The 115,343-nt window shown below is 54.0% G+C and carries 101 protein-coding genes and 2 pseudogenes (2 of these 103 cut by a window edge); 66 read left to right on the top strand and 37 right to left on the bottom strand.

The window, feature by feature from the left end; genetic code table 11:
- Positions 1-557 carry the 5' portion of an undecaprenyl-phosphate 4-deoxy-4-formamido-L-arabinose transferase gene (gene arnC, locus CRO19_RS21440; protein WP_097097858.1) on the bottom strand. Its footprint begins 430 nt before the window's first position, so only the first 557 of its 987 coding nucleotides appear in the window; its start codon is at positions 555-557; the stop codon falls past the left edge of the window.
- Position 558: 1 nt separating this feature from the next.
- Positions 559-1,695, bottom strand: a complete 1,137-nt coding sequence (gene arnB, locus CRO19_RS21435; RefSeq protein WP_097097857.1) for a UDP-4-amino-4-deoxy-L-arabinose aminotransferase — start codon at positions 1,693-1,695, stop codon at positions 559-561.
- Between the two features lie 492 nt (positions 1,696-2,187).
- On the opposite strand from arnB, the gene CRO19_RS21430 reads away from it, so the two are divergent.
- From CRO19_RS21430 to CRO19_RS21325, 22 genes are all read left to right on the top strand, one after another.
- Positions 2,188-2,397 (top strand): hypothetical protein, encoded by a 210-nt coding sequence (locus tag CRO19_RS21430; protein WP_097097856.1) that lies wholly within the window; start codon positions 2,188-2,190, stop codon positions 2,395-2,397.
- A gap of 150 nt (positions 2,398-2,547) precedes the next feature.
- Positions 2,548-3,321: a prepilin peptidase gene (locus CRO19_RS21425; RefSeq protein WP_176519234.1), complete on the top strand. Its 774-nt coding sequence runs from the start codon at positions 2,548-2,550 to the stop codon at positions 3,319-3,321.
- A gap of 209 nt (positions 3,322-3,530) precedes the next feature.
- Positions 3,531-4,916, top strand: coding sequence for a diaminobutyrate--2-oxoglutarate transaminase (locus CRO19_RS21420; RefSeq protein ID WP_097097854.1), 1,386 nt, complete (start codon positions 3,531-3,533; stop codon positions 4,914-4,916).
- A gap of 12 nt (positions 4,917-4,928) precedes the next feature.
- Positions 4,929-6,395 (top strand): pyridoxal phosphate-dependent decarboxylase family protein, encoded by a 1,467-nt coding sequence (locus tag CRO19_RS21415; RefSeq protein ID WP_097097853.1) that lies wholly within the window; start codon positions 4,929-4,931, stop codon positions 6,393-6,395.
- Between the two features lie 885 nt (positions 6,396-7,280).
- Positions 7,281-8,219 (top strand): type VI secretion system protein TssA, encoded by a 939-nt coding sequence (locus CRO19_RS21410; RefSeq protein WP_097097852.1) that lies wholly within the window; start codon positions 7,281-7,283, stop codon positions 8,217-8,219.
- A gap of 21 nt (positions 8,220-8,240) precedes the next feature.
- Complete coding sequence (gene tssB / locus CRO19_RS21405) at positions 8,241-8,789, top strand: type VI secretion system contractile sheath small subunit (RefSeq protein ID WP_097097851.1); 549 nt, start codon at positions 8,241-8,243, stop codon at positions 8,787-8,789.
- A 59-nt stretch (positions 8,790-8,848) separates the two neighbouring features.
- Complete coding sequence (gene tssC / locus CRO19_RS21400) at positions 8,849-10,309, top strand: type VI secretion system contractile sheath large subunit (protein WP_097098333.1); 1,461 nt, start codon at positions 8,849-8,851, stop codon at positions 10,307-10,309.
- A 97-nt stretch (positions 10,310-10,406) separates the two neighbouring features.
- Positions 10,407-10,925 carry an Hcp family type VI secretion system effector gene (locus CRO19_RS21395; RefSeq protein WP_097097850.1) on the top strand — a complete coding sequence of 173 codons (519 nt, stop codon included), beginning with the start codon at positions 10,407-10,409 and terminating at the stop codon, positions 10,923-10,925.
- Between the two features lie 67 nt (positions 10,926-10,992).
- Entirely contained in the window at positions 10,993-11,427 is a 435-nt protein-coding gene (locus CRO19_RS21390; protein ID WP_097098332.1) for a type VI secretion system baseplate subunit TssE, read from the top strand.
- 13 nt (positions 11,428-11,440) lie between these two features.
- Positions 11,441-12,601, top strand: a complete 1,161-nt coding sequence (gene tssF, locus CRO19_RS21385; RefSeq protein WP_097097849.1) for a type VI secretion system baseplate subunit TssF — start codon at positions 11,441-11,443, stop codon at positions 12,599-12,601.
- Positions 12,540-13,280, top strand: coding sequence for a type VI secretion system baseplate subunit TssF (locus tag CRO19_RS21380; RefSeq protein ID WP_097097848.1), 741 nt, complete (start codon positions 12,540-12,542; stop codon positions 13,278-13,280). The genes tssF and CRO19_RS21380 overlap by 62 nt, the downstream gene beginning before the upstream one ends.
- Positions 13,273-14,211 (top strand): type VI secretion system baseplate subunit TssG, encoded by a 939-nt coding sequence (gene tssG / locus CRO19_RS21375; protein ID WP_176519233.1) that lies wholly within the window; start codon positions 13,273-13,275, stop codon positions 14,209-14,211. Before CRO19_RS21380 ends, tssG begins: the two co-directional genes overlap by 8 nt.
- A gap of 105 nt (positions 14,212-14,316) precedes the next feature.
- A complete protein-coding gene (locus tag CRO19_RS21370) occupies positions 14,317-16,473 on the top strand; it encodes a type VI secretion system Vgr family protein (RefSeq protein WP_097097846.1) in 2,157 nt (718 codons plus the stop codon).
- Between the two features lie 9 nt (positions 16,474-16,482).
- Positions 16,483-18,639, top strand: a complete 2,157-nt coding sequence (locus CRO19_RS21365) for a DUF2169 family type VI secretion system accessory protein (protein WP_097097845.1) — start codon at positions 16,483-16,485, stop codon at positions 18,637-18,639.
- Positions 18,636-19,733, top strand: coding sequence for a pentapeptide repeat-containing protein (locus CRO19_RS21360; RefSeq protein WP_097097844.1), 1,098 nt, complete (start codon positions 18,636-18,638; stop codon positions 19,731-19,733). The genes CRO19_RS21365 and CRO19_RS21360 overlap by 4 nt, the downstream gene beginning before the upstream one ends.
- Positions 19,726-20,295, top strand: coding sequence for a DUF3540 domain-containing protein (locus CRO19_RS21355; protein WP_097097843.1), 570 nt, complete (start codon positions 19,726-19,728; stop codon positions 20,293-20,295). Before CRO19_RS21360 ends, CRO19_RS21355 begins: the two co-directional genes overlap by 8 nt.
- A gap of 3 nt (positions 20,296-20,298) precedes the next feature.
- Entirely contained in the window at positions 20,299-20,664 is a 366-nt protein-coding gene (locus tag CRO19_RS21350; protein ID WP_097097842.1) for a PAAR-like domain-containing protein, read from the top strand.
- A gap of 16 nt (positions 20,665-20,680) precedes the next feature.
- The gene (locus tag CRO19_RS21345; protein WP_097097841.1) at positions 20,681-21,157 is read left to right on the top strand and encodes a hypothetical protein; all 477 of its coding nucleotides are present in this window, start codon (positions 20,681-20,683) and stop codon (positions 21,155-21,157) included.
- A gap of 4 nt (positions 21,158-21,161) precedes the next feature.
- The gene (gene tssK, locus CRO19_RS21340) at positions 21,162-22,517 is read left to right on the top strand and encodes a type VI secretion system baseplate subunit TssK (protein ID WP_097097840.1); all 1,356 of its coding nucleotides are present in this window, start codon (positions 21,162-21,164) and stop codon (positions 22,515-22,517) included.
- Positions 22,514-24,007 carry a type IVB secretion system protein IcmH/DotU gene (icmH, locus tag CRO19_RS21335; protein ID WP_097097839.1) on the top strand — a complete coding sequence of 498 codons (1,494 nt, stop codon included), beginning with the start codon at positions 22,514-22,516 and terminating at the stop codon, positions 24,005-24,007. The genes tssK and icmH overlap by 4 nt, the downstream gene beginning before the upstream one ends.
- A gap of 13 nt (positions 24,008-24,020) precedes the next feature.
- Positions 24,021-27,455 carry a type VI secretion system membrane subunit TssM gene (gene tssM / locus CRO19_RS21330; protein WP_097097838.1) on the top strand — a complete coding sequence of 1,145 codons (3,435 nt, stop codon included), beginning with the start codon at positions 24,021-24,023 and terminating at the stop codon, positions 27,453-27,455.
- 25 nt (positions 27,456-27,480) lie between these two features.
- Positions 27,481-27,831: a DUF6277 family protein gene (locus tag CRO19_RS21325; RefSeq protein WP_097097837.1), complete on the top strand. Its 351-nt coding sequence runs from the start codon at positions 27,481-27,483 to the stop codon at positions 27,829-27,831.
- Between the two features lie 59 nt (positions 27,832-27,890).
- On the opposite strand, the gene CRO19_RS21320 is transcribed toward CRO19_RS21325, so the two are convergent.
- A complete protein-coding gene (locus CRO19_RS21320; protein WP_097097836.1) occupies positions 27,891-28,796 on the bottom strand; it encodes a LysR substrate-binding domain-containing protein in 906 nt (301 codons plus the stop codon).
- 97 nt (positions 28,797-28,893) lie between these two features.
- Between CRO19_RS21320 and CRO19_RS21315 the strand changes: the two genes are divergently transcribed.
- Positions 28,894-29,751, top strand: a complete 858-nt coding sequence (locus CRO19_RS21315) for an aldo/keto reductase family oxidoreductase (RefSeq protein WP_097097835.1) — start codon at positions 28,894-28,896, stop codon at positions 29,749-29,751.
- Positions 29,752-29,839: 88 nt separating this feature from the next.
- On the opposite strand, the gene pdxR is transcribed toward CRO19_RS21315, so the two are convergent.
- Positions 29,840-31,324, bottom strand: coding sequence for a MocR-like pyridoxine biosynthesis transcription factor PdxR (pdxR, locus tag CRO19_RS21310; protein WP_176519231.1), 1,485 nt, complete (start codon positions 31,322-31,324; stop codon positions 29,840-29,842).
- Positions 31,325-31,434: 110 nt separating this feature from the next.
- Between pdxR and gabT the strand changes: the two genes are divergently transcribed.
- Complete coding sequence (gene gabT / locus CRO19_RS21305) at positions 31,435-32,697, top strand: 4-aminobutyrate--2-oxoglutarate transaminase (protein ID WP_097097834.1); 1,263 nt, start codon at positions 31,435-31,437, stop codon at positions 32,695-32,697.
- Positions 32,698-32,799: 102 nt separating this feature from the next.
- Positions 32,800-34,194, top strand: a complete 1,395-nt coding sequence (gene gabP, locus CRO19_RS21300; protein WP_097097833.1) for a GABA permease — start codon at positions 32,800-32,802, stop codon at positions 34,192-34,194.
- Between the two features lie 32 nt (positions 34,195-34,226).
- On the opposite strand, the gene CRO19_RS21295 is transcribed toward gabP, so the two are convergent.
- Complete coding sequence (locus CRO19_RS21295) at positions 34,227-34,553, bottom strand: hypothetical protein (RefSeq protein ID WP_097097832.1); 327 nt, start codon at positions 34,551-34,553, stop codon at positions 34,227-34,229.
- A 26-nt stretch (positions 34,554-34,579) separates the two neighbouring features.
- On the opposite strand from CRO19_RS21295, the gene CRO19_RS26295 reads away from it, so the two are divergent.
- Both CRO19_RS26295 and CRO19_RS21290 read left to right on the top strand, forming a co-directional pair.
- Complete coding sequence (locus CRO19_RS26295; protein WP_320204520.1) at positions 34,580-34,900, top strand: hypothetical protein; 321 nt, start codon at positions 34,580-34,582, stop codon at positions 34,898-34,900.
- On the top strand, positions 34,875-36,065 hold the full coding sequence (locus tag CRO19_RS21290; protein WP_370659822.1) for a glycoside hydrolase family 10-like protein: 1,191 nt from the start codon (positions 34,875-34,877) through the stop codon (positions 36,063-36,065). Before CRO19_RS26295 ends, CRO19_RS21290 begins: the two co-directional genes overlap by 26 nt.
- A gap of 109 nt (positions 36,066-36,174) precedes the next feature.
- On the opposite strand, the gene CRO19_RS21285 is transcribed toward CRO19_RS21290, so the two are convergent.
- Positions 36,175-37,095: a LysR family transcriptional regulator gene (locus tag CRO19_RS21285; protein WP_097097830.1), complete on the bottom strand. Its 921-nt coding sequence runs from the start codon at positions 37,093-37,095 to the stop codon at positions 36,175-36,177.
- Positions 37,096-37,240: 145 nt separating this feature from the next.
- Between CRO19_RS21285 and CRO19_RS21280 the strand changes: the two genes are divergently transcribed.
- The 9 genes from CRO19_RS21280 to CRO19_RS21240 all read left to right on the top strand — a co-directional run bounded on the left by CRO19_RS21280 (position 37,241) and on the right by CRO19_RS21240 (position 46,114).
- Positions 37,241-38,194 (top strand): PDR/VanB family oxidoreductase, encoded by a 954-nt coding sequence (locus CRO19_RS21280; RefSeq protein WP_097097829.1) that lies wholly within the window; start codon positions 37,241-37,243, stop codon positions 38,192-38,194.
- Positions 38,191-39,390, top strand: a complete 1,200-nt coding sequence (locus CRO19_RS21275; protein ID WP_097097828.1) for an amidohydrolase family protein — start codon at positions 38,191-38,193, stop codon at positions 39,388-39,390. Before CRO19_RS21280 ends, CRO19_RS21275 begins: the two co-directional genes overlap by 4 nt.
- Positions 39,380-39,835: a RidA family protein gene (locus tag CRO19_RS21270; protein ID WP_097097827.1), complete on the top strand. Its 456-nt coding sequence runs from the start codon at positions 39,380-39,382 to the stop codon at positions 39,833-39,835. The genes CRO19_RS21275 and CRO19_RS21270 overlap by 11 nt, the downstream gene beginning before the upstream one ends.
- Positions 39,836-39,849: 14 nt before the next feature.
- Positions 39,850-40,728, top strand: a complete 879-nt coding sequence (locus tag CRO19_RS21265; RefSeq protein ID WP_097097826.1) for a creatininase family protein — start codon at positions 39,850-39,852, stop codon at positions 40,726-40,728.
- Between the two features lie 9 nt (positions 40,729-40,737).
- On the top strand, positions 40,738-41,709 hold the full coding sequence (locus tag CRO19_RS21260) for an ABC transporter substrate-binding protein (RefSeq protein WP_097097825.1): 972 nt from the start codon (positions 40,738-40,740) through the stop codon (positions 41,707-41,709).
- Positions 41,706-42,539 carry an ABC transporter ATP-binding protein gene (locus CRO19_RS21255; protein ID WP_097097824.1) on the top strand — a complete coding sequence of 278 codons (834 nt, stop codon included), beginning with the start codon at positions 41,706-41,708 and terminating at the stop codon, positions 42,537-42,539. The genes CRO19_RS21260 and CRO19_RS21255 overlap by 4 nt, the downstream gene beginning before the upstream one ends.
- Positions 42,536-43,336: an ABC transporter permease gene (locus CRO19_RS21250; RefSeq protein ID WP_097097823.1), complete on the top strand. Its 801-nt coding sequence runs from the start codon at positions 42,536-42,538 to the stop codon at positions 43,334-43,336. Before CRO19_RS21255 ends, CRO19_RS21250 begins: the two co-directional genes overlap by 4 nt.
- An 89-nt stretch (positions 43,337-43,425) precedes the next feature.
- A complete protein-coding gene (locus tag CRO19_RS21245; protein ID WP_097097822.1) occupies positions 43,426-44,814 on the top strand; it encodes an FAD-binding oxidoreductase in 1,389 nt (462 codons plus the stop codon).
- A 28-nt stretch (positions 44,815-44,842) separates the two neighbouring features.
- Positions 44,843-46,114, top strand: coding sequence for a TonB-dependent receptor (locus tag CRO19_RS21240; protein WP_176519229.1), 1,272 nt, complete (start codon positions 44,843-44,845; stop codon positions 46,112-46,114).
- A gap of 42 nt (positions 46,115-46,156) precedes the next feature.
- On the opposite strand, the gene CRO19_RS21235 is transcribed toward CRO19_RS21240, so the two are convergent.
- Both CRO19_RS21235 and CRO19_RS21230 read right to left on the bottom strand, forming a co-directional pair.
- Positions 46,157-48,010: a putative phage tail protein gene (locus CRO19_RS21235; protein ID WP_097097820.1), complete on the bottom strand. Its 1,854-nt coding sequence runs from the start codon at positions 48,008-48,010 to the stop codon at positions 46,157-46,159.
- A 342-nt stretch (positions 48,011-48,352) separates the two neighbouring features.
- Positions 48,353-50,332 carry an autotransporter outer membrane beta-barrel domain-containing protein gene (locus tag CRO19_RS21230; protein WP_097098330.1) on the bottom strand — a complete coding sequence of 660 codons (1,980 nt, stop codon included), beginning with the start codon at positions 50,330-50,332 and terminating at the stop codon, positions 48,353-48,355.
- Between the two features lie 416 nt (positions 50,333-50,748).
- Here CRO19_RS21230 and CRO19_RS21225 point away from each other — a divergent pair, with 416 nt between their 5' ends.
- The 5 genes from CRO19_RS21225 to CRO19_RS21205 all read left to right on the top strand — a co-directional run bounded on the left by CRO19_RS21225 (position 50,749) and on the right by CRO19_RS21205 (position 55,740).
- Positions 50,749-52,035, top strand: a complete 1,287-nt coding sequence (locus CRO19_RS21225) for a methyl-accepting chemotaxis protein (RefSeq protein WP_097097819.1) — start codon at positions 50,749-50,751, stop codon at positions 52,033-52,035.
- A 299-nt stretch (positions 52,036-52,334) separates the two neighbouring features.
- Positions 52,335-53,246: a metal ABC transporter substrate-binding protein gene (locus tag CRO19_RS21220; RefSeq protein WP_097097818.1), complete on the top strand. Its 912-nt coding sequence runs from the start codon at positions 52,335-52,337 to the stop codon at positions 53,244-53,246.
- A gap of 11 nt (positions 53,247-53,257) precedes the next feature.
- Positions 53,258-54,064, top strand: a complete 807-nt coding sequence (locus CRO19_RS21215) for a manganese/iron ABC transporter ATP-binding protein (RefSeq protein ID WP_097098329.1) — start codon at positions 53,258-53,260, stop codon at positions 54,062-54,064.
- Positions 54,048-54,911 (top strand): iron/manganese ABC transporter permease subunit SitC, encoded by an 864-nt coding sequence (sitC, locus tag CRO19_RS21210; RefSeq protein ID WP_097097817.1) that lies wholly within the window; start codon positions 54,048-54,050, stop codon positions 54,909-54,911. The genes CRO19_RS21215 and sitC overlap by 17 nt, the downstream gene beginning before the upstream one ends.
- Positions 54,901-55,740: a metal ABC transporter permease gene (locus CRO19_RS21205; protein ID WP_320204519.1), complete on the top strand. Its 840-nt coding sequence runs from the start codon at positions 54,901-54,903 to the stop codon at positions 55,738-55,740. Before sitC ends, CRO19_RS21205 begins: the two co-directional genes overlap by 11 nt.
- A gap of 63 nt (positions 55,741-55,803) precedes the next feature.
- Here the strand turns inward: CRO19_RS21205 and CRO19_RS21200 are convergent, their stop codons facing one another.
- Positions 55,804-61,752 carry an autotransporter outer membrane beta-barrel domain-containing protein gene (locus CRO19_RS21200; protein ID WP_097097816.1) on the bottom strand — a complete coding sequence of 1,983 codons (5,949 nt, stop codon included), beginning with the start codon at positions 61,750-61,752 and terminating at the stop codon, positions 55,804-55,806.
- 337 nt (positions 61,753-62,089) lie between these two features.
- The gene (locus CRO19_RS21195) at positions 62,090-62,995 is read right to left on the bottom strand and encodes an AraC family transcriptional regulator (RefSeq protein ID WP_097097815.1); all 906 of its coding nucleotides are present in this window, start codon (positions 62,993-62,995) and stop codon (positions 62,090-62,092) included.
- Positions 62,996-63,094: 99 nt separating this feature from the next.
- On the opposite strand from CRO19_RS21195, the gene CRO19_RS21190 reads away from it, so the two are divergent.
- Positions 63,095-63,841, top strand: coding sequence for an SDR family oxidoreductase (locus CRO19_RS21190; protein ID WP_097097814.1), 747 nt, complete (start codon positions 63,095-63,097; stop codon positions 63,839-63,841).
- Here CRO19_RS21190 and CRO19_RS21185 read toward each other — a convergent pair.
- A complete protein-coding gene (locus CRO19_RS21185) occupies positions 63,838-64,440 on the bottom strand; it encodes a helix-turn-helix domain-containing protein (protein ID WP_097097813.1) in 603 nt (200 codons plus the stop codon). The genes CRO19_RS21190 and CRO19_RS21185 overlap by 4 nt on opposite strands.
- Before the next feature lie 43 nt (positions 64,441-64,483).
- Between CRO19_RS21185 and CRO19_RS21180 the strand changes: the two genes are divergently transcribed.
- On the top strand, positions 64,484-65,179 hold the full coding sequence (locus CRO19_RS21180; protein WP_097097812.1) for a B3/B4 domain-containing protein: 696 nt from the start codon (positions 64,484-64,486) through the stop codon (positions 65,177-65,179).
- A gap of 51 nt (positions 65,180-65,230) precedes the next feature.
- Complete coding sequence (locus CRO19_RS21175; protein WP_097097811.1) at positions 65,231-65,602, top strand: RidA family protein; 372 nt, start codon at positions 65,231-65,233, stop codon at positions 65,600-65,602.
- Here the strand turns inward: CRO19_RS21175 and CRO19_RS21170 are convergent.
- From CRO19_RS21170 to CRO19_RS21160, 3 genes and pseudogenes are all read right to left on the bottom strand, one after another.
- Positions 65,589-66,017 carry a nucleotide triphosphate diphosphatase NUDT15 gene (locus tag CRO19_RS21170; protein WP_097097810.1) on the bottom strand — a complete coding sequence of 143 codons (429 nt, stop codon included), beginning with the start codon at positions 66,015-66,017 and terminating at the stop codon, positions 65,589-65,591. The genes CRO19_RS21175 and CRO19_RS21170 overlap by 14 nt on opposite strands.
- Before the next feature lie 193 nt (positions 66,018-66,210).
- Positions 66,211-66,453: pseudogene (locus CRO19_RS21165) on the bottom strand (DUF1543 domain-containing protein); the annotation flags it as partial.
- A 111-nt stretch (positions 66,454-66,564) separates the two neighbouring features.
- Positions 66,565-67,713 carry an MFS transporter gene (locus tag CRO19_RS21160; protein ID WP_097097809.1) on the bottom strand — a complete coding sequence of 383 codons (1,149 nt, stop codon included), beginning with the start codon at positions 67,711-67,713 and terminating at the stop codon, positions 66,565-66,567.
- A 247-nt stretch (positions 67,714-67,960) separates the two neighbouring features.
- Here CRO19_RS21160 and CRO19_RS21150 point away from each other — a divergent pair, with 247 nt between their 5' ends.
- Entirely contained in the window at positions 67,961-68,449 is a 489-nt protein-coding gene (locus tag CRO19_RS21150; protein WP_097097807.1) for a MarR family winged helix-turn-helix transcriptional regulator, read from the top strand.
- 91 nt (positions 68,450-68,540) lie between these two features.
- Positions 68,541-69,080, top strand: coding sequence for a cytochrome b561 (cybB, locus tag CRO19_RS21145; RefSeq protein ID WP_097097806.1), 540 nt, complete (start codon positions 68,541-68,543; stop codon positions 69,078-69,080).
- Positions 69,081-69,103: 23 nt separating this feature from the next.
- Here cybB and CRO19_RS21140 read toward each other — a convergent pair whose 3' ends face one another.
- A complete protein-coding gene (locus tag CRO19_RS21140) occupies positions 69,104-69,457 on the bottom strand; it encodes an MmcQ/YjbR family DNA-binding protein (RefSeq protein ID WP_097097805.1) in 354 nt (117 codons plus the stop codon).
- A gap of 127 nt (positions 69,458-69,584) precedes the next feature.
- Between CRO19_RS21140 and CRO19_RS21135 the strand changes: the two genes are divergently transcribed.
- On the top strand, positions 69,585-70,700 hold the full coding sequence (locus CRO19_RS21135; protein ID WP_097098327.1) for a metallophosphoesterase: 1,116 nt from the start codon (positions 69,585-69,587) through the stop codon (positions 70,698-70,700).
- Positions 70,701-70,735: 35 nt separating this feature from the next.
- On the opposite strand, the gene CRO19_RS21130 is transcribed toward CRO19_RS21135, so the two are convergent.
- The gene (locus CRO19_RS21130; RefSeq protein ID WP_097098326.1) at positions 70,736-71,347 is read right to left on the bottom strand and encodes a TetR/AcrR family transcriptional regulator; all 612 of its coding nucleotides are present in this window, start codon (positions 71,345-71,347) and stop codon (positions 70,736-70,738) included.
- 137 nt (positions 71,348-71,484) lie between these two features.
- Here CRO19_RS21130 and CRO19_RS21125 point away from each other — a divergent pair, with 137 nt between their 5' ends.
- Positions 71,485-72,705 (top strand): MFS transporter, encoded by a 1,221-nt coding sequence (locus tag CRO19_RS21125; protein ID WP_097097804.1) that lies wholly within the window; start codon positions 71,485-71,487, stop codon positions 72,703-72,705.
- On the opposite strand, the gene CRO19_RS21120 is transcribed toward CRO19_RS21125, so the two are convergent.
- Positions 72,677-73,318: an HD domain-containing protein gene (locus tag CRO19_RS21120; RefSeq protein WP_097097803.1), complete on the bottom strand. Its 642-nt coding sequence runs from the start codon at positions 73,316-73,318 to the stop codon at positions 72,677-72,679. The two genes, CRO19_RS21125 and CRO19_RS21120, sit on opposite strands and share 29 nt — an antisense overlap.
- A gap of 116 nt (positions 73,319-73,434) precedes the next feature.
- Between CRO19_RS21120 and CRO19_RS21115 the strand changes: the two genes are divergently transcribed.
- Positions 73,435-74,397, top strand: a complete 963-nt coding sequence (locus CRO19_RS21115; RefSeq protein ID WP_097097802.1) for a GlxA family transcriptional regulator — start codon at positions 73,435-73,437, stop codon at positions 74,395-74,397.
- Positions 74,398-74,431: 34 nt separating this feature from the next.
- Here CRO19_RS21115 and CRO19_RS21110 read toward each other — a convergent pair whose 3' ends face one another.
- Positions 74,432-75,268, bottom strand: a complete 837-nt coding sequence (locus CRO19_RS21110) for an alpha/beta fold hydrolase (RefSeq protein WP_097097801.1) — start codon at positions 75,266-75,268, stop codon at positions 74,432-74,434.
- A gap of 266 nt (positions 75,269-75,534) precedes the next feature.
- On the opposite strand from CRO19_RS21110, the gene CRO19_RS21105 reads away from it, so the two are divergent.
- Positions 75,535-76,521, top strand: coding sequence for a GlxA family transcriptional regulator (locus tag CRO19_RS21105; protein WP_097097800.1), 987 nt, complete (start codon positions 75,535-75,537; stop codon positions 76,519-76,521).
- Between the two features lie 30 nt (positions 76,522-76,551).
- Here CRO19_RS21105 and CRO19_RS21100 read toward each other — a convergent pair whose 3' ends face one another.
- Entirely contained in the window at positions 76,552-78,492 is a 1,941-nt protein-coding gene (locus CRO19_RS21100) for a methyl-accepting chemotaxis protein (protein WP_097097799.1), read from the bottom strand.
- 265 nt (positions 78,493-78,757) lie between these two features.
- Entirely contained in the window at positions 78,758-81,226 is a 2,469-nt protein-coding gene (locus CRO19_RS21095; RefSeq protein WP_320204518.1) for a membrane-bound PQQ-dependent dehydrogenase, glucose/quinate/shikimate family, read from the bottom strand.
- Positions 81,227-81,566: 340 nt separating this feature from the next.
- Here CRO19_RS21095 and CRO19_RS21090 point away from each other — a divergent pair, with 340 nt between their 5' ends.
- Positions 81,567-82,673, top strand: coding sequence for a Fic family protein (locus CRO19_RS21090; protein WP_444505491.1), 1,107 nt, complete (start codon positions 81,567-81,569; stop codon positions 82,671-82,673).
- 102 nt (positions 82,674-82,775) lie between these two features.
- Here the strand turns inward: CRO19_RS21090 and CRO19_RS21085 are convergent, their stop codons facing one another.
- From CRO19_RS21085 to CRO19_RS21035, 11 genes are all read right to left on the bottom strand, one after another.
- Complete coding sequence (locus CRO19_RS21085) at positions 82,776-83,138, bottom strand: YebG family protein (protein ID WP_097097797.1); 363 nt, start codon at positions 83,136-83,138, stop codon at positions 82,776-82,778.
- A gap of 73 nt (positions 83,139-83,211) precedes the next feature.
- Positions 83,212-84,006, bottom strand: a complete 795-nt coding sequence (locus CRO19_RS21080) for an SIR2 family protein (RefSeq protein WP_008108794.1) — start codon at positions 84,004-84,006, stop codon at positions 83,212-83,214.
- Positions 84,003-84,563 carry a non-canonical purine NTP pyrophosphatase gene (locus CRO19_RS21075; protein WP_097097796.1) on the bottom strand — a complete coding sequence of 187 codons (561 nt, stop codon included), beginning with the start codon at positions 84,561-84,563 and terminating at the stop codon, positions 84,003-84,005. The genes CRO19_RS21080 and CRO19_RS21075 overlap by 4 nt, the downstream gene beginning before the upstream one ends.
- 498 nt (positions 84,564-85,061) lie before the next feature.
- Complete coding sequence (locus CRO19_RS21070; RefSeq protein WP_097097795.1) at positions 85,062-85,967, bottom strand: ABC transporter substrate-binding protein; 906 nt, start codon at positions 85,965-85,967, stop codon at positions 85,062-85,064.
- Positions 85,967-86,764: an amino acid ABC transporter ATP-binding protein gene (locus CRO19_RS21065; protein WP_097097794.1), complete on the bottom strand. Its 798-nt coding sequence runs from the start codon at positions 86,762-86,764 to the stop codon at positions 85,967-85,969. Before CRO19_RS21065 ends, CRO19_RS21070 begins: the two co-directional genes overlap by 1 nt.
- Entirely contained in the window at positions 86,748-87,671 is a 924-nt protein-coding gene (locus tag CRO19_RS21060) for an amino acid ABC transporter permease (RefSeq protein WP_097097793.1), read from the bottom strand. Before CRO19_RS21060 ends, CRO19_RS21065 begins: the two co-directional genes overlap by 17 nt.
- Before the next feature lie 9 nt (positions 87,672-87,680).
- Positions 87,681-88,193 carry a GNAT family N-acetyltransferase gene (locus CRO19_RS21055; RefSeq protein ID WP_097097792.1) on the bottom strand — a complete coding sequence of 171 codons (513 nt, stop codon included), beginning with the start codon at positions 88,191-88,193 and terminating at the stop codon, positions 87,681-87,683.
- 9 nt (positions 88,194-88,202) lie between these two features.
- Complete coding sequence (locus CRO19_RS21050; protein WP_097097791.1) at positions 88,203-89,135, bottom strand: ABC transporter substrate-binding protein; 933 nt, start codon at positions 89,133-89,135, stop codon at positions 88,203-88,205.
- A 16-nt stretch (positions 89,136-89,151) separates the two neighbouring features.
- Positions 89,152-90,465 (bottom strand): LLM class flavin-dependent oxidoreductase, encoded by a 1,314-nt coding sequence (locus CRO19_RS21045; RefSeq protein ID WP_097097790.1) that lies wholly within the window; start codon positions 90,463-90,465, stop codon positions 89,152-89,154.
- Between the two features lie 82 nt (positions 90,466-90,547).
- Entirely contained in the window at positions 90,548-91,705 is a 1,158-nt protein-coding gene (locus CRO19_RS21040; RefSeq protein ID WP_097097789.1) for an amidohydrolase, read from the bottom strand.
- 22 nt (positions 91,706-91,727) lie between these two features.
- Positions 91,728-92,723, bottom strand: a complete 996-nt coding sequence (locus CRO19_RS21035; RefSeq protein WP_097097788.1) for an MsnO8 family LLM class oxidoreductase — start codon at positions 92,721-92,723, stop codon at positions 91,728-91,730.
- 582 nt (positions 92,724-93,305) lie between these two features.
- On the opposite strand from CRO19_RS21035, the gene CRO19_RS21030 reads away from it, so the two are divergent.
- Together CRO19_RS21030 and CRO19_RS21025 are read left to right on the top strand one after the other, a co-directional pair.
- Positions 93,306-93,620, top strand: coding sequence for a hypothetical protein (locus tag CRO19_RS21030; protein WP_141400275.1), 315 nt, complete (start codon positions 93,306-93,308; stop codon positions 93,618-93,620).
- 265 nt (positions 93,621-93,885) lie between these two features.
- The gene (locus CRO19_RS21025; protein ID WP_097097786.1) at positions 93,886-94,200 is read left to right on the top strand and encodes a hypothetical protein; all 315 of its coding nucleotides are present in this window, start codon (positions 93,886-93,888) and stop codon (positions 94,198-94,200) included.
- Here the strand turns inward: CRO19_RS21025 and CRO19_RS21020 are convergent.
- Positions 94,197-95,016: pseudogene (locus CRO19_RS21020) on the bottom strand (DUF4225 domain-containing protein). The gene CRO19_RS21025 and the pseudogene CRO19_RS21020 sit on opposite strands and share 4 nt — an antisense overlap.
- 499 nt (positions 95,017-95,515) lie before the next feature.
- Between CRO19_RS21020 and CRO19_RS21015 the strand changes: the two are divergent.
- The 9 genes from CRO19_RS21015 (at position 95,516) to CRO19_RS20975 (ending at position 105,434) form a co-directional block, all read left to right on the top strand.
- Positions 95,516-97,138, top strand: coding sequence for a TIGR04028 family ABC transporter substrate-binding protein (locus CRO19_RS21015; protein WP_097097785.1), 1,623 nt, complete (start codon positions 95,516-95,518; stop codon positions 97,136-97,138).
- A 12-nt stretch (positions 97,139-97,150) separates the two neighbouring features.
- On the top strand, positions 97,151-98,095 hold the full coding sequence (locus CRO19_RS21010) for an ABC transporter permease (protein ID WP_176519249.1): 945 nt from the start codon (positions 97,151-97,153) through the stop codon (positions 98,093-98,095).
- Positions 98,092-98,949, top strand: coding sequence for an ABC transporter permease (locus CRO19_RS21005; protein ID WP_097097783.1), 858 nt, complete (start codon positions 98,092-98,094; stop codon positions 98,947-98,949). The genes CRO19_RS21010 and CRO19_RS21005 overlap by 4 nt, the downstream gene beginning before the upstream one ends.
- Entirely contained in the window at positions 98,946-100,556 is a 1,611-nt protein-coding gene (locus tag CRO19_RS21000) for a dipeptide ABC transporter ATP-binding protein (RefSeq protein WP_097097782.1), read from the top strand. The genes CRO19_RS21005 and CRO19_RS21000 overlap by 4 nt, the downstream gene beginning before the upstream one ends.
- Positions 100,553-101,542, top strand: coding sequence for a putative FMN-dependent luciferase-like monooxygenase (locus CRO19_RS20995; RefSeq protein WP_097097781.1), 990 nt, complete (start codon positions 100,553-100,555; stop codon positions 101,540-101,542). The genes CRO19_RS21000 and CRO19_RS20995 overlap by 4 nt, the downstream gene beginning before the upstream one ends.
- A gap of 55 nt (positions 101,543-101,597) precedes the next feature.
- Positions 101,598-102,701 (top strand): alkylhydroperoxidase domain protein, encoded by a 1,104-nt coding sequence (locus tag CRO19_RS20990; protein ID WP_097097780.1) that lies wholly within the window; start codon positions 101,598-101,600, stop codon positions 102,699-102,701.
- A 2-nt stretch (positions 102,702-102,703) separates the two neighbouring features.
- Positions 102,704-103,855, top strand: a complete 1,152-nt coding sequence (locus tag CRO19_RS20985) for an amidohydrolase (RefSeq protein WP_097097779.1) — start codon at positions 102,704-102,706, stop codon at positions 103,853-103,855.
- 23 nt (positions 103,856-103,878) lie between these two features.
- Entirely contained in the window at positions 103,879-104,727 is an 849-nt protein-coding gene (locus CRO19_RS20980) for a VOC family protein (protein WP_097097778.1), read from the top strand.
- A gap of 173 nt (positions 104,728-104,900) precedes the next feature.
- Entirely contained in the window at positions 104,901-105,434 is a 534-nt protein-coding gene (locus CRO19_RS20975) for a GNAT family N-acetyltransferase (protein WP_097097777.1), read from the top strand.
- A 73-nt stretch (positions 105,435-105,507) separates the two neighbouring features.
- On the opposite strand, the gene fetB is transcribed toward CRO19_RS20975, so the two are convergent.
- Positions 105,508-106,269, bottom strand: a complete 762-nt coding sequence (fetB, locus tag CRO19_RS20970; RefSeq protein ID WP_097097776.1) for an iron efflux ABC transporter permease subunit FetB — start codon at positions 106,267-106,269, stop codon at positions 105,508-105,510.
- The gene (fetA, locus tag CRO19_RS20965; RefSeq protein WP_097097775.1) at positions 106,256-106,924 is read right to left on the bottom strand and encodes an iron efflux ABC transporter ATP-binding subunit FetA; all 669 of its coding nucleotides are present in this window, start codon (positions 106,922-106,924) and stop codon (positions 106,256-106,258) included. The genes fetB and fetA overlap by 14 nt, the downstream gene beginning before the upstream one ends.
- Positions 106,925-107,245: 321 nt before the next feature.
- On the opposite strand from fetA, the gene eptA reads away from it, so the two are divergent.
- Complete coding sequence (eptA, locus tag CRO19_RS20960) at positions 107,246-108,889, top strand: phosphoethanolamine transferase EptA (protein ID WP_097097774.1); 1,644 nt, start codon at positions 107,246-107,248, stop codon at positions 108,887-108,889.
- A 163-nt stretch (positions 108,890-109,052) separates the two neighbouring features.
- On the opposite strand, the gene CRO19_RS20955 is transcribed toward eptA, so the two are convergent.
- Positions 109,053-109,829 carry an ABC transporter ATP-binding protein gene (locus CRO19_RS20955; protein ID WP_097097773.1) on the bottom strand — a complete coding sequence of 259 codons (777 nt, stop codon included), beginning with the start codon at positions 109,827-109,829 and terminating at the stop codon, positions 109,053-109,055.
- 193 nt (positions 109,830-110,022) lie between these two features.
- Between CRO19_RS20955 and CRO19_RS20950 the strand changes: the two genes are divergently transcribed.
- The 3 genes from CRO19_RS20950 to CRO19_RS20940 all read left to right on the top strand — a co-directional run bounded on the left by CRO19_RS20950 (position 110,023) and on the right by CRO19_RS20940 (position 113,274).
- A complete protein-coding gene (locus tag CRO19_RS20950; protein WP_097097772.1) occupies positions 110,023-111,096 on the top strand; it encodes an ABC transporter substrate-binding protein in 1,074 nt (357 codons plus the stop codon).
- 10 nt (positions 111,097-111,106) lie between these two features.
- Positions 111,107-112,114, top strand: a complete 1,008-nt coding sequence (locus CRO19_RS20945) for an ABC transporter permease (protein ID WP_097097771.1) — start codon at positions 111,107-111,109, stop codon at positions 112,112-112,114.
- 110 nt (positions 112,115-112,224) lie between these two features.
- Positions 112,225-113,274 carry a PLP-dependent cysteine synthase family protein gene (locus tag CRO19_RS20940; RefSeq protein ID WP_097097770.1) on the top strand — a complete coding sequence of 350 codons (1,050 nt, stop codon included), beginning with the start codon at positions 112,225-112,227 and terminating at the stop codon, positions 113,272-113,274.
- A 147-nt stretch (positions 113,275-113,421) separates the two neighbouring features.
- On the opposite strand, the gene CRO19_RS20935 is transcribed toward CRO19_RS20940, so the two are convergent.
- Together CRO19_RS20935 and CRO19_RS20930 are read right to left on the bottom strand one after the other, a co-directional pair.
- The gene (locus CRO19_RS20935; RefSeq protein WP_097097769.1) at positions 113,422-114,744 is read right to left on the bottom strand and encodes a M20 family metallopeptidase; all 1,323 of its coding nucleotides are present in this window, start codon (positions 114,742-114,744) and stop codon (positions 113,422-113,424) included.
- A 3-nt stretch (positions 114,745-114,747) separates the two neighbouring features.
- Positions 114,748-115,343 carry the 3' portion of an ABC transporter permease gene (locus CRO19_RS20930; RefSeq protein ID WP_097097768.1) on the bottom strand. Its footprint extends 349 nt past the window's final position, so only the last 596 of its 945 coding nucleotides appear in the window; its start codon lies beyond the right edge, outside the window; its stop codon occupies positions 114,748-114,750.

Raw genomic sequence — 115,343 nt, 5'->3', positions numbered from 1 at the left:
ATGGGAATAAACGTGCTGCGCTCATGGCAGTTCAGCATCGCATCGACGATATGACGGCGATAAGCGCGCAGCATACAGCCATAATCGCCCATCGCTTTGCCGGTTACGCGCTGAATCAATTGATTGATGGTGCGCGAGGCGCGGCGACGAAACCAGCTATCCTGACGGTTCTGTCGCACAGTTCCTACCACGTCATAGCCTTGCAGCGCCGCGTTGACCAGATTGGGGATTTCTTCTGGCGGATTTTGCAAATCGGCATCCAGCGTAATAATCAAATCGCCACTCACATGGCTAAATCCCGCCATGATCGCCGAGTGCTGGCCATAGTTACGATTGAGTAGTACGCCCACCACATGGCTGCCCGGCACAGTGGCAGCGTCAGAGATCATCTCGCCTGAGCGATCGCTGCTGCCGTCATCCACCAGCAAAATCTCATAATCGAGCCCAACACTTGTACAGGCAGCATCGGTTCGACGCACCAGTTCGGGCAGGCTCTCCGCTTCGTTGTACACCGGGATTACCACGGAGACTTTACGAATGGTTTTTTCTTCCAGCATGTCAAACTCCAGCGATCTGTCGCAAAGCACTTATCACGCGATCAACGTCCTCATCGCGCATATCAGGGAACAACGGTATTGAGCAGATGCGATCGCTATTCCATTCCGTATTGGGCAGGGAAAGATGCGGATAGCGCTCGCGATAATATTTATGGGTATGCGCAGCGCGGAAATGCAGACCAGTGCCAATATCCTGTGCTTTCAAGGCTTCCATTAATGCATCGCGGCTTAGGCCACAGGTGGCTTCATCAACACGAATAATGAAGAGATGCCAGGCATGCTGATGCGGCCAGTGCGGTTGAACTAACGGCATAAAAGGCGTATCGGCTAACCCGACGAGATAGCGTTGCGCAATGGCGGCGCGGCGTTCATTGATGGCAGGAAGTTTCTTCAACTGGACCAGCGCAATAGCAGCACTGATATCAGGCAGATTGTATTTAAAGCCCGGCATGATCACTTCCGCCTGCGGCTTGCGCCCGTGCGTATGACGATCGTAAGCATCAACACCTAAACCGTGGAATTTCAGGCTGCGCATACGATCGGCCAGCTCATCATCATCCGTGACAATCAGGCCGCCTTCGGCACAGGTCATATTTTTGATGGCATGGAATGAGAAAATCGCCGTGCCCTGGTTGCCAACATGCTGCCCCTGGTAATAACACCCTGCCGCATGGGCGGCATCCTCTATTACCGGAATGCCATGACGCTCGCCAATGGCGCGTATGGCAGCAAGATCGGCTGGCGCACCGGCGTAATGCACGGGAATGATGGCGCGCGTTCGAGGCGTAATTGCTGCTTCGATTTGTTCAGGCGTAACCATCAGGGTATCGCGATCAATATCAATCATGACCGGCGTGGCGCCCAGCAAGGTAATGATGTTGATGGTAGAGACCCAGGTAAGGGATGGCGTAATCACTTCGTCGCCCGGCTGAATATTCAGTGCCAGCAACGTGACATGCATTCCTGCAGTAGCAGAGCTAACCGCAATTGCATGCTTATTACCCGTTAGCTGGCAAAAAGCCGCTTCAAGAGCTGCGTTTTGTGGCCCGGTAGTGATCCAGCCGGATTCAAACACTGCTTTAACGGCTGCTAACTCTTCGTCGCCCAATGATGGACGCGAAAATGGGAGGAAATTCATAAACTCACCTTAACGTTTAACGCCTTGAACTACCTGTATTAGGGCCAGCTGCAATATGCGGCTAAGTGTTTCCATCACTAACATTAAGTAACCTACTGTTTAAACGTAGGTTAAACCACGCAAATTGCGTAGCACGAACTGTTAATAATCGATTCAGTCGGAAAAACATAAATTTTGTTGCTTTATCGCCCTATGTAACAAAATACGGATGAATACTTAACGGAACATTAAATGGGTCGTTAACTTAGTGGCTTTTTTCTGAGATGTTGAAGATTGGTAGAGGAAGGAGGGAATGTTGCCTTATCTAAGCAATAGCCAGGTTGCATCTGTGTGACGGGGAGCAGAACGCACGGCATGTACATGAGTCGATACTAATAAAACGCTTTTAAACAATAAGTTAACTTATAAACTATACTCTTCTTAAGGTTATGTTAAGGTTGTGACCTCACACTATGTCAGGATATGCCGACTAATCTTTTGAAGGAAAGTGCAATGAGAACAGCGACAGACAGACTTTCTCAGGCTGCGTTGCGCCGCCATCATATTGGCGTTAAAACCAAAGGACTGCGCTATCGCGGCGATCTGTACGTTTTTCGCTACAATGCCGGTCAATATGATGTGTACCTCAATAATGACTGTGTTATGTCACTTGCCACCAGTAACGTACAGGAGGCGATTCAACTGTTTAAACAGCAATCGTGACACGTTGACCTTGCCCTGTTTTTTACCAAATTCTGGATCCCGATCGGCAATTTTGCTGTAACTCCCTGTAATCTCGTCTTTTTGCTCGCCGCTATGCACGCTTCGGCGTAATGTCTCTCGCCATCAACAAGCCTGGACGGCATAAGAGGAATGACAATGGAAGTGGCGTATTGGTTGATAGGCGGTTTAATGGCTTTGGCCATCGGCAGTTTTCTCAACGTGGTGATCTCTCGCCTGCCGTTACAATTGCAGCAAGATGAAGTAGCGGCCACCCTGTTTTATCCCGCCTCACACTGCCCACAGTGCAAAACGCCTCTGCGCTGGCGCGATAATATCCCGGTACTGAGCTGGTTGTGGTTGCGAGGTCAATGCCGTTACTGTGGGTGCGTGGTGAGCATGCGTTATCCACTGGTGGAAATACTCACCTCACTCTCTGCGCTGTCGCTTACCTGCTATTTACCCTTCGATAAACATTTAGTGCCAGCACTCTTGTTTATCTGGTCGTTACTAGTGCTGGCGTGGATCGACATCGAGCATTTTCTGTTGCCAGATGTTATTACTCTGCCGTTGCTATGGGCTGGACTGCTATTTAAAACAATGGGCTGGCTAGCGGGACCGTTAAACGAAGCCGTTATAGGTGCTGTGGCGGGATACCTCTCTTTATGGCTATTGGCTAAAATTCATCAAAGGCTAAGAGGGTTTGAAGCCCTGGGCATGGGAGATGCCAAATTGCTCGCCGCGATGGGCGCGTGGCTGGGCTGGCCTCTTTTACCCTCTGTGCTTTTGTTCGCTTCTAGTGGCGCTATTTTATGTGTTTTGATTTCCAGAATGGCCTGGCAGCGAGAGGTGAATCACGTCATTGCTTTTGGCCCGTGGATTGCTCTCTCAGCGATAAGTCTCTTTATTCATTCGATTATTTTTTAACCAGTTCATTTTGTGGTAGCAAAACAGGCGGCCAATTATTGGCCAACGCCCTGATTCATATATGGAAAGAGTAAACAATTCTAAACAAAATTAATCATTGTGATGTAGGTCAAAAGGCTCTATATTGGCCGCGTTTTTTTCACGGTTGTTACTTTTTTATTCAATTAGTCAATCGGCAAGCCAATGCGAGCCCCGGTTGAAGGAGAGATATGATGACGGATAAAGTCCGTATTGATAGTTTTGGTGCCAACTCATTCAACGGAAACAACGACGCATTCCTGGCCCGTCAGGCCGAGTTTGAATCAAACGTCAGGAGTTACCCGCGCAAATTGCCTTTAGCGATCGCTAAAGCCCATGGCGTGTGGATCACAGATGTTGAGAATAAACAATATCTTGACTGTCTGGCTGGCGCAGGGACGCTGGCACTGGGTCACAACCATCCTGATGTTCTGCAGAGCATACAAAATGTCATTACCAGCGGCTTGCCGTTACATACTCTAGATCTGACTACGCCTCTGAAAGATCAGTTCTCAGAATCCTTGCTGTCGCTGCTGCCAGGCCAGGGTAAAGAATACTGCCTGCAGTTCACCGGTCCTTCTGGCGCCGACGCCGTTGAAGCCGCGCTTAAACTGGCGAAAAAAGCCACTGGCCGTAGCGGTGTCATCAGCTTCTCTGGCGGCTACCACGGTATGACGCACGGTGCCTTGTCCGTCACCGGTAATCTATCACCGAAAGAAGCGGTTGACGGCATGATGCCAGAAGTCCAGTTCATGCCTTATCCGCATCAATATCGCTGCCCGCTGGGCATCGGTGGTGAAGCTGGCGTAAAAGCGCTGACCTACTACTTTGATAACCTGATCAATGACGTGGAAAGCGGCGTACGCAAGCCTGCCGCGGTGATCCTCGAAGCCGTTCAGGGTGAAGGTGGAGTTAACCCGGCGCCGGCTGAGTGGCTGCAGCGCATCCGCAAAGTCACCCAGGAACACGGCATCCTGCTGATCCTTGATGAAGTTCAGGCTGGTTTTGCCCGTACCGGTAAATTCTTCGCCTTCGAACATGCGGGCATTGAGCCAGACATCATCGTCATGTCTAAAGCGGTTGGTGGTGGTCTGCCACTGGCAGTATTAGGCATCAAAAAGCAGTTTGACGTTTGGTCACCTGGCCATCACACCGGCACTTTCCGCGGCAACCAGCTGGCGATGGCAACCGGTTTGACCACGCTGAAAATTCTGCAAGAGCAGAATATCGCCGATAAAGTTGCGGCGCAGGGTGAGTGGCTGAAAGCGCAGCTGATCGCGATGCAGAAACGCTTCCCGGTTATTGGTCACGTGCGTGGCCTCGGCATGATGATTGGTATCGAGATCGTTAAACCGAACGAAGCAGCCGATCACATGGGCAGCTTCCCAGCTGACGGCGAGCTCTCTGCTCTGCTACAGAAGAAGTGCTTCGAAGCAGGTCTGATTCTGGAGCGCGGTGGCCGTCATGGCGCAGTGTTGCGTCTGCTGCCTTCACTGCTGATCACCAACGATGAGTTGGCGATTTTCCTGGATAAATTTGAGCAAGCGCTGATTGGTGCTGGCGTCAATCCTGTTTGATTGGAAGCGTAAATGTCTGAAGTAAACCCGATTCTGGCCGCCTCTGCACAGAGCATTGAGGCGTACCAGCAGGCGATTGCGCAAAGCAGCGCCGCGGTTGTGCAGTGGCTGCAACAGCCTGAGATGTATCAAGGCAAAACCGTTGCCGAACTGCGCGAGCGTATCACGCTCGACTTCAATCCAAACGGCCTGGGTAACCAGGCCGCGATTGAACGTGCGATTGAATATTTCCTGAAAGACAGTCTTTCAGTACATCACCCACAATGTGTGGCACACCTGCACTGCCCTAGTCTGGTGGTGAGCCAGGCAGCAGAAGTGCTGATTAATGCCACCAACCAGAGTATGGATTCGTGGGACCAGAGCCCTTCTGCCACCATCATTGAGATCAAACTGATCGAATGGTTGCGTGCGCAGGTCGGCTATCCGGCTGGCGACGCGGGTGTTTTCACCAGCGGCGGCACCCAAAGTAACCTGATGGGTCTGATGCTGGCGCGTGATGCGTTCTATCAGCGCCAGGGGCACTCAGTGCAGCAGCACGGTATCACCGGCGATCTGCGGAAGATCAAAGTGCTGTGCTCTGAAAATGCGCACTTCTCAGTGCAGAAAAACATGGCGCTGCTCGGCCACGGCTATCAGTCTGTGGTGCAGGTGAAGTCTGACCGATTCGCCCGTATGGATGTGTCAGACCTGAAAGCGAAACTGGCACAGGCCGAGGCCAACGGTGAGCAGATCCTGGCGATCGTCGCAACCGCCGGTACCACTGATGCGGGCGCTATCGATCCACTGCGTGAAATTGCCGGCATCGCGGCAGAGCACAATATCTGGGTGCACGTTGATGCCGCATGGGGCGGCGCGCTGCTGCTGTCCGAGAAGTATCGCGACTACCTTGATGGCCTGGAACTTGTGGATTCCGTCACGCTGGACTTCCACAAACAGTATTTCCAGACCATCAGCTGTGGTGCATTCCTGCTGAAAGATGAGCGTCATTACGAGCTGATGCGCTATCAGGCGGCTTACCTGAACTCTGAGTTTGATGAAGAGGCAGGCGTGCCAAACCTGGTCTCCAAGTCTCTGCAAACAACGCGTCGCTTTGATGCGTTGAAACTGTGGATGGGCCTCGAAGCGCTGGGTCAGAAACAGTATGCGGCGATCATCGATCACGGCGTGACTCTGGCGCAGGAAGTGGCGAAGTTTGTCGCCTCTGAACCGCGTCTGGAACTGGTAATGCAGCCACAGCTGGCCAGCGTACTGTTCCGCTACCGTCCAGAGCAGCTGTCGGACGTCGCACAGATTGCGCTGTTCAATCAACGAATCGGCGATGCGCTGCTGGATTCAGGCCGCGCTAACGTCGGCGTGACCGAGAATCAAGGCGTAACCTGCCTGAAGTTGACGCTGCTGAACCCAACCGTAACGCTGGAAGATGTCAAAGTCCTGCTGGCCTTGGTTGAGAAAACCGCGAATCAGTTGCTGAACGCCTAATCCTGCGCGATGTAATAAAGCCGATAACTGGCAACGGTTATCGGCTTTTTTATTGGCTGCATCGCTCACTGATGCTTGTCAGTTGAGAGATGAAACTGACCACAAACGCAGGCATCATAGCGGCACACTTTATTGCGTGATAAATTGCGCCGCGACGCAATGTAAGCAGATTGGCTACAGCACATCGGCATTACAGTAAAATTTCCTGCCTGAGAACCTCTCGCTTTTCCCATACCGATACATTACTGACAGACTAATAATACCGCTCAAAAATAGTAAACCTTCTTTATTATCAGAGTAAGCAGTTGACTCAGCGTCCAATAAAGCATCAATTCGCTAGAGAATTGATAAGTTATTTTGATCATTCCCCCGCTCAAATTAAAGCAAATATACAGAGAGTTATCTAATGCTTGCAGGCAGCAAAAAATAATAGATTAAAGTAATAAAATAGCCTTCAAATAATAGATTATTCACTCACTTTTATCATTCAAAAAAACAACATTTCATTAACACGAGTAAAGTAAAAAACGGACTCTAAATAACTCATTGAATAATAAGAAGTAACAATGAAAAACAAACTTCCCGGAAATGTCTGGTAAAGGTATTTTTTACTGCTAATTTAATTAACGTTAAAAGAAATGATGGCACGATATATTTCCTCTCCATGAAATAAAATCCCAGATAATAACCTTATCCGTAAGAAATTTCTTGATTGGTAAAATCGACTAATAGGTTTGTTCGATCATGATTCCTGATTTCAATAGGTAAAATCTATCGTTTGAAACTTATTAATATTCACAATCATTTAGCTACTTTATTTGCCTTAGATTTAAATTGTTCGAATAGAGGTTCATTTAATGTTTTCGCTTAATAGGTAACAACCGTATGAGCTCTAACTTTTTTCTCTATTCTGATCTTGAGTTTGACCCGCTCTACAGTGAAATAGATTTCGCTATATCACGGCTGGATTCCAATAACGATCCATTAGAGGAGATTTCGTCAGATATTATTTCATGGTCTCTTATCAATGATCAGTGCGAGAAATTACTTGAAAAGGGATTTAACTGGCGGGTTCTGCTCTGGCAACTTCGTGCAAAATTAATGCTGCAGGGAATTTCTGCGTTGTGGATAACGCTACAGATTTTAGAACAAGCGTTAGAACAATTGCCTGCCGATAGTGAGGTTAGAAGAGATGCCGCAACCGGGCTAATTTGGCTCGCGGGAAATCAATGTTTTACGTTATTTAAAAATGCGCAGCTGACACCTGGAATGACCTTGAGCCTCGAACGTTGCCAGGCTCGAGAGTTAAATGAGGATCGATCTTCCTTACCCTACCCGGAAATTATTTCTGCTGTTGAGACGGCCGACCGGTGGTACAGGGAACAACATATTCCGGCACTGCATAGTCAGTTGATTGATTGTCAGCGAATGCTGAATTACATCAGTGAAAACGTCAATTTTTCGTCTGATGGCTATCAGTTTAATGCCACAAATCTGAGCAGCTATTTACTCTCTGCGCAGAAAAACTTGTCTGGATTGTCGGCTAATCCAGCCTCTAACAGTGATGAAGAGCTTAATACACATGTAGAGCCTTACTTACCAGCATCAGAACAACAGATACCAGATATCCCGCAAAATAGGCGCGAGGTAATTATTATGCTCGATCATATCCTGACCTATTTTGAACAGTATGAACCCAGTCATCCCGCGCCCGTTTTTATTCGACGTTCAAAGAAAATGATTGGCATGGATTTCATGGCGATTGTCGAAGAAATGCTACCCGATGCGCTTAGTACGTTACAGCAATTTGCAGGAAAGTCTTAACCTCTTACTCAGGAGAATCTCATGGCCAAAGATTCAAGCTCGCAAAAGTTTATTGGGAAGAATAATGCTCCGCGCGTACAAATTGAATATGACGTTGAGCTATATGGTTCACATAAGAAAATTGAATTACCTTTTGTGACAGGCGTGATGTCCGATCTTTCTGGCGATCGAAAAAAAGCGTTGCTTCCCGTGGAAGAACGAAAATTTTTAACCTTCGATCAGGATAACTTTAATGACCGGATGCGGGCAATCCGCCCTCACCTGCAATACTACGTCAAAAATACGCTGACTGACGGTGACGAACTCCTTGATGTGGATCTGGAATTTGAGTCAATGGATGACTTTTCCCCAGCGCAAATCGCCCGACGCATCCCACAAATGGCCGCACTGCTGGAAGCACGTGAACATTTGACGCAGCTCATCACCTATATGGATGGAAAAAGTAGCGCTGAAGAAGTGGTCAAAAATCTACTTGAACAACCTGATTTTCTGCAGCGACTGGTCAATGATGCAAAACAAGCCGTGCAGTCTTTCAATGAAGATAGCGCATCAGAGAATAAGGAGGTTTGAGCATGCCACTGACGCAACAACACACGAATGCCCACACGACGGAATATGCTAATCAACCCATGCTGGGCGAAAATGACGAATTAGGTCGGTTGCTCAAAAAAGGGTTTCGTCCCATGACGCAGGAAGCGTCGAGCGCGGTTCGCCAGGCGATTGGCACACTGGCAAGTCAAATCAATAGTAGCCAGGTGAAAGTGAATCAGGATGTATTATTTACTATCCAATCGTTGATTACGGAAATAGATGAGAAATTATCTTCTCAACTCAATGCTGTTATTCACAACAAGAAATTTCAGGACCTGGAAGCTTCCTGGCGCGGCCTGAGCTATCTGGTTGATAATACTAACGTCAATGAAACGTTAAAAATCCGCGTCCTGAACATTACACAAAGTGAATTAATGAATAGCCTGCGGCGTTTCCGTGGAAGTGCGTGGGATCAAAGCCCCATATTCAAACAAATATATGAAACTGAATATGGCCAGTTTGGCGGTGAACCTTTTGGCTGTCTGATTGGCGATTATCAGTTCGATCACAGTCCAACGAGCGTCATGCTGTTGACTGAAATATCCCGGATATCCGCTGCTGCCCACTGCCCGTTTATTGCCTCCGCCTCACCTGCTCTACTGCAGATGAAGAGCTGGTCTGAGCTTGGCAATCCACGTGATATCGGCAAGATCTTTAGTACGCCCGAATATGCGTCCTGGCGCAGACTGCGGGAAAGTAATGATGCTCGCTATCTGGTAATGACGATGCCGCGCTTTATGGCTCGTCTCCCCTATGGCGCCAAAACTGCGCCGGTCGATGAGTTTGCCTTTGAAGAAGAGGTCAATCCGCTCAATGATAATGATTTTGTCTGGGCGAACTCAGCTTATGCCATGGGTGTTAATATTAACCGCGCATTCCATGAATATGGCTGGTGCTCACGTATTCGCGGCATTGAGTCCGGTGGTTCTGTTGAAGAATTGCCAGCCTATGCATTTCCTTCTGAGGAAGGCGGTTATGAAATAACCTGCCCAACCGAGGTCGCTATATCTGACAGACGAGAGCAAGAGTTGTCAGATGCAGGTTTTTTACCGCTGGTTTATCGCAAGCATTCTGACTTCGCCGCCTTTATTGGGTCGTGCACGCTGCACACCCCCAAGCTCTATGAAGATCCTGATGCTACGGCTAATGCTCGTCTATCCGCACGCTTGCCTTATATTTTTGCCACCTGTCGTTTCGCGCATTATTTAAAATGCATTGTACGCGACAAAATTGGTTCATTCCGCTCTCGTAATGATATGCAGGTTTGGTTAAATGACTGGCTAATGAACTATGTCGACGGCGATCCTTCGGTATCAACGGAGGCTACCAAAGCACGACGTCCGTTAGCTGCCGCCGAAGTGAATGTTGAAGAGGTGGCTGATGATCCCGGTTATTACCGCGCCCATTTTTATTTACGCCCTCACTATCAGCTAGAGGGAATGACAGTTTCGCTTCGCTTAGTTTCTAAACTTCCATCCGCAAAAAAAGGTGGAGAATAAACAGCGCCACTATTTTGCACTGTAATTAACCTTTGTAAATATGGCGTTTAAAACACCCTGCGACAGTAGTCGCATCCTCACTCAAGGAGTATGAAATATGGCGGCATTAGTTGACTATTTCTTAAAAATCGATGGAGTAGATGGAGAATCCCCTGACCAGAATTATCCGGGATGGATTCAGTTAGATGCGTGGCAGTGGGCAGAGGAAAATGCGGGGCATTTCTCAGCAGGTAGCGGTGGCGGATCGGGCAAAGTCGAAATGAAAGATTTCGAATTTCGTATGCGCACCAATAAAGCCTCGCCGAAATTATTTTTAATGTGTGCAATGGGTGAGCATATTACCCAGGCTACGCTGGTGTGCCGCAAATCAGGACAAGGTCAAAAAGACTTCCTGACCATTACCTTCAGCAACTGCTTAGTGTCTCGTTTCCAAACGGTGGGTAATATGCCGCTGAATAATATGGGCATCGAAGCCTCGGAAACGGTGCTGCCTACGGATGTCATCAAATTGAACTTTGCCCGTATTGAAGTTGAATATAGAGAGCAAAATAATGATGGCTCAATGGGTGCAGCAATTAAAACAGGCTACGATCTGAAAAGAAACGCCAGAGTGTAATCATATCGCTTAATAATATAATGGCTACTCAGTAGCTATGGGTAGCTATTTCCTTAACGAGCATCATATGAAAGTTTCACAACCCTTTTTATTTGATAAGTTAAGTAGTAAAACGAGCCGTTCTTTCTGGCGAGGCGCATTAGTTCGCGATGTAGAGTTATTGCTAAATGATGCGGCACGCAGTGGACAATTACATTTAGATAACTATCCATGGTGTAAAAACTCAGTTTTAAATTTTGGCTTACCCTCATTAAGCCGACAGTTACCGGTCAATGCTGATGCATTAACCATTGCGCATCACATTCATTCAATTATTGTGCTGTTTGAACCGCGCATCGACCCGCGCTCTATTAAAGTGACGCCGGTGGTAGAAAAAAGGCAGGCATTAGTTTTAGCACTGTTATTTGATATTAACGGCTGGAGCGTTATTCCCGAACTTCAGGCGCCCATTAGTTTACGCATCGCGCTGGATTATTCCTGTGGCGCAGTCAGCATAATTTAATAGAGATATTGCCATGACACCCGATTTTCTCACGCTCTATAACGAAGAATTACGCTATCTCCGTGAAGCGGGTGATGCTTTTGCAAAACAACATCCGCAGGTTGCCAGCCAATTGGGTGTACATCGTAATGGCGTACAGGATCCCTTCGTAGAACGATTACTGGAAGGCACCGCTTTTCTTGCGAGTCGGGTTCATGAGCGCCTCAATAACGAGCAGGCAGAATTCGCGTTAAATATGCTGACTCATTTAGCACCGAACTGGCAAACGCCGGTGCCATCTATGATGACGGTGGCGCTACAACCCGATCTCACACACCCGCAGTGGAGCGCCAGAACCTGTTTACCGAAGGGCAGCAGAGTCATGCTGAATGATCCTTCACTCAAAGAGCGCCCTGCTGTTTTCGTTACCGGCAATGACGTACATGTTCAACCGGTTGAAATCGAGCGAGCTGAACTCAAGGTGCATCCACCACTTGAACTGCCGGAAAACGTACGCCAGCAATTTCAGGATTCGCAGAGCTATTTGCACCTCACCATAAGCACGCGCGGGATTATCCCGCTGTGCGAGCTGAGTTTTTCGCCGCTTCGTCTAACGATGAGCTGTGAAATTGTTCTGCTCAACCAACTTCTAACGTTATTACTGACCAACACGCTGCGTATAGTACTGCACGCCCACCAGCCGGAGGGGCCGATATACACTATTCTCGATGCTGACGCTATCTCTCTTGCCGGATTAACGCCGGAGGAGTCGCTATTACCGCAGGCGATTGGCGAATTACCGGGCTGTCGTCTGTTACGTGAATATTTTGCCGCGCCGGGACGTTTCTCTACGCTTTTGGTAACCGGTCTGCATGAATTTTTAGCACGCGGGACGCACAGCCATACGTTTGATCTCTTTTTCCTGTTTAACAAATCCAGCTTTGCACTGGCAGAGAGTATTCATGCCCGTCACTTTCATCTGTTTGCCACACCGGCCATAAACCTTTTTCCCCGAGTATGCAGCCCGGTGCTGATTAATCAGCAGCACACGGAATACCCGCTGATCGTCGATCGATTAAACGCCCGTCATTTTTGTATTCACAGCCTGACGGAGGTGAAAGCTATTTTGCAGGATGGCGAAAAAACGCCCCTTTTCTGCACTGACCGGCGATGCGCATTACGAAACCGTCACTGACGCACCGGCACGTTGGTCATTACGGCGTCGTAGCGATCCACGTACCACGCAAGCCAGTCACCAACGCCTGCCGCTTGAGCAACTCTTTTTGTCCTTTTCAACCGGCCCTGCTCAGCTTGAGCCCCAGGAGATAAAGGCTTTCGCCGTTGAAGCTTTGGTCTGCGAGCGACATTTGCGGCCTGAACATCTTCAACGTCCCCACGTTGAACTTGAGCGGTCAATGCCGATTAAAGGCGTCATTCTCACCCGGCATCCCAGCGCGCCGCAGGCTCCACCGGCAAAAATTAAAAGTTGGCATGCGCTACAGATGCTCAATGTAAACCCTTTGCATTATGCCGAGAGTGAAGTTGAAAACTGCGCCGACTTGCTTCGTGAATGGCTGAGCCTGTTTGTGAATGAGCAAAATGCCGCGCAGACAAAACAGCTTTCCAGCATTCGCCGGGCGACCATTACCCATCATTTCGAACGCTGGCAGGGAGCGGGTCCGCTGAGCTGGACGCGCGGCACCCGACTTTCCCTCGACATCGCACCTCAGGATCACGCCGACCAGGGCGCCTTTATGTTTGCCTACATGGTTTTTCATGCCTTGACAGATTATTGCGAGCTCAATCAGCGGCTCAGCTTCACTCTCACGTTGGATGGCGAACGCTTTATGGAACAGGGGGCATCGGGTGGCTGATTTAACGTATTTGAGCAGCATGGATTACTTTGCGCTGCTACGTGAGATTGAGCGCCGCAATACCGCTGCTTCCCGGCTCGGTACGCTAAACGACAATAGCGATCGGCAGCTCAGAATTTTGCAAAAGGCAGACCTGGCATTTGCCTCGCGCGAAGTGGCGCATGTACTGCCAGCCGGTGAGCGTATCACCATTACGTTACGCCATTTTGGCCTGCTGGCGCCCTACGGCCCGATGCCTCTCAGCGTGACTGAACATACCCGCGCCGAAAAGCTGAATCATTCCAGCGATGCGTTTGGTGACTTTCTCTCACTGCTCAGCCAACGCCAGGCCATTTTCTGGTATCGCAGCTGGAGCCAATTGCAACCGATGGTGAGTCACGATCGCATGGGTGAGGACAACCGTTTCCTGGCTCGCCTTGGTCAGATAGCCGGGATTCCTCCCGTGCGCGGTTATCCGCTGCTGCAAACGCAACTGCGGCAGGTCTGGCCTGCTGCCTGGCTGGCGGGCCGCGCTTCTTTACGCGATTTACAGCGGATGCTGAGTCATTTTTTTTCCATTCCCTGCCGCCTGGATACCACGAAGGGAGAGTGGATAAAACCGCAGGAAAAGCGTGCGCAGCACAAGATGGGACATCTTGGTGCCACGCGCCTGGGCAGCCGCATTTTTGACGCACAACATAGCCTGCACATCGAGATCGGCCCGCTCGGATTTCCGGATTATCAATCCTGGCAGCGCGGAGAGAAGAAATTGCAACTGCTGGCGTCGGTCTGTCAGACCTTTGTTCGCCATCAGATGCAGTTAACTATTGATTTATTGCTACTTTCCTCTCCTGAGCTGGCCCAGGCATTTCCCACAAAACTGGGAAGTAACAGTTGGCTTAAGCCGCGTCACGGCGTGGTCTCGCAACGCGTCTGGCAATCCCCAACCTGACAGATGGAATCGATCGCGTTAGCGGCAGAAAGAAGGCGCTGCGTCAGATTGAGGATGGTGCGCTTTTCTCAGCGTTGAATGACATTCACTCATAGGGAACTAAACATGCCTTTAATTCAATTAGTCAGTGAGGAATTGCCTGCACATCGCGCTTTTCCCTTAAGTTTTCAGACGCAGGAAGAGCTATCACGCACTCCGCTTTTCCAACTGGAGATCGCCTCTGCAGAGCCCGATCTGGACTATAGCGAGCTGTTAGGTAAACAGCTCACGGTATTAATTGAGCAAAAACAGGATCTTCCTCGCCCCTTCCATCTCTATATCGTTGGCGGGGAAGATGCCGGGCAACAGGGAACGAAATCGGTCTATCGTCTGACGCTGAGCTGTTGGCTGTGGTTTTTACAGCAGAACCGCAACTGTAAAATCTTTCAGAACAAAAATGTGCCGACCATCATTGAGGAGGTATTTGCGCGCTACGGCGTAGCTCGTTACCGCCTCGATCTCAGTGAAAGCTACCCAGGTCGCGAATACTGCGTTCAATTCGCCGAAAGCGATTTCAATTTCATCAGCCGGCTAATGGAAGATGAAGGCATCATCTGGTTTTTCGCGCAGGAAGATGAGCAGCACACGCTGGTGATTACTGATAATCAGACCTTCCAGCCGCTGTCGCTCACCTACGATCAACTGCTTTATAGCCCTGATGGTGAAGAGCAACGTGCCATCCGCGAAGGGATACAACGTATTCAGCGGGCGCGCCAGGTGCACTCAAGCGACGTGGTATTGCGCGATTATGATTATCTTAACCCGCGTAATAACCTGCAAACCCACGCGACAAACAGTAGCGAAAGCCTGCCTGATACGCCGCTTGAGTGGTACGACTATGCCAGCGGCTACAGCGACCGAACGCGCGGAGAAACTATCGCGCGCCTGCGTTTGCAGCAGTTCAGCGCTCAAGGGCAAATGCTCAGTGGCGAAAGCAATGCTACCGGCTTGAAAGTCGGTCATGCTTTTAGTCTCAGCTTGCATCCCGATCAAAACCGCAACCGCAGATTCAAACTCATCAGCTGCGCCTACCGCTATATCCAGGATGGTCCAGATAGCAGCGCGCAGGGACGTAACGTTACCTGTCGTTTTACCGCTATTAACGATGATGTGACCTGGCGTCCGGCCCGCATTACGCCCAAACCGCAGCTTCCCGGTATCCAAAGTGCCACCGTAGTCGGCGCGCCAGAGAGCGAAGTGCATACCGACAGTTATGGGCGTATTCGCGTTCACTTTCATTGGGATCGCTATAAAACCAGCGAAGAAGATAGCTCATGCTGGATCCGTGTGGTGCAGGCCTGGGCGGGCAAAGGCTGGGGTGTGATTGCCATGCCGCGTGTTGGGCAGGAAGTGCTGGTGAGTTATATCGATGGCGATCTCGATCGCCCGCTGGTTAGCGGCATCGTTTATAACGGCGACAACCCGCCGCCGTATCGCTTGCCAGAACAGATTAACTACACCGGGCTGGTGTCGCGCTCGCTTAAACAGGGGCAGCCCCAGCATGCCAGCCAGATCACCTTTGACGATAAACGCGGCAATGAACGCCTGATGCTGCACGCCGAGCGGGATATGCAGACATCTTCGGGACGAAATGACATCCGTGATGTGGGAAATGATGCCTATGAACGCATCAATCGCACCAAAATTGAAGATTACCAGGATCACATCGTTAACCGCGATAACTACTTCAGCACCACTAAAACCCAGGTAATGGAAACAGATACCAGCTTCACCAGCACTAAAACCAGCGTCACCTCTACAGAAGATGAAACCGCGACCAAAGGAACCAGCACGACCTTTACCGCGAAGAGCAGTTCCGTCACCGGGATCAGTCATTCAACTACCGGAATCTCGACCTCACGAACCGGTATCTCCACCAGCATGGTGGGTATCAGCACCGGCATGACAGGAATAAGCACCAGTATGACGGGGGTGAGCACCAGCATGACCGGCGTCAGCACGGGTATGACCGGCGTCAGCACCAGCTTTACCGGGATCGGTACCAGTTTCACTGGCGTCAGTACCGGTTTTACGGGCGTGGATACCAGCTTCACCGGGGTTGCCACCTCAACCACCGGCGTGTCGACTTCGACAACGGGGGTCTCCACCTCAATGGTCGGATCCAGTAACAGCACAACCGGATTATCAATCAGCAATACCAGCGCAGCCTATTCGCAAGTGGGTGTTGACCTTAAAACCGCCGGCATGCAGAGCAAAAACTAAGGAAGCCAGATGCGCATTATCAAACCTCAACAACTCGCGGTGATTAAAAGTGGCTATCAACTTGGTCGCCAGAGTTATTTGGGTTTCAGTGTGGTGGCCGGATGTTGGCTACAGCGCAAGCCACAGTTCACGACTGAATCCCAAATCTGGCAGGCCTGGCAGCAGGCGCCACATCAGTTCCCATATCTGGATGATGCAACACCCAAACCCTTTGCCGAATTTCTGCTGGCGGGGCACGTTCATCGCCCTCACCCGGTGCAAACGGCTGAGGCTGCAGTAACGCTTAATCAGATAACCCGACGCTGGCACCTGAAAGCGGCAAGGGACGATAACGGTGAGTTCGTTGCCTTCAATAAAATGCCATTAAATCACTCCGTGGCCGCAAATACGTCTGCGAATCCCTGGGGAAGCCGTCAGCCCACGTTGTTCATGGCAGATCGTGACGAAGATTTAATGGTCGCACCGGGTCCGATACCCGCTGATTTCCCGCTGAGAAATCGCTGGATCAAGGCGATTCACACCGCCATGCAGGATGAGGATTACCGCGAAAATATTTTCCCCGGCATGCCAGTCTCCTTTGACACGCGCTACTACCAGCTCGCGTCCGCTGCGCAGCAACTCGCCACGCCAGCCTGGCCAGCGCAGGCTACTGGTGTACTTCATGGCTTCAGTGACGAAGATAGCCACCTGAGCTTTACCCTGCCAAATGTCGAGGCGCGCGCGTGGATACAGCGTGACAAGTCGCAACCGGCTGCAGTAGATATGCCGTTGAAAACGATATGGTTACTGCCCGATCAAAACGTCATCCTTTTGGTATTCACCGGTTCGGTTGCGGTATCCCATATGCTGGATAACAGCATTACTGCGCTGCTGGTCGGCCTTGAGGATCGTGCGGCTTTACGTCCCGATGCCCATTTTTTACAGGTGATGGAACGTCGTTGTGCCGCCAGCGCATCACCTTTCGAATTTATGTATGACCCTGATCTCATGCCAGAAAAGGGGGCCTTAGACGCCTTCGTTCCCGATGATGATAAGCACGGCCATGCCTTTCCTTGTGATCCTGCTGTAACCCAGCAGCACTATGTTCAGCTGCGGGCGCTAATCGACAGCGAAAAAACCACGGCGCCTGAGCCGGCGATTTTCGACGTGAAGAAACTCGCCACGCTGTTCCCGCCGGAACCGATAGTCGATCTTGACGCTGCAGATATCGTGACGGGTAAGCGCCTAAGCCAGCCAGTGATTGGCAATCTTACGGGGCGAACTTTCAGTCACTGTCAGTTCGTCAACTGCCGGTTTTCCGCAGGGACGTGGCAGCACATGCAGTTTGAAAACTGCACGTTTGAGTCCTGTCGCTGGCAAAACCTGACTATTCACGACAGTCGCTTCTCGCAGTGCCACTTTTATGATTGCCGGCAGAAAAACCTGCAGCTGACGAACATTTCGGGCCACAACCTGCGGTTCAAAGCCTGTCAGCTGGACCATTGGCATTCACATAAAGGTAAGTGGGAGGCGTTGACCTTTGACGATTGCCGCCTGTGTGATGCGCATTTTTCTCAGGACGCGCTGAGCGCCGTGACAATACATCAATCAGCACTGATGCACAGCTGCTTTGAAGACGTGATCATTCAGCAGGCGATGTTCGTTAACTCTACGCTTGAGCAGTTGCAAGCCACCCGCCTGGTGATGGAAAAAAGCTCTGCGCTGGCGTCCTCTTTCGTCGGCAGTCATTTTTCACATTCCACCTTCAACAGTGTCACCTTTGGTCAGCGCTGTGATTTTTCATCGGCAATCCTCGATGGGTGCCAATGGAAAAAGGTGGGTCTGGCTCAATCAAATTTACGTTTCACCCAGTTCACGGCCTGCGCCATTGAGGAGAGCTCCTTCGAACGCAGCCAGTTGAATGGCACCGTGTTTGTGCGCTGCGATTTAACCGGCGTTCAGCTGCAACAGGCGCAGTTAAATGAGAGCCAGTGGCAGATGAGCAGCCTGCAGCAAGCGTGCCTGTACGGCGCAACACTCAATGGCACAACCTTTCATCACTGTAATCTGAGCGGTGCTAATCTTGCGCGCGTTGAACGTGATGCTCAGACCGCATTTGCAGCGTGCTTGTTGCAGGATGTCTGCTGGTTGCCGCGCCGCGATACTTGTCAAAGAGAGGTGGCATGATGAGCAAAATTCATCCCGCTGCCGCACTCACCGCCGCGATACCCATGCCACGAAAGGTCTTCCGAGACACGGCATTTACCGAAAGTGCCGCGCTGCAAAACCTACAGGACTGCGAGTTTATCAATTGCCATTTCGGCTCAATCACGTTGCAGCAGGCGAACTGGTCAGGATTGAAATTTGAACGCTGCCGGTTTCAGTCGGTGAATTTTGCGGGCTGTGAACTCAACGATTGTCATTTTGCTCAATGTGAACTGGTGGATTGCCATTGGCATGCAGGCCGTTGCCAACGCTGCACCAGCCAGCAGTCGGTATGGCGACAATGCGAGTTTCATTATCATCACAGTAAGGCAATGACATTCCAGGGTGGACAGTGGCAGTCAATTATCCTCAACACCTGCCTAAGCGAGCACTGGAATCTCATTCAGATTCCCATCACGCAGTTGCAACTACTGCATGGCAGCGCGCATGACTGGAATATATGCCAGTGTGAATTTCAAAATGGTTGCTGGCAAGATATTGAAATACAGCGACAAGTAGCCAGCGAATGCCGGTTCAAACATGTTGTGCTGGGCCATCGACATGGCCCCGGCCAGACGTGGTATCAGTGCCAGTGGCTGCAGTGCCAACTAAATGAGCTGACATTAGAAGGCGGAAGTTTTCACCGTAACCAATTTGATGCATGCAATTTCGCTGCCTCCCATTTTCGTCACACGGTACTTGTGGAATCCCAGTTCAGCCAGTGTTGCCTGGCGGGTTTTTACGCCGAGGCGATTCAGGGTGAAAAACTACAGCTTAGCGCCTGCTCCCTGGACGCCAGCCGCTGGTCTCACTGCTGGTTACAGCAGTCTGAATTTCATCACTGCGTGGGTGAAAGTAGCGATTTCTCCTACAGCGATTTGCGCGCGGCCCACCTCAGCGGTTTACCCGACAATACCCTGCTCACTGATGCTCGCCGGTTTGGTGCAACGCCCGCTGCGAGCGTGGAGAACGAGCCTGCGCTGAAGGCCATCGCCGATTGGCATCAAACATGTCGTCCCGGACCCGATCACCTGCACACCTCACTAGCCATCAAAGGAACCAGCAAATATGTCTAATCTCTTGCAACTCACCCCGGTCAGTTGTGTTCTGCCGCAGGGCGAAACCCGGCTAGTCACACTGGCTGCCATGCCTGATGGGCACTTATACGTTGCTGAAGAGCCCACCGTTAGCCTGCATATTGCGGTGAGCTGCCTGGTACAGCCAGCAGCAGGCGATCGGGTTCGCGTCATTGCTGATGGGAATGCGTATTGGGTACTGGATCTGTTGTTGTGCGCTGATCCGGGGCGCGCATTGGCGATCCAGACCGCTCACGATTCCCTGCATATCGATGCCTCAACGTTAACGCTGCGTGCTCAACAGACAATGACGCTGGAAGCGCCGGCGCTGTCGCTCATCAGCCGTACGGGTAACTGGATCGCCGAGCGGCTGAATCAGATTGCGGAAAAAGTGCAGGTTCGCTGTAAATCCTCCGAACGTCTGGTCAGCGAGATCGAGTCGATCGAAGCTGGCCATATCAGCCACACCGCCAAAACCAGCTATCGCATTGACGGCGAGCTGACATCGTTGAATGGCAGAACGGTGTTGAAAATCGATGGCGGACAGGTGCATGTAGGGTGAGATATGACAGCAGCAAATAATAATCTGGGTGGAATGAGTTTTGTCGGAGCCGATCCCATGATCCCTTCTCCCGGCCCAAATACCGCGCCAAACATGATGGGCATTCCAAATGTGCCTAACTACTTTTGCTGCGGCAGTAATGAGCAAAACATGGCGACGATCCGCACGACTACCATCGACGCAGGCAACGAGGTAGGTGTGGTTTCCGGAACCCATTCGGCGCAAATGCTACCGATACAGGGATCGTCGAAATACTTTATTCAAGGCATGCCCGCGACGCGATTAGGCGATATGAGCATGACCAACAATAACAACATGGTGACGACACAGACCGTGCCGAGCCAGATGAAGTATTTCATCAACGTTTAACGCCTCAGGAGCAGGGATGCATTTACCAGGATGTCTCGTCATCGGAGCGCTGCTGCTCTCAGGTTGTAGCCTGTTTGCCGCAGATTCCGCATCGGATCACGCCGTGCCGCAACCACCCGCGCTTTCTCTTACGGCTGCGTTGAACAGCAACCTGTCGCCAGGCGGCATCGCACAACCGACCAGAGTGTGCGTCTGGCAACGCGCGCAGCCTGGTTTCATACCCGATGGCGTATTTAGTGGCGCGACTTGCCAGCTGCAATCGGACGCTAACGCGCCTTTGTTTAACGACATTATCGCGCCGGGCATGCAGCGCAGCCTGCATTTGCCTGACACGGTGACTACACCGTTTTGGTTGGTGATTGGTGCTGAGTTTCAACAATACGGCTCGTCACAGAGCCTGATTGAAATTCGCGTGGCTAATGCTGATGCCGAAAAAATTATTGTTTCAATTAACGATCAGACACTTGCGTCCAAAATTTACAACAAGGATTAACCTCATGTTTCCTACCAGTCGTACCGCATGGATTGAAGGCATGCTGATGGAACCACAGCATTTTCAGCAGCAGGAGCGTTTTTTTGAACACCATATTGATGGTCGTCTCAGAGCCGTTCAGCGCTGGAATTGGGGCTTCAGCCAGATTGAAATCAATCGTGCTTTATTGGATCAAGGCAAGATCGCCCTCACTCAGGCGAAAGGTATTTTTCCCGATGGAACGCCCTTCAGCTTGCCTGGCGATGGCCCACTGCCGCTGCCCTTAGCATTAGAGGAGGCGATGGAGGGCCAGCAAGTTTGCCTCACGCTCACCCTCGATCTTCCGGATACCGAACTTGCCAGCGTGGCAAACGCACGCCAGGGCAGCCGACTGGCATTGGAAGATGCACAAATCAAAAATCGCTATGCGGGTATTTCCTCACCCGGGAATCCGGACATGGTCACGCTGCAAATTGCACGTCTTAACTGTCGCCTGCAGCTCAAAAATAGCGTTACCGGCGCCGAAACTGCGCTGCCGTTGCTGACAATCCGTGAACGTAGTGCCAACGGTGCGCTGGTTATCGACAGCACGATGCTACCGCCTTTGTTGGACTATCGCGCCTGTGGCTGGCTCAAAGATGCCCTTAACGAATTGATGAGCTTGATTCGCTTACGGCTGGAGAGTGTGTTCCGAAATGATGTTCACTCGGCCGTCGGTGGACTTTCCGAGCTGCTTGAGCTGCTGCTGCTGCAAACGCTCAGCCACGCGCATCTGCATTTAGCGCATCTTAGCCAACAATATCCGGTCCATCCTGAGCAACTTTATCAGCAGCTACTTACTCTGCTTGGTCAACTCAGCATCATTCCAGATGGGGAACGATTATGGGAACGGCAGGATTTGCAATATCAGCATGATGAGCCGCACATGGGGTTTTTCCCGCTGTTTACCGCCATCCGCCGCGCGCTCTCGTTGGTTATCGAAGCTCCTGCGGTCGCGCTGCTGTTCAAACAACGCGAAGATGGCATCTGGATTTGCCCTACTGACGCGCAGCTCAGGCTGGAGAAAATTGTATTTGCCATCAGCTGCGATCTACCAGCCGACCAGCTGCGACTGGCGTTTCCGGCGCAGACTAAAATGGGCGCAGTGGAAAGAATCAGTCATCTCATCGATCTGCAGCTACCGGGCGCTCGTTTGCTGCCTATGGTTTCCGCCCCGCGTCACATCCCCTGGTATCCCAACAGCGTTTACTTCGAAGTTGATAACAATGACTCGCTTTGTCGTGAGATGTACAACGCCTCGGCGATGGCCGTCAGTATTGTCGGCGACTTCCCGGGGTTGAGATTTGACGTCTGGGGGCTGCGACAAGGGAGGATCGCATGAACGACTTCGAACGCAAAATACGTGAGGCGCTTAACCTGCAGCGTGAAAACGATGACACGCGTCAGCAGAACAACGCGCTAAATCTGTCGCACCAGGCTTCCCTGCTGGCTACCACTTCGCTGGTGGGTGCCACGATGGCGGGTCTGAAAAAAACCGAAAGCAGCGGCAATGCGCATGCCCATACGCCAACTCACGCGCTTGCTGCAGAACCCTCCAAGGAGAGCGCCAACGCCGATATCACCTCGCCGTTTCAAACGGAGAGTACGCTGCTAGCCGCGCGCAACGTCTTATCGCGTCCTGGGCAAACTTACAGCGAATGGGCAAATCCGCTGATTAAAGCTGCCTTTCCGCTCATTCTGATGGTCGAGCAGTATAAAAAAAGCGGACAACGTCACGATGACATTCAACGCGCGCAGTGGGTACGTGAAGCCCAATATTTTCAACAGGTTTTACTCCAGCAAGGCTATACCAGTGAGATCATTAATCATCTTACTTACCTCCTCTTCACCTGGATTGATGAAACGCTAAACCGCAATAACACCAGCGCGCCGCTCTCGCTGCTGGTGGAGTATTACCAGGATGCATGGGGCGGCGAGAAATGTTTCGATCACCTCAATCAGTACTGGCAATCTCCGCAGACGCATCAGGATGTTCTGCAATTCTATGACCTGATTTTGTCGCTGGGCTTTTATGGTAAATACGCCATGATTGAGCGGGGTCCGCTGCTGTTGGCCGATCTGCGCCACCAGCTGGACGTACTGCTCTACTTAAACCATCCAACCCAAACTCTAGCGGATGCACAGTCCCACCGCGTGGTGCCTAAAAAGCGCGTGATTACGCCCCTACGCCTGCTGATGTTCGGTGTACTGGCGCTGAGCGCTATTTACGCTTACGCCAGCTGGCGACTGCATGACGATGCCCGCACATTACGTAATGCAATCCTTGCCTGGACGCCACCAGAACCGCGGCGGATTAACATCATGTCGACCTTGCCGCAGCCGCTGCCAGAAATTCTGCAGGAGGGCTGGCTTGAAGTGAGAAAAGATCCTCAGGGCTGGCTGTTAATTTTTACTTCAGATGGTGCGTTCGCAACCGGAAAAGCAACCTTGCTGCCCGACTTCGTGAATAAGCGCAACATCGAGCGCCTGGGAGCGGCTCTTGCGCCATGGCCGGGCGATCTGGAAGTGATTGGCCATACCGATAGCGAACCGTTCCGCAAAAATCCGACGCAGTCCAACTTGATCTTGTCAAAAGAGCGCGCGGATACGGTGGCCAACAAGCTCCGTTCTGTCATGCAAACCAACAGTAAATATCAACGCAACATTGATGCCACGGGCAAAGGTGATACCGATCCGCTGGCTGAAAACACCACGGAAGCAGGACGTAAGCGCAACCGACGCGTTGATATTTTGTGGAAGATTGGCCAGCGCCAGGATGAAGCGACACAGCAAGCCGTTGAGGACGTTCGCGCGGCAGCCAGGAATCCGTAACTAAGGACAGTTCATGTTTCGTCATCTTTTTATACTTATATTTGCTCTTGTGGTCAGCGCAGTGATCTGGTGGATTGGTCCGCTGATTGCGATTGGTCGTTGGTTTCCCCTTGCAAGCCAGTGGCCTCGCGCCATCTTAGTCGGCCTGCTGTTGTTCTGGGCCGTGTGGCCGTGGATCGCGCGCTGCTTCAGCTGGATGTCTGGCAAACTCTTCACGCCGTTTGCCCGCCGGGCGCCCGTTTCTGCGGTGAGCAATCACCGCTTCTATGATGCAGTATCAACCCTGCGCTACGTCGGATTAAGTGAACAGCGGACATACTGGCGGCGCATGTGTTATCGGCTTTATCAGCCCTGGCTGCGCGATCGTCCGTGGTTTTTGGTCATCGGGCCGCAGGACAGCGGTAAGACTTCACTGCTGAGTGAAAGCCAACAAACGTTCCTGTTGGCAGAACAGTATGGACTGCATGCGACAACCGGCACCGGGCCAACGCAAGAGTGCAACTGGTGGTTGACACGTGACGCCATCTGGATAGATACCCCCGGCAGCTGGGCACAGAGTGAAGACAGCGTCAGAGCCGATAAAGCCCGCACCTCATTACTTCGCCTGCTGCGACGCAAGCGCGGGTTTCCGCCGATCGATGGCATCTTCCTCTGTCTGGATGCGCACTGGCTGCTCCAGGCTTCCTTATCCGAGCATAAAGCGCTGGCGGACACCCTGCGTGCTCGCCTGCTCGGCTGCGCCAATGATGCGCGCTGCGATCTTCCGGTTTACCTGATGCTTTCACACCTCGATCAACTGCCCGGAGGTGCCTCTTTGCTCGCCATGATGAGCGACAATTTACGCAGGCAGGGTATTGGATTCAGTATTGAGGCGGGCCAAAAACATGCCGAGCAGGCATTTGCAGCACTACTGGTGCGCATTAGCCAGTACGTACTGGAACTGATCCACGACGTGAATTCAGAAACCGAGCGACACCAGCTTCTGCAACTCATAGAGAGCCTTGGCACGCTGAGCAGGCCGCTGTTCAGCTTGATCAATCAGATCTTTCCCTCCTCGCCCGTAGGCTACGAAGTTCAGCTACGGCACATCTGGTTGGGCAGCGCTCGCCAGATAGCGCTGGATCCGCTCAACGTCGCAACATCATGGGGATCATCATCCACTACACATCCCACCACGGAACTGTGGCAATCGGGATTCGACCATGCCATTACCGAGCGCCATATTCTCACCTCGGGGGGCCAGCGTTCCGCTGCCGTAGCGATTCGGCGATTAGTCGGCTCTGTATTGGTACTACTTTTTCTGAGTGGTGCGGGTTGGGGGCTGTTGCGTTATTACCAATGGGAGAAGGATTATATCGGCTACGTGAATGCCACCTTCGATGAAACCCGCCGCTTAGTGCGTGAGGTCCCGGCGACGCAGCGTCCGGGTGAAAATCTGATCGCCGCCTATGAGCAGCTTGGCTATATGAACGCCCAGCTGGAAAGCGTCGATACCCTGCCCCTGAATCCTTATGTCGAACATCTGGCGCTCAACGATGCCGCGACCGCTACCTGGCATCGTCATTTGCTCAAAATCTTCTGGCCGGCGGTGCAAGCCTATATTGTCGATGCGCTCCAGCAGGACGCCAATACCCATAAAGATGATGTCTACGACACGCTAAAAGTTTATATGATGCTGGTTGATCCGGCACATCGCGATCCGGTTGCCTTAAATAATTGGTTTATGGCGCGCTGGGATCGGTTCGCGCCGCCGGGATACGCCAGCAATAATAAAACCTTGTTTGGTTATCATCTGAAGGCGTTATTCTCATTAGCGGCAACGCCGGCGCTGAAACCTGATGTAAATCTGGTGCGGCTGGCACGGGTGAGAGCGGCGGAAATCCCGCAGCAGATGCGGGTGATTAACCGTTTGAGGGAGAGTTCCCATGCGCTGGCGATGCCAGATGTAACGCTCGCGAATGCGGCAGGCAGTGACGTCATGCTAACACTGAGACGTAAAAGCGACGCCACGGTTAACGATGTTGCGGTACCCGGCTTCTATACTCGATCCAGCTATCGCGATGTGGTGTTGCCGGAAGTAGAAAACATGTCCAAAGCGGTACTCGAGGAGGAATCCTGGGTGATGGCGGACAAGGACAGCGCCTCGAACCTTGAAATGGTCACCGCAACCCAACGTCTGATGGATGAAACGCGCAAACTCTATCTGCTGGAATATGCCAATCACTGGGCCGACTTTATTAAAGATATCCGTGCCAGACCGGTGCAAAGCATTGATGATGCGGCATCACTCGCGCGCCAGTTAGCGGACCCCTCTTCATCGTTAGCCAATTTAATCCGCTTCATTACCCGTGAAACCAGCCTTACCGGACGCGATGATGCCGGTGCAACCAGTTGGTTTGACCGACAGCGTTACAGCTTGCAGAAGCAAAAGCGGGACATTGTCGATGAGATCTCCGGCGATCGTTCACGCTTTAAACTCACGCCAGAACAGGCCGTTGAGGATCGTTTTCAGCCACTGCGGCGGCTGGGACTTGAGTTAGCGAAAAGCAATGTTGGCAATGACAGCCTCCAGCGCACTTTTAACGAGCTTTATAATCTGCTGGCGGCGGCATCGGTTCGTCTTAATAGCAGCGAGAGTAATGCCCAGTCGCCGGATGATGGCTTAAAGCGCGCCCGCATTGATGCCGCGCGTTATCCCGATCCGGTCAGGAGCGTCATGATGGATCTGATTGAACGCGGCCAAAGCCAGACCCTGGCGCAGATTCGGCAGAAACTCTCAAGCAATACGGCGTCACTGACCACCGGTGAAGGTAAAAATATCATCGCCAATCGTTATCCGTTTTCCACCACGGCCAAAAACGAAATTGGCATTAACGATTTCTCTCGCCTGTTTGCAAAAGATGGCAGCTTACAGCGCTTTTTCGACCAAAACCTCGCGTCGCTGGTTGATGTTAACCAGCGACCCTGGCGCGCAAAGGATCCAAGCTTAATTTCAGCAGGTACCGTCCGATCTTTTGAAAGTGCGGCGAAAATTCGTGAAAGCTGGCTTAACAGCAGCGGAAATATGGCGTTAACCTTTTTCCTCACGCCAATGACGCTCAGCAGCAACATCTCTGAAGCCGTACTGGATATTGATGGACAGGTTATCCGTTATAGCCACGGTCAAAGTCAACCGGAGCGGGTGGAATGGCCAGGCCCAAAAGGTGGCACCTATATTCGCCTCACTTTCAAAGCCAATGACGGCAGCTTGCAGACCGCGATGTTCGAAGGTCCCTGGGCCCTATTCCGACTTTATGATCGCGCGACGGTCAGCAACATGAGTAGTGATACGCGAGAGCTGTTGATGATGCTGAACGGTATGCCAGGAAGCTTCGCGTTTACTATCCGCTCAGCGCAACAAAACTTCCCATTATGGTCCCGCGCGTTGCGCAATTTTAAATGTCCTTAATCCCAGCAATGACAAGGAGTTATTCATGATTAATAAAGAAGATATTCTTGCAGCAGCGCAAAGCGGCAATTCAACCGCCGATAGCGTACACCGTTCTCTTCAGGAAAATTTTACGCAGTCATGCGCATCAATGAGTTTATCCGGTATGGATTCTTCCGCTGCGGTTGCTATGCAGAGTAATGGCGCATGTAAATCCATGATGGAACAAATGGGCAGCACCTTTGTTGGGTTACAACAGCAGTTACAGGCGCATAAACAGGCATTGATGAAAGATGCGCCTGAAATGTTTAACGTAACGAAGAATGATTTGCGCGATACGGTAGCTAAAGGTGTGCCTGCTGAAGAGGCGCACTACAACTCTAAGCGCGAGTTTTAATGTGAATAAGCGGATGAAAATCCGCTTTATTTATTAGGTTGCGTTAATTTATCAGCCAGTCACGCGGCATTAAGCTCACGCACATAATCCAGAAAGGCCTGCAGCGGCGCCGGGATTAAACGGCGATCGTTGTAATACAGCCACAGGCCGGTGAAGCTTTGCCACCATTCGGGCAGAATCGGTTGCAGACTACCGCTGTCAAGCGCCGGTTTCAGCCAATCCTCGAACAGATACACCACGCCGGAACCGGCAATTGCGGCCTGAACCGTGAGATCCATGGCCGCGCCGATACTGCAAATCAGCGGGCCTTTTGGCTGCAGGCGCACGGTTTCTTCACCGCGCGTAAATTCCCATTCGGCTACCACGCCGGTCGCATAGCGTCCGTATAAACACCGATGCTGCATGAGATCCCGCGGATGCTGCAGCGTGCCGAACTGGGCCAGATAAGCGGGGGCCGCCGCTAACGCAAAGCGCTGGGTGCGAGGGCCAATCGGCAGCGCCACCATATCCTGTTCCAGATGATCGTCATAACGCACGCCAGCATCACAGCTGTCGCGGAACACATCCTGAACATTGCTCTCCGCCACCACTTCCAGCTGGATATCCGGGTAGCGCTGGAGAAAGCCCGGCACAATCGCGGGTAACACAATGCGCGCGGCGCTGACCGGGACATTCAAACGCAACGTGCCGCCCGGGGTATCACGGAAGGTATTTAGCGCATCCAGTGCCGCATCCACTTCGTTCATCGCAGGCAGTAAGCGCGACATCAGCGCCCTGCCAGCTTCAGTTAACGCCACGGTGCGCGTGGTGCGATTAAACAAGCGCACGCCAAGCTGCTCTTCTGCCCGCCGTACTGCATCACTCAGACGCGACGGATTACTCCCCGTCATGCGCGCCGCCTCGCGAAAGCCCCCGGCTTTTGCCACCGCGACTACCGCGTGCAGCAGTGCGATATCTACTGCCATTGTTCGCCACCTCGTACACTGTGTCCCGATTTGCACGGATAGTTGCACAGCGCTGGGGCGATTACAATCACTCTACACACTGACAAAGGAGCTTCCCATGTCTCATCCAGCATTAACTTATACCCTTGGCGATCGCCAGGTAGCGCGCCTTGGTTACGGCGCCATGCAGTTGGCAGGACCGGGCGTCTTTGGCCCGCCCAAAGACGAAGCGCGGGCTTTGCAGGTACTGCGTGAGGCTATCAGCGCGGGTGTTAACCATATTGATACCAGTGATTTTTATGGCCCGCATATTACCAACCAGCTGATTAAAAAAGCGTTGCATCCCTACGCGGACGATCTGGTTATCGTCACCAAAGTGGGCGCGCGTCGTGATGAGAAAGGCGGTTGGCTGCCGGCGTTCACCCCGGAGGCGCTGACACAGGCGGTTGAAGATAACCTGCGTCATCTTGGACTCGATGTGATTGAAGTGGTGAATCTGCGTTCGATGTTGGACGTGCATGGACCAAAAGAAGGTTCACTGGAGCCGCAGGTTGAGGCGATGATCAAACTGAAAGAGCGCGGCCTGATTCGTCATATCGGCTTAAGCAATGTCACTGCCAAACAGGTGGCCGATGCACAAGCAATGACGCCGATTGCCTGCGTGCAGAACCTCTACAATCTGGCCAATCGTCAGGACGAGGCGCTGCTCGATCAGCTGGCGGCGCAGGGCATTCCGTACGTGCCTTTCTTCCCACTGGGTGGTTTTTCTCCGCTGCAGTCCGATCGGCTAACCGACGTAGCGAACGAGCTGAACGCCACGCCGTTACAGGTGGCGCTGGCCTGGCTGCTGCAGCGTTCACCGAACATTCTGCTGATTCCAGGTACCTCATCGCCAGCGCACCTGAAGCAGAACCTGGCGAGTGTTGACGTGAAACTTACGCCTGAAATCGTCAGTCGTTTGGACAGCATCGCCTAACCATCGCTTTGCACACCGGGTCGTCATGAATGACGCCCCTACGAAGGTAATATGCGCTGTAGGGTCGTCATTCATGACGACCACTCCATCAAATAATTCCCATCTCCGCCAGGCACCCTTTCAACGTACCAAATGCATCCTGGCACTGCCGCTCATCGACACAGGCAAAACCCAGCAGTAGGCCGCGTCGCTCCTGCGGATGCATGTAATATTGCGACAGCGGACGTACCTTTACGCCGCGCCGCAGTGCCAGCGCGGCGACGGCGACATCGTCGCATCCCATCGGTAAGTTCATCACCAGATGTAAGCCTGCTTCGTGATTCACCAGCGGTAAAAAGGCCGCGCCGAGATAGCGTTCAATCAGGCTGACCATAAAGCGTCGGCGCTGGCTGTAAAGCTTACGCATACGGCGGATGTGCGCCATGTAATGGCCTTTCTGAATAAATTCTGCCAGCGCGCGCTGTACCAGCAGATGACCGCCACGATAGAGCTCTGCCGCCGCTACCCGCAGCGGCTGCGCTAACGCTTTCGGCACCACCAGATAGCCGAGCCGCAGCGCGGGATAGAGCGTTTTGCTAAAGGTGCCCATATAAATTACGGGTGCATCTGGCTCGAACCCCTGCAGCGACGGAAATGGCTGGCCCGAAAAACGGAACTCACTGTCGTAATCATCCTCCACCAGCCAGGTCTTATGCTTGCGCGCCAGGTCCAGCAGCTGCTTACGGCGCTCAAGGCTCAGGTGCACGCCAAGCGGGTATTGATGTGACGGTGTCACAAAAATCATTTTTGGGGCACGGCTACGCGCCGGTAAATCGGGGATTAGTCCCTGCTCATCCACGGCAACGGCATGTATTTTCAGCCCATTGATGCGCAGCAAATTGCGCGTGCCCCAGTAACCTGGCTCTTCGATCCAAACCTGATCGCCAGGATCGCACAGTACGCGTGAGACCAAATCCACCGCCTGATGAATACCTTCGGTAATGATGATTTGATCGGCATTGGCATGCACCGATCGCGCAACGCTGAGGTATTCCGCCAATGCTTCACGCAGATGCATGCAGCCGCCCTGGCTGCTGTAAATGAGCCGTTCGACATCCGGCTCGCGGTTTAACCGCGCCTGGATCTGGCTGAATAATTTATGCGGGAACTGCGTAACATCCGGCGCTCCGGGCACGAACGCGCCCCACTGATAAGGTGAGGCATTGGCGTGACCCAGCAGCGAAGCCCCGCGTTTTGAGAGCGCCGCCGGTTTTGCCGTCATTGAGTCGATTACGGCAGCGTTGCGCGGCGTATGCAGCGATCCTTCCGGCAAGTTTTCCGCAATCCAGGTGCCGCTGCCCGTGCGCGCCGTGACATAACCTTGCGCCATCAGATTTTCATAGACGTTAAGCACGGTATTACGCGACACCGACAGCTCGCGCGCTAAATCACGCGTGGCGGGCAAACGCGTAGCCCGCGGGAAAATGCCCTCGGCGATAGCCAGTTGCATACAGCTCAGCAAACGCTGCTGCAGCGTCCCCTCCTGCATAAACTGCATGCGCTCCAATACATGATCTGCGTACAAACTCCGCAATTGGCTCCCTCCTTTTCTGTAAAAGTGGCTCTGGCATGATACCTCAGCGCAGGGATAAATAAGCGTGTTTGTTGATGATTTGTAAAGACGCATATCGCTAAGGAAATGTTATGGAAGGTAAAAACAGCCGGTTGCAGCAACGCAAAGATGATGCCCTGCCACGCGGTACCGGCAATCTTTGTCAGTGGTATGTCGAGCACGCAGAAAACGCCACGCTGCGCGACGGTGAGGGCAATAGCTGGATCGATTTCGCCGGCGGCATTGCGGTATTGAATACCGGTCATCGCCATCCACGCATCGTGCAGGCGATTGCCGATCAGTTAGAGAAATTTACCCATACCGCGTTTCAGGTCACGCCCTATGAGAGTTATGTCGCGTTGGCCGAACGCCTAAACCGCGTGGTGCCAATTGCTGGCAAAGCGAAAACCGCCTTTTTCTCGACTGGCGCAGAAGCGGTCGAAAACGCGGTGAAAGTGGCGCGAGCGGCCACGCGTCGTCACGGCATCATCACCTTTGGTAACGCCTTCCATGGTCGCACCTTTATGACCATGGCAATGACCGGCAAAGTGGCGCCATACAAACGCGACTTTGGCCCAATGCCGGCTTCGGTATGGCACGCACGCTATCCCAACAGCGTAACCGGCATCAGCGTAGAGGATGCGTTAGCTAGCCTGCAGGACATTTTTACTCAGGACATCGCGCCGCAGGATGTTGCCGCCATCGTGCTGGAGCCCATTCAGGGTGAAGGCGGATTCCACGTCGCGCCGCCGGCATTCTTCAACCGCTTGCGCACATTGGCGGATGAACACGGCATCCTGCTGATTGCGGATGAAGTGCAAAGCGGCTTTGCTCGCACTGGCAAGCTGTTTGCCATGGATCACTACGCCGTAAAACCGGATCTCATCACCATGGCGAAAAGCCTCGCGGGCGGGATGCCGCTTTCGGCAGTCAGCGGCCGTGCCGAGATTATGGATGCGCCGGGACCGGGTGGCTTAGGCGGCACCTACGCCGGTAATCCGCTGGCGATTGCTGCAGCCCACGCGGTACTTGACGTGATTGCCGACGAGAAACTGTGCGAACGTTCAGAACAACTCGGCGCTCAGTTGATTAATTTCTTGCACGGCGCGCGCAGCAGCTGTTCTTCCATCATTGATATCCGTGGCCTGGGCTCTATGGTGGCAGTGGAATTTGCCTCGGCACAAACGGCACAGACCCTTCAGCAACAGGCGATGGCACAAGGCCTGCTGCTGCTGACATGTGGTCCACAGGGTAATGTCATTCGTTTCCTCTATCCGCTCACCATCCCTGATGCGCAGTTCAGCCAGGCGCTGGACATCCTCGGCAGCGTGCTGAGTCAACATTACGATTCTTAGGCTTTCGCCGCTCTTCCCAGCTCGCACTGCGGGCTGGGCTTCTCACCTGTTGTAACCCGGCAGTGCTGCGTGCTGCCTGAGAGACGCTTTGGAGAAATATAGATGAGTTCACAGAATGCCGATGTACTGGCTCAAGGCCTGAAACCGCGTCACGTCCGCATGTTGTCAATTGGTGGCGTCATCGGTGCCGGACTGTTTGTCGGTTCAGGTCATGCCATTGCCGAAGCCGGTCCTGCGGTGCTTCTGGCCTATATAGCGGCGGGCGCGCTGGTGGTGCTGATTATGCGTATGCTGGCGGAAATGGCCGTGGCGTCCCCTGATTCGGGCTCCTTCTCAACCTATGCCGACAAGTCACTCGGTCGCTGGGCCGGGTTCACTATCGGCTGGCTTTACTGGTGGTTTTGGGTGCTGGTGATTCCGCTGGAGGCCAACGCGGCGGGCACCATTCTGCATTCGTGGTTTCCACAGGTTGCAGTATGGGAATACACGCTGGCGATCACCTCGTTCCTGACCATCAGCAACCTGTTTAGCGTGAAAAACTATGGCGAATTCGAATTCTGGTTTGCTCTGCTGAAAGTGGTGGCGATTGTCGCGTTCTTGTGCGCAGGAAGCCTGGCGGTATTTGGTTTGATGCCGGGTAGCAGCACGCAAGGCATCTCACATCTGTACGATACGCAAGGCTTTATGCCCAACGGTATTAGCGCGGTACTGGCAGCCATTCTCACTACCATGTTCTCGTTTATGGGAACAGAAATCGTCACTATTGCCGCTGCGGAATCACGCGAACCGAAGAAGCAGATCACCCAAGCCACCAATTCAGTGATCTGGCGTATCGCGTTGTTCTATTTACTGTCGATTTTTATTGTTGTCGCGCTGGTGCCGTGGAATACGCCGTCACTCATGAAAGCCGGCTCTTACCAGACGGCAATGCAGATGATGAACGTGCCGTACGCCAAACAGATCGTGGATGTGGTGGTCTTAATCGCGGTGTGTAGCTGTCTTAACTCGGCGCTGTATACCGCATCGCGCATGATCTACTCGCTGTCACGCCGTCAGGATGCACCGGCCATGGTGTCACGCACCACCCGCAGCGGTACGCCATGGGTTGCCGTGCTGTTCTCTACGGCAGCCGCCTTCCTCGCCGTCATCGCCAATTATCTGGCACCAAGCGCGGTGTTTGAATTTTTGCTGGCCAGCTCGGGTGCCATTGCGCTACTGGTGTATCTGGTGATCGCCGCTTCACATCTGGTACTGCGCAAAAAGCGCGAAGCGCGCGGCGAAACGCTCAGCTATCGCATGTGGCTGTTCCCAGGTTTGACGTGGGCGACCATGGTGTTCATCGTCGGCGTGTTGATTGCCATGCTGTTTAATCAACAGCATCGCCCAGAGATAATCGCCACTGGCCTGTTAACGCTGGCAGTGGTCGCCGCCAGCCGCATTGTGCAACGCAAACGTGTGGCGCGTAAAAGCGAAAAAATGGTGGCGTTACGTTCGTAACGGGTTGATTCCGGGCAAGGATGCCGCGGAACTTAATCGTACTGCACGTCGATACTGATCGCCTCTTCCGGCACGTTAAGGTTTACCACGCACTTTCTCCATACCGGCAAACCATTGGTCATCTTGTTATCGACGAAGTACTGCTGAAATTCCTTCAGCGCCTCGGAGAGATCGCCAATCGCGCGCGCATCCGGTTCAAACCAATCCGGCTCACCGTTTTCATCAAGGTAATCGAACTGGAATTGCCCGCCATCATCGTCCGCAAATAATTCGGCCTGGACGATCAATTCCCGCGCACCTTCTGGGCCACAGCTAAAGATGATCTGGCCGATACGGCGATAAAGGTCTTCGTATTGCATAGGTTTTGGGTTCCTCAATGGAATAAATGACGCGCAATAAATTGCGCCGCTACAAGATGAGTGCACATTCCTGTAGCGGCGCGATTCATCGCGCAATGAATGACACTAATATTGACTTTAGTTCGCATGATAAGAGAATGAGGCTCTTCGAACAGAAAGTTGTAAGAAAGGGAGTTTATCATAGCCTGTTCACATCGTTTTCTTCGCGTCAGGAAATCCACCGCGCTGGCGGCCATTACCGTTGCCCTGCTCCTCGTCAGCTGCTCATCGCCGCCACCGAAATCGCTGGTCACCCCTTTGCCGTCGGTGCCCAAACCCCCGATGCCGAGCCAACCATTGCAGCATAATGAGCCGGTGCGCGGCGTGTGGCTGACGACGGTTTCACGCCTCGACTGGCCGCCGATGAATTCAGTTAATGCCAGTCCAGCCATCCGTATCAGCCAGCAGCAGCAAGCGCTAACCAGCAAACTGGATAAGCTGAAAAGCCTCGGCATCAATACTGTTTTCTTTCAGGTGAAACCGGATGGTACCGCGCTGTGGCGATCGCGCATTCTACCGTGGTCAGATATGCTGACCGGCAAAATTGGCGAGGATCCCGGCTACGATCCGCTGAAATTCATGCTGGATGAGGCGCATAAACGAGGCATGAAGGTGCACGCGTGGTTCAATCCCTATCGCGTCTCGACCAACGTCAAACCCTCTACTGTTAACGCGCTGAATAATACCTTAGCGCTGCAGCCCGCCAGCGTATTTGTGCTGCATCGCGATTGGATCCGCACCGCCAGCGACCGCTTTGTGCTCGATCCCGGCATCCCTGAAGCCCGCGACTGGATCACCAGCATCGTTGCGGAAGTGGTATCGCACTACGCTATCGATGGCGTGCAGTTCGATGACTATTTCTATACTGAAACGCCGGGTTCCACCCTCAACGATAACGCTACCTTCCGTCAATATGGTCAGGGGTTTGCCTCAAAGGCCGACTGGCGCCGCAATAATACGTTACTGCTGATTGAGCAGGTATCGCGCACCATTAAGCAGCTCAAGCCGAATGTTGAATTTGGCGTCAGCCCGGCGGGCGTGTGGCGCAATGTGTCACATGATGCCGCCGGTTCCGACACGCGCGGTGCTGCAGCGTATGACGAAGCCTATGCCGACACGCGCCGCTGGGTACAAATGGGCCTGCTTGATTACATTGCACCGCAGCTTTACTGGCCGTTTGCGCGCCAGGCTGCCCGCTATGACGTATTGGCACACTGGTGGGCGGACGTGGTGAAACCGACGCACACGCGGCTATATATTGGCGTGGCGCTGTATAAAATCGGCGAGGCCTCGAAAAGCGAGCCCGACTGGACGGTAAATGGCGGTGTGCCTGAGCTGAAAAAACAGCTCGATCTCAATGAGTCGGTGCCGCAAATTAATGGTACGATTTTGTTCCGCGAGAATTACCTTAATCAACCGCAAACCCAGGATGCGGTGAATTATTTGCGCACCCGCTGGGGCCGGTCGCCATAAATGGCTCCCCACCATGTAGGGTGCGCATTGATGCGCACCTGGATGCAAACCGCATAGGATTCAATGACGCATTGATGCGCACCTGGCCACAAACCGCGCGATAGGCGGGTTAAGCCAGCAACTCCTCACTCTGCATCAACGCAAAAAATGACTCCAGTTCGCGCAGCATCATCGAAGCGGCAATCGAAAGTTGCCGCTGTGGCGCCACGCACAGCGACAGCGTAAATGGCTTCAGCACGCTATCAATCAGCGGAATAAACTTCAGTTCACCGCGTCGATATTCATCCACGATATCCAGCCAGCACATCAGGCTAATTCCCACGTCATCGCGTACCAGCGAACGCAGCATATGAATGTTGTTGGTGCGCGCCACTTCCTGAATTTTAATCCCTGAACTGTTTATCAGCGCCTCCAGCGGATCGGCCAGCATCAGCGGGGCTGCGGGTACGATAAACGGCCAGGATTCGCAGTGGCTAAAGCGGATCGACTCCCGGTTCGCCAGCGGATGCTGGCTACTCACCACAATCCCCAGGCGTAAATCCGCAAAGGATTTCACCAGCAGTTCGCGCGAGCTTTGTGGATTGAGCATGATGCCGAAATCCGCATCGCCAGAGGTTAACGCATTGGCGATATGGATATTGCTCATGGTGGTCAACGTAAACGAGATGCCGGGATATTCTCCTCGGATCCGTTGCAAGATCGAGGAAAAGAAGCCGCGGTTGATGGCGTCAATCGTGGCGATATGCACATGCCCATGGCGTAGTCCGCGCAGATCGTCCAGCTGAGTGCAGACGCGGCCAAACTCACGCTGCCAGTTTTTCGCGGCATTCAGCAAAATTTCGCCCGCTGCGGTCATACGTAATCCTGATGGATGACGTTCAAATAGCGGCATATCCAGCTGTTCTTCCACGCGGAGTATCTGTCGATCAATTGACGAAGCGGAGACGTGCAATACCTCAGAAGCCTTGCGCAGTGAACCCTGGCGGGCTACTTCCGTGAAATAGAGCAGAAATCGGGAGAAGGCGAACATAGAGGGTGCTCTCTTTTTTGCAACGCATCATGCGAATTAAACAGATGGACGCTTACACATGGCAAAATAATAATCGCTGCCATGATAAAAACAAGGGTTTGCGCGGCTTTGCGGCTGATGACATCCCTGTTCAGGCAGACAAACTATGAAGCAGACAGATTCCCTGGCTGTCACCGTCATCGCAAAGCAGTCCAACGGTGCAGGCAATGTATTACTCACATTGGCGAGTGAAGATGACCAGCCGCTGCCGCCTTTCACGCCCGGCGCACATATTGATGTGGAGATTCCCGGCTGCGGTAAACGCCAGTATTCGCTCTGCTCCACGGCCGCCAATCATTACCAAATCTGCGTGCGTTTGGATGCGCGCTCAACCGGCGGTTCGCGTTGGCTGCATCAGCAGCTGGCAGCGGGCGATGGCTTGCAGATCTCTTCTCCGCGCAACCATTTCCCGCTGCCGCAGGCGCCGCGCACGCTGCTGTTTGCGGCCGGTATCGGTTTAACGCCGCTGCTGGTTATGGCCGAAGCATTAGCCGCACGCCAGGCGGATTTCACGTTGCATCTCTATCTGAAACGCGCCGATGAACTGGCCTTTTGTGAACGTCTGGCAACGTTGGGGCCGCACGCGGTCATTCACTACAGCAGCGAAAGCGACAGCCTGCGTCAGCGCATCCCGGACGATCTCAAACAGCCGCATAACAGCGCATTGATCTACTGCGGTCCCGCAGGTTTTATGGATCATCTACAGCAGCTGGCGCAGCAACAGGGCTGGAAACTCGACCAGCTGCACAGCGAGCGCTTCAGGCCCAGCGACGCACCGCGGCTTGTTGCTGATAGCGCTTTTGAAATCGAAATTGCCTCTTCCGGTGCGCGCTTCGCCGTTAGCGCCGATCAAAGCATCGCCGAGGTGCTCGAGGACGCGGGCATTGCGATCGAACTCTCCTGCGAACAAGGCATGTGCGGCGCCTGCATCACCGGCGTATTAGCGGGCGACCCCGATCACCGCGATGATGTGCTGAGCCAGCACGAACGTGCTGCCAATGATTGCATCGTGCTGTGCTGTTCACGCGCCCATTCTCCTCTGCTGGTGCTGGATTTATGAGCCGCTTTTTAGGTGCAACAGGCGCACGTTTGCCGCGCTGGTTATTGCCAGAAAACTGGCCGTTGATAAACAACCAACCGCAACTGGCGACCTTGCATTTCAACGCCTCAGGCCTGCAATTTGAACCGACCAACGCATCACAACCTGCGGGTTATCTGGCGCTCCACGGTGCGCTGGTGTTACCGGCCTTTGTCGAGCCGCATGCGCATCTGGATAAAACCTTCACCATCGAACGGAGCCCGGCGCAACAACCAGGGCTGCTGGCGGCGATTGCGGCGATGCATCAGGATCGCGTGCATTGGAACGCCGAAGATTTGCAGCAGCGCGCCACGCAGGCGCTGCACTGGGCGGCAGAAGCCGGCGTAGGTTTGCTGCGCACGCACATTGACTGGTTCTCGGTTGATGCACCATTAGCGTGGCAAGTGATGGGCGATCTGCACCATCCGCTGTGCAGCATCGAACGCGTAGCATTGGCTCCGTTGCCCTTCTTCACCGATGCCAGCGATGCGCAGCACATTGCCGCACAGGTGGCGACCAGCGGTCCAGGCGCGCTGTTGGGCGGCTTTATTCACAGCAGCAACTGGGATGCGCAGGCGTTTCAGCATCTGCTGGATGCTGCAGAGCGGTGGCAGCTGGATGTCGATCTGCATATTGATGAAGAACTTAACCCGCAAGCGCAGGGATTACGCTGGCTGGCGCACTATTTGCAGCAGCATCCGTTTAGCGGGCAGATCACCTGTAGCCACAGCTGTGCGCTGTCACAGCAGGATGACGCAGCGCAGATTCTTGCGGTGCTGGCACAACACAAGGTCAGGCTGATTGCGCTGCCGCTCACCAACCTGCTGTTACAGGACGCGGTGCCAGGCCGCACGCCACGTCAGCGCGGTTTGACGTTGGTGAAAGAGGCACAGGCGTTAGGCATTCCGCTGCTGCTCGGTGCCGACAACGTACAAGATGCGTTCTGCCCGTTCGGTAGTTATGACCCGCTCGATACGCTGTTTAGCGGCTTGCTCAGCCTGCAACTGGGCGCGGCGTTTGATGAAGCTTCGGCGCTGATTTGCCAGCGCCACGCGCTACAGGGCAACGACTTGGTGATATTTCCTGATGCCGATGTGGCGAGCTGGCCGTTACGTCAACGCCAGCGCTATCGGCTAAAAAACGGTGTGCGTTATGGAGAAACAACAAATGGCGCTTGATGAAGGAGCGGGAAAACCGCTGGCGAAATATGCTGCGTGGCGACGCGCGGGCGACTTTATTTTCCTCTCCGGCATTATTCCGGTGAATCCGCAAACTGCCACTATCGTGCGCGGTTACGACGACATTCCGCAAGCAGCGCAGCGCCTGCTGGGTCGTACGGGTGAATTCTCTACCGACATCAAAGAGGGGCCGATTCTGGCGCAGAGCTGGTACGTGCTGGAAAGCATTCGCGCCACCATCGAAAGCGCGGGCGGTCAGATGAGCGATGTCTTCAAGCTGGTGCAATATTTCCGCAATCTCGATCACTTCCCCCACTACAGCCGGGTACGGAAGCAATTTTTCCCCGATGCGCCGCCGGTTTCTACCGTGGTGCAGGTGAGTGAAATGCTGCCGAGTGCGGACGTTTTAATCGAAGTTGAAGCCACGGCGTGGTTGCCGCAATAACACGAGGAGTTCAAATGTTGCATGGTTATATTCCGGCAAACCGCTTTTTGCCGTATCTGAGCTGGACTGACATCGCCACGCTGGACGATAAAGCCAATACCGTTATCGTGTTGCCGACCGGCGCGATTGAGCAGCATGGTCCGCATCTGCCGTGCGCGGTGGATAGCGTAATCTCATCGGGGGTGGTCGGTCATGCATTGGCGCGTTTACCCGCTGACATTCCGGCTTACGCCATCCCGCCGATTACCTACGGCAAATCAGATGAGCATCTGCATTTTCCCGGTACGCTGACGCTGACCGGCGAAACCCTGCTGCACACCATTCTGGAGATTGGCGAATCGCTTTATCGCGCCGGTTTCCGCAAATTTCTGATGGTTAATGGTCACGGTGGCCAGCCGCAGCCGCTACAGATGGCGGCACGCGAGCTGCGCCTGCGCCACGGCGACATGATCATCATCATGCAAGACACCTTCAAAGTGCCGAACTGCGCTGAAAGCTTTATGGACGACCAAGAGCGGCAAATGGCGATGCACGCCGGTCACGCCGAAACCTCGCTGATGCTGGCGCTGGCACCGGATACCGTGCAGATGGATAAAGCGGTCGCCAACTATCCGCCGGCATTCCCCTGTCCGACGCTTTCAACCAACAAACCAATGGCGGCTTGGGCTTCCTATGATTTCGGCCCGAGCGGCGTAATTGGCGATCCCTTGCCCTCCACGCCTGAGCAGGGTGCGGCGATCCTCGAGTCGCTGGCGGAAAGCTGGGCACAGGTTATTACGGAAATCCATCAGATGACGTGGGTGACACGCGCCGAACCGGCGTGGGGCACCGGCCAGTGGCAAGGCAAAGTATTAGATCACAACGACGCAGCCGCCTTTTTACAACCGCGCTAGGGACTATTGATGAAAAAAACATTGAGCATTGTTGCCGCACTTGCGCTGGCCCTCTCGGCCCCCGGCATGGCGGCTGAAAAATTCACCTTTATGACCAACTGGTACGCGCAGGCCGAACACGGCGGCTTCTATCAGGCGCAGGCGCAGAATCTGTATCGTGATGCGGGTCTCGACGTCACCATCAAAATGGGCGGCCCGCAGGTGCACACCATGCAGTTGATGGCCGCAGGCCAGGCGGACTGCATCATTAGCGATAACATGCAGGCGCTGGAAATCTGGCAGCAAGGCGTGGAAGCGATGCCGGTGGCGACCACCTTCCAACACTCGGCGATTGCCTTTCTTACCCATCCGGATGTGAAAAACCAAGCCGATTTGCAGGGTAAAACCTTCCTGCTGGCCGCCGAAGCCTACACCTCGTACTGGCCCTGGGCGCAGAGCGCGCTGAAGCTGAAAAATGCTCGCGTACGGCCTTACACCTTCAGCATTCAGCCATTCCTTGCCGATAAAACGCTGGTGCAGCAAGGCTATATCACCTCGGAACCTTATGCGGTGCAGAAAGCTAACGCGCAGGCCAATGTGTATCCCATCAGCGATTGGGGTTATCCGCCGTACGGCAACAGCATCGTGTGCATGAAATCAACCATTGAGAAACGTCCGGCCGCGGTCGCGGCATTTGTCAAAGCATCAATGCAGGGCTGGAAAAACTATCTGCACGATCCCAGTGCCGGTAACGTGCTGATCAAAAAAGAGAACCCACAGATGAGCGATGATCAGATTGCGTTCGGCATCGCGCAGATGAAGAAATACCAGATGCTGACCGGCGGCGATGCGCAAACCGGCGGCATCGGCATCATGACCGAAGCGCGTCTCAAACAAACCTGGCAACTGCTGGTCGATACCAAGCTGATCGATCCCGCCAAAGTGCCGTTTGACGGCAGCTACACGCTGAAATTCATCCAAGACGTTAAGGTACTGCCATGAATAGCGCCAGTCATCTAACGCTGCTCAACCAGGATGCGCAGGCGGTGCCGCGTTCGGCGGCGGCACCGGCGATTGAGGTGCTGTCGGCAGAGAAAATCTATCCCAACGGCACGCGCGCGCTGCTGCCGGTTGATCTCACCATTCGTCAGGGCGAATTTGTTTCGCTGCTGGGTCCGTCTGGCTGCGGCAAAAGCACCCTATTGAAGATGATCGCCGGGTTGATTGAACCGACGGATGGCAAGCTGATGCTGTTTCGCCGCGATCGACGTGAGAACCAGCGCGATCTACCACTGTCGTTCGTGTTTCAGGAAGCCACGCTGATGCCGTGGAGCAACGTGCACAAAAATGTGCGTCTGCCGCTCGATTTGGCCGGCGTACCGCGTGCTGAAGCAGATACCCGCGTACGCGAGATTCTCGAACTGGTCGGTCTCGGCCAGTTTGGTCACGTGCTGCCGCGCGAGCTTTCGGGCGGTATGCAGATGCGCGTATCCATTGCGCGGGGGCTGGTAACGCGGCCTAAAGTGTTGTTGATGGATGAGCCATTTGGCGCGCTGGACGAGATCACGCGCAACAAGCTGGATAGCGATCTGCTCGATTTGTGGCAGGAGCAGAAGCTGACGGTGGTATTTGTCACGCACTCGATTCAGGAAGCCGTTTTCCTGTCGCAGCGGGTGATCATGATGGCGGCGCGTCCCGGGCGCGTGGTGGATGATATCCGCATTGACGCCACCTCGCCGCGTGATGATGAATTCCGCGTCAGCCAGACCTTCACTCACTATGCCCAACTGCTGCAGCGCGGTCTGTTGGCAGCCAGCCAGGAGAGTCAATGATGAAACCGTTAGCGGCCCATCGTCAATTTCAGCAGTGGCTGTTCCCGGCCATCGTCGCCATCGCCATGCTGCTGCTGTGGCAGTTTCTGGTCACCACCTTTAAGGTGCCGGCATTTCTGGTGCCGTCACCGCTGGTGGTGGCGCAAAGCCTGGTGCAAAACTTTTCCACGCTGTTTATGTCGCTACTTTACACCCTGAAAATCACCGTGATCTCTTTTGCCCTGGCGATTGTGATCGGCTCGATTGTGGCGTTTTTGCTGGTGCAGAACCGCTTTATTGAAACCGCGCTGTTCCCTTACATCGTGTTTTTACAGGTGACGCCAATTGTCGCCATCGCCCCGCTGATCATCATTTGGGTGAAGGACACCACGCTGTCGCTGGTGGTGTGCGCCACGCTGATGGCGGTGTTCCCGATCATTTCCAACACCACCCAAGGTTTACGTAGCGTATCGCCAGGATTGCTGAGCTATTTCCGTCTCAATCACGCCTCGCGGATGCAGATTCTACTGCGGTTACGCATTCCTTCGGCGCTGCCGTACTTCTTCGGGGCGCTGCGCATCTCCAGCGGCTTGTCGCTGATTGGTGCGGTGGTAGCCGAGTTCGTTGCCGGCACCGGCGGCACCGATACCGGCCTGGCATACCAGATTCTCCAGGCCGGTTATCAGCTGAATATCCCGCTGATGTTTGCCGCGCTGTTGCTGATTTCACTGGCCGGCTTCCTGCTGTTCGCCCTGATGTCGTGGCTGACGCGCCGCGTGCTGGCGGCTTGGCATGAGAGTGAAATGAGCCCCAGTTAACATCGTAGGGTCGCCATTTATGGCGACCTTCTTACCAGGTCGCCATAAATGGCGACCCTACGGAAAACCTTTTTACACAGGAATAAAACATGTCTGATTCCGATCGCCAGTCTGCACTGGCGGCGCTGGTCGCGGCGTTGCCTGAACTTGACTGGATCAAAGAAGCGCCGAAGGTCAAGCGCCTGTCGCGTGATTTCCACTGGTTCAGCCCGGTGCTGAAACCCCAACTGGAAGAGAAATTTGCTGAACTGGCGGTGCGCCCACGTGATGAACGCGAACTCACGCATATCGTCGCAGCCTGCGCCAAAGGGCGTGTTCCGCTCAATCTGCGCGGCGGCGGCACCGGCAATTATGGTCAACTCATCCCGCTGAACGGTGGCGTCATGGTCGATATGACACGCCTCAACGCCGTTACCGCCATGGGGCACGGCACGGTGCGCGCGCAAGCGGGGATCCGTCTTGGCGAGCTTGAGGCACACACGCGTCCGCTCGGCTGGGAACTGCGCTGCATGCCTTCCACGTGGAAACTGGCCACGCTTGGCGGCCTGTTCGGCGGTGGCTTTGGCGGCGTGGGCTCGATCAATTACGGTCCGCTGGCCGCGCCAGGCAACGTGTTGTCAGTGCGGATGATGACCATGGAAGAGACGCCGCGCATTATTACGTTACAGGCGCCAGACGCGCTGCTGCTGCATCACGCCTACGGCAGTAACGGCATTGTGCTAGAGATCGAGTTGGCGCTGGCGCCCTGCCATGACTGGATAGAACGCCTCGATACCTTTGCCGATTTCCCAACAGCGATGGCATTTGCCGATGCGCTGGCACGCTCGCCGGGATTAGTAAAACGCCAGATTGCCGTATTTGCCGCTCCGGTGCTGGATTACTTCACCGATCTGGCCGCTGCTGATGTAGCGGGTAAGCATGGCGTGATTTCAGTGGTCGGCAGCGAAAGCGATGCACTGCTATCTTCGCAGGTAGCCCAACACGCTGGCCGCAATGCACTCCATTTCGCTGAAGGGGAAAACAGCGGCCATTCGCTGATCGAATATTGCTGGAACCACACCACGCTGCAGGCGCTGAAAATTGATAAAACGCTCACTTACCTGCAAACCGCCTATGAGGCGGAGAACTATCAGCAGCAAGCTGTAGCGCTGGAAGCGCAACTCTCCGATGAAGTGATGTCGCATATTGAATTCCTGCGCGACATGAACGGCAGTATCACCTGTAGCGGTTTGCCGCTGGTGCGCTATAGCGACGAAGATCGTCTTAACGCCATCATGGATATTTACCGCGCTAACGGCGTGAAAATAAACAATCCGCACGTTATTCATATTGAAGATGGCAAGCAAGGCACGGTGCGCGCCGATGTAGTGGCAATGAAACGGGCATGCGATCCGCATAATTTATTAAATCCCGGCAAATTACGCGGCTGGGAAGTCCGTGAAACTTTACCGGATGTCTCTATTCCGGGTGTGAATTAATCATTTTATTTTAATTAGGGATGTGCAAATGAAAACACTGAAAAGTGTCGGACTGGCTGCGCTGTTTTTCCCTCTGGCTCCGGTAGCAATGGCGGCCTCGCAGAGCAATATCAGCGATTGTCAGTACGACGCCAGCGGCGTAGAGAGTTTCACCGATATTTTCACCTGCGGTACGGTTAGTGGCAGTCTGCGTACGCTTTATTACTCCACGCACAATGCGTATTTTTCTAAAGGCTTTAATCAAGACACCACCAGCTACGGTGGTAGCCTGAAATATGAAACCGCCCCGGTATATGGTTTTCGCGCGGGCGTCAGTGCAATATTTTTACGCGGTATCGATCATCCCGATGAAGCACATACCATTAGCGATATTGGCACTAACCAAACCAATGTCGGCGAAGCCTATTTAAGCTGGCAACAGGATGACTTTAAAATTACCGCAGGCGATCAGCGTATCAATATTCCGTTCGTGGGCGACTACGACTGGCGTATTACCCCTATTTTGTTTCGTGGTGTAGATGCCAATTACGGTGACAGCACCAATTATCTGCATGCCACTAAAGTCTGGCGCTATAAGCCGTGGGGTGACGATCAGTTCCTGAACACCACCGCCTATACGGATATTGATGAACGCACCAATGGTATGTGGGCCATTGGCGGTGGACGAGGATCGCAGTGGGACGATAAAAATCTAACCGGTCAGTTATGGTATGAAGAGTACGCCGACTATTCACGCCTGGTGTATGGCGAAAGCCACATCCAGTGGCAGCAGACGTTATTCCAGCCGGATGTCGGACTACAATTCATGCGCGGCACCAGCGACGGAAAAGCGTTAGCAGGTGAAGTGAACAGCACGTCCTACGGTGCTCAGCTGGCGCTCGCTTTCACGCCTGCGCTGAGCTGGAAGTTGGGTTACGATCACATTGCTGCCAGCGCTAACAGTTGGGGCAACGGATCGCTGGTGGTGCCATATGCGCACAATAGCGCTTCGGGTCCATACTTCGCACAACCGTTCTTCACCAGTACTCAGGATTTGGGGAGCGGAAATGCCTATTCCACCAATCTCAATTATGTACTGAATGAAAACCTGTCGCTTGGTACGCAGTATTCGTTTATGGATCTCAAACCGTCAGCCTCTTCAGACAGTATTAATCAGTCTGAATATCTGGTTTATTTTACCTGGGCCTTCAGCGGCGTGCTCAAAGGATTGAGTCTCACCGATTTTGCCGGTGTACAAACCTCGCCGCTGTATGATGCGAAATTCTGGCAGAACCGTTTAAGTTTGCAGTACGATTTCTAACGAATAATCACGCCAGCAACGTGATGTTGCTGGCTTTATTTATTAATAAGGATCGGTGGCACTCAGCAACTCTATACTGCGTTCAGTACCGTTCACTCGGACCTTGAGAAAACGACGCGTGCGCCATTTGCCGTCCGCATCTTGTACGGCTTTTTCGAAGGTTGGGCCATGCAGCAGAAGTTCTTTATTATCGTTGTAACCAAAACCCACATTTTTATTTCCAATCCAGTGCTGCTCAAATGCCACCACCTTCTCGGCATCCAGGGTTTTACTCTCTTCCGCACTGCAGGCGGTATAACTTTTGCGGAAGATAAAGCACAAACCAGCCTGATAACGATCTTTACCGTTAGTTTCCACCAGCGCAATTGAGAAACCGGTATAAGCCGCAATTTTAACGTACAGCTTAGTCCGCGTTCCCGGCCCGGAAATATGCACTTTCACCACCGGACTGGAACCTTCGCTGTGCCAACTGCCAATGGAATCGGCATTATCACGCGCCTGCAAATAAATATTGGCGGAGCCTTCTGGGGTTCGGTTACTAAAATCGGTTTGCGTTTCACTTTGCGAAAGATATTGCGCCGTACCGACAATGCGCACGTGGATCTGCGTTGATGAACCGGAGAAGTTGAATTCACCGACATAGAACCATTGATCGGCATCTTTACGGTTATCCATGTGGTGCTGTGAGGTAATCACATCGTAATTAAGCGATCCCTGAATCACCGCGCCCCAGTCGGAAATTTCCAGCACGCCGCGATCGCCCTCTGAAATTAACGTCCAGGGTTCAATTCCCTCGGTGCTGTAATCAAAACCAGCACTTTGATTATGAATACTTTTTTGAATGATCGTGGCGCGACAATAGCCCAGCTTCAGTGGATACTGCGTAGATTCAATCGCCAGACCTTCTATCACCCATTGCCCATTGGTGAGATCCCCCGCGTATTCTGCGTGCTCAATCCAGCCGTTACGAATAAAGGATTGCGTACAGCGCGGCAGATCCAGCGTGGGTTTAATTGTGCTGCCCTGCAAATTGAAATTTGATAGCTCAATGGCCGTTGAGTGATCCCATGCGCCCCGCTCTTGATCGGACCAGCGTGCGTAGACAATGCTGTCCTGACAACCGCGTGAATAGAACTGATCGATTTTACAATCTAACGTGTCGATTAAATCCAGGGCGCGTCCACCAAGATAGCGGAACTCCATGCTGCTCACGCGCAGAAATTGGCCGCCAGTAATGATATTGGCAAAGAATCCCACTTTATTGAATGCGGACCCGCCATCTTCACCGCTGTTCGAACTCATCCCTTTGACGACGAATCCAGAGATTTCAACGTAACGCGCGTTAACCTTAAAGAAATGCAGTCCGCGCGGTTGAGTATTCCAGTTAAACAACAGTGTCGTCGTTGGGAAATAGCCAAAATTAACCGACGCGCCGGTGACCTTGAAGCGATTAATTTCAGTGTCTGAGATATCAAACGTCGACATGCTAAACACGCCAGCCGTAAAGCGAATACCCGCCGAAGGCAGCACGCGCTGTGACCAGGCGAACATCCGCTTTACCGCATCAATACAGTCGGTTTTGCCATCGGCTACGGCGCCAAAATCCAGCACGGTTACCGCGTTATAATCAAAAAGTACCCGTTTCCAGCGCTTATTGCCTGGCGTGACGAAAATCAAACCTCCATCGTCAATACTTTTGGTGTCGGTAGCATCGTAAATAAATACACCGCCGCCATTTTTGGTGCCGCGAGTATATTCAAGCACTGATGCAATTTCGCCAGGCGCTGAAGGTTCGGTGGCTTTTAATTCTGCAATGTCGCGTAGCTGTATAACGCTTGCGGCACCGGTGAGGGCATTTTGTGGAGTGATATTGGTATTGCTTGACGTATTCGCCATGGTCTACCCCTGAAATAATAAGAGAAGTGACTGCACCATGGAGTATAAGTAATTGAAATTTAATATGTTACTGAGTGCCATGCTAATTAAAGTCTTTTAAAATATGCCCATTAATCTCTTGAGAGCAACGCTATGATTTTTGATAAAAAGCGCAGCGGCTCACTCGCTGCTTTACAGATTAATCGCAGGCGCCATGTTGTTATCATCGGTACGATAAACGCGGGCGAACATCACATTTAAAGCCTCATACCTTAATGACATGACTGTTTATTTCAGCAATCAATTAAAAAGCCTGTTGAACCGATGCAGGGTGGCCAGCGCTCCTCGCTGCTGGCCACATGATTAAAACGTGGCGTTTACGCCGACATTCCACGTCACCTGATGGTAGTCACTGTTACCGCCCACCGTAGAAACCCCCGCAAACGCATTGACAGTTTGCCCAAGCGGCACGTTGGCACCAACGGACATATCCAGCCAATTTTTATCGCCCGCCTCAATGCTGCGCGCGAAGGATGTGCTGGTTGACTTCAATCCGGCCCGTACCGTGGAATCAGTATCGCCAAATTGGTGGTTATAACTGACCTGCGCCCAGGGATTAATCAGCCACTGTTTGCTATCAATTCGCCATCCCACTGCGCCAATCTGAGAATGAGTGGTTTGATCGGAGTAACGCATTGAGGTACTGCTGTCACCGTTTTCGCTGTAGCCGCCAACCCGGCCATAATCCAGCGCGTAACTCGCTACGGGCCCGGTATTTAGGTGTTCGCCCAAAGGTAACGACCAGCCGGTTTGTACTCGCATACCCAGTAATTTACCGCTGCTGTTGCCCTGTTCGGTGCGCGTAGCCGGGCCGATATGAATGTCACGCTCTATGCTGTCGAAATCGAGATCGGCATAGTGCAAATCAGCGTTGATCCAGCCCTGATCGAACAGCGTAAGCTGGCTGTAAATGGCCACTAGATTACCGCGCAGCTTGTAATCAAAGTTTGATGAGGGTTCCTGACGCTGGTTTGCGTTGGAGAACAGCACGCCGGTTTGCCAGTTATCGGTAAGCTGATAGCCGATACCCAGCGTCAGATTGGTGGTGTTAGCATCGCCGTTGTTCCAGCTGTCACCCTGATAATCTCTGTGCTGCCCGGCATAACCGCCGAATACCGTGAATTGCCCGGCGCTGGCCGGTTGCTGGCGCTGCTGCTGCAAATGCCCATCCAGCGTATTGTGCATGTCACGCGCCATCATCAGGGGGGACTGCGACAGCGCTGCCACTTGCGCGGGTGCATCAAGAACTGATTGGATGTAATCCGCGATCATCGCATGCACGGCCGGGCTGGGATGCAGATGATCGGCAAATAGATACGCTTGTGCGCTGGAGAAACCGGGTGCGGCCGAGGAACATTCTGCCGCCGATGTGCCTAACGGACACGCCATGCCGATGGTATTGGATAAGCCATATTGCGTGGGATTAGCAATCACTTCATTGAACAAACCGGCGATATCAACACGCACAATGTTGCCATTCAGCTGCGCTAACCCCGCTTCTTCTTGCTGATTGTAGCCATCTGACAGTGCGGTAACCTGCTCACTCAGCGCCTGCCAGGCCGCATAAAGCTGTTTAGCCAGCGCATCACGCACCACCGGGATGGTTGAAATCTGCCCTGCCGCCTGGGTAAAAGCATCCTGCACCGCCTGCTGACGCGCCGCCGTATTGGGTGTTGCCACGTCATCCAGCGACTGAAATGCCGCCGCCAGTGCGGGCGTCGCGGCTGACCCCAGGACACTCAGCACCGCTTCCACCATATAGGGCGTCGATCCCAGCTGCGGCACGTTGGGGACAATCACCGCGCCCGCACCGGCATCAAGCAGCGTTTTTACCTGTGCCACCGCCGCCGTGGCGCTGGTGCTGATGGTTTCACGCGCGGTCAGCGGATTAGTGACGGCCGCAGCAATATCATTAGCGCCAACCCAATGAATATAGAGGCCGTTACCGTCAGCGCGCCCGCCGGTGGATTGCAGATAGCTCGCCAGCTGATCTTGCGTGTTCAAATCAGGGTTGATGGCGGGAATCGTTACGCCATTACCCTGGGCATAATTGCTGCCACCGCGTGAAGAAGCCTGCAGATTTTGCCCGAGATGGGCCGCGAGAATCTCATCGTACAGCGGATGTTGCGCGCCATCATAGGTGAAGCGGCCCACGTTGCCGCCATCGCTTAAGCTATCGCCAAATACCGTCAAACTATCCCATGCCAATGCGGAAGCAGGCGTCAGCAAGCTGCTGAGCGTCGCGATGGCGACGGCGGAAAGTGCCCATTTGTGGTTTTTCATCATCAACTCCAAAAAGGTAACGCCCACGCGTCATGCCGCAGCAACGTGGGCTAGCAAAGTCGCATCCAGGATGCGCAAAGTAATAACAAGGACGTTAAACATCTAGTCAGGAAGCGGATTTATTACCAGTTCGATACCGCAAAAATGCGGGCGGCATTTCTGGCGCTGTTATGACATGCATTCAAATTAAACCTTTAGTTCTTCGCGCCGATAACCAAAGGTGAACCGCCAATCGGTTCGTTTAAAACATCAGGTAGGTTACTTAATGACCCCATGCGGCGCTGATGCGCAGAGAGACACCTTTTGAAGTGTCCGGCGAAGGGGAATCTTGCGGAGCAGTCGAGGTTACGCATCGTAGTCGTGACCCAACTGAAGCTGCACGCATTTCGTTCAACAGCAATCGCCTGAGGCTTCCCATGTTTGGTGTGAAAAAGTCGAGTCTTACATTGCCGTTTTCAAAGAGCGGCGATGTGCTTAAAGATATCAATGCGATCAAACAGCATGTTGCATGGATTGAGTTTTCGCCCAATGGCGAAATCCTTACCGCCAACCCACTCTTCCTTGAAACCACCGGCTACCAGCTGGATGAAATTCAGGGTAAGCATCACCGCATCTTCTGTAGCGCACATTACAGCCAATCATCCCGCTATCTCTCGTTCTGGCAAACGCTGGCGGCCGGAGAATCGGTAACGGGAATTTTCGAGCGTTTTAACAAGCAGCGTCAGCGTTTCTATCTCAGCGCCACCTATTTTCCGGTTAGCGATGAGAAGGGCCATGTGTACAAAGTCATCAAGGTGGCGTCTGACATTACCGAACGTCACCAGGAGCTGGAGCATAAAGAAGCCGTGATCACGGCGCTCGACCTCTCCATGGCGGTGATTGAATTCTCTCCGGAAGGTCAGATCCTGAGTGCCAATAGCAACTTCCTGACGCATATGGGCTATGAGCTGGCGGCAATTGTAGGCCAACATCATCGCCTGTTCTGTTTCGATGATTTCTATCGCGAAAACCCCGACTTCTGGCGCAAAATCGCTAAAGGCCAACACTTTGTCGGCCGCTTCGAGCGCAAAACCGCCAGCGGCGATCGCATCTGGCTCGAAGCCAGCTACAACCCGGTCTATGACGCCGATGGCAAGGTGTACAAGGTGATTAAAATCGCTTCTGACATCACCGCGCGCGTTGAGGCCGCCAAGCGTGTGGCAGACATTGCGCTCACCACCTCTGAAGAGACCTCGCAAATTACCGACAATGCCAATGAGGTGCTGGATGAAACTATCCGCAACTCCGGCCTGGTGGCGGTTCAGGTCAACGCGGCCACCGCGATTGGTGCTGAGCTCAACGCGTCGGCTAAAAGCATCAGCGAAGTGGTTGAGACCATCAACCTGATCGCCTCACAAACCAATATTCTGGCCTTGAATGCGGCGATTGAATCCGCGCGAGCCGGTGAAGCGGGACGAGGATTCAGCGTGGTGGCAGGCGAAGTGCGTCGCCTGGCAGCATCGACCTCCAGCGCCACCAAACAGATCACCCAAGTGGTGGAACACAACGCCAGTCTGATTGCGCAAATGCAACAGCAGTTGCATGAAGTGAAGCAGTTTGTGGTTACAGAGCAGGATAAAATCAGCGTCCTGTCACGCAGCCTGAGAGAAATAAACAGCGGCGTACATGAGTTTGTGAATGTGATTCATCGGTTGGATGTGTGATGCTGCGCCAGGTACGCAGCTTTGCGTCTTGGTCGCCATGAATGGCGACCCTGCGTGGATATAGCCGGGTTTTTGTAGGGTGCGCATTCATGCGCACCTGCATATAACCGCAATATAGTCGGCATTAATGCATCGATGCGTACCGATTTCACTCGATATTCAGCATTCATCCCCCGCAACCTCCCACTCCACCTTTCGGTAAATTTTTGTCTTTGTACTGGCATTGTGAACAAAATTGCTTCATATAAATAGCACCTGCTATATTTTATAGCATTGGCTATATTACTGTGGAGACGACGATGTTCACCCAACGCTTTTTGCCCCTTGTTATCACGCTGCTCACGCTTAGTGCGCTGTTGCCTTGTCGCGCCGCGGCAGCAGAGAAACTGAAAGTTGTCACCACGTTTACGGTGATTGCAGATATGGCGAAGAATGTAGCGGGCGATGCGGCGGAGGTGACCTCAATTACCAAAACCGGTGCCGAAATTCATGAATATCAGCCCACGCCCGGTGACATTCGTCGCGCGCAGGGGGCGAATCTGATTCTGGTGAACGGCTTTAATCTTGAAATGTGGTTTAGCCGCTTTTATCAACGCTTAAACGATGTGCCGCAAGTCACCGTAACGGCGGGTATCGAACCCATGGGCATCACCGAAGGTCCCTATAACGGCAAACCCAATCCGCATGCCTGGATGTCGCCGGATAACGCGCTGATTTACGTCGATAACATTCGTAATGCTTTGCAAAAATACGATCCGCACAATGCTGCGATTTATCAGGCCAATGCCGAGCGTTACAAAGCACAGATCCAGCAAACCATCGCACCTATGCGCGCTGCTATCGAAAAGCTGCCGGTGGATAAACGTTGGCTGGTCACCAGCGAAGGCGCGTTCTCCTACCTTGCGCGAGACTTCGGCCTGAAAGAACGCTATTTATGGCCAATCAACGCCGATCAGCAAGGTACGCCGCAGCAGGTGCGCAAAGTGATCGATGCGATACGCACCCATAACATTCCGGTGATTTTCAGTGAAAGCACCATTTCGGCTAAACCGGCGCAGCAGGTGGCGCGTGAAGCCAAAATCCATTATGGCGGCGTGTTGTATGTGGATTCGCTGAGCAACAGCGCGGGCCCGGTTCCAACGTATCTTGATCTCCTGCGCGTCACCACCGAAACCGTGGTGAAAGGCATCACAGAAGGAAGCCAGAAATGAGCAAGGTCGAGATGAATGCCGCGGCGGGCTTAAACGTGGAAAATGTCGGTGTCACCTATCGCAATGGCCACACCGCGCTGCGCAAGGCAAGCTTTAGCGTGCCGGCAGGCAGCATCACCGCACTGATTGGTGTGAATGGTTCCGGTAAATCCACATTGTTTAAAGCCATCATGGGTTTTGTGCCGCTCTCTTCCGGCGCGGTTACGCTGGCAGGTTTACCGGCTAACAAAGCGTTGAAACACAATATCGTCTCTTATGTACCGCAATCGGAGGACGTTGACTGGAGCTTTCCGGTGCTGGTGGAAGATGTGGTGATGATGGGTCGCTACGGCTACATGGGCATGCTGCGGATTCCGCGCCCGGCCGATAAACAGAGCGTAGAGCAGGCGCTGGAGCGCGTGGGGATGAGCGCCTATCGCCACCGTCAGATTGGCGAACTCTCGGGCGGGCAGAAAAAACGCGTATTTCTGGCACGCGCGCTGGCGCAAAGTGGTCAACTCATCCTGCTGGATGAACCCTTCACCGGCGTAGATGTAAAAACGGAAGCGGCCATCATCGCCCTGCTCAGGGAGCTGCGCAATGAAGGGCGCACCATGCTGGTTTCCACCCACGATCTCAATGCCATTCCTGAGTTCTGCGACCGCTGCGTATTCGTCAAAAATACGGTTATCGCCAGCGGCTTACTGGAGGAGACCTTCACCGCCGAAAACCTGGCAAAGGCGTTCGATGGCGTACTGCATCAGCGTAATACGGTATTGCTACAGCGAGTTTTGGCCAGGGATCACGACCGGGGAGCAAGCCATGTCGTGGATTATTGAGCCGTTTGGTTATCAATACATGCTGAATGCAATGTGGATTGCGGCGCTGGTCGGCGCGATTTGCGCCTTTCTGTCCTGCTTCCTGATGCTGAAAGGCTGGTCATTGATTGGTGATGCGCTGTCGCACTCGATTGTGCCCGGCGTGGCCGGTGCCTATATGCTGGGACTGCCCTTTGCGTTAGGCGCCTTTCTCTCCGGGGGCTTGGCGGCAGGCAGCATGCTGTTTCTCAATCAGCGCACGCGGCTGAAAGAAGATGCCATCATCGGCCTGATTTTTTCTTCGTTTTTCGGTATCGGTCTGTTTCTGGTGTCCCTCAATCCCACGGCAGTCAATATTCAGACCATCGTGCTGGGAAATATTCTTGCCGTTGCGCCCGCCGATATCTGGCAGCTCGGTGCGATTGGCGTTATTACGCTCACCATTTTGCTGTTGAAGTGGAAAGATTTGATGGTCACCTTCTTTGATGAAAGCCATGCCCGCTCGCTGGGTCTGAATACGCTGCGGCTGAAAATCTTATTCTTCACCCTCCTCTCCGCCTCGACGGTTGCCGCGCTGCAAACGGTTGGCGCATTCATGGTGATTTGCCTGGTGGTTACGCCGGGCGCAACCGCCTACCTGTTGACGGATCGCTTTCCGCGTCTGTTGCTGATCGCCGTAACCATTGGCAGCGTCACCAGCTTTCTCGGCGCGTGGAGCAGTTATTTTCTCGACGGTGCCACGGGCGGCGTCATTGTGGTGGCCCAGACGCTGGTGTTTTTGGTGGCTTTCGTGTTTGCGCCTAAACATGGGGTGCTCGCCGCGCGCCGTCGTGCCCGTTTGACGAGGGAGAATGGCAATGATGAGTGAACTTTTGCTGAGCCCCTTCCAGTTTGCATTCATGAATATGGCGCTGATCACCACGCTGCTGCTGTCATTGCCGTGCGCGATGCTGTCTGCTTTTTTGGTGCTAAAAGGTTGGTCGCTGTTGGGCGATGCCATGAGTCACGCGGTATTCCCCGGCGTAGTGATCGCCTGGCTGATTGGCCTGCCTTACGCCATCGGTGCGTTCATCGCCGGCATGCTGTGTGCCGTCGCTACCGGCTATATCACCGAAAATAGCCGCATAAAACCTGATACGGTAATGGGCATTGTTTTCTCCGGTATGTTTGGCGCAGGTTTGGTGCTGTACCTGAAACTACAGCCTGAAGTCCATCTCGACCATATTTTATTCGGCGATATGTTAGGCATCAGTCTCGCTGATATCATCCAGACCGCCGTTATCGCTATCATTGTCAGCGTGTTGATTGGCATTAAGTGGCGTGATTTGCTGCTGCATGCTTTCGATGCCAATCAGGCGCGCGCCTGCGGTATCAATGGCAAAGTGCTGCATTATGGCCTGCTGTGTTTGATCTCGTTAACCATCGTCGCCGCGCTGAAATCCGTGGGCGTAATTTTATCGATTTCCATGTTAATTGCGCCCGGCGCCATTGCTTTGCTGCTGGCGCGTCGTTTCGTGCAGGTGATGCTGCTGGCAGTAGGCATTGCGATGGTGACCGGTTTCAGCGGCGTTTATGCCTCATTCTTCCTCGATAGCGCACCGGGTCCAACCATTGTGGTGATTTACGCGCTGCTGTTCGTACTGGCATTTCTTTTTGCCACGCTAAGAGACCACCGCACCCAGCAGCGACACGTTTAACCGCCGTCCGGGAAATAAACCCGGACGGCCCGTTGGAGCCATCCGTTTACCTTACAATCCGGCTTAAAACGACCATCTGACGCCGGCATTATAACGCCAACCTTTCGCGCCGTTGCCGTCGATCTCTTTGCGATAATCCGCCTCGGCATACAGCGCTACGTCTTTTTTCAGCGTTGCGCTGCCGCCCAGGCCAACATCCCACATCTGGCCAAACTTCCCGCTTTCAAACGTTTGGCTGCCATCCGCATCGGCAGATCCAATATTCGTTTTTGCAGTGCCGCCCCAGCCTTTGTAGTAATTGGCGCGGATATAGGGCGTATAGGCGTTCTGACGAGCATCTTGCCAGGTGCGATCAAGCCGCGCGCCGAGCCGACCGATAGTTTGATCATAATCGTCATAGGACACACGCGTGCGGTCGCGGTCGGTGAAACTATCCATCTTCATCTGCAGCCAGGTAATTTGCGCCTGCGGTTCTAGCCGGATGCCGTTGGCGAAAGCAAACGGATAACCCGATTCCACCGAGGCCGTCCAGCCATTGCCTTTCGGTGATGCCACCTCTTTTTGCCGTGCGATGTCAGTTTCACCGCGATACCAGCCCCAGCTCAGCGAGCCATCAAGATAGAACCCGCTATCACGCAGCCAGGTTCCATAGAGTGAAATGCTGTCGCTATCGAAGCTGGTGGAACTGTAACCGTCTGCCGCGTGTGGCCGAATGCGCGTGTTACCGCGCGTGTAGGCCACGCCGCCGCGCAGACTGTCTTCAGCACCTTCCGCGCGCAGCAGATTACCGCCCAACTGTACCGCGCTGTAATCGAGATCAAAGTCATAGCCGTAATCGGCCAAGCCGCGATTGCTTTGGTATTTCAGATTGGAGCCGAGATAGCGGATAAACATCTCGCCGCCCAACGCATCGGCATCACCTTGCTGCTGACGTAATTCACCCAAACGTTTATGCAGATCGTCGGTGACCGCCAGCGAGTAATAAGCCAGACCAACGGGTGCCGAGATATAGGATGGCACCTGTGGCGTTACGGCCAAACGCACGGCGCGCTGATTACTGCCAGTGCGCGGCTGACACAATGCGCCGTCTTCGCAAACAAAGTTGTTGGCGAGACGATAATCCCACAAGCCGCTTGCTGAGCTATCCGGCGCAAAGCTGGCTAAACCATATTGCCACGGCCCGGATGCGACATAACCGCCCTTTAGCACAAAGCTTTCGGCATTGGCATTGCCAGAAACCTGCGCCAGCGAGACGCCTTCACTGGCGGCGATTGCACCATCGCGATCGCGATCCATTAGGGGGCCGCCTACCAGCGTATCGTCGATCAGGGTAGTGCCGGTTGCGTTGCCGTTAACCCGCAACACATCGCTTTGCGTCGCCGTAGAATTGAGTTTCAGGCTGCCGCCCGCAGAGGCCAACTCGCCGTCGATGGTTAAGATGTTCGCCGCCGTGTTGCCACCGTTGGTGAGATCCAGCGTACCGGCGTTATTCACCACCAGCGAATCGTTGCTTGCACCTTGTAACCGTGGGTTGACGTTATCCCCGGCGAACAGCGTACTGCCGGCATCGATATTGATGGTGCTGTGCGCCAACTTGATGTTGTCTGTTAACGTCCACTGGCTGCCGAAGAAGTTAAGCGTGCTCCAGCCTGCACCGAGGTTAGTCCCTTTATTCAGGTCATCGCTGGCAAAGGAACCACCGCGCGCCGTCAGTTCGCTGAGAGTGAGCGTGCTGCCAGCGCCATGATCGGTGGTGATGTGGCGAGTATCCGCCAAACTCACGTTTTGCACCGTCGCCTGATTCGCCGCGCCGCTGCCCATTGTCAGGCTACCGTTGAGCGTGCCGCCGCTGACGATCAGTTCATCGCTGCCGCTACCGCTGTTCACATCCCCCACCACACCGCCTTTAAGTAAGGCGATAACATCATTACCCGCACCGCCGGCGACAACCACCTGGTCCGGGAACGGCGCGTTGATAATGCCTTCGTTAATAAACACCGTTTGGCCGCCGCGCAGATCGATCAGCGGAGACACGCGGCTCAGAGAAGTAATGGAACCCTGGTTAATGACCTGACTTGCGGTACTGGTGACAATCGCCGAGCCGCCGTTGAAATCACGGATACCGATTGAACCCTGCGAGATGACTTTGCCGCTGGTATTGGCGCGAATACCGGTGCCTGCGCCGGAAACGAGAATGGCATAATCCTTCCCGATCACCAGATCGTTGCGCGTGGTTGAACCATCGGCATTTTCAAAGCGATAACCGGTACCGCCGCCGCTGACGTTGATTAAGGCCCGGCCGTTCGGATCGAACGAGGTGGCTGAACGCACGCCGTTGCCGCCGCTCACATCCAGCATCACGTTATCCAGCGAGATGTTGGCAGTTTCAGCGCGGTTATTGATCACGCTGCCGCTGCCGTAAGATCCCAGGATGATGTCGTTGGCTTCAAAGCCTTGGGCGCCGGTGTCGAGTAATAAGCCATCCGCTTTACCCATCGCCTGCAGGGCGCTCGCTCCCTGGCCATCGCCATAGACTTTCAGCCAGCCGCCGTCGCCAACGCGCAGCGCCGCAATACCGTCATCGACGCGTAATGCGCTATCAACCGGCACGTATTGGCCGTAGCCGCTGCTGACATCCACACCCGTACCCGAAGCAATGTGGATGCTGCCCCGGTTGATGAAGTTACCGCCGTCATGCACGCGTGCGCCGGTACTGTTGGGCCCCTTAAGATCGACCACACCTTGATACTGATTGAAAATGCGCGCCCCGTCGCTGACATCAAATGCGGTGGCATTACGACCATTGCCGGTGATGTAACCCGCCGCGTAAATTTCCGTATTGTTGGTGCTCGCTTGTCCGGCGATATTGTTGCGGCCATTCAACGTAATGGTGTTGCTCAGCACGCCGGAAGCGCTGCTGCTGGCGCGCATTACCGTCGCGCCTTTACCCGTGACCAGGTAATTATCAGTACCGGAGACATAAGATCCCGGCTGGGACACATCGATCCCGGTGCTATTTTTGCCGCTCAGCGTTACCGTACCCGCAACCAGGGAATAGAGCGCACCCTCAAAGGTCACCTCATACAGGGTGGAACCCTCAGTACTGACATTGATGTTGCTGCCATTCGCGATCAGCCCTGATCCATAATCCTGAACCTGATAGCCCACCTGATTCGGTGCGTGGAACACCACGCGGCTCTGTGGGCCAAGATTTGCCTGTCCCCCGGCGGTGACAATCCCACCGACGGTATAATCGCCAAACAGATTCATGGTGCTGTTTTGATTGATGCGTGACAGTCGGTCATAGGCAATAAAACCGTAGGCACCTGAGTAAATATTCAGTGTACCGGTGTTGTTGATGTCAGACGTCGTCACCTTATCGCCAACAAACTCATAACCATCGGCATACAGCGCCACACCGTTGTTGGCGACGCTAATCTCGCCACTATTGGTCACCTTTCCGCCGTTGGTCGCATAGATTGCCTGCGGCGCCAAACCACTCAAGTTAATGTTGCCGGTATTGATCACCTGGGCATGATTACGCGCAATCAACCCGCGCTGGAAGTTGTCGCTACCGCTAACCGCTGCGTGGTTAATCAACAAGGTATTGTTATTAAATTGCGTATCTGGATTGACCAATGAGCCTTGCAGCAAATAGCGATAACCATCCGCTGCAGCCCAACCAGCATCCTCGCCGCTGAGGTGGACTTGGGTTGCCGCATCAACGGTGGCGTGTGCTCCGTCGGTAATCCACAGCCCGGATGCGTAGCGACTGTTCAGATTGAAGGTGGCACCGAGAGTAGCGATCTCGCTGCCGTCGCCAGCCGCATAGACCCCAAGCGCAAAGGGAGCATTCATTGCAAGCGTCATGCCTCGACCATCAAAATCCGCGCCCTGCTCAACGCGGAAAAGCGTGCCGCCGTTGCTTGATGTGGCGTAATGCCCATTTGCAGGCAAATTTATTTTGGCGTTCGGCCCGATGGTATAAAAACTGATTTGCCGTTGACCGAGAAAGTCTCCATTTCCCACCGATGATGGCACGGCGTTGGCGCTGACGTTTACCGTCGCATTGCCTTCAGCGCGGATGCCAATGCCTGCGGTACCGCGCAAATTGATTTTTCCGGTGAGGTTCGCCGTTGCGCTGCTGCCCGGCTCGCCAATCACCCAAACAGCGGTATTGTTGGTACCGCTGAAACGATCGGCATCACCGCGGACGTTAATGGTGCCGCTGGAGTACGCGCTGGCGCTGTTACCATCACGCGCAATAACTTTGAGGGCGGTGCTGTTATCACCATTAAGATTGATGCTTCCCGCATTTCCCACCTTGCCGCCGCTGCCGGAATCCAATACCAACATGCCGATATTCTCTGCCGGCTGATACTGCGCCTTACCGTTTACCTCAATGATGCCGTTGTTGCGCGCCAGGGCATTGGGCCCATATTCAACTTTCATGCCCACCGCATTCTGCACTTTCGAGCCAATGACGATGCGGCCATTGTTGATGGTGGTGGAATCCAGAAAACCTTCAACCGCAGTGACGCCGCCGCTGAGATTGACGGCAACGTCTTGGGTTTTATCGTATTGACTGTTTTGCGGGGTGCGTCCAATGTAGATTGTGCCGTCTTTAGCGTTAGTAAAACCACCGGTACCGCTGGCAATCACACCAATGGCCGAGCCGCTGCCTACGGTATCGGTTACCCCAATATTGATATTGCCATGGTTGATAGCGCTGGCATCACCGAGCCATATTCCCTGCGTGTTACCGCCGCCGGGTTGAAAATTGATGACGCCATAATTGCTGAATCGGCTGCCGTTAGTGGCAAAAATCGCCATCCCGCCGCCGCCGAGGGTTGACCTATCAACGCCTTTACCGTTGGCGTTATTCAGAAAGCCGCTATTAATTACCCCGTTATTGAAGCCACGACTGTTATTAAGCAACTCCAAACCGGAGCCGGTGCTGGCAAGCTTGCCATTGATAATGGCTTTCGCACCATTGCTGGCGCGCATCACTGCGCTATTGCTGTTCACCACTTCAAGGGTTTTACCGCGATTGATTTTAACAGACGCTTTCGGTCCGTCAGCGCTGAGTACCACCTGATCAAATATCGGTAGTGCCACTTCATCATCAAAGTTGTTAGTACTCATGCGGTACACCACGCGGCCATCGCGCAGCGTATAGGCTTTATTAAATTCGCTGTTGTAACTGTCGGTGCTGAGATTGGCGTTAGAGAGTTGATCGATCAACCAGTCATTATAATTGCGTAATTCACTGAGGTTGGTGACGTTGAAAGTGCTGGTGCCGCCATCAAGGGTATTGACGGTAAACACACCGGCATATTCCACCACGTTACCCACATCATAAGCCAGCCGATCGCCGCCGTAAGGCGTGGTACCCGCGGTGAAGGTAATGCGGTTATTGCCATTCCAGTTCAAATGCCCTTTATTACTGGCGGTAAATAACTGGCTTTGTTTAGCAGCCATCGACCAGCGATTGGTTGTGGAATTGGCCGCTGCGTTATGCTGGCCAATATCAATATTTAACGTGCCATTGCTAACAGAAGCAACGCGCGCATTGATATATTGTTTGTCGTTTACATCAAAATAATCTGGCACTACGGTATCCAGGCCTACTGACGGCAAATCCACAATGTCAGCTGTATTAAACACCTGATAGGTTTTATAGGTATTTTCCTCATAGTTAGGGATGCCGATGGCATAATTCTGCGGCCCGATTTGCAATCGCGCTTCGCCAATCACATTGTCATTAATAATTCGGCCGATGGTGCGCAATTCACCTATCGTTACGCTTCCCGTTCCGTTTTCTCCCGGCGTGAATTGCGGCAATCCGCTTAGCGTTTGCGTGCTGCCATTACATAAGCAGTACGCGCCTACCTTATTGTCATTAATTTCGGGCGTATAAGGCTTTAATACCGCCGCCATGGTGGGCAAAGCAGGAAATATCATGCCTTGTGCTGTCACAAGGCTGAGTAACACCGGATTTAATTTAAACACATTGTTTTCCTCAATTGAGAAAAGACAAAACGCGCATAACCTTACGCCGTTACGCTTGAGGTTTATTTAAGTGATTGAATTATTTTGTTTCAGCTTTTTAACGTTTGAAATCGGGTGAAATGAGTATCTACGCTATGTATGGGAATCGTCTAGTTTGAGTTAAGTATTTGTGAGGTGGGAGAGAAGATTTCGGAAATTAGCTAAAAATAGAATAATTATCCTCGGACCTAAAAGTTAATAAAAAGATTAAAAAAGGATGGCAATAATAGGTGGCGATGGGTTTAATTGGGCCGAAGAAAAAAATTACCCGTTTAACCGGCAATTTGCAGCTTCGTCGCTAAACATCCTCTTCAGCGGCCGCAAACCACGCGGGTGGCTGGCCAACGTAACGACTGAATGCCACGCTGAAGGCGCTTGCGGAACGATAACCGACGCGCTCCGCCACTTCGGCCACCGCCATGCTTTTGCCGCGCAGCAGGTTCTTCGCCAGCGCCATGCGCCACGTGAGTAAATAAACCATCGGCGCTACGCCAACTGCCTCCCGGAAACGTACAAAGAAAGCTGAACGCGATAGCGCAGCAGCTTTCGCCAGTTCAGCCACCGTCCAGCTGTGTGCCGGATTAGCGTGGATAGCCCGTATCGCCGCCGCCAGTCTTTCGTCGGCTAATCCGCTCATCACGCCCGGACAAGCGTTGCATAGTGGCATCGATCGCAGCGCTTCAATGAGCAGCAACTCCAGCAATCGCTCCAGCACCACATGGCGCGCCGGACGCTGCGCACGACATTCATCCATCACCAGTTGTACCAGCGTGGTCAAGCGCGATTCTCCGCGCACATGAATAAATTGCGGCAGCAGTGAGACGATCAAACCGGCATCCGGTGCGCCGAACTGACAATAGCCAATTAACGTCTTTACCTCGACCGGTTGATGCGGATCGCCAATAAAGTATTCGCCCGGTGCAAGCATTTGCGGCAGCGTTGCCGGCACATCGTCTGCGGGTGGTTCGGCGCTGGTCATGCAGAATTCCCATGCGGCAGGGATTAACACAAAGTCGCCCTGCTCAAGGGTAATCGCTGGAAAGCCTTTCATCTTCAATTGGGAGCGGCCTTCCAGCACCACACAATAAAATGGCTGGCCGGTTTCGCTGCGATGTACGCGCCAGCGGCCATTGGCACATGCGCGTTTTGAAAACGCGGCTTGGGGTTGCAACAGCGAAACCATCTCGGCCAGCGGATCGATCATTTGGACTCCTGCGAATGAAAACCGGACGTTGTGTTGTAGTGAGTCCAGAGCGTTAACTCTATAGTGGTTGCCTACCCTAATGCAATGCAGGAGTGAAAGATGAAAACGATTCTAATCACCGGTTGTTCTTCTGGCTTTGGTCACGCCACCGCACTCTATTTCCTTGAGCGCGGCTGGAAAGTAATTGCCACTATGCGCAATCCGCGCGCCGATCTGTTTCCCGCCTCAGAAAATCTGCGCCTGCTGCCATTGGATGTCAGCGACGCTGCCAGTATTAAACAAGCCATCGCCGACGCTGGCGAAATTGATGTGCTGGTGAATAACGCCGGGATCGGGGTATTGACCTCATTGGAGGGCACGCCGATGTCGACGGTGCGCGACGTGTTTGAGACTAACACGCTCGGCACCATCGCACTGACGCAGGCTGTGCTGCCACAGTTTCGTGCGAAGAAGAGCGGTATGGTAATCAATGTGACATCGACTGTTACGCTGAAATCCCTGCCGCTGCTGGCGGTTTACACCGGCAGTAAAGCCGCGGTGAATGCCTTTACAGAATCACTGGCACACGAGCTTGAGCCGTTCAATATCAAGGTGCGGCTGGTGCTGCCCGGTCTGGCGCCAACCACCGACTTTGGCAAGAATGCGAGGCCGCGCATGGAAAACACTCAGCTCGAGGCCTATCAGCCGCTGCTTGATGGCGTATTTAACGCGATGCAACAACCGCAGCCAACCACTAAAGCCAACGATGTTGCTGAAGCGGTATGGCGTGCGGCAACCGATCCTAATGCGCCGATGCGCATTCCAGCGGGTGAAGATGCGGTAGCCTTAGCTAATCAAGTCGGTTAACTGTGAATCTCGGCGACGGCCATGGTGAAAATCAGCGGCTGCGCGCCGAGGTTAGCGTAGCTGTGTGGCGCAGCGGTTTTTGCTACTGCAGAACTGCCACACGGCACTGCCAATACCTGCTCATCAACCTTCAGTGTCAATTCCCCTTGTTCGACATGCAGTAATTCGTAGGTTCGCTGTGGATGGCCCGGCGACTCAAACGCTTCGCCGGGAAACATCTGCCAATGCCACAGCTCAATCATGTCCGGCCCCTGCGTGCCCGCTAGCAAACGTGCCGTGCCGCCTTTCTCGCCCTGCCATAACACTGGAATGTCCGCTTCTGCAACCAGATGCGCCAATGGATCGGCGCTGACGTTGACAATATCCGCCACCGATAAACCCAGCGCCGCGGCTATTTTGCACAGAATAGCAATGCTAGGATTAGCACTACCTTTCTCAATTTCCACGAGCATCCCTTTACTCACTCCTGCGCGGCGCGACAGCTCATCGAGGGATAATTTTTGCTGTTGGCGGTAAGTTTTAACGCTAGTGGACACTGCAGCGCTGACAAAGTCGATATCAGCACCCACTTCGGTCATTTTATTGACTTTATTCTTCATCGGTCACTATTATGGGATAAATTAGTCATTACAGGATTATGTTATGTTCGCCTTTAACCCGTCAATCGATCCTTCCGTCTCTGCACTGGCTCCCGAGTTCACCGCGCTCAGCATTCTGGTACAGGCGGCGCCGGTATTGCATCCGCAGGTGGGAGAAGAAACGCTGGCGCGCGCCTGTCGCGATATGCTGAAGCAGGATTTCCCCTGGGCCGAGCAACATCTGGCACAGTGGGCGGAAATGTTTAAACGCTTTGGTACCAAACCCAAGCGTACGCCCTGCTCGGCGGATGCACTACGCAAACGCGTGCAGCGTGACGGTACTATGGCCGCCATCGATCCCATTGTTGATCTTTATAATGCGGTGAGCCTTCGTTTTGCCATTCCGGTTGGTGGTGAGAACGTGGCGGCTTACGCGGGTAACCCACTTTTAACGCGCGCTACTGGCAACGAGCTCTTCGATGTCTATAAAGAAGGCGTGTTAAGTCATGAATCGCCAGAGCCAGGCGAAGTGATATGGCGCGATGATACTGGCGTGACTTGCCGAGGTTGGAACTGGCGACAAGGTGTCCGCACGCGTCTCAGCATTGAACAAAAGCAGATGTGGTTTGTGCTAGAGCGCTTGCCGGCCATGCCTCTGGACGCCTTGCAGCAAGCGGGCGATATGTTGGAGCACGGTATTCAACAAATGATGCCGGGTGCCAGCGTGGTGCGCAATGTGCTTAGCGCAAGCCAAAGCTAAAAGCTATGTTTGTCAAAGTAATGGTTTTAAAAATCGTTTAAGGAGAAACAGATGATAACGCGTAAAAACTACCCGCAGTTAGGTGAAGTCAAAGCGCCGTATGTCCACGCAGTAAAGCATGCCGATACTTTGTATGTATCTGGCTTGACGGCCTTTGGCACGCCAGCGCAGCAGGCTGATATCGCCGCGCAAGCCGAAGCCATTTTCCAGCAGCTGCATTGCATTGCAGGAGAAGAACAGAGCTCGCTAGAGAACCTCATCAAAGTGACCATTTTTATCACTTCATTTGATGAGATCAACACATTACGCAGCGTGCTGTTTAGGCATTATGGCGACCATCTGCCTGCCAGTTCGCTGGTGCAAATTAGCCAACTGTTTTCGCCCGAGTTGAAGATTGAAATTGAGGCGATTATCGCGCTGTAATCTGCGCCAATCTCTGCAATGCAAGCAATCCATCACGTTCAAGCCAGCTGCGCAGCGGTGCAAATAGCGGTTCAGGTAATTCCTCGGGGGCAAACCACTGCCAGCCGTGGCACTTTTCAGGCTCCATCAGCTGCGGTTCACCGCTAGCATTCTGCGCCACCATCAACAGCGTGATGTAGTGCTTGTTGACCTCGGGAAAGACATCGCTAATGAAAGCCCCGTTTTGCAACGTCCCCAGTTGCAAGCCGGTTTCCTCCAGTACCTCACGACGTGCACAGTCTTCGGGTGATTCTCCAAACTCCAGATGCCCGCCCGGCGCAGACCAGTCTCCGGCGCCGTGGCTGCCTTTACGCTGGCCCAACAACAATTTGCCATCGCGGAAAATTAAAACGCCAATACCTACCTGTGGCGACATATATGCTCCTTGTTTTCAGGTCGTCATATATGACGTAATGCCGATCAGTTAAGCGCCGGATCAAATTACCGCAACTTCCGTAGCGGCGCGATTTATCGCGCAATAAATTGCGCCGCTACAAGGTGTGCTCTCGGTAATGAGGGTTTTTATGTCTTAACTGACAACCATTACGTCATATATGACGAGCCTATGATTACACCACACCAATCAGCTGATAACCCTGCCATTCTGGGCGGAAAGGTTCACCGTTAGCCTCCGGCATGAGGTGGATATAGAGATCGCCCACTTTTTCCAGCAGCAGGCAATCATCCACGTCTTTCAGATTGTCTTTGTGCTGATGATCTGCCCCGGGCAATAGATTAGCCAAACCCTTCGCCTTGGCCTCTTTCACACTCTCCGCCACAAACAAATCGAACGCGTGCAATTCCGCCAACGTAAAAGATAAACAGGTTCACGTGGTCATTTCCTTTTGCAATCTTAAAGCGTTGCAGGCGTTATAAAACATAATGCATAGCGAAACAACGCATTCATGCTGCAACCATACTGTCTAATGCTGCGGTTTAAAACGCAGTGCCATCACCATTAGCAGCACAATGCCGGCGCTCATTATCACCCACGCACTGTCAAGTGAGGCTGCACGATCGCGTACCATTCCGGCAATCAACGGCATTAATGCCGCCAGCAGATAGCCCCCACCCTGCACAAACGATAACAAGGCACCCGCTTCTTCAGGCGTGCGCGCATGATCCAGCGTGACGATTAATGAAAGCGGGAACAGTGCGCCGATGCCCAATCCCAGCAGCAAGGTCGGCAGCCACGCCTGCTCACCACCCAGCATCAGCAAACTGAGCAGGCCTGGCAAAATCATCCCCAATACCACCAGCAATGGTCGGCGACGATCGCGAAAGCGATGAATCACAGCCGCCAGGACAAACCCTGCGACAACTTCCGTCAACGTCAATGCGCCCAGCACGTAACCGCTCTGCTCCGGCTGCCAGCCGTGCTGAATATAGAAAGGCGGCAGCCACGCGAGCACTAACGTGTAGGCGCCGGTGCCAATACCGAAGAAAATCATCAACAGCCAGGGGCGTTGCTGACCTAACGCGCCTGAACGAGGGGTGTCTGGCACGGGCGTCGTGTGGTGTGACATCACCCGCCACAGTAAAAGGGCAATCACAGCCGGCAGTGCGGGGATTGCCAGCGTTAAGCCTAAGCCTTGTGCAGTCGCCAGCGGTGCTGCAGTGGCAGCAGCGATTGCCGCACCCGCCATAATGCCAGTGGTGAATAGCGCCATTAAGGTTCCCGCTTTCGCACCAAAACGACGCTTAATCTGCGCGGGCATGAGTGCCTGAATCAAGCCAATACCGCAGCCCGCCACCAATGCACTGGTTATTAACATTACGGCTGAATGATCCACGCCGCGCGCGAGGCTGGCCAGTGCTATTAGCACTAATCCGCAGGCGATACCGCGCACTTCGCCCAGCGTACGCAGGAGCAGCGGCCCCGTCAGCGCCGCCAACCCCATCATGATCACCGGCAACGTGGTTAACAAACTGAGTTGCGTAGCGCTTAACTGGGCGTCATGCTGCAGCAGCGGGAAAAGCGGCCCCATCGCCGCCATCACTGGCCGCAAATTCAGCGCGATAATAAAAACCAGTACGGCAAACAGCCCAACCGCAGGTAAAGTACGATTCACTTTGCATCTCCTTGCACGTTAAAAGTACCTTAACGTTAAGATACTTTACTCAGGAGAAACAGCCCCTGCGCACAAAGCAACAAATTGCACGTTGGCAGGGCAACGGTGAAAAACACCTACCACGCGTAGCGGCGCAATTTATTGCGCAGTGCCTGGATGGGCATTCAGCCGTCATTGAGATGCGCGATAAATTGCGCCGCTAAGGATGATGCCAAAACGTATGAAAAGTAATGAATGGAGAAGCAGATTGGCGGATCACGTTGATTTTGTAATGGAACAGTGGGCCAGCGCTATGCCGGAGTTGGATGCGTCATCGATGGCGGTGTTTGGTCGCATGCTACGTATCATGAAACATCTGGCGAAAACGCGGGCCGATGCGCTGGCACCGTTTGGCTTTCGCGAGGGTGAGTTTGATGTGCTGGCCACGCTGCGCCGTGCGGGCGCGCCCTATCGCTTGTCACCGACGCAGCTCTATACATCATTGCTGGTGACGTCGGGTGCCATGACCAATCGGCTTAATCGACTTGAGGAAGTGGGCTCGATCGTCCGCATCGCCGATCCGGAGGATAAGCGCAGCATGCTGGTTGCGCTAACTCCCGCCGGGCAGGAGAAGATTGAGCAGGCGCTGAAAGTGCATACGCAGACGCAAAATAGCCTGCTGGCCGCATTGGATGCTTCACAGCAGCAGCAACTTGAAGGGCTATTGAGCCAATTATTGGTGGCAAGCGAAAGGTAAAATTGAGGTTGCAGATGTGTCAAATTACGAATTAATTCAGCACGTTTTCCGTTAAAGTAAGCGTCTTGCCTGGCATTCTTACGGATCAAACATGAGCAACAAATACGCCCCGTCGCAGATATTTCTGCATTGGTTGACCTTCCTGTTAGTGGCCACCGCCTATTGCACCATGGAATTTCGTGGGTTAGCGACGCGTGGTTCGTGGCAAGGTTTTGCGATGATCATTGGTCATTTCAGCGCCGGAAGTTGTGTGCTGGTGCTAATGCTGTCGCGCATTATGCTGCGTTTTCGTCATCGCAGCCCAGCGATTGTGCCTAAGCCACCGCACTGGCAAACCGGCTTAGCACATTTGATGCATCTGGCGATTTATCTGTTTTTCATCGTGCTGCCCACGCTGGGCATTCTGTCGCGCTTCTATATGGGCCGCACCTGGTGGATTTTTGGCATCCCAATGCCGGTAAGTGGCGATCCTGACCCGGATTTTGCCGATACGCTGGCGGGCTGGCATGAAACCCTCGCGCCCTATGGTTACTGGCTGATTGGTGTACACGCCCTGGCCGCGCTGGCGCACCATTATCTGTTTAAAGATAATACGCTGGTGCGCATGATGCCGTCCCGACGCTCGCGCTGATTTAAGTGACAGCGTCACGCAGGCTAAAACGTTAAGCTAAAGCTGTCATCAAGCAGAGCAAGGATCTCACTGTCCGGCAGACCATTTTCCAGCGTGATGCTGAGCCAATGCTCTTTATTCATGTGGTAAGCCGGATAGACGCCGTGCTGCTGGCGCAGCGATCCATTGAGTTCGGGGCGGGTTTTGATGTTCATCACGTCAATCATCGGTCCATCCGGTAGCCCAAGTTTGTGGCTCTCCAGCGGGAATACCAGCGCAAACCATTTGCGATGACGCGGGTGACGCAGCACTGCGTATTCGCTGTGCTTTTTCCAGGGGTAATCAGGTTCCACCTGATAATGCTGGCTGATGTAGTCGAACAGCTGTTGACGTTGCATGCATGCTCCCTGATGAATGACGTGCAAAAAAAAAGCACGCGCGAAGCCATAATATTAATCAGTAAAGACTACACTGCGAATTGATTTTTTTGCGCGTCCGCTGCGCCTTAAACCAGGGAAGTGAATGATGTTTCATCTGATTTTCAGCATACCGAGCTGGTATGTCATCGCGCGGTTTTTATTCCCACTAGCGATGCCACTGCTATTAAAAATTGTTCTCTCTCTGCTGGTGTTACTGGCTTCACAGTATCTGCTGGTCAGTCGATTTACCTCAGGCAGCATGTTCTCGCCGGAAATGCCCCGCGCGATCGTCATCCTGTTCAACTGGGGTTTTAGCGCCGTTTTGTTTCTCGCGATCACCCAGTTTGTGATTGATGTGGTGGCCTTGATCTCGCTGCTGTTCCCTCATCCGCTGGAGATAGTTCCCGCCATTCGCTATGTGGCGGCGGCGTTTGCGCTGATTCTTGCCACGGTGGGCGTCTATCAGGCCATTCGCGTTCCCCCGCTTAAAGATGTGACCATCGAGATTGATAACCTGCCCCAGGAGTATGAGGGCTATCAACTGCTGCAGCTGACCGATATGCACATCACCAAACTGTTCAATGAGAAATGGACCCGTGCGCTGGTGACAAAAGCCATGTCGTTGAAAGTGGATATTATTCTCGTCACCGGCGATGTCATTGATGGCACACTGAATAATCGCCGCGCGGACGTGGAGCCGCTGCGCGATTTACACGCACCCGATGGGGTTTTCGCCATTACCGGCAACCACGAATATTTCTTTGAACAGGAGCGCTGGACGGCCCATCTGGCCTCACTCGGATTGGAACCCTTGCTAAACCGCCACACCGTGATTAACCGCAATGGTGCAGAGCTGGTGATTGCCGGTATGCCCGATACTTCCGCCTCACGCCGAGGCGCCGTTGGCCCGGATTTGGATGTGGCGCTGGCAGGTGCGCCGGAAAATGCGCCCGTGATTCTGCTCGATCACCAACCGCGCAATGCGCGACAAAACGCGGTGAAAAAAATTGATCTGCAGCTTTCCGGCCATACGCACGGCGGTCTGATTCTGGGCTTTGATCGGTTGTTTGCTAAACCTAATGCGGGCTTTGTATCCGGCTTATATCAGGTAGAAGGCATGCAGCTTTATGTGAATAACGGCACCGCGCTTTGGCCGGGCATGGCAGTGAGATTAGGGCGTCCATCGGAGTTAACCCGCATTACGCTTCAGCGGCGACGTTAATCCGATAAGACAGGTCCGTGGTTCACGGACCTTTTTTATGCCCTGGCAGCATCCCATAATCGCATCATCTGTGCGATGCCCCGCTCAACCTCGACGAGGGGAACATTATCCCGCGCCAACGTTGAGATCCCCAGCATGAAACTGCTAAAGCTGACCGCCAGTGACAGCGTTTCCTCATTATCTTTCAGTTCTCCGCTGTGGATGCCTCTCTCAACGCAGTGTCTAATCCCTGCGCGGGTGCGCTTGCGCGACGCTTCAAGGGGGTTCAGCACGTGGCGATTTTCTTCGCTGCAGGATGACATCACGCTGAGCGCAACCATGCATCCTCGTGGATGCGAAGGATCGTACTGCATTCTGGCGGAGTTCCGCAGCGCCGTCTCCAATGCCTGACGGGCGGGTAAGTCGGGATCCCACAACGCTTCCGTTACCTGAGCATGCGTTTGCAAATAACAGCTCACGGCTTCAGCGAAAAGTGCTTCTTTCGATCCAAACGCAGCATAGAAGCTTGGCGCGGTAATCCCCTTGCCTATCGACGCTTTCAGCTGCGCGAGCGAGGTGGAATCGTAGCCATGCTCCCAAAAAAGGTGCATGGCTTTCACTACCGCGTCATCCCGGTCAAATTGTCTTGGTCTGCCTGTTCTCATCATCAACACCTCCGCCATATATACTAATCGATACAGAATTCATTGACAACGTACAACGCCTTTACGCAATATAAATACCGATCGATACATATATCATTTCCATGCAATGACGTTGTTCTTAATCACCTAAAGGCTTAATGATGAAATTACATAAACATGGCGAGGCACAGCAACTGCCGGTGTTGGCGCTGCTGGCGCTGGCGATGGCAGGCTTTATCTGTATTCTAACGGAAACCATTCCCTCCGGTTTGCTGCCACAAATTAGTCAGGGACTTGCTATTTCGCCTGCGCTGGCGGGTCAGCTGGTTACCGCCTATGCCGCCGGTTCACTCATCGCGGCGATTCCCCTGACGCTGCTAACGCGAAGCTGGTCACGCCGCAGGGTTCTGCTGAGCACCGTGTGCGGATTTCTGGTTTTTAACACGCTCACCGCCGTATCTTCTCACATCACCCTCATTTTAATCGCGAGATTTTTAGCGGGCGCGTCTGCCGGTCTGGCATGGAGTTTGATTGCGGGCTATGCACGCAGAATGGTGATTCCGTCGCTGCAGGGACGTGCGTTAGCACTCGCCATGGTGGGCACGCCAATCGCGCTCTCATTGGGTGTTCCTGCAGGAACCTGGATGGGATCATTACTCGGATGGCGTCTTACTTTTGCCGTCATGTCTGGACTCTCGCTCGTCCTGATTGGCTGGATACTGCTGGCCGTGCCGAACTATCCCGGTCATTCCGCGAAGCAAAAAATGCCGCTCGCTGCGGTATTACGTCTGCCAGGCGTTCGCTCCGTGCTCGGTGTGGTGCTGGCGTGGATGTTGGCGCATAACATTCTCTATACCTACATCGCCCCATTTATTGCCTCGGCGGGTTTGGCGGCGCGGGTGGATTTGGTACTGCTGATCTTTGGCATTGCCGCGCTGGGCGGGATTTTCATCACCGGCAGAATCATTGATACCCATCTGCGTAAAGCGGTGCTGTTATCCCTGTCGATTTTTGCGACGGTGTCGCTGGTGTTTGGTGTGGCTACGTTAACCGCTGGCGTGATATATGCGGGAGTCGCCGTCTGGGGATTGACGTTCGGCGGTGCGGCGACGCTGCTCCAGACGGCATTAGCCGATGCCGCCGGTGACTATGCCGACGTCGCGCTCTCAATGAATGTCGTAACGTGGAACAGCGCCATCGCCCTCGGAGGTTTAACCGGCGGATTGCTGCTCAAGCATGCCGGTTCCCACGCTTTCCCGTGGGCGATCCTCATATTGCTATTGGTCGCTTTGGCGATTGCTCTGCGTGCACAGCGAGGTTTCCCAGCGATCGGCAGCAGAGCTAAAGCGTCACTCAGCCCTGCCAGCGAGACTGACGTATAACGCTGCAAAAATTGAGCGGAGAGAATTCAGGCTGTTTATCCTTGATCACATCAGCTTTCACATTGCCAAATGTGGTGTCCGGTTTATGCCGGATGCCATCATAAAAGGCTTGAATGATCTCCTCTTTAAATGCCGCTGGACGCGGGTAGCAGCTTGTCACCGCGCCTATCTGCTCATCAGCAAAATGTTCATAGCCAATGCCCAACACATCCATCTCTACCCCAGCCGTCACCAGCGCGATCTCCGGTGCCATAAACTCGGGAATTCCCGGCGTGGTGTGCAATGCAATGGCACTCCATACCTTGTCAATATCATGGGTGGAAATGCCGTAGCCCTGCAGAAAGTCGCGCGCGGCATTGGCGCCATCCACTTCAAATCGTTTATCGCAGCTGCAGTGTTCGTGCGTCAGACCTATGTCATGAAACATGCAGCCAATATAGAGCAGCTCGTTGTCGACCTTGAGCCCACGCTGTTGACCCGCCAGCGCGCCCCAGTAGTACACGCGGCTGGAGTGATTAAACAACAAGTCTGATTCTGTATCGCGGATAAATTCGGTGGCTTCGTGCGCCATTTTGCTGTCTGGAATGCGGATACCGGTGACATTCAAGCTCATTTTTTCTCTCCTGTTGGTTGTGTTTTTCCAGCATAGGGGGCAAAGTGCTAGTCTCAAAGTGTCCAATTCAGATGATTAAGGACATTATGATCGTTTGCGACATGGAGAAGAGATGAATGCGACACGACATCGCGATTCTGGCGGTACCCGGCGTACAGCTGCTTGACGTTTGTGGGCCGCTGGATGTCTTTGCTGAAGCCAACCGTATTCTAAAGCGGCAGATTTATACGCCAAAAATTATCGCCATTGACGGATCACCTATTCACGCCTCATCGGGGGTGCGGCTAACCGCCGATATGATGTTGGCGGATAGCGTGAGCTATGCCCCGCACACTTTTCTTATCGCTGGCGCGCCGGGAATTGAAAATTTTTCCCCGGATGATGAAGCGCTGTTGGCAATAACGCGTTTATGCCAACGCAGTGAGCGTTTTGGATCGGTATGCAGCGGAGCGCTGCTGCTGGCCCGCACCGGACTGCTGGAGGGCAAGCACGTTACCACCCACTGGGAATGCGCCGGTTTGCTGGCGGCTCTTCATCCGGGGATTATCGTGGATGCCGATGCGTTGTGCGTAACCGATGGGCGGGTCCGCACCGCGGCCGGTGTCACCTCCGGCCTGGATCTCGCCTTGCGGCTGGTTGAAGAGGATCTTGGCCGAGAGGCGGCGATTGACATTGCTGCGCATCTGGTGATGTTTTTCCGTCGCCCGGTTAATCAGACGCATTTCATGCGCGGCAGCAGTATGTCGCTGGTCGGTCGCTCGGCACTACAGGAGCTACAACGCTGGGTTATCACGCATCTGCATGCAGTAAAATCGGTGGCAATGATGGCGGAACACATGGCTATCAGTGAGCGACATCTCACGCGTCTGTTTCGCAATGAGCTGGGTATCACGCCGGGGCAATGGCTTGAACGGGAGCGCGTCGCTAAAGCGAAACAGCTGCTGGAGCAAAAATCGCTGCCGGCCAAAACGTTGGCAACCGAATGCGGCTTTTCAGGTGCCGATGTGATGCGCCGCGTGTTCAGCCGGGTAACCGGCATGACACCCGCGGCGTACAGCAAGATGAATGCGAAAAGCTAAAAGCCGGACGCGATGCCCGGCTTATCAAGTTACGTTAGGCTTTGGCAAATGCCAGCAAATCAGGGTTAATCTGCTCGGGGTTAGTGGCAAACATACCGTGGGACAAGCCCGGATAGGTTTTCAGTGTGCCCTGTTTCAGCAGCTTGATAGCCTTATGGGCAGAATCATCAATTGGCACAACCTGATCGTCCTCACCATGCAGCACCAACACCGGAACGCTTATTGCCTTTAAATCCTCGGTAAAGTCGGTTTCTGAGAATGCGGCAATACAGTCATACTGTGCTTTTGCCCCTCCTGCCATGCCCTGACGCCACCAGTTATCAATCAATCCCTGGCTGATTTTTGCTCCCGGACGATTAAAACCGTAGAACGGTCCCGCTGGCACATCGATAAAGAATTGCGCACGGTTGGATGCCAGCGCCGAGCGGAAACCGTCAAAAACAGATTTTGGTAATCCTGCTGGATTTGCCGCCGTTTGCAGCATGATCGGTGGCACCGCGCCCATCAGTACGGCCTTCGCCACCCGACCTTTTTCGGCATGCGCCACATATCGCGCCACCTCACCGCCACCGGTTGAGTGGCCAATATGAATGGCGTTGCGTAAATCCAATGCTTTGACCAGTTCAGCTACGTCGGCAGCGTAGGTGGTCATATCATTGCCTTTATCCGTTTGATCGGAACGCCCGTGTCCGCGGCGATCGTGGGCAATAACGCGATACCCTTCGGCTAAGAAGAATAACATTTGGTTATCCCAGTCATCGGCGCTTAAGGGCCAGCCGTGATGGAACACCACCGGTTGCGCATTTTTTGGACCCCAATCTTTATAAAAAATCCGGGTGCCGTCTTGGGTAGTGATGATGCCGTTGCTCATTTTAGAATCTCCAGACTGTGATGATAAAAGGGTTAAACCGTTGGCAAGGGCCGAATGAGAAAGCCCGATACTGGCTGAGAGCGTACCGCTCAGAATCAGTAACCCTCGCCGGGAAATAGCTAACTGTTCAATCGCTGCGCCTGACATAAATGTTCCTTTACGGTTTTCGTTAGTCACTGTTGCTGTTCGATGAGCGTATTGTCAGGCACAAGACGATTCGCTAACATTGTCATATATGACACATTAAGGGCCTTAAGTGACAAAACATGAACACACCTGAAAACAACGTTGTGGCGGAAGTGGGCTTAGTGATTTATCCCGATAGCCAGCTCGCCGCTGTCTATGGTCTGACGGATATGTTCAGGATCGCCGCAGATTGGGCGGTGAATATTTCTGGTGAAGAGCGTAAACGCGCTATTCGGGTATCGCATTGGCAGAACGATACGGCAGCTAGCAACATGTTATGCGTGTGGGATAGCCATCCCGATCTGCCACATCGATTGAGCCATGTGATTGCGCCGCCAAGCCTGGTGGTCCCTGAAAAAATGGTGCCGATGAAGGTGCCAGCCGACTGGATGAGCGAGAGATACAACGAGGGGGTAACGCTTTGCTCTGTGTGCGCCGGGGCGTTTGTGCTCGCAGAAACCGGGCTTATTGACCATCGCCGCGCGACTACGCACTGGGCGTTTGCTCAAACGCTGTCGGAGCGATTTCCGGCGGTTGATGTCGCTGCAGAAAATATGGTGATTGACGATGGTGATATTATTACCGCCGGCGGGATCCTGGCCTGGACCGACTTGGGGCTGACGCTAATTGAAAAAATATTGGGCACCGGTACCATGCTGGCCACCTCGCGGTTTCTGTTAGTCGATCCACCGCGCCGTGAACAAAGCACTTACTCCGCGTTCATTCCCAATTTTGATCACGGCGATAGCCCAATATTGCGCGCTCAGCATCACCTCCATGCCCATTTTGCCGATCAGCACAGCATTGATACGCTTTCCGTTCTGGCCAACATGACACCGCGCACTTTTCTGCGTCATTTCCAAAAGGCGACCGGCCTACGCCCAACGGATTACGTGCAGCAGGTACGTATTATGAAAGCGCGCGATGCGCTAGAACTCTCCAATCGCTCGGTCGATCAAATTGCATGGGAGGTCGGCTACACCGATCCTTCCGCTTTCCGCAAAATTTTTCGCAAACTCACCGGCGTAACGCCTGGCCAGTATCGGCAAAGATTTGGCACCCAATAGCGGGTGCCAAATAGTGTTGGTCACGGATAACTAACTGAGCTGGAAACGTCCGACGGTATGCGCCAGCTGCGATGCCTGATCTTCCAGCGAACTGGCAGCGGCTGACATCTCCTGCACTAACGCGGCGTTCTGCTGCGTGGTGCTGTCCATCTCGTTCACCGCAATCGTTACCTGACTGATACCGCGCGCCTGCTCATCGGAGGCAATCACGATTTCGCCGATAATGGTGCGCACCGAGTTCACCGCCTGGGTCATCTCCTGCATGGTTCTGCCGGCGTCCTGCACCTGCTGTACGCCGCTGCCAACGCGCTGGGTGGATTCTTCAATCAGTACCGCAATATCCTTCACCGCATTGGCACTGCGCTGTGCCAGATTACGCACTTCCGACGCTACCACGGCAAAACCGCGCCCTTGTTCACCGGCGCGTGCGGCTTCTACCGCGGCGTTAAGCGCCAGGATATTGGTTTGGAACGCGATGCTGTTGATGATGGCGGTGATGTCGCCAATTTTTTTCGCGCTGTCGTCAATCTGCGCCATGGTTTGCACCACCTGACCTACCAGCGTTTCACCACGGCTGGCAATATGCGTTGCATTGTCGGTGAGCGTGGTAGCCTGATGCGCATTGGTGGCGTTGTGTTTCACCGTGGCGGTGATCTGCTCCATGCTGGCGGCGGTTTGTTCCAGCGCGGCCGCTTGCTGTTCAGTGCGTGATGCCAGATTGAGGTTGCCGCTGGCGATTTCACCTGCGCCCTGACGCACCGACGAACTGGCATCCTGAATCTGACCAACAATCTCACGCAGCTGGTTTTGCATAGTATGCAGTGCATAGAACAAGCTGCTGTTATCACGTGCTTTCAGCGTAATCACGTTATCCAGCTTGCCATCTGCCACGGCCAGCGCGATGGTTGCGGCTTCCAGCGGTTCGCCACCAATCGGTTTCAGCACTTTGCGACTGAACAGCACGCCAAGCAGCGAGCACACCACCAGAATGCTGATCACCATCAGAATTACCGCGTTGACCAGCTGATGATGGGCGGCCGCCATCACTTTGCTCACAGGCGCAACCACGCCGAGATACCATTTCTGATCGCTGTTACCAATCACCACCGGTTGCCAGGTCACCAGCGCATCTTCTCCCAGCAGCGCATCGTGCTGTTGCATTACGCTGTTGCTGAAGTTGTTGGTTACGCCTTTCCACGCCTTGCTGGTCTGGCTTTTATCGGGATATGAAACCACGTTGCCCGCGCTGGAGAGCAGCATCGCATAGCCGCTACCTTCCCACGGTTTGATTTTATTGACCTTCTCCTGCAGCGATGCCAGCGAAATATCGGAGGTCACCACCCCCCATAATTTTCCCTGGCTAACGATGGGCGCAGCCACCGAGGTCAGCAACGTGGGTACGCCGTTATAAGCGTAGCTGTAGGGCTCAATCAGCATGTCCTTCTGGCTTTTTTGCGGCAGCAAATAGTAGTCGCCCTGGCCGGGCGTAAAGATCGAGGTCAGCGGATGCATGTTGAAATTGCCGGACTGATCGCGATCAACAAAGAAGGCGTAGCGCCCCTTTGGTGCTGCACCCGGCTGCGTGGCGAACTCAGCGTCGCGCCCATCAAAGGCGTTTTCTTCGAAAATCACCGAGATCGACAAATAATCGGGATTATCACGTAGCGCCGATTCCATCACTTTATCGGCCACCTTGCGGTCCTGGATCCCCGCACCGGGTAAAGCAATCAGGCTATGACCGAGATTGTGGGCGACGTCACGGGCATAGCTGAGCTGTTGCTGAATTTGCAGCGCCTGGCTCTGCGCGATCTGCTGCAGGTAATTTTCCGCCAGCGACTGTTGCTCATTGCTGGATTGCCAGCTCAGGACGCCGATGGTGACGGCGAAGCCGAGCGTGATCGTTAAGGCGCCCGTCAGCAGCATCTGCGTGCGGGTGCTCATGGTTTTCTTATGTGATGCGTGTTTGGCCATTATGGCGCTCCTGGAGTTGACACTTTTCGGTAGAAAAAGAACCACTCCCTGTGCGCGTACATCCCTTTGAAGAGTCTATCGGCGGACGGCGCGGGAACTTGATGGCGAAGGAGGTCGGATCAGCGTGCTGCGAGGTGACTAATTTCCGGGAAAACCCGGTGCGCATAAATGCGCACCCTACAAAATCAGGATAAATAACCGTAGGGTCGCCATTTATGGCGACCGGCATCAGGTCAGCGCCCAATGCCGGTTTTTTACTTAAGCGTTATTTCTTCTCAGGCAACGCGTAGGCCAGCACGTAATCGCCGACCGGCGTTTCCATAAAGTGGTGCCCTGCCGCGACAATCACCAGATATTCACGCCCGTTCTGGGTATAGATCATCGGATTCGCCTGGCCGCCTGCCGGCAGTTCGGTGCTCCACACCTGCTTGCCGGTTTGCATATCGATAGCGCGAATCAAATCGTCGGTGGCAGCCGCAACAAAGATCAAACCACTTGACGTCACAACTGAACCACCATTGTTTGGCGTACCAATATTAATCGGCAAGCCGGTGGGTAATCCGAACGGGCCATTGCGACGTGCGGTGCCGAGTGGACGGTCCCAAATCGTGCGACCATCACGCATATCGATTGCGCGAATGCCGCCGTAAGGTGGCTCTTTACACAGCATGCCGGTGAACGGTAAACGCCAGCCCGCATTCACGTTAACGGCGTAAGGCACGCCGATTTGAGGATCGCCCGCGCCTTCCGCATGGCCTTCATCGTGTGGATTATAAGGAACTTCATCGCGCGGTTTCCAGCCAAGCGCATCCGCTTTGGCACGCGGCACCAGAATGTTGTAGTTCGGCATATCGTTGTAGTTAGCAATGATAATGCCGCGCGTGGGATCAACAGCCACGCTGCCCCAGTCGGAACCGCCGTTGTAGCCCGGATATTCAATCGAATGGCGATCGGCTTCCGGCGGCGTATATTGTCCCCGGTAGCTCGCCTTCTGGAACTGAATGCGGCATACCAGCTGATCGATCGGCGTTAATCCCCACATATCCTGCGGCGTCAGATCCGGCTTGCTCAGATGGTGGAACAGTGAGTAAGGCTGCGTCGGCGAGCGCTGATCCGGCTCAATACCGCCGCCAGTGACTTTACGCTCTTCAACGCCAAACAGTGATTTACCGGTGCGGCGGTCCAGAACATAAATTTCACCCTGCTTGGTCGGCATAATGATCGCCGGGGTTTTGCCGCCGTTCTTATCCGGATAATCCACCAGCGTTGGCTGCGAACCAGGATCGTAATCCCACACGTCTTTGTGTGCGGTCTGGAATGACCACGCGGGTAAACCGGTGTCAATATTCAACGCGGTGAGTGAAACGGAGTACTTATTCTCGGCAGGCGTACGCGTGCCGCTCCAGTAGTCACCCGAGGCATTACCCACCGGCAAATACACCAATCCAAGCTTGTCGTCACCGGTGAACGAGGTCCAGACATCAGGCGAACCGCGCTTATAGGCGTTAGGACCTTTTTTCGGTGTGGCGGTATCCGGTGAAGCAGGATCCCACGCCCATTTCAGCTGACCGGTGCGCACGTCGTACGCTTTGATGACACCCGGAGGACCAAATGCGCGTTGCCCATCAATGGTCTGGTGCGCCACAACTAAGGTGTCACGAATGACCACCGGCGCGGAGTTAATCGCCACATAGCCATCGTAGGTCTCGCCCATATCTTCGGCGAGGTTCACCGTGCCCTGATTACCGAAGCTACGGCAAATCTCACCGGTTTTTGCATTGAGTTCGATAATGCGCGCATCCAGCGTACCGAGAATAATGCGCTGCTGGCAGTCGCTGTTATCACCCGCAGGCGAAGCGGCCACTGCGCTGTCTTGTCCCGTGGTGATATGGCTATTGGTTTGGCTGTCATACCACGTCAAACCACGACAGGCCGCAGTGTAAGGAATGGATTTGTCGCTGACTTTCGGATCAAAGTGCCACTTCTCTTTACCGGTGCTGGCATCCAACGCAAACACCATATTGCGCGCGGTACAGGTATACAGCGTATCGCCCACTTTGATAGGTGTGTTTTCGCCGCCCCAACGTGCTTTGGGCAGATCGCCGGTACGGAACTGCCATGCCAGCTTAAGATCTTTGACGTTATCTGGCGTTATCTGGCTGGCATTGACGAAGCGCTGTGACGCCAGCGAACCGCCGTAGGTATACCAATCTCCACTGTCCGGTGTAGAGGCTTTGCCGCTGCCGGTATCCGCCATAAAGTTGGCCGATCCCGCCGCCGGAACATCAGTTGCAGGCGTTTCGTTTAACGGCGCAAACGGCAGCGCTGCCGCCACGATAAAGGCAAGAATTAATACACTGGCCAGTACACGCGATGCGCCACGGCTTACGCGCGGCGCCAGGTTGGGTAACTGGAAGGCGAACCAGATGCCAAGTATCAGCATTAATGCAAAGCGCGGTACCCAGCGCCAATAGTCAAGCCCGGACTCATAGATGGTCCAGATCAAGGTGCCGACAAACACCAGCGCAAACCAGCCTGCGCCGCTGCTTCGCTTCATAAAAATCAGCACCGCAGAGATAATCAATCCTATCCCTGCCAACAGGTAATACCAACTGCCACCCAAGGCGACCAGCCAACCGCCGCCTCCCGCCAGTGCAATGCCCAACAGCAGCAAAACCACGGCGAATATTCTATTCCAGAGCGAAAGCCTGGCTATTCGATTTGCGATGTTCAAAATAAGTTTCCCTTTGCCATTAATAATTACCGGTATAAATTTTTTTTAAACTCCGCTGTAAATTCTAGAATTCATTCGCCATTTCGCCGGATTTATTGGTAAATACGCGTGAGATTCGGCACTTTTTATCCGCTTAATTTCCCTATAGTTTCCGGGATAAATTTGAATAGCGCGTCACCGATATTACTTTTGCCGAAATTTTGTAATCACTGATTCTCTCTCATCACCAACCCGCTCCTTTCCTTCTGGTTAATGAGCCGATTACAGGCTATTATTCAGCTCACTAACTGAGCCGAATAGCATCGCTATTCAACTCATGCGACTCCGGAGCAACTTCATGATGTGGATTTGGCAGCAGCCTGACTGGCCGCAGTTCCGCTGGCAGGATGAAAAATTATTGCCACGTTTGCGCCAGCTGCAGCAGCAGCGTGGCGTATTACTGGGGCGTGCCAGCGTGCAAGATAATAGCGATCAACAGACGCTGGATACGCTGCTGAGTAACATCCTGGCATCCTCAGCGATTGAAGATGAACGCGTCAATGCGCAGTCGGTAAGATCGTCTCTTGCGCGCCGTTTAGGCGTTTCGCTTAACCAACCTTATCCGGTTTCCGAACGTTCAGAAGGATTGGCAACCATGATGATGGACGCCATCAGCCAGCGCGATGAAGCGCTGACGCTGCCACGTTTGTGCCAGTGGCATCGCTGGTTGTTCCCCGCAAGTGAATGGACGTTCAAGCGATTGAATGTCGGAACGCTGCGCGGTGAAGAGCCGATGCAGGTGGTTTCGGGCCGTATCGATCGACCAACAGTGCATTTCGAAGCGCCACCGCGCGCCGGGCTGGAAGCGCAGCTCAACGAATTTGTCCGCTGGTTTAATCATAGCCGCGAAGATCCCCTACTTGATCCGCTGCTACGCGCCGCGCTTTGCCACCTGTGGTTTGTCACGCTGCACCCGTTTGATGATGGCAATGGACGTATCACCCGCGCCTTGACCGACCTGGCACTGGCACAGGCCGATAGCCAAAGCATCCGTTTGTATGCCATGTCGGCATCGATTCTGGCGCGACGTGCAGATTATTACCGCATCCTGCAGGAGACGCAGCGTGGTGAACTGGACGTTACGGCCTGGCTGCTGTGGTTTTTCGATGTGCTGAATGACAGCCTGGAGCAAGCGCTGGAGGCCGTTACGCGCACACAAAATAAAGCACGCTTCTGGTTGATGCACAATGCGGCCGAGCTAAGTGCGGAACAAACCCGCGTATTGAATCGTTTGCTGGATGGCGGTGAACAGGGCTTTAGCGACGGCATCAGCGCCGGTCAGTATCAGAAGGTGGCGAAAGTGAGTAAAGCCACAGCGACGCGCCATTTAGCGGAATTAGTGATGAAAGGCTGTCTGGAGAAATTACCCGGCGGCGGGCGCAGCACCCGCTACCAGATCAAACGTTAACGCGTGCCGGTTGCAACAGGGTGCGCATGAATGCGCACCCTACGAAGAACCGTGTGATGTCGTAGGGTCGCCATTCATGGCGACCAGCCGGCAGTGTCGTTATCAGGCTGCTTTAACCGCGCGGACTTTCTTTTCCGCCGCTGCAGCTGCTGTTTCAGCATCCGGTTCCGCAGACGCGTCAGTAACTTCAGCCGGGTCCACCGCTTCCGCCGCATCACGCTTCACCACGTCCGGGAGCTTGCTGGTACGCAGGATATGCTGCACAGCATCTTTCTGTTCAGCCAACAGCAGGCCTAATGCTTCTGCCTGCGCTTCATCCAGCGCTGGCTGATGCTGCTGCAGCCAATCGGTGAAAGCGTCTGCCATATCCAGCATTTTGTCCCAGGCATCCGCGTCTTTTTTATTGGCAAACGTCATCTTCTCTTCACCCTTTCTGACTACAACATATTTGGTTTCGACTGCCATGATGCACCTCGATTGACTGTATTTATATACAGTATATTCTCATAAAACTTTGCAAGGCAATGACTTTCTGCCCTTAAGCCAGTAATTCTTCCAGAAACAGCGCCAGCGCTTTGCGCGGATCGTCCTCTTCAGAAACGATCATTTCAATGCCCCACTGCCCCAGCACCTCTTTCGCTACCGGATTATTACGGTTGGTAAAAAGATAAGACTTTGGACGTGCAGTGGCCAGGCCGGTGCGCCCCCACATTTTGGTCAGGCGGTAGAATAACAGACGGATGTTAAAATCACTGATGCTGTAGCCCACAAACAATACCGAGTTGCCCATCACGTCGTGCGTCAATTTGATATCGAGCGGAGAGTCGAAATAGAGGCGCTCAAAGTAGCTGCTCTCATCTAAAACTATCGACGTATCGTCATCGAAATCGCCGTGCAGTTTAATGATGTGGCGTTTATCTTCGGTCAATGACACCAGGTCTGCGGCATTGGCTACCTTGCTATAGGGCACGTTATGCGCTTCATGCGCCATCTCCAGCCAGCGGTCATAATTGGTGGTATAGATGCGTGAGAAATTGCCCTGGGTGATCATGGTGTGAATTTCAGAACTGCGTACGTCGATATCCGGACGATGCCATTCGCGATCCATCCAGCTGCGCAGCGGCCCAAGCGAACCTTTACGCTGCTTGTAATATTCCGCTAGCGACAGATGCGTGCCGTAAGTATTGAAAATCTTCGGATCGTAACCCAGCTCTTTAGCCAGATGGGCAATCAACTCATGCCACTCCGGCAGGCCAAGATTGCGCGAGATACCTGCACCCGCAAACAGGATCAGTTTACCGGCGTCGTAGGCGCGTTTGAGCTCCGGTTTCATGCCAGTCCCCGCGATGTTTTCAAGAAGGTAGCGAAGCGATCCAGCGCCAGGCGGCGCATGGAGATCTCATTTTTCAATTCGCCCATTTCGGCAAAGGTTTGCGTGTGGCCTTCCGGGATAAACACGCAGTCCCACTGAAACTCTTGCGGACCGGCAGGCTTGGTGGCAATAGTGCCACGCAGCTCACCTTCAAACTGATACATTTTTTGTCCGTCACAGTAGCCCAATACGGTTTTTGCCGTGACGCAGGGACTGTCCAACCCATTCACCAGTTTGGTAAACCGCTCGGCATTGAGGCGGCTCCAGAAGATGCGTGTCAGCCCGGCCGGTAAGCCATTTAAGCCGTCCAGATACAGTCCGGTATGCTCAACAAATAGCGGGCGACCAATAATCGAGAACGCCTTAGTGAGCTTATCGCGCACCAATTCAACTTCATTTTCCGTCTGGATCTCTTCAATACGGCGTGCGATAGGAAGAACCTCAACGCCCACCGGCTCAAGGATGGTACGCACCTCGGACAGCTTTAGCTCATTTGCGGACAGGAATCGTATTTTCATTGCAATCAGTAAGTTAAGAGTGAATTTACGTTCTGAGACAGCCTATTGGTTATGCTTTCATTCTAACGCGTGCAGGGTTAACTGGGTAGAAACAATCTCTAATACAAATATCTCATTACGTAAACCGTGGGATCGGCGTTGATGTTACGTCAGCAATCATCCTGTTTAAGCAAGATCTCAGGTCGACAGCGATAAAAAGCCGATCGGTTTTGAAGTCCTATTGCGCTGGAAGCAGTCTGCTAAAGGATTTATTTCCCAGGTGCGCATTAATGCGCACCCTACGACCTTATACCGATCGGCCAAAATCATCATTATCGTGGCACAGCGATTCTTAAAAAAAATTAGCGTTTGCCATAAGAAGTTGAAATTAAAAAAATACGACCAAGCGCACTCACTTATTAAATGCCGCCATTAAATTCGCAGCCACTTAAATAAAACAAAAAAGCCCACGACTTTTACATCGTGAGCTTTCTCGCAAAATGAGGGTGATTAAAACAATTACTGATAAACAATGCCCGGTGGATTGATTTGAGATGTTTCTACCGCTTCCTCCTGTTCACCCCAGCGCGCCAGCACCTGTTTGTACTGGCCGCTGGCAATCGCGCCGTTAATGGCTTGCTGCAACGCCTCATCTAAGCCATTGCCTTTCTTGGTGGTGACCGCCACCCACGCGCGGAACGGGCCGTGGCCAACGATTTTAGTTTGCCCACGAGAAGCCACTTTCCATGCCGCCATAGCCTGCGGACCAAACGACATATCGGCCCGCCCCGAAAGCAGCGCCAGCGTAGCAGCAGCATCATCGTTGAGATAAATCGGCTGCACCGGCGCTAAACCTTGTGCACGGTTCTTCTCATCCCAACTCAGTAAAATACGCTCCTGATTGGTACCGGAACCGACGATGATGCGTTTACCCGCCACATCTTCCCGTCCTTTAATGGCGCTGATTGGGCTATCCGTTTTAACTGCGAAAGCGTGGTTATCTGCGCGATAGGTAGCGAAATCGAACTTCTTCTTACGCTCCTCGGTCACCGCAATATTGAACATCGCCACATCATAACGACCAGCGGTAATGCCCAGCGGCCAATCTTCCCACGCCGCCGGCACCAGTTTTAGCTTCAGACCTAGGCTATCCGCCAGCAGACGCGCAATATCCGGGTCGCTGCCAATCAGCGTCTTATTATCCGTGGCCCACAAACCGATCGGCGGTGAATTATTGGCCGACGTCGCGACGGTTAAATAACCGGGATTGACGAAATGAAATCCCGCCGGAATTTTGGCAATTGCCTGCGGATTGGCAGCAATATTAATTGGCGCTTCGTTATTCTTTGCATCCAATGTCTCAGCGGCAATAACCGGCGTTGCCAACATCAGTGTCAGTAACGCTGTAATAATGACTCGTTCCATTAAAGTACCCGCGCCAGAAAACGTTTAGTGCGCTCATGACGCGGCTGATTCAGTACCTGATGGCTGCTGCCCTGCTCAACAATGCGGCCGTCGACCATAAACACCACGTTATCGGCCACTTCACGCGCAAAGCCAACTTCATGCGTCACAATCACCAGCGTGGTGCCGGAACGCGCCAGCTTCTTGATCACGTCCAGCACTTCGCCCACCAGCTCGGGGTCGAGCGCCGATGTCGGTTCATCAAATAGCATCACGCGCGGGTTGAGCATCAGCGCCCGCGCAATGGCGATACGCTGCTGCTGGCCGCCGGAGAGATGACGCGGCCAGGCATCGGCTTTGTGGCGCAGTCCCACCACATCCAGCAGATCGCCCGCCCGGTCGATAGCTTCACGCCGCGACAGCTGACGATGCGCAATCGGCGCTTCAATCAGGTTTTCCAGCACCGTCAAATGCGGGAACAAGTTGAAGTTCTGGAACACGTAGCCAACGTTGATACGCTGACGCAGAATCGCCTTTTCCTTCAGCTCATACAGCTTGTCGCCGCGTCGCTGATAGCCAATATAGTCGCCATCGATCTGGATATAGCCTTCATCGACGCGCTCCAGATGGTTAATGGTACGCAGCAGCGTCGATTTCCCCGACCCAGATGGCCCGAGGATCACCGTGACCGATCCCGGTTCCAGCTCTAATGACACATCATCCAGCGCTTTTAGCTTGCCGAACGACTTGCTCACGCCGGTAATGCTAATCGCGCCTGCGGCATGCAGATTCTTGCGGTAATCAATGGCTTCGGACATGGGAGAGCTCCTCGGTTGCAGGTTTGGCGCTGCGGTTACGCCATTGACGCCAGCGCGACGGCTGCGGTTCACGCGTGACGCTGCGCGCCAGCCAGCGCTCAACGCTGTGCTGCAGCAGTGACAGCACGGTGGTGATAATCAGATACCAGGCGGCACCCACCATCAGCAGCGGAATCACCTGCTGCGTGCGGTTGTAAATCATCTGGATGGTGTAAAACAGCTCGGGCATCGCCAGCACGTACACCATTGAGGTGCCTTTGGCGAGGCTGATAATTTCGTTAAACGTGGTAGGAATGATCGCGCGCAGCGCCTGCGGCAGAATGATGCGAAACGTACGACGAGAGGATGATAAGCCCAGCGCCGAAGCCGCTTCAAACTGACCGTGGTCGACGCCCAAAAAGCCGCCGCGAATGATCTCGGCGCTGTAGGCGCTCTGCACCAGCGTCAACCCAATCACCGCCGCCGGAAACTGGCCGAGCACGTTGATGGTCTGGAAATGGCCCCACGACAGCGCGGTGAACGGAATCCCGAGCGACAGCGTGTCGTACAGATAGGAGAAGTTGTACAGGATGATCAGCACCACAATCAGCGGCAGCGAGCGAAACAGCCAGATATAGCCGAACGCCAGCGTGCTCAGCAGCCACGATGACGAAAGCCGCGCCAGCGCCAGCAGGCCGCCGAAGATCAGACTGAGAAGGGTGCCGAACAGCGTCAGCAGCAGGGTTTGCCCCAATCCGCTGAGAATCACCGGATCAAAAAACCATTTGGCGAACACACCCCATTCCCAGCGCGGGTTAAAGGCAACGGAATCGATCACGCTGGCCAGAATAAACAGCGCGACAATCGCGCCGACGGTACGTGCCGGATATCGCGCCGGCACCACGGTTAATCGTTGTTGATCGCTCATTGTTACTCCTTAGCTGGCCTGCGCCACGCTCTGCACATCAATGACTTTCAGGAAGCGCAGGCGTCCATCGTGCGGCGGACGGCTGTAGACTTCCATATCCTCCAGCAGCGCAAACTGCGGCTGGTAACCGTGACCGATATACAGTTTCACCGCCTCCGGCTGACGGAAGCCGGTAGTGAGAAACACGCGCTGATAACCGGCGCGCAGCGCACGCCGCTCAAGCTCCTGCAGAATCAGCAACGCCAATCCCTGGCGACGCAGATCGCCGCGTGTCCAGATGCGCTTAAACTCGGCGGTCACCGCGTCATACGGTTTGTAAGCCCCCATGGCAATAATCTCGCCGTCGCGCTCCAGCACAATAAATAGCCCGCGCGGCGGCAGATACCATTCGGTTAACTCAACCTCTTTTTGGTTGGTGAAGAAATCGCCGTAGCGCGCGGCGTATTCGCCGAACAGTCCAGTGAGGATGGGCTGCAGTTCAGGCGCTTCTGGCGACACTTCACGGAAAAATTGCTCGCTCATGCGGCCTCCTTAATCGCCCAATCCAGCGGGATTGATTTCGGAACTGTCGATGCGTTCCACGCCTTCACCCCAGCGTTTCAGCACCTTGTCGTAATCACCGTTCTTGATCACGCCGTTCAATGCGGTATTGATCGGCTGCACCAGGCCGCCATCTTTCTTCACCGTCACCGCGATATGCGCCGCTTTTGGCCAACCGCCATCAACGCTACCCACCAAACGCGTCTGCTTAGTCAGCGCCGCTTTCCACGCACCGATCACGTTCGGACCGAAAAAGGCATCCGCACGACCCGACTGCAGCGCCAGCGTTTGTGCTGCATCATCTTTGGTATACACCGGGGTAAATGGCTTCAGCCCTTTGGCTTGATTCTCTTTATCCCAGGCCAACAGGATTGACTCCTGATTGGTGCCCGAGCCGACGATAATGCGCAGTCCGGCGATATCTTCTGCTTTGGTAATCGCCTTGATTGGGCTGGTGGATTTGACGTAAAAGCCGAGCGAATCTTTGCGGTAGGTGGCGAAATCGAAGCGCTCTTTACGCGCTTTGGTGACGGTCACGTTACTGATCGCCGCATCGTATTTGCCCGATGCCACACCCAGCGGCCAGTCTTCCCACGAGGTGGGCACCACGTTGAGTTTTAACCCCAGGCTATCGGCGACTAAGCGGGCGATATCCACTTCGCTGCCGAGCAGAGTTTTGTTGTCATCGCTGAATACCGTTAGCGGCGGCGAGTTGAGCGCGGCGACGGCCACAGTGAATGAACCTGGCACCGCGAAGCGATGTCCGGCCGGAATCTGCGCCACAGCGGCGTCATTCTTCGCGGTATTGATCGGCGTTTTGTTGGCTTCCACACTGACATTCTGACCGTTAACCGCCACATCCTCGGCAAACACGGCGCTGCTCATACCCAGCAGCAGCAGCGCGATAAGGGATTTCTTCTGCATAGCGTTTTCTCGACTCTTATTGTTGTGTGAACTGGTTAAGCGGATCTTTCAGGCCAAAGCTGGCGCGCAGCGTGGTGCCGGGATATTCCGTGCGGGTTAAGCCGCGAGCTTGCAGAATTGGTACCACGCGATCGACAAAACGTTCGAAGGTGTCGGGCGTGCCGCCCTGAATGATGAAGCCATCGGTGGCTTCACTCTCAAACCACCGCTGCAAACCGTCGGCAACCTGCTCCGGCGTACCGTGAAACAGTGGACGCGGCGTCGCGGCCTCTAACGCGGCCTGGCGCAGCGTATGACCGTGCTCGCGCGCTTTGCGTTTGATTTCGTCGGTGGTGCTGCGGAAGCTGTTCTGACCGATATCGCCGAGTTCCGGGAACGGTTCGTCTAGCGGATATTGCGAGAAGTCGTGGTGATCGAAGAAGCGGCCAAGATAGTTGAGCGCATCCTTGATGGAAACCAGCGCCGCGGTGGTTTGGTACTGCTGCTCCACATCTTTCGCGCTGTCGCCCACAATCACGCCCACGCCCTGGAAGATGTGCAAATCGCCCGGCTCGCGACCATTCGCCACCAGCTGCTTTTTCACATCGCGATAGAATGCCTGCGCTTCTTCGCGTGTCGGCTGATGAGTAAAAATGGCATCGGCATGACGCGCCGCCAGCTTTTTACCATCTTCCGATGCACCTGCCTGAAACACCACCGGACGACCTTGCGGCGTGCGTTCGATGTTCAGCGGCCCCTGTACCTGGAAGAAATCACCGTGGTGATTCAAGGTGTGCAGTTTGCTGGCATCAAAGAACTGGCCGCTCTCCTTGTTACGCACGAAGGCATCGCTTTCCCACGAATCCCACAGCCCTTTCACCACTTGCAGATACTCATCGGCAATGCGATAGCGCAGCGCATGTTCCGGATGCTGCTGACGTGAAAAGTTTTTCGCCGACCCTTCCAGCGGTGAAGTCACCACGTTCCAGCCAGCGCGACCGCCGCTCAGATGATCGAGGCTGGCAAACTGACGCGCCACGGTGAAAGGTTCGCTGTACGAAGTGGAAACGGTGCCAACCAACCCGAGATGCTCCGTGACGCCCGCCAGCGCCGACAGCAGCGTCAGCGGCTCAAAGCGATTAAGAAAATGCGGGATCGACTTTTCGTTAATGAACAGGCCATCAGCCACAAACAGGAAATCCAGCTTGCCCGCTTCCGCCTTACGCGCGATGTGTTTGGCATAGTCAAAATTGATACTGGCATCTGCCAGCGCCGCCGGATGACGCCACGCGGACATATTGCCAGATGCGCCATGCAGAATAGTGCCCAATCGCAGTTGTCTTGCAGTCATAATGTTCTCTCTTGTACCAAGGCGCAGCCTGACGGCGACATCGTGTCGCCGTGCAGAACCGGGATTAAATCAGTTAAGCGATCTAGTTCAGAATGGCGTCGCGACATCGCGCATTGAGGTGCTGCAACGCTTGCTGAGCCAGTTGCGTAAAGTAGTGTGCAGCGGGGGCGATCAGCGCTTCATCAGGGTTGAAGCCGCCATGATGCAGACCAAACTCGCTGGCGCTGCCAATGCTGACAAACGCGCCGGGGATCTGCTGTAAGTAGTAGGCAAAATCTTCACCGCCAAGATGCAGCTCGGCGGTTTGCACGCGGTAACCGACTTGCTGCGCCACGTGGCTGGCAAACTGCGCCCAGCGCGCATCGTTCTCCAGCACCGGTGGACCAGGATGCCAGCTAAAGGTGGCGGTGGCGCCGTTGGCTGCCGCGATGTTCTCTACCAGCGTGCGGGCGCGCTGCTCGAGCTCGGCGCGTACCTGTTTATCATGGGTGCGCACCGTGCCGCCAAATTCGGCCTCACCGGGCAACACATTCCAGGTTTTACCAGCGTCGATGCGCGTAACGCTCAGCACTAAGCTGTCCAGCGTATTGAAGCTGCGGCTGGTCAACGATTGCAGCGCCTGAATGATCTGGCTGGCGACCACAATGCTATCAACGCCCTCTTCCGGGTGCGCCGCATGTGCGCCTTTACCGGCCACGCGTACAATAAATTTATCCGCATTGGCATAAAACGCGCCGCCGCGCGTGGCGAAGGTGCCGGTCGGTAAACCGGGTTCGTTATGCATACCGAAAATCGCCTGTACGCCATCCAAAACGCCCGCGTTAATTAATTGGCGTGCACCGGTAGCGTTCTCTTCCGCCGGTTGGAACAGAATACGGATGCGGCCTGGCAACTGCTCTTCGATCGCTTTCAGCTGCAGCGCGGCACCCAGCATGACGGCGCTGTGCACGTCGTGGCCGCAGGCATGCATCACGCCGCTGTTGCGCGAACGGTAAGTAAGTCCGGTGGCTTCATGGATAGGTAATGCATCGATATCGGCACGCAGCGCAATCAGCGTGTCGCCGCGTCCCACTTCTACCACCACGCCGGTTTCCAGCGGATAGTCCAGCAGACGCAAACCGGCGTCCTGTAACCAGCGGCGCAGGCGTGCAGTGGTTTCGACTTCGCGACCGGATAATTCCGGCCAGCTGTGCAGCTCGCGCCGCCAGTCGATCAGCTGATGTTCGCTAAATTGCGTCATACCTGCCTCCGGAATCGGCGAATCATGCCGTCACTAAACGGTGCGTGGCTAACAGTTCGAGTGATTTCACGCGCGCGCGCTCTTCAGCCACCGGCGTATCAATCACGAACTCCTCAATGCCAAAGTTCTGATGGAGCGCATCCAGCTTGGCATGTACCTGCGCGGCGGTACCTTTCAGCAGCGAAGGCGTGCGTGGTTCAATCACGTAATCGCTGTAGCCGCCCTGACGCACATAACGCTCCGCCTGCTCGACGCTGCCGACGTTAACGCTGGGGCCATCTTTCACGCTGACGTGATAGACGCGCAGGTTGTCCACCAGCAGATCGGCTTCCGCCGGCGAATCCGCCACCACCACCTGCACCGCCACCAATGCACGCTGGCCGTTGCTGTGCTGACGATAGCTATTGAGGACTTTTTCCATCAGCTGTGGATCGCCGTTATGATGCGCAGCGAACACCAGCTGCCAGCCGAGTTCAGCTGCCAGTTTGGCGCTCTCTTCGCTTGCACCCAACAGGAAACGATTCGCCGGACGCGGCGGCTGCGGCGTAGCGCGCAGAATCTCTTCATCTCCCACCGGCGGCACCTGCAGCCAGCTATCCAGCAGCGTCAGCTGCTCCGCGAAGCTGCCTTTCTCCTGCAGATGGACGCCCAGCTGCAGCGCCCGCGTGGAGAGCGGCAAGCCACCCGGCGCTTTACCGACGCCGATATCAATACGACCCGGTGCCAGCGAGGCTAATAAGTTGAAGTTTTCCGCCACTTTGTAGGGACTGTAATGCTGCAGCATCACGCCGCCGGAGCCGACGCGGATATGCTGGGTCTGGCCGATAATCCAGGCGATCAGCAGTTCCGGCGAAGGGCTCGCCAGACGATCGGTATTATGATGCTCCGCTAACCAAAAGCGGTGATAGCCCCAGGCTTCCGCCTGCTGCGCTAACTGTAAAGTGCGATGTAGCGCGTGACTGGCCGTCTCTCCATCGGCAATCGGCGATTTATCCAGCAAACTCAGTCGGTATGACATGCGCCTTATCCTATTTGTAGTGAATATGACGAGTAGTTTGGTGTGGTAATCGCTATTTCGTAAAACAACAAATCCGAGATAGAGAATATGAAAAATAGAAATAGCGTTAATGACAAATAATAACTACCTAACATTTATAGCGGCGTAATTTATTGCGCGACAAATAGCATCGCTACAGCATGTGGGTTGCGTGATCCCGGCACGTCCTCGTTTAGCACGAGAACATAACGGCCTTCCTGCTATATCGTGTACCTGCGCAGGGCTTTGCTTTTTTTCGGCATAGCTAAGTGAATTTCCAGCAAACTGCCGCGCAGCGCATGGCTGAAAGCGAACATTACGCCAATGAAGAGCTCTGATAAAAACCGCAGCAGATTGCGACAGTAAGAAAGCAATTAAAATCATAAAGCAAGAGGAATGTACTTATTTGATGATAATATAATACTTATTATTGTCGGAGAGATAACTTTAAGAACAGAGTCAAATTTTAATCGGTGATATTTTTCACAAAACCCTTTCATAATTATGTTGTTGTAAAATGAAAATGGTTATGATGTGAGGTCACTTGGCAGGAGCATGATGGAAATGGATGACTTATTAATTAAAAAGCGATTAATTAATGCTGGATTCACAACAAAAGAAATAAATTTCATTGCTTACTGGGCGGAAAAAGAGCAACTAACAATAATTGAAATTATTAAGGATTTGAGAGCAAGATTCATTGGAGGAATTTTTATAAGATTACTAGTCACTACTTTTTGTGCCTGGTGCTTTTTCAAGGGAGACTACAACATGGTTGTAATCGGCATCCCATTGATTTTTTCATTTATAATGGCTGAAGTGTTTTTTCCTTGTAAATTAGGCTTTAAAACCTTTTCAAAGTACAAGCATATAAAATAATAATCTTGAATAACTTCCATTTTTTAACATTTTTAGCTCCTTTAAGAAAAATAATAGGTTACTGAGAATCCCCATATACTGAATTTACAGCAAGGCCATCACCAGCAATTAATGTTAACCGTTTGAGAGATTAGATTAGACATGCAGACATAACTAAGAGTAAAAACATCATTCAAAATATCTTTATTGATAAGACATTTTGTTTTTATACTGTATAATCTTATCGTGATGCAGTGTTTTTTTTAAAATTAAAGGCAATAATACTATGGGCGTGAGCGAAAAAAAACTATTAGAGTCAGGCTTTAGCCATTCAGACATGATAAAAATAAAAAACAACATTGATAGCTATGGCGGTTCAATTGATGAAGCCATCAGAGATCTTGCGAAACGTTTCTCTATATTTATCTTTGTTGTTTTTTGTTGCCTTACTGCTCTTATACTATTATTTATTTTCGGGTCGAAAGAAAGTATCTTTTCAGGTTCTATAGGAATATCCTGCGGTATAGTGGTAGCAGCGCTTTCTCAACCACCAATTTTGGCCTATAAATCCTGGCGTCATTTAAAAAAATCCCGAAACTAATCAACCGACCTCTCAGTGCTAATTAGGTCATATATTACTTTTGCTTTTATACCATAACCAACAATCTTCATCGTTAACTTTGGTTTACTCATGGTGTCTACTTTTCTATAATAATCACGAGGAAGCCATCTAAAAAGACGCCACGCTTCTGTTCTTCTTGTTAACCCAAAAATACTGTATGCACTAGCACCCAATGAGATAGCATTATAAAATGCCAAACCAGACTCAGGCTTAAACCCCATAAAACTGGCAGTATCCATAGCTGCATTTGCAACGATTCCTTCAGAGTCAGGATTTTCACTATAATAAAGATTATTAACTTCCTTTGTTATACCATTTATACCATCTACATAAAGAATTGCCCCTGCAAGCACGCCGATTGGTGTCATTGTCGACATCATTATCATTCCACCAAATAGAGCAACTCCAGAAATAACAATATGAACTGCAGAAATGACATATCCAACCACTTTATTATTTTCACGAATAACTTCAACTTTAGCATAAATTTTTGCAGTCTCCATACGCAGCATACGCCCCTGCTCTTCAAGACTTACGTTCTCTTCTCTTAGTTTTTTTTATGCATGCGAGACACTCTTCATCAGATTCTGCTCTGCTAGCTATTGAAAACTGCTCTTCGATTAAACTTTTTATTTCTTGAACAAAGTTCAATCGAGTCATAGCGTCCTGAAGATGATTCGACGAAAGTGAATTAGCTGTCTGGATTAATATTCTGGCTTCCTGATTAAGCATTGTCTCAGCCCAAAGTCTGTTTCTTCCACCCGAGTGCATCATATTAATCAATAATGAGTCCATACTTACCCCTATACATTATAAAATCAACACAACATTTAAGACCTAGGCATTCAAAGCCATTAATTAAATAAACTTTATCGCTCACTAAATAATGATAGCTGCTAGTCGCTTTACTAAGGGATACTAACCTCAGCCACGACTCAAAGTTATGTTCAGCTAAGCTTATAAAAGATAACTACCGTCTCATTGAATATGAAAGTAATTTAACCGGGACATTACATCATAATTGAATTTTCCCTTATTACTTTCCCAGCCTTAATCACTATACATGTTCAAATTAACGCAAAATCAGTCTCTTCATACAAACCGTTCAGAATATGCGCAGAGCTTCACTTATCACGTGTACTGAATCGTGTTGCTACATTACGCCTTACGATGTGACTTTCTATCTATTTATCATTTTCGGCAAAGCTTAGTGCAATTCATTGGTTCAACTCGCGGGTGCGGCATTTGATGATGAAAACCGCCCGTCGGGCTATTGATAAAAAAGGGAAACACCATGACTAAGCAATTTCACTTGCAGGCGCTAAGTTTAGCCCTGCTATCAGGGATTTTTAGCGCCCACGCGGCGGATACGCCGGTCAAAGGCGGCACACTGATTTATCTTGAACAGCAGGCGCATACCAACCTCTATCCGCCTGCCGGTGGTTTTTATCCTAACGGCGGTATTCTGAATCAAATCACCGATAAGCTGACGTGGCAAAATCCCAAAACCTTGCAGGTTGAGCCGTGGATTGCCGAAAGCTGGAGTAGCAACGCTGATAAAACCGAATACACCTTTAAAATTCGTCCCGGCGTGACGTTTTCTGATGGCACGCCATTAGATGCGAACGCGGTAGCGAAAAACTTTGATACCTACGGGCTGGGAAATAAAGCCCAGCGCTTGCCGGTTTCTGAAGTGATTAATAATTACGATCGCAGTGAGGTTATTGATCCACTAACAGTGAAATTCTATTTCAAAAAGCCGTCCCCCGGTTTTTTGCAAGGCACGGCAACCATTGGATCCGGTCTTGTTTCCCTCAGCACTCTGCAGCGTAGCTTCGATCAGTTAGGCGATGCGCGCCATATTATTGGCTCCGGCCCGTTTGTGGTCAGCGATGAAAAACTCGGGCGCGAAGTCGATTTAACCGCGCGCAAAGATTACCAGTGGGGCCCGAAAAACCTCTCGCAGCAAGGGCCCGCGAATCTCGACGGCATCAAGTTCATCGTCACGCCGGAAGACAGCGTACGCATTGGCGCACTGCTGGCCGGTCAGGCCGACTTTATCCGTCAGGTACAAGCCTATGACGAGAAGCAGGCGCAGCAGCAAAACTTCCCGATTTATGCCGCACCCACGCGCGGCGTCAACGACAGCATCAGCTTCCGCCCGGATAACCCGCTGGTCAGCGATGTGAAAGTGCGTCAGGCGCTATTGCACGCCACCAACGCGCAGCAGGTGGTGCAAACCCTGTTCTCGCCGAACTACCCGCAGGCCACCTCGGTGATCGCCACCTCGGCGGCCGGTTACGTCAATCTGTCCGACAAACTGAAATATGATCCTACGCTGGCGAAAAAGCTGCTGGATGAAGCGGGTTGGAAACCGGGCAGCGACGGCATTCGCGAGAAGGATGGCAAGAAGCTGGCGCTAGCGGTTTATGAATCCTTGCCGCAGCCGCAGAACAAAGAAGTGCTGCAGCTGGTGGCACAGCAGTGGCGTCAGGTGGGTGTGGCGCTGGCGGTTAAAGCCGGTGATGCCGGTAGCCGCGTGCTGGATAACCTCGATCCGCTGAAAACCCCGCTGGTGGTATCAGAAGTGGGCCGCGCCGATCCCGACGTGGTGAAAAGCCAGTTCTACACGACTAACCGCGATGCGCTGCTGCAGAAAGGCGGCTCCAGCGACAAGGTGCAGAACTTCCGCGACGACAAGCTCAATACGCTATTGCTGAACATCTCCTCTGAGGTCGATCCGGCCAAGCGTCTGGCGGTGACCGGCGATGCGCAGCGTTATCTGCTCGAACAGGCCTACGTCATTCCGATCTTTGAAGAGCCACAGGTCTTTGCCGGTGCGCCATGGCTAAAAGGCATCGATTTTGAGGCCGTAGGTCGACCGTCGTTCTACGGCGCGTGGCTGGAAAAACACTAAGGCAGGTTAATGATGCAACGTTCACTGCTGCGAAGAGTGGGTCAAAGCGTTTTGGTGCTGTGGGCCGCGTTTACCCTGTCGTTCTTTCTGCTGCAGGTGCTGCCCGGCGATGCGGTGCTGATCAAGTTTCAGAACCCGGATCTGGGCCTCAGCCCGGATCAAATCGCCGAAATGCGCCTGGCTTACGGCGCGGATAATCCGCTCTGGCAGCAGTACGTGCACACGCTGCTGGCGATGTTGCGCGGCGATTTCGGTTACTCGGTGCAGGCAGGCGTGCCGGTCAGCGAACAGCTGGTTAGCAACCTGCCTGCCACGCTGCAACTGGCGCTGCTCGGTTTTGCGCTCGCCACGCTGATTGCATTTGCATTGGCGGCGCTGTCGCGTTTGCCCAGGCTGCGCTTCCTGCGTTCAGTGCTGCAATCGGTGCCCGCGCTGTTTATCTCGCTGCCCACCTTTTGGCTCGGCATCGCGCTGATTCAGCTGTTCTCCTTCCAGCTGCGCTGGATTCCGGTGATCAACCCTTCAGCGCTACAAGGCCTGATCCTGCCAGTCATTACCGTGGCGATTCCAATCTCCGCGCCGCTGGCGCAGATTCTGTTGCGCAGCATTGATCAGGTTTTCACCCAGCCGTTTGTGGCGGTGGCGCGTGCCAAAGGAGCCAGCGAAAGCCACGTATTGTGGCATCACGTGATGCGCAATGCGCTGCTGCCGGTACTTAACGTCGCCGGTTTACTGCTCGGCGAACTGATTGCCGGTGCGCTGATTACCGAAACCGTATTTGGCCTGAGCGGCATTGGCCAGCTGACGCAGCAGGCGGTAAATAATCAGGACGTCGCGGTGTTACAAGCGGTGGTGATGATCTCCGCGCTGGCCTTTGTGCTGATTAACCTGCTGGTCGATGCGCTGATGCCGCTGTTCGACCCGCGCCTGCAATCCATTGCCGGAGGCCACCGATGAGCTTGGTCGATTATTCAACTGCGCGTCACAGCAACGGCAACGCACGGGCGGCGCGCGCGCTACATATCCAGCCAGGTTTGTGGCTGGCGTGGGGCGTGATGCTACTGGCGCTGCTGGCGGCCTTTGCGCCCAGTTTGTTTACCCATTTCAGCCCAACCGAAGGCGTGCCCGGCGCGCAACGTCTGCCACCGCAGGCCGCGTACTGGCTCGGCACCGATCAGCTGGGTCGCGATCTCTATACGCGCATCATCTATGGTACCTCACAATCATTGGCTGCAGCCGTTGCGGCGGTGGCGATGGGCCTGATTGGCGGCACCTCACTTGGCGTGCTGGCGGGAGCGATTGGCGGTCGCACCGAAAACGCCTTAATGCGTCTGGTGGATGTGCTGCTGTCAATTCCGTCGCTACTGCTGTCGCTCAGTATTCTGATTCTGCTCGGCTTCGGCACTGTGCATGCCGCGCTGGCGGTGGGCATTGCGTCAATTGCCAGCTTCGCCCGCCTGGCGCGTGGTGAAGTCGTGCGCGTGCGCCGCAGTGAGTTTGTTGAGGCGGCTTACGGCAGCGGCGGCAGCTTCTGGCGCGTGCTGTGGCGCCACATTTTACCCAACTCGTTGACGGCGGTAATCGCCTTTGCCGCCCTGCAGTTTGGCCAGGCAATTTTGGCGCTCTCCACGCTGAGCTTCCTCGGCTATGGCACCCCGCCGCCAACGCCGGAATGGGGGTTACTGATCGCCGAAGGGCGTAACTATCTGGCAACCGCCTGGTGGCTCACCACCTTCCCCGGCATCGTGGTGGTCGCGGTGGTGCTGGCCGCCAATCGCATCAGCCGCCAGCTGGCAGGAGGTGACGCATGAGCGCGTTATTAGCCATTGAGAATTTAACCCTGAGCTATCGCCAGCGCGGCGAATGGCGCGCGGTGGTACACAACGTCAGCTTTGAATTGCAGCCTGGTGAAATGGTGGCGCTGGTCGGGGAATCCGGTTCCGGCAAAACCACCACCGCGCAGGCCATTATTGGCCTGATGGCGGAGAACGGTCGCCGTGACAGCGGCAAGATTGTGCTGAACGGCACCGATATCTCCGGTTGGTCGTCAAAACGGCTCGATAGCCTACGTGGCGTTAACATCAGCTTAGTGCCGCAGGATCCGGGCAACTCGCTCAATCCGGTAAAAACCATCGGCGATCAGGTGGGTGAAATGCTGCAGCTGCACCTGAAAATCAGCCAAGCCGAGCGCCAGCAGCGCGTGCTGGAGCTGCTGCAAAAAGTGGGTTTGAGCCATCCGGAGCAGCGCCTGAAGCAGTATCCGCATCAACTCTCCGGCGGCATGAAACAGCGGGTGCTGATTGCCATCGCCCTCGCCCTGCGTCCACAAATCATCATCGCCGATGAACCGACCAGCGCGCTGGATGTGACGGTGCAAAAGCGCATCCTCGATCTGCTGGACGTGCTGCGCCGCGAATCGGGCACCGCGGTGCTGTTCGTTACGCACGATTTAGCGCTGGCAGCAGAACGCGCCGATCGTTTGCTGGTATTCCGTCACGGCGAGGTGCAGGAGCAAGGACCGGCGCAGCAGGTGATCAACGCGCCGCAGCATCCGTATACGCGTCAGCTGCTGCAGGATGCCGATCCCGGTGAAACCGCGCTGGCCGTTCCTGCCCGGGCCAACTTCTCATCACCGGCGATTCAGCTCTCCGGCATCAATAAACTGTTTTCCCTCGGTCGCAATCATCAGTTGCAGGTGGCAAAAGCGGTGAGCGTTACCGTCGCGCGCGGCACCACGCACGCGCTGGTCGGCGAATCCGGTTCGGGTAAAACCACGCTGGCGCGCATTCTGCTGGGATTTGAGCAAGCCGATAGCGGACGCGTAGTCATTGACGGCATCGATGCCACCGCGTTGCGCGGTGAAGCCCAGCGCCAACTGCGCCGCAAGATTCAGTTTGTGTATCAGAACCCGTTTGCTTCGCTCGATCCGCGCCAGACGCTGTTCAACATTATCGAAGAGCCACTGCTTAACTTCGAAAAACTCAGTCGCGAAGCGCGTCGTCAGCGCGTTGAAGCGGTGGCGCAACGTGTTGCCCTGCCGCTGGAGTTTTTGACACGTAAACCACGCGAGTTGTCTGGCGGCCAGCGTCAGCGTGTAGCGATTGCCCGCGCCCTGATCCTGCAGCCAGCGATTTTGGTGTTGGATGAAGCCACCTCGGCGCTGGATGTCACGGTGCAGGCGCAAATTCTGCAGCTGCTGCAGCAGCTGCAGCGTGAACTCGGCCTCACTTACTTATTCATCACTCACGATCTCGCCACCGTGCGGCGTATTGCGCACAGCGTTACCGTGCTGCGTGCTGGTGAAGTGGTGGAGCAAGGTGACACCGTCACGCTCTTTTCTGCGCCTCAGCATGCGTATACGCAAGCGCTGATTGACGCAATCCCCGCTTTCCGTCCGCTGATTAAGGAGTCTGCATGACGCGTAAACGTATTGGCTTTTTCACCCGCCTGTTGGATGACACCACAGCACAGCAGCGCTATCGCCTCGCCACCGAACAGATTCAACATGCCGAGCGCACCGGTTTTGACAGCGCGTGGATTGCCCAGCACCACTTTCACGAGAAGGAAGGCGGCCTGCCGTCGCCGCTGCTGTTTCTGGCGCACGTTGCCGCGCACACCCGCACCATTCGCCTCGGTACCGGCATCATCACGCTAGCGATGGAGAACGCGCTGCGCGTCGCCGAGGATACCGCGGTGTTGGATTTGCTGAGTAACGGGCGGCTGGAAGTGGGGCTCGGTTCAGGCGGCACCGCCACCTCGTTTCTGCCGTTCGGCATCACTATCGACCAACGCGCCAGCGTGTTTGCCGATCATCTGCATCAGCTACTCAGCGCATGGCGCGGCGATACGCTGGGGCACCCGGATAATCATCTTTATCCCGCCGCGCCAACGTTGGCCCAACGCGTGTGGATCGCCACCTTCTCAGTGGAAGGTGCGGCACGCGCCGGCCAGGCGGGCCACGGTTTGATGCTGTCGCGCACCCAGCCGCGCCCGGCGGATCAACCTGATTTAACGCTCGACCAGATACAGAACCCGATGATCGATGCCTATCTGGCGGCGTTGCCGCCAGGCATCGCGCCGCGCATTCTGGCATCGCGCACCGCCTTTGTAGCTGATTCTAATGATTATGCACGCCGTCTGGCCGAGCCGGGCCTGCAGCGTCAGGCCGACCATTTCCGTGCATCAGGACATGTGGTTGGCCAGACGCTGGACGAACAGGCGCGCCAGCTGGATGCGCATTTTGGTGATGCCGATCGGGTGCGTCAATCGCTGTTGGCCGATACCGTGTTGCAACGCGTCACCGACATCAGTTTTCAGGTGCACTCCATCGATCCGCCGCACGCCGACATTTTGCGTTCCATTGAACTGATTGCTGACCATATCGCGCCCGCGCTGCGGGGTTAAATCAGTAGCGGTCGCCATGAATGGCGACCTACTGATGCTTTAACTGGAGAATTGTATGTCCCAACCGTTTGATTTACTTAATGCGCTGGCCGATATCGATCCCGCTTCCGAACTGGCGCAAGCCCGTGCCGAACGCGCCGCCGCCACGCAGCATACGCAAGGCAGCTACGATGTCTTGTTTACGCAAGATGATGAGGATTTCCCGTTAGCCGAACGCTTTGCGCTCGCCGCACAGGCCGCGGCCTGGCACGGTGTAAGCGCGCTGCAGGCGCATTATCAGCAGCAGGCGCAATCGCAATCACATAACGCACGCTTTGAAGCGGGTTTAGCGTTTGCTGAACTGCTCAGTCGGCATCCAGTGGATGCCGCGCCGCAGCACATCGACACGCTGCAACATGCCGGCTGGTCGCCGCGCGGTATCGTCACCCTGGCGCAGCTGATTGCGTTTGTCAGCTTCCAGAGCCGTTTGCTGCTCGGTTTGCGTTTACTGAATGGCGAAGAGACGGCTGCGCAGCCGCATGCGGTAGCCGGAAAGTGGCACGATGCGCCGTTAACCCTGAGCGGCAAAACCGCCCTCACCGCCTTTACCCAGCAGGAACTCGGCTGGGAGCCGTGGCTGGCGGCGAAACCGCTCAATGAATTTAGCGCTGACGAGCAGGCCACGCTGGCGAAGTTCGGCCACAGCGATTCCGATTACTTCCGCCTGCTGGGACGCAACCAGCCGCTGCTGGAGCAGCGTACGCTCACCGATAAAGGCATCTTCTACACCGCTGGTGGACTTTCGCGCGCGGAACGCGAACTCGCCGCCACGGTGGTAAGCAAGGTCAACGGCTGCATTTACTGCGCCTCGGTCCACGCGCGCAAAGCCAGCCAGCTCTCGAAAGATGAACCGGCAGTACAGAAGCTGCTGAATGTCGCGCCGGGTGCCGAGCTGTCGCACGGACAATCGGCGCGCTGGGCGGCGCAGATCGATCTGGTTGCGACATTATCGATCACCCCGGCCGCCACCAGCCTGAAGCAGCTGCACGCGCTGCGCGATCAGGGATTCAGCACGCTGGAACTGCTGGATCTGATTCAATCCGCGGCCTTTTTCGCCTGGGCTAACCGCCTGATGCTGACGCTCGGCGAACCCTTCTTACCGGCACAAACCCAAGGATGACCATGACTGCGCTTTCCCCTCAACAGCTGGTGCGCTGGCGACGCGAGCTGCATCAGCATCCCGAACTGTCGGATCAGGAATTCGCCACCACCGAACGGCTCACGCGCTGGCTGCAACAACTCAACGTCAAGCTGCTGCCGCTGGCGCTGAAAACCGGTGTGGTCGCTGAAATCGGCCATGGCGAACCGCTGATCGCGCTGCGGGCCGATATTGATGCTTTGCCAATCGATGAACAAACCGACAACCCGTGGCGATCTCAGCAGCCGGGCGTGATGCACGCCTGCGGCCACGACCTGCACAGCAGCGTAATGCTCGGCGTGGCGCAGCAGTTGCAACGTATCGAAGCCCAGCTACCCGGTCGCGTGCGCATTCTGTTCCAGCCCGCCGAAGAGATTTTCACCGGTGCGAAACAGCTACTGGCGGCAGGTGCGTTGAACGATGTGCAGGCGATTTTTGGCCTGCATAACGCGCCGGATCTGCCTACCGGAACGCTGCGCACGCGCGGTGGCGCTTATTATGCCAACGTTGATCGTTTCCAAATCAATATCACCGGTAAAGGTGCGCACGCCGCGCGACCGCATGAAGGTATCGATAGCATTGTGATTGGCAGCCACATCGTCACCGCGCTGCAAACGCTACCGAGCCGCGTGTTCAGCTCGCTGGAATCGGTGGTGGTTAGCGTAACGCGCTTCACGGCGGGCAATAGCTGGAATGTGTTGCCGCAGACGGTGGAGCTGGAAGGCACGGTGCGCACCCACAACGCGGAGATTCGGGCGCAGATTCCGCAGAAAATTGAAGCATTGATAAAGGGTATCGCCGCCGGATTTGGCGCGCAGGTTGAGCTGGTGTGGCAGGAAGGTCCGCCATCGCTGGTGAATACGCCAGAGTGGGCTGATTTCGCGCTGAGTCTGGCGAAAGAACAAGGCTATCAGACGCAAATCGGTACGCCGCAGATGGGTGGCGAAGATTTCGCCTTCTACCTGCAGCAACTGCCAGGTGCGTTTGTCAGTATCGGCAGCGCCAGTGATTATGGTTTGCATCATGCCAGTTTCGATCCGGACGAAGCGATGCTGGAACCTGCGGTGCAATACTTCACTGAGCTGGCCCAACGCGCGCTGCTGACGCTGCGCCAACAACAGGCGCTGGCATCGTGACCCTAAGAGTAAGGAGAAAAGCGATGGCGATTTCGCTACCGGTTCCGCGTCTCGACCATGTGGTGATCAATGTTGCCGATCAGTTAGACGACGCCAGCGCGCTGTTTCGTCGCCTGGGTTTTCAGCTTACCGAGCGCGGCCATCATTCGCTCGGTTCCAGCAATCACCTGGCAATCTTCGGTGATAACTATCTGGAGTTATTAGGTTTTGAGGCCGGACGCGGCAATCTGCGCCAGGATTTATGGCAATCGCCGATTGGCCTGAGCGGCTTAGTGTGGAAAACCGAGGATGCCGATGCAGTGTGGCGCTATCTGGAGAGTCAGGATATCGACGGCGATCAGCCTGCGAGCTTTTTCCGTCCGGTGACCTTGCCGGATGGTAGCGAGCAGGAAGCGCGCTTTCGCACCGTGCGACTACGTCCGTCGCTGGTTGCCAATGGCCGCAGCTTCTTTTGTCAGCACGACACGCCAGATTCGGTGTGGCAGGACGCATGGCGCATCCATCCCAATGGCGTGAGCGATATCGTTGAGTTTGTGGTGGTGGCACAGGATCCTGCCGCCGCCGCACAGCCTTACAGCCGTTTGTTTGGCGCCGATAAGCTCACCGCCTGCCAGGAAGGTGCGTTTGTGTTGAAAGCGGGCGTGGCAACGGTGCGCTTTGCCGCCGCAGAATACGTCACCCAGCGTTTTGCCGGTTTACCACTCGATTACGACGGCAGCGCCCGCATGGCCGGGTTAAGTTTGCGCACCACGGATTTGCGCAAGGTGAAAGCCAGCCTGCTGCTCGGCGACGTACCGTTCCGCGAAGAAGAGTCCGCGATCATTGTCGGTGCCGAGCAGGCGTTTGGCGTGGCGTTAAGGTTCCAGCAGTGAGTAACAGGTGCGCATTAATGCGCACCCTACAAACCGTAGGGTCGCCATTCATGGCGACCCGCTGTGCATAAATGCCCAACTCACCTGGCTGCGCTAAATGATCGTAGGGTCGCCATTCATGGCGACCAGGTTAAACTATCTTCATCTTCTTCTCCTGTTACCGAAGGTGAACATTGACCAGCCGATTGCAGCTTGAAACCCCCAGACTCACCTGCGCGCAGCTCGAGGAAGCCGACTGGGCTTTCTTCCGCCAGCTGCAGCTCTCGCCACAAGTCATGCACTACATCGCGGACCAAAAATCTGAAGAGAAAATTCACGCTGATTTCAATTCAAGATTGCCGCTCTGGTCGCCACGCAGCGCGCATTGGTTGTGTTTGGTGGTGCGGGACAAACAGTCGGGCAAACGCCTCGGGGTCAGCGGCTATATTCACCGCGATAGCGACTGCGCCGAAGTCGGCTTCCTGTTCGCGTCGGAAGCTCAGGGTAAGGGATATGCGTATGAGTCACTCAACGCACTTTGTGACTATGCGTTTAAGGACGGCGGCATCCGGCGGCTTATCGCGACCGTTACCGCAGGCAATACATCCTCACGCCGACTGCTGGAAAAAGTCGGCTTCGTATTAGAGGGTGAACTGCGGGAAAACTACTGGCTGAGAAATGCGTGGCATAACGATTGGCTGTTTGGGCTGCTGCAAAAGGATTATTAACCGCAGTCATTCCCAGGTGCGCATGAATGCGCACCCTACGATTTTGTAGGGTCTCCATTCATGGCGACCGGTTTTACATCTTTAGCTGTGCACGCTTGTTATACAGCCGCCGATAAGACAAGTAGGCGGCGATGATGGTCGATAAACTGGCGGTGCCGATCAGCATAAATGTCACCATAATCTGATATTTAATCGCTTTCACCGGATCAATACCGGCGAAAATGAGCCCAGACATCATGCCAGGTAAACTCACCAACCCGACCGTTTTGGCACCATCAACGGTGGGGATCATCGCGGCACGAATGCTGTCACGGATAAACTGCCCTGATGCCATTTTCACTGACGCGCCCAGGCTCAGCATCTCTTGAATCTTCTGACGATTATCGCTAACTCGCTGATTGAGATTGCTGAAGCACAAGCCAACCGCCACCATCGCGTTACCGGCAATCATTCCGGAGATCGGGATCACCTGCATAGGGATAAATTCAATCGCACCGCTTAGCACCAGAATGGTCAGAGTGAGCGTGGTGCCCGTGGTAATCGCGATAAAGGAGATGGTAAATCCTTTATCAATATTGCGGCTGCGTTTACGGGCATTGAGCGCCGCATTGACGCAGATAAACAGCACCATCAGCACGGTGAGCCAGTCATTGTTCAGGTCAAAGATCGACTTGAGCACATAGCCAACGATCACCAGCTGGATAATGGCGCGACATACGCTCCAGATGATGTCTTTGCTCATGCCGAGCTTCTCTTTCTGGCTGATCAGCAGCGCAATCAGCACCAGCATCAGTGAGAGCAACAGCGAGCTGTCGGTAATATTATGCTGGCTCATGGGCTTCTCCCTGTTGGGGCATATCGAGTTTCAGCACCTTTTTTGCCTGACTTATCTCCTGCACATCGTGACTGATCCACATCACGGCGAGATTATTCTCACGTATTAACCCATCGATAAGGTGATTGATCGCGGCTTTGTTCTCTTCGTCCAGTGCGCTGGTCACTTCGTCCAGCAAGAGCACCTGCGGCATAAACTGTAGGTTGCGCAGCAGTCCAACCCGTTGTTTTTCACCGCCCGATAGTTGCTCAATTTTCTTGTCCAACATATCGGCAGTTAGATGCACGCTGGAGAGCGAAGCCACCAGCTGCTCGCGTTGCGGCTTTTGCTGACGAATCTGCCATGGCAACGCCAGGTTATCGTAAACCGTGTCGCCAAACAGCACGGGCGTCTGGAAACAATAGGAAACCTGTTGCCGATAACGTTCAGGCTTCAACGTGACAATGTCACGACTTTCGAAAAAAATCTGTCCTGCTGTCGGTGCAACTAATGAAGCCATTATCTTCAATAACGTGCTTTTGCCGCTCCCGGAAGGTCCAGTCAGCAACAGCAGCTCGCCGGGATGGAGTTGTAGTGAAATCGGCGCCAGCAGCGTCTGGCCCTGCATGGTAAAACTTACCCCTTGCACATCCAGCAAGGGAGAATGGGTGGTCATGACATAGGTTCCCGGAAAAATAAACCGGGGGATTATAGTCTAAGTAGACGCGATGCATCCTCGCGATTAACCGCTATCACGCTGTAATGCCCTCCATTCTGGCAGAGCTAAGGATCGCTTAATCTTCAACAGTGAAAATAGCCTCAACTTAAGAGGATATTTTTAATGAAAGCGATGAAATTTCGACCATTCAGTGAATATTTGGCTGTTGGTGTAAGCGTGTTCGCCGTGGTGAGTTTTCTTATCATCTGGCTGTAACCTAAGGTTCACTTAACCTTCATTTTTTAAGCTCTCTCCATCTTTACACCGATGGATGGATCAATGACGTTCTCGCTCGCAAAAAGACCGACGTTAAGTCGGCTTACGTTTATTACACTATTTTCAATTTATATTGCGGTTTTCCTGAACATTGCTTTTTATCGGCAGGTGATTGCCGCCATGCCGCTTGATAGCTTACGCACTATTCTGGTATTTGCTTCCATGCCAGTAGTGGCATTCAGCGTTATCAATATAATCGCTACACTCGCTTCGTTTTTATGGCTCGACAAGCTCATCCTGGCTCTCTTCGTGCTGGTTGCGGCTGCGGCACAATATTTTATCTGGAGCTTTGGGGTGGTGATCGACCGTTCGATGATCGTGAATATTATCGATACCACGCCTTCCGAATCCTTTGCCTTGTTATCACCCAAACTGATTATTACGCTGGGATGTAGCGGATTGCTTGCCGCTCTGCTGGTCTTTTGGCTGCGCGTTAATAATGGCAAGCCTTTCTGGAAAAGTGTCGCCAAACGCATGGCTTCCATTGCGGTGTCGATTATTTGCATCGCATTAGTAGCGATGTTCTTCTACAAAGATTACGCCTCACTGTTTCGTAACCAAAAAGAGCTGATTAAATCCCTCAGTCCTTCTAACTCAATTGTGGCGACGCTTTCCTGGTATAACCACAGCCGCACCGCCAACTTACCGCTGGTAAAAATTGGTCTGGATGCCAAACAGAAACCAGCGATGCTGGCCGGACCAAAGAGAAACTTGACTATTCTAGTGGTAGGTGAAACCACGCGTGCCGTTAATTTCCAGTTAAATGGCTATCAGCGGGAAACCACGCCACGCCTGGCAAAAGATGACGTCTCCTATTTCCCGAATACACAATCGTGCGGTACCGCCACCGCCGTCTCTCTGCCCTGCATGTTCTCCAATATGCCGCGAGCACATTATGACGATCAGCTGGTTGAGCATCAGGAAGGATTGCTGGATATTATTCAGCGCGCCGGTGTGCAAGTGCTATGGAACGATAATGATGGCGGTTGTAAAGGCGCTTGCGATCGCGTACCGCATCAGGATGTGACCAGCCTGAATTTGCCGGATATGTGTCACGACGGTGAATGTTATGACGAGGTGTTATTCCACGGCATTGAGGATTACATTAAAAATCTGAAGGGCAATGGCGTCATTGTGCTGCACACCATTGGCAGCCACGGACCGACATACTTTAACCGTTATCCGCCACAGTTTAGAAAATTTACGCCCACCTGTGATACCAGCCAGATTCAGGATTGTTCGCAAGAACAGCTGGTTAATACCTACGACAACACCATTCTGTATATCGATTACATTGTTGATAAAGCGATCAATGTGCTCAAAGCACATCAGGATGACTATACCACCAGCCTGGTCTACCTCTCCGATCACGGTGAATCATTGGGCGAAAATGGTGCATATTTGCACGGCATGCCCTATGCGATTGCGCCAGATGTGCAGAAACATGTACCGATGCTGATCTGGCTATCGCCGGACTACCAACAGCGCTATGGCGTGAGCAAAGCCTGTGTTGATCGGCAAGCAGCACACAACGGTTATTCACAGGACAATCTGTTCTCAACCATGCTGGGATTAACCGGGGTTCAGACCAGTGAATATCAGGCTAAGGACGATATTCTTGCCGCTTGCCACGCTAGGCAAAGTTAAGCCGCTGGCTGCTGCTGGACGGTCGCCATGAATGGCGACCCTACGAACCACACAAGTTTAAACCGCTGGCTGCTGCTGGACGGTCGCCATAAATGGCGACACTACGGACCACACAAGGTTAAACCGCTGGCTGTTGTAGGGGCGCCATTTATGGCGACCCATGTCACGCTGCCACGCGATCCGCTCCCAATAAATCCAGAATCCGGCTGCGCAGCGCCACCAGTTGCGGATCGTCACGCCGGCGCGGCCACGGCAGATCAACCTCAATCACATCCACCACTTTTGCTGGACGCGGGCTGAACACCACGACGCGATTGGCCATCACCAGCGCCTCTTCCACATCGTGCGTTACCATCAGCGTTGTGAACTGCTGCTCCTGCCACAGGTCTACAATCTCCTGCTGCATGCGCAAGCGCGTCAGCGAATCGAGCTTACCCAGCGGTTCATCGAGAATTAGCAAACGCGGGATGTTAACCAGCGCACGCGCCAGCGCCGCACGCTGCGCCATGCCGCCAGAGAGTTGATGCGGCCAGGCGCGGGCGAACTGCTTCAGTCCTACGCGATCTAACATAGCGTTGATGCGTTGTTCGCGCACCGGGCGGCTTTCACCGCGAATTTGCAACCCGAGACCGACATTGTCATATACCGTGCGCCACGGATAGAGCGTCGGATCCTGAAACACCACCACGCGCGACGGATCGGGCGCGGTGATCGCCTTGCCCTCCTCCGCCAGTACACCGCTGGCCGGCGGTTCCAGTCCGGCTAGCAGGCGTAGCAGCGTCGATTTACCACAGCCGGAAGGACCCAGCAGCGCGACAAATTCGCCCGCCTGCACCTGCAAATTAATATTCTCCAGCACCGGTAAATCTTCACCTTCTAACGTAAAGTGGTGATTTACCTTCTCAATCGTAATATTAACGCCTGCCGTGGTATCGGTCATATTGTCGCTCCTGCTTCCTGTGCAAATAAATAAAGCATAGGCCTCTCTTTCAACCCACCGAAATAGCCATTTCGGCAAACGAATACGCAAATTCTCATAATGAAAAACTGCATGACGACATGCGGGATTGTTATTTTGTCGCGGTTATCGCCTTTGCCATAGTGCGGTGAACTTTATCTACAAGGAAGACAAGATGGCATTTCAACAATTCTCTCTGAGCAGACGCGCGTTATTACGCGGGTTGGGTTTCCTGAGTGCTGGTGTGGCGGTGAATCCGTTGCTGAGTAACACGGTATTTGCCGACGATAAACCACTTAAAACCATTAAGCTGGCATGGGGACAAACGGCGGTGTGCCAATCACCGATTTCGGTGGCGCTGAAGCAAGGTTTCTTTAAAAAGTACGGCCTCAATGTTGAGCCGGTGAACTTTAGCGGTCCTACCGATGCGCTGTTACAGGCAATTGCTACCGGCCAGGCCGATGGCGGCATTGGTATGGCGCTGCGCTGGCTTAAACCCCTGGAGCAGGGCTTTGATGTAGACCTCACGGTGGGCACGCACGGCGGCTGCATGCGTTTACTTGCACCGCAAAACAGCGGCATCCGTGATGTGAAAGATTTGGTGGGTAAATCGGTGGCGGTCAGCGATCAGGCTAGCCCAATTCGCAACTTCTTTGCCATTCAGCTGGCGAAACAGGGTATCGATCCCGATAAGCAGGTGAACTGGTTGCAGTATCCGCCTGACCTGTTTGGCGAAGCGCTGCGCAAAGGCGAAGTGCAGGCGCTGGCCACCGACGATCCGCAGGGCTGGCTGCTGAAAAAGCAGCACAATTTAGTGGAAGTTGATAACAACCTGAAAGGCGAATACGCCAAACTCACCTGCTGCGTGCTGGGCCTGCGCGGCTCGCTGGTGCGTGACGATCCGGCCACCGCGCGCGCCATTACGCAAGCGATTGTCGATGCACAGCAGTGGACCGCCGAACATCCGGAGGAGACGGCGAAAATCTTCCAGCCGTTTGTGCCGGGCTCGGTAGCGGTTGAGGACATTGCCGCGATGCTGAAAGAGCATACGCATAGCCATCATTCAACTGGCGTGCAGCTGCGCAAAGAAGTGGCGGTCTATGTCGACGAGCTAAAGAAAATCAACGTGATCCGTCCAGATACCGATGCACAGCGTTTTGCTGAGCACTACGTGCCTGAGCTGCTGCCAGCTGAATCAGCCCATCAGCACGCCAGCAACATGGCGCATATGAGCAACATGTCGAGCTAAGGAGTCGAGGATGGCCAGTGATACTCTGACGATTGCCCGCAACCGTGATAGACCGCGTCGTATTCAACCTACGGTGTGGGTCGCGCTGCTGCTGTGGTGGGCGCTGGTCGCGCTCATGGTCGCGGTGCCGGATAAGCCGCAAGGTTTTGCCGCCCCGCGTTTTGTTAATGAAACGCATGAGCTGTTTGCCGCCATTGCGCTTATTCTCAGCGGGCTGGCGGTTGCATCAAGCCTGTTCCCACGACTGACGCTACTCGCGCCGCTCAAGCGCAGCGGTCCGTGGCTGATTGTGCTGGCGCTGCTGATTGGCCTGTGGGAAATCGTCACTGGCAAGCTAGCGCTGTTGCCGGCGCCGTTTTTTGCCCCACCGCGCGCGCTGGTAGAAGCTTACGCCACCGACTGGCCGCGTTTGCTGGATAGCGTGTTGAATTCACTGCGCCTGCTGGCCTTCGGCTTTATCTACGGCAGCGTGGTCGGTTTTATTACCGGCGTAGCGATTGGCTGGTCACGCGGGTTGGGATACTGGGTGCACCCGATTCTGCGTTTTCTCGGCCCGGTGCCCTCCACCGCGCTGCTGCCGCTGTCCCTCTACTTCTTCCCGTCGAGCTTCTCGGCGGCGGTATTCCTGATTGCGCTCGCCACCTGGTTCCCGGTGACGGTGCTGACCTGGTCCGGCGTCTCCAGCGTTGATACGCGTTATTACGATGTGGCGCGCACGCTGGGTGCCAATTCGCTGTTTCTGGTACTGCGTGTGGCGGTGCCTGCGGCGCTGCCGCACCTGTTTGTTGGGCTATTTATGGGGCTGGGCGCGTCGTTTTCGGTGCTGGTGGCAGCGGAAATGATGGGGGTGAAATCCGGGCTCGGCTGGTATCTGCAGTGGGCGCAAGGCTGGGCGGCCTACGCCAACATGTATGCCGCGCTGATTGTGATGGCGCTGCTGTTCTCCTCGCTGATCTCCCTGCTATTCCTGGTTCGCGACCGTCTGCTGTCGTGGCAGCGCAGCGCGGTGAAATGGTAACAACACACATTGCGCAATAAATTGCGCCGCTACGGTATGTGCATGCATTCGTAGCGGCGCGATTTATCGCGCAGATATTCGGTTCACATCATCCATTGCCGAGGTCAATTATGGCTGCAAAAATTTCTGCTTCTATCACCGAACTGATCGGCAACACGCCGCTATTGCGTCTGTCACGTTATGCGCAGCAGCAGGAGATTCAGGCTGATTTAATCGCCAAGCTCGAGCTGTTTAACCCTAATCACAGCGTGAAAGATCGCATCGCCCTCAGCATGATTGAAGCCGCCGAACGCAACGGCACTATTAAGCCCGGCGATAGGCTGGTTGAAACCACCAGCGGCAATACCGGCATTGGTTTAGCGGCGATTGCGGCGGCTAAGGGCTACAAATTCCGCGTTTATATCAATGATTTTGTCAGCATTGAGCGTAGCCAGATTATTCAGGCCTACGGCGCTGAAGTGGTGCCGTTCAGCACTATCGACGGTTTTAAAGCGTTTTATGACGCCAGCAACGGCGATTTCGTTGCCGCCACTAAGTGGCTGGCCGAGCAAGTCACGGCTGCGGAGCCGGAGGTGCATTTCCTGCTGCAGCTGGATAATCCCGCCAATCCGGCGGTACATGAGCGCACCACCGGACCGGAAATCTGGCGCGACAGCGGCGGCGAGTTGGATATCTTTATCGCCGCGGTAGGCACCGGCGGCACACTGTCAGGTACCGGGCGCTATCTCAAACAGCAGCATCCGGGATTGCAGGTGATCGCGGTGGAACCGGGCATCGGATCGCAGCCGAGCGAACTGCGCCCGGAGCCGCTGGAGATCACCGGTGTGCATGCGTTTAGCAATCAGACGCCAGAACGCATCCCCGCCAATCTCGATCATCGCGTATACGATGAGGTGATCGCGGTGGAAACCTGGCAAGCCTATGCCGCCGCTCGCCAGCTGGCGCTGAGTGAAGGCGTGCTGGTGGGTGATTCATCCGGTGCGGTGTTGTGGGCGGCGCAGCAGGTGGCGGCACGACCGGAAAATCACGGCAAGCGTATTGTGGTGTTACTGGCCGATGGCGGCAGCAGTTATTTAACCACGCAGCTGTTCGCGCATCAGGTCCCCGCCGAATCACTGAAGCTGGCAAGCGCGGTGCAGACATCGAGAAAAATCGCATGACGTCCCAATACGACCTTACAACCCCTGGTCGCCATACATGGCGTAATGCCGCTCAAAATGCCTGTTTTTGCAGGTGCGCATGAATGCGCACCCTACGAAAACCCGGCTATAGCAACGTGGGGAGCGCATTTATCCGCGCCTGGGCATCTACGAGGCGGTACCGCACCAGCGCACTAACGTCAGCGCAATCGCTTTGGTGCAGGCCACCAGATCTGCAATCGGCACATGCTCGTTGGGCTGGTGCGACATCGCCGGATCGCCCGGACCGAAGTTCACCGTCGGCGTTTGCCCTAGCGTACTCGGCAGGCCAATATCACTATGCGCACCAAATCCAGCCAGCTGCGGATTCAGTGCGGCATCGGTAACACCCTGCTGGAAGGTGGTGACAAACGGATGATCCGCTTCGATTTCTGCGCAATCGGCATCCAGAATCCACTCGACCCTGGCCGGATGCCTGGCCAGATAAGGATCCAGCGCGCAAACCTTCGCGACATGTGCCTCAATCTCTTTTTTAACGTTGCCACCCAGCCCCATCTCATCCTTCTCCGATGGCAGATACTGCACATCAATCACAATCTCTGCGCGACCGGCAATTGAGGCGGGATGTTCACCCACTTTCAGCTGCGTCACGATAATCTGGTTGGGCAGTTCCATCAGCGGATGATTTTTGCTCGGCTGCGTCTGCCAGCGACGATTGAGCACATCGAGGCCATCCAGCATCTGCCGACACAGCATCACCGCATCCACCGGACCGCTGCTGTCCCAGCTGTTTGGCGTCAGCTCCGCATGCCCGCCGATGCCGTCGAGAATAATCCGTCCCCACAAAATACCGTGGCAGATGGGTGAAATGCGATTGGCGGTGGGTTCGGTCATAATGCCCGCATCCGCTTTAAATCCACGGTCGACCATCGCCAGCGATCCCATGCCGCCAATCTCCTCATCGACCACGGTGGTAAATACCACATCTCCCGCCAGGCGAATATTGAGGTCCTGCAACAGCTCTACCGCCATCAACATGCAGGCAACGCCGCCTTTCATATCGACCGCGCCTCGACCGTAAACGGCCGCGTTTTTGATTTCCGGTACAAAGGGATCGCTCAGCCAATGTTCCGGCGGGCCCGGCGGAACAACGTCAATATGGCCGGTGAGCATCAGCGATTTACCGCCGCCCGCCCCACTTAAGGTTCCCCCAAGATTTGGACGCCCCTCAAAGGTGCGGCCTTTATTGGCGCCCGGACGACCCTGATATTTCGCGTAGAGCGCAGGACCATCGGGATCCCATAAATCGGTCTCCATGCCTAGTGACGCAAGGCGCTGCTGCAGATAAAGCTGGCAATCGCGCTCGCCAGGACCGGCTTCACGCGGATCGACTTTGACGATGGAGGGAAACGCCAGCAGATCGCACAGCGTCTGCGCGATGCGTTCTGCGCTAGCGTCGACGTGTGCGCTGATGAGTTCAGTCAGATTCATGAGTTATCTCCGATAAATAAAAAGTCGTTGTGCCATCAAGACGATAATCAACAACATACCCACCACGCCCAGCTGCCAGACGCTATTTAAACCCAGCTGCAACATGCAGGTTTTAATAGTTACCAGCATCAGCGCGGCGGCCAATACGCCGACCACGCTGCCGCGTCCGCCAAAAATGGCCACGCCGCCGAGCAGTGCTGCGGTAAGGGATTCGAGTTCAAGATTGACGCCAATTTCCGGGCGCGCGCTACCTAACCAGGTGAGCGAGACGAACCCCGCGCAACCCGCCAGCAGGCCGCTCAGGCAATAGGCGAGCAAACGCAGGCGATCAACCGGAATGCCCACCAGCCGCGTGGCGTGTTCATTGAAGCCACAGGCGTAAATCCATTTCCCCCACGCGCTTTTACTCAGAATCAGCCAGGCGATGAGGAAAGCCGGTATCACGCAGGTGAGAAACGGTAATGGAATGAAGAATTGTGCGCCGCGTCCCCACTGGGTTAGTGCCGTGGGAACCCCGGCGATAGCGGCACCGCCGGTCAGCGCCAGTGCCAACCCAGAAAACAGGTAGAAGCTGCCCAGCGTGACGATGAGCGGCCAGA

This window comes from Candidatus Pantoea floridensis (assembly GCF_900215435.1).
Classification (GTDB): Bacteria; Pseudomonadota; Gammaproteobacteria; order Enterobacterales; family Enterobacteriaceae; genus Pantoea; species Pantoea floridensis.
The sequence above is the reverse complement of the archived record's forward strand: the minus strand, read 5'-3'. Positions and strand labels throughout refer to the sequence as shown.

Coding starts and splice junctions, on each gene's coding strand:
- CRO19_RS21060 (WP_097097793.1), bottom strand. CDS start 87,671: ATGAGCGATCAACAACGATTAACCGTGGTGCCGGCGCGATATCCGGCA.
- eptA (WP_097097774.1), top strand. CDS start 107,246: ATGACGTTCTCGCTCGCAAAAAGACCGACGTTAAGTCGGCTTACGTTT.
- CRO19_RS21355 (WP_097097843.1), top strand. CDS start 19,726: ATGTCTAATCTCTTGCAACTCACCCCGGTCAGTTGTGTTCTGCCGCAG.
- CRO19_RS21025 (WP_097097786.1), top strand. CDS start 93,886: ATGGGCGTGAGCGAAAAAAAACTATTAGAGTCAGGCTTTAGCCATTCA.
- CRO19_RS21365 (WP_097097845.1), top strand. CDS start 16,483: ATGCGCATTATCAAACCTCAACAACTCGCGGTGATTAAAAGTGGCTAT.
- CRO19_RS20995 (WP_097097781.1), top strand. CDS start 100,553: ATGACGCGTAAACGTATTGGCTTTTTCACCCGCCTGTTGGATGACACC.
- CRO19_RS21000 (WP_097097782.1), top strand. CDS start 98,946: ATGAGCGCGTTATTAGCCATTGAGAATTTAACCCTGAGCTATCGCCAG.
- CRO19_RS21175 (WP_097097811.1), top strand. CDS start 65,231: ATGATAACGCGTAAAAACTACCCGCAGTTAGGTGAAGTCAAAGCGCCG.
- CRO19_RS21070 (WP_097097795.1), bottom strand. CDS start 85,967: ATGGAACGAGTCATTATTACAGCGTTACTGACACTGATGTTGGCAACG.
- CRO19_RS21205 (WP_320204519.1), top strand. CDS start 54,901: ATGATGAGTGAACTTTTGCTGAGCCCCTTCCAGTTTGCATTCATGAAT.
- CRO19_RS21005 (WP_097097783.1), top strand. CDS start 98,092: ATGAGCTTGGTCGATTATTCAACTGCGCGTCACAGCAACGGCAACGCA.
- cybB (WP_097097806.1), top strand. CDS start 68,541: ATGAGCAACAAATACGCCCCGTCGCAGATATTTCTGCATTGGTTGACC.
- CRO19_RS21280 (WP_097097829.1), top strand. CDS start 37,241: ATGAAGCAGACAGATTCCCTGGCTGTCACCGTCATCGCAAAGCAGTCC.
- CRO19_RS21135 (WP_097098327.1), top strand. CDS start 69,585: ATGTTTCATCTGATTTTCAGCATACCGAGCTGGTATGTCATCGCGCGG.
- CRO19_RS21015 (WP_097097785.1), top strand. CDS start 95,516: ATGACTAAGCAATTTCACTTGCAGGCGCTAAGTTTAGCCCTGCTATCA.
- CRO19_RS21285 (WP_097097830.1), bottom strand. CDS start 37,095: ATGTTCGCCTTCTCCCGATTTCTGCTCTATTTCACGGAAGTAGCCCGC.
- CRO19_RS21275 (WP_097097828.1), top strand. CDS start 38,191: ATGAGCCGCTTTTTAGGTGCAACAGGCGCACGTTTGCCGCGCTGGTTA.
- arnB (WP_097097857.1), bottom strand. CDS start 1,695: ATGAATTTCCTCCCATTTTCGCGTCCATCATTGGGCGACGAAGAGTTA.
- CRO19_RS21090 (WP_444505491.1), top strand. CDS start 81,567: ATGTGGATTTGGCAGCAGCCTGACTGGCCGCAGTTCCGCTGGCAGGAT.
- CRO19_RS21290 (WP_370659822.1), top strand. CDS start 34,875: ATGCCGAGCCAACCATTGCAGCATAATGAGCCGGTGCGCGGCGTGTGG.
- CRO19_RS21010 (WP_176519249.1), top strand. CDS start 97,151: ATGCAACGTTCACTGCTGCGAAGAGTGGGTCAAAGCGTTTTGGTGCTG.
- CRO19_RS21260 (WP_097097825.1), top strand. CDS start 40,738: ATGAAAAAAACATTGAGCATTGTTGCCGCACTTGCGCTGGCCCTCTCG.
- CRO19_RS21120 (WP_097097803.1), bottom strand. CDS start 73,318: ATGAGCTTGAATGTCACCGGTATCCGCATTCCAGACAGCAAAATGGCG.
- CRO19_RS21295 (WP_097097832.1), bottom strand. CDS start 34,553: ATGCAATACGAAGACCTTTATCGCCGTATCGGCCAGATCATCTTTAGC.
- icmH (WP_097097839.1), top strand. CDS start 22,514: ATGAACGACTTCGAACGCAAAATACGTGAGGCGCTTAACCTGCAGCGT.
- CRO19_RS21215 (WP_097098329.1), top strand. CDS start 53,258: ATGAATGCCGCGGCGGGCTTAAACGTGGAAAATGTCGGTGTCACCTAT.
- CRO19_RS21350 (WP_097097842.1), top strand. CDS start 20,299: ATGACAGCAGCAAATAATAATCTGGGTGGAATGAGTTTTGTCGGAGCC.
- CRO19_RS21235 (WP_097097820.1), bottom strand. CDS start 48,010: ATGGCGAATACGTCAAGCAATACCAATATCACTCCACAAAATGCCCTC.
- CRO19_RS21220 (WP_097097818.1), top strand. CDS start 52,335: ATGTTCACCCAACGCTTTTTGCCCCTTGTTATCACGCTGCTCACGCTT.
- sitC (WP_097097817.1), top strand. CDS start 54,048: ATGTCGTGGATTATTGAGCCGTTTGGTTATCAATACATGCTGAATGCA.
- CRO19_RS20985 (WP_097097779.1), top strand. CDS start 102,704: ATGACTGCGCTTTCCCCTCAACAGCTGGTGCGCTGGCGACGCGAGCTG.
- tssK (WP_097097840.1), top strand. CDS start 21,162: ATGTTTCCTACCAGTCGTACCGCATGGATTGAAGGCATGCTGATGGAA.
- CRO19_RS21430 (WP_097097856.1), top strand. CDS start 2,188: ATGAGAACAGCGACAGACAGACTTTCTCAGGCTGCGTTGCGCCGCCAT.
- CRO19_RS26295 (WP_320204520.1), top strand. CDS start 34,580: ATGACGCGCAATAAATTGCGCCGCTACAAGATGAGTGCACATTCCTGT.
- CRO19_RS21040 (WP_097097789.1), bottom strand. CDS start 91,705: ATGACGCAATTTAGCGAACATCAGCTGATCGACTGGCGGCGCGAGCTG.
- CRO19_RS20945 (WP_097097771.1), top strand. CDS start 111,107: ATGGCCAGTGATACTCTGACGATTGCCCGCAACCGTGATAGACCGCGT.
- CRO19_RS21255 (WP_097097824.1), top strand. CDS start 41,706: ATGAATAGCGCCAGTCATCTAACGCTGCTCAACCAGGATGCGCAGGCG.
- fetB (WP_097097776.1), bottom strand. CDS start 106,269: ATGAGCCAGCATAATATTACCGACAGCTCGCTGTTGCTCTCACTGATG.
- CRO19_RS21085 (WP_097097797.1), bottom strand. CDS start 83,138: ATGGCAGTCGAAACCAAATATGTTGTAGTCAGAAAGGGTGAAGAGAAG.
- CRO19_RS21055 (WP_097097792.1), bottom strand. CDS start 88,193: ATGAGCGAGCAATTTTTCCGTGAAGTGTCGCCAGAAGCGCCTGAACTG.
- CRO19_RS21050 (WP_097097791.1), bottom strand. CDS start 89,135: ATGCAGAAGAAATCCCTTATCGCGCTGCTGCTGCTGGGTATGAGCAGC.
- CRO19_RS21425 (WP_176519234.1), top strand. CDS start 2,548: ATGACAATGGAAGTGGCGTATTGGTTGATAGGCGGTTTAATGGCTTTG.
- tssC (WP_097098333.1), top strand. CDS start 8,849: ATGCTGGGCGAAAATGACGAATTAGGTCGGTTGCTCAAAAAAGGGTTT.
- CRO19_RS21035 (WP_097097788.1), bottom strand. CDS start 92,723: ATGTCATACCGACTGAGTTTGCTGGATAAATCGCCGATTGCCGATGGA.
- CRO19_RS21225 (WP_097097819.1), top strand. CDS start 50,749: ATGTTTGGTGTGAAAAAGTCGAGTCTTACATTGCCGTTTTCAAAGAGC.
- CRO19_RS21415 (WP_097097853.1), top strand. CDS start 4,929: ATGTCTGAAGTAAACCCGATTCTGGCCGCCTCTGCACAGAGCATTGAG.
- CRO19_RS21390 (WP_097098332.1), top strand. CDS start 10,993: ATGAAAGTTTCACAACCCTTTTTATTTGATAAGTTAAGTAGTAAAACG.
- CRO19_RS21325 (WP_097097837.1), top strand. CDS start 27,481: ATGATTAATAAAGAAGATATTCTTGCAGCAGCGCAAAGCGGCAATTCA.
- CRO19_RS21395 (WP_097097850.1), top strand. CDS start 10,407: ATGGCGGCATTAGTTGACTATTTCTTAAAAATCGATGGAGTAGATGGA.
- CRO19_RS21230 (WP_097098330.1), bottom strand. CDS start 50,332: ATGAAAAACCACAAATGGGCACTTTCCGCCGTCGCCATCGCGACGCTC.
- CRO19_RS21195 (WP_097097815.1), bottom strand. CDS start 62,995: ATGATCGATCCGCTGGCCGAGATGGTTTCGCTGTTGCAACCCCAAGCC.
- CRO19_RS20990 (WP_097097780.1), top strand. CDS start 101,598: ATGTCCCAACCGTTTGATTTACTTAATGCGCTGGCCGATATCGATCCC.
- CRO19_RS21110 (WP_097097801.1), bottom strand. CDS start 75,268: ATGAGCAACGGCATCATCACTACCCAAGACGGCACCCGGATTTTTTAT.
- CRO19_RS21345 (WP_097097841.1), top strand. CDS start 20,681: ATGCATTTACCAGGATGTCTCGTCATCGGAGCGCTGCTGCTCTCAGGT.
- CRO19_RS21420 (WP_097097854.1), top strand. CDS start 3,531: ATGATGACGGATAAAGTCCGTATTGATAGTTTTGGTGCCAACTCATTC.
- CRO19_RS21100 (WP_097097799.1), bottom strand. CDS start 78,492: ATGGCCAAACACGCATCACATAAGAAAACCATGAGCACCCGCACGCAG.
- CRO19_RS21265 (WP_097097826.1), top strand. CDS start 39,850: ATGTTGCATGGTTATATTCCGGCAAACCGCTTTTTGCCGTATCTGAGC.
- CRO19_RS21130 (WP_097098326.1), bottom strand. CDS start 71,347: ATGATGAGAACAGGCAGACCAAGACAATTTGACCGGGATGACGCGGTA.
- CRO19_RS20955 (WP_097097773.1), bottom strand. CDS start 109,829: ATGACCGATACCACGGCAGGCGTTAATATTACGATTGAGAAGGTAAAT.
- CRO19_RS20950 (WP_097097772.1), top strand. CDS start 110,023: ATGGCATTTCAACAATTCTCTCTGAGCAGACGCGCGTTATTACGCGGG.
- CRO19_RS21410 (WP_097097852.1), top strand. CDS start 7,281: ATGAGCTCTAACTTTTTTCTCTATTCTGATCTTGAGTTTGACCCGCTC.
- CRO19_RS21030 (WP_141400275.1), top strand. CDS start 93,306: ATGGATGACTTATTAATTAAAAAGCGATTAATTAATGCTGGATTCACA.
- CRO19_RS21190 (WP_097097814.1), top strand. CDS start 63,095: ATGAAAACGATTCTAATCACCGGTTGTTCTTCTGGCTTTGGTCACGCC.
- CRO19_RS20935 (WP_097097769.1), bottom strand. CDS start 114,744: ATGAATCTGACTGAACTCATCAGCGCACACGTCGACGCTAGCGCAGAA.
- gabT (WP_097097834.1), top strand. CDS start 31,435: ATGGAAGGTAAAAACAGCCGGTTGCAGCAACGCAAAGATGATGCCCTG.
- fetA (WP_097097775.1), bottom strand. CDS start 106,924: ATGACCACCCATTCTCCCTTGCTGGATGTGCAAGGGGTAAGTTTTACC.
- CRO19_RS21370 (WP_097097846.1), top strand. CDS start 14,317: ATGCCTTTAATTCAATTAGTCAGTGAGGAATTGCCTGCACATCGCGCT.
- CRO19_RS21320 (WP_097097836.1), bottom strand. CDS start 28,796: ATGGCAGTAGATATCGCACTGCTGCACGCGGTAGTCGCGGTGGCAAAA.
- CRO19_RS21080 (WP_008108794.1), bottom strand. CDS start 84,006: ATGAAACCGGAGCTCAAACGCGCCTACGACGCCGGTAAACTGATCCTG.
- CRO19_RS21105 (WP_097097800.1), top strand. CDS start 75,535: ATGAACACACCTGAAAACAACGTTGTGGCGGAAGTGGGCTTAGTGATT.
- tssB (WP_097097851.1), top strand. CDS start 8,241: ATGGCCAAAGATTCAAGCTCGCAAAAGTTTATTGGGAAGAATAATGCT.
- gabP (WP_097097833.1), top strand. CDS start 32,800: ATGAGTTCACAGAATGCCGATGTACTGGCTCAAGGCCTGAAACCGCGT.
- CRO19_RS21360 (WP_097097844.1), top strand. CDS start 18,636: ATGATGAGCAAAATTCATCCCGCTGCCGCACTCACCGCCGCGATACCC.
- CRO19_RS21140 (WP_097097805.1), bottom strand. CDS start 69,457: ATGCAACGTCAACAGCTGTTCGACTACATCAGCCAGCATTATCAGGTG.
- CRO19_RS21125 (WP_097097804.1), top strand. CDS start 71,485: ATGAAATTACATAAACATGGCGAGGCACAGCAACTGCCGGTGTTGGCG.
- CRO19_RS21180 (WP_097097812.1), top strand. CDS start 64,484: ATGTTCGCCTTTAACCCGTCAATCGATCCTTCCGTCTCTGCACTGGCT.
- CRO19_RS21315 (WP_097097835.1), top strand. CDS start 28,894: ATGTCTCATCCAGCATTAACTTATACCCTTGGCGATCGCCAGGTAGCG.
- CRO19_RS21065 (WP_097097794.1), bottom strand. CDS start 86,764: ATGTCCGAAGCCATTGATTACCGCAAGAATCTGCATGCCGCAGGCGCG.
- CRO19_RS21380 (WP_097097848.1), top strand. CDS start 12,540: ATGGCGAAAAAACGCCCCTTTTCTGCACTGACCGGCGATGCGCATTAC.
- CRO19_RS21245 (WP_097097822.1), top strand. CDS start 43,426: ATGTCTGATTCCGATCGCCAGTCTGCACTGGCGGCGCTGGTCGCGGCG.
- CRO19_RS21185 (WP_097097813.1), bottom strand. CDS start 64,440: ATGAAGAATAAAGTCAATAAAATGACCGAAGTGGGTGCTGATATCGAC.
- CRO19_RS21115 (WP_097097802.1), top strand. CDS start 73,435: ATGCGACACGACATCGCGATTCTGGCGGTACCCGGCGTACAGCTGCTT.
- CRO19_RS21250 (WP_097097823.1), top strand. CDS start 42,536: ATGATGAAACCGTTAGCGGCCCATCGTCAATTTCAGCAGTGGCTGTTC.
- CRO19_RS20940 (WP_097097770.1), top strand. CDS start 112,225: ATGGCTGCAAAAATTTCTGCTTCTATCACCGAACTGATCGGCAACACG.
- tssF (WP_097097849.1), top strand. CDS start 11,441: ATGACACCCGATTTTCTCACGCTCTATAACGAAGAATTACGCTATCTC.
- CRO19_RS21240 (WP_176519229.1), top strand. CDS start 44,843: ATGAAAACACTGAAAAGTGTCGGACTGGCTGCGCTGTTTTTCCCTCTG.
- CRO19_RS21270 (WP_097097827.1), top strand. CDS start 39,380: ATGGCGCTTGATGAAGGAGCGGGAAAACCGCTGGCGAAATATGCTGCG.
- tssM (WP_097097838.1), top strand. CDS start 24,021: ATGTTTCGTCATCTTTTTATACTTATATTTGCTCTTGTGGTCAGCGCA.
- CRO19_RS21170 (WP_097097810.1), bottom strand. CDS start 66,017: ATGTCGCCACAGGTAGGTATTGGCGTTTTAATTTTCCGCGATGGCAAA.
- CRO19_RS20980 (WP_097097778.1), top strand. CDS start 103,879: ATGGCGATTTCGCTACCGGTTCCGCGTCTCGACCATGTGGTGATCAAT.
- CRO19_RS21075 (WP_097097796.1), bottom strand. CDS start 84,563: ATGAAAATACGATTCCTGTCCGCAAATGAGCTAAAGCTGTCCGAGGTG.
- CRO19_RS21045 (WP_097097790.1), bottom strand. CDS start 90,465: ATGACTGCAAGACAACTGCGATTGGGCACTATTCTGCATGGCGCATCT.